Below are 107,751 nucleotides of genomic sequence, written 5' to 3' on the forward strand. Positions count from 1 at the left end.
TCTATTAGACAATGGCAAAGTGTCTAATACTACAGGCTTTTTTTCGGCATTGCTGGCGGCTGTGCCACATCGATTTCACGCAACCGCAAGTACCGCTTCGTCATCCTGGCGTCGGCGTGGCCGCCAAGCTTCTGTGCATCGTTCCCCTGCTTGTCGGTATCTGTCAGCGACTTCGCCCTGAGGTCGTGAATTGTCGCGCCTGTGACTGCGACCTCCTCGCAAGCCTTCCTGAAAGCGTCCTTCACAGTCGAATAAGAAACCGGTCGACCGCCGCCCCGCGTGCAGAAGAGCGTGAGCCCGCGGACCTTCCTCGGCAGCGCTTTCGCCCTGGCGATCAGCTGCTCCAGATCCGGCGTCATCGCCACTACGAGCTTTGCGCCGGTCTTCTGTTGGTCGAAAGCAATGCCCTTGTCGCTGATGTCGGCCAGCTTGATTGATAGCACGTCACCGATGCGCTGGCCTGTGAGGTAGCACATCTCGAGAATCGAACGGATGTAGGGAGAGCATGCCCCGCAGATTGCGGCAAACTCTTCGTCCGTGATGTAGCGGTCACGCTTCTTCTCGGTGTGTCGCTTGATGCCAGTGCACGGATTTGAATCGACCAGCTGCTGTTCCAGTGCATAGGCAAAGACCATGCGGAGGAACGAGATCACCCTGTTGGCCATGTTCGGCGTGTCTGCCATGTGCATCTTTAACGCTGCTACGTGCCTCGGCAGCACCTGACGCGGTTCAAACTCGGCCAGGTGGTGTTTCAGCTTGGCGGACGCAGCCTCGTACTGCTTGATCGTGTTCTCCGCCAACCGCTTGCGCATCGAGTCGAGAGCGTCGTCGATCAGCTTGGGCATCGCGCCCTGGCCCTTGCCGCCCATGATCTTCGCGTAGGCGAGGAGGGCGCCCTGGTAGTCCTTGTCTAGGCGCTCCCACTTCCCCTTCCTTACCAGGTAGTAGGCGCCGTGCTTGATGTACATGCACGGCGGCAGATGCCTGTCCTTCTTTCGCGGCCTCATCGGTCGTCCCTTCTATCAAAACCGGAGTTCCGGTCCTTTCTTCTCGGCCTGCCCGCCCAAGCGGGCGAGCACTACCTGCCTGAGCACCTTCGGCTTGCCGTCGGCGCCTATCACATACCCGAAATTCCATTCCTTCAACCAGCGTACTTGGTCTCTGGGCCGGAGGTAGCCCGTCATGTCGGCTACCTCATCCGGTGTCATGAACATGGTTACTCTCCACGCCGCCGGTGGCGGCAGGTTGATGGTCAGGCGGGCGTCTTTGCGAGTACAGCGTCAGCGACCTTGAGCGCCGCCTGGGCATCACTGACATAGGCGGGATTGAAGCCGCCGGCGTAGTGAATTACGCGCTGGCAGGAGTCGAGCTCTTTGCGGACTAGGCGCAGCGCCTGCACCAGATCTTCCTGCAGTTCACCCTCGGCCCGGCCAATGTCCCAAAAGCGATGCCCCCAGTGACCTTCAGGCGGTGGATTGCTGTCCTGCTTGCCGCCGACCATCGCACCGACAATCACATCGCAGATGCCTTGTTTGTATGCGTTGTCGCCGTCCAAGCTCAAACCGCCGCGCCGCCGCAGGGTGTTCAAGACTTCATCGATATCTAGGCTGCTGTCCTTTAGAACGATGTCCAGCTCCGGATTGCCGGATGTGTAGATCACCAGTGCCAGCTTGGCGCCTGGGTTCAGGTTTTCGCTGATCATGACCAGTGCATCGTTGGCGACTTGGTGGAATCGGTTTGTTGCAGACATGGGGAATCCTCGCCCGCGCATGTCGGCGGGCTTGAGTAGTAGGGGGAGGGATTAGCGTTGGCGATCGAAGAAGTTGCCGGCCCGACGCTGGAATGTCAGGTGTGCCCACTGGCGAGCGGCGTTGCCGGCTTGTACGAGGGACGTTGCATCGGTCGAATAGCCGGCATGCAGTACCTCGTCGCCGGCTGAACTGCTGAGCACGATCATGGCTGCCAGCGGCTCGCGCTCTACCTCGTTGCCCTCAATGTGCCGGGCGACTTCGCGGAACCAGTCGGCCAGCTTCTTGCGCTCTGCTTGGTTGGCCGTCACCTGGTTGTTGTGCGCCCGGCGCATTGCCGGGAACTGGTAGATCTCGGCTGTCATCGCGACTCCTTGGCCAATACCTTATCCATCACCGCAATCGACTTGCGCCGGCGCTCTTGTACCGCAGGGCTGTCGGGGTTGTAGTTGGGTCCGAGGTAGGTCTTCGGTTCAGCGGCCATCGCCCGCTTGATCCGCTGGAACTGTTCATCTCGCTGGAACAGGCCGCTGTAGACCATGAATGGCTTCTTGCCTTCGCTTTCGGCCTCGGCCCACTTCCAAATGGCCTGGCGATCGAACGTCATCAGGATGTCCATGGCGCAGACCGCGAGCCGCAACTCGTCGTAGTCTGGACGCTCGCCTGACTTAGCAGCTTCAATGATTTCGCCGAGCGTCTTCATGGCTTCAGTTCCTCTGGTGGATGAACCGGGCACGGCCAGCGCAGTGAGCCGCCGCCGGATGGGCAGGTGCAGGGTTTCGCTTCGATCAAGTCGGCCATGCTCGCCTCCGCTCGGGGTTGCCGTAGATGTCATACTCAGGCCGCGCCGGCGGGTACGCCTCTGCCGTCAGCGCTTGGTCTATGGCCGCGCGCAAGTTCTCGTCGTAGTTCTCACCGAGCACGCGCCGGGTTGGCTTGCCCATGTAGTGGCCGATGATCTCGATACCGATGCTGTAATCGCCGTCCATGCCATTGGAATGGCTTTCGAAGCTGACATCCCAGCAGCACGACTCCAGTGCGCTGAGTCGGTCCCGGTCGCGCCGCAGCTCGGCCAGCTCGTCGCTGGAGACGATGGTGAAACTGGTCTTCTTCTTGCTCACAGCTCATACCTCTCATCAATCCAGCGCCCAGGCGCCACATGCCGAGGCAAGGCGAATGCCTCACCAAGCGATGCAACGACGATCGCGCGGCAGGCGGCTATGTCGATTGTTTCTCCTCCGCAGACCACGTCACCGACTCTTGCCGAGAACGCATATCCGGGAAGCAGCTCATCGAAGCGCACCCTATGGGTGAGTATTTGCTCGCTGGCCAATCGGCTGTCCGATGTAGGGCTGAAGCGCTTGAAAACGCTGCCGCCAATTGCCAGTCGAACACCGGATTCAGTCATCCGAGCCTGCTTACCGTTCGCCACTAGGGTGCAATAATCGAGCGCGTGCCCGGTCAATTCCCTGGCTCTAACTCCAATCATTTCATTCACATCGAATACCTCACGTGATTCCAGCGCCCAGGCGCCAGTGCGGGTGTAGGTCCTGAATCTTTTTCGTGCGGGGAGAGCTGGCGCTCGTTGCCGGCGTTCAGGTTGCAGACCTTGGTCTCGCGACCGACGAACATGCCGACGCAGAAGGCCTGCACCAAGGCGAAGATGCCGATCAGGACGCCCATGACGACCAGGTGGCGCTTCATGGCTTCACCTCGCGTCGCGCCCACCAGCACACTGGGCCGTCGTCGGTGTCGTGGATGGCTAGGCAGAACCAGTCGCCGCCGGTAGGCCGTTCTGGCTCCCAATAACTGCAATCTGGATCGTGGCTTTCGAAGTACCGGTTAGCGATCGCCTCGTCGGCGTATTCCAGGCTGACCATGCATACCGCCAGGCCCTGTTCGGCAATCCATGCCTTGCACTTGTCGCCATCACCCTCATCGAAGTCGGGGAGGTCCGGATGCTGGAACATGCCGTTTTCGTCGCGCAATACAGGCGCCGGCTGGATCAGCTTGATTTCTTCAGGCATGACGATTCCTTGGCCGCCATATCGCGGCAGAAAGTTGTACAAATTATTGATTCGGGTACAAGTTTTTAACCCGGTTGTCTGATTCAGATCAGACTTCGGCCATTACCAGTTGATAACGTCAGGGGTAGCGCTATGGTCGAGTAACACTCACAAGACCAAAGTCGTAGGAGAACGACATGAGAATTAGAGGCGACGTTTTCTGGGAGTGGGCGGACCCTACGCTTCATCATCGGACCCATGACGAGACCCTTGATGACGGCACATTCATAGACGTGCAGGTCAGGTTGTCGCGCACTGGCAGTACCCAGATGTTTATTGGCGTCTACTCCCCGGGCGGGCAGGCGCTGCATGAAGAGGCGTTCAATTCACGGCCGGGCGAGTCGATGACCAGAGCATTGGCCTGGGGCGTGGGGCTTGCTCGCCGTATAGCAACTGAAGGTGCTCCTGCAACTGACCGCCTCGCCGCTTCGAAATAGAGGGGAGAGGGGTTACGCCGGGGTGGAGTACAGATGTGCTCTTTGCGGCGCGTCGCTTATTCGCCCTCGTTGGCCAGGGCGTTCAGGCGCTGAAATGACGTGCCAGGAATGCCGTGGACACGCTCATCGGGCGGAACATCTTCGTTGCGAAGGTCGTAGCGCTTGAGCAGCTGGGTAAGCTGGCTCTGGTCATTGACGGCTTGGATGCAAGGGTGCCCCGGAAGGTCAGTAGGCTCCTCGAAGCAGATCCGGTCATAACCGTTGCCGCCTACATGCCAAGCGATCACGGGTCTCGGCTCTGCGCTGGCGGATAGTAGTTCGTCGATTTGCCAACACCCATAACCTGCGTTCTCCAAGCAGGGTTGGCATTCGCGCAGCAGCGCATGCGCCTCGGCCAGCTTGGTGCGCAGATCGTCGCGCTCTCGTTCAAGGCGCGCGACACTGGCGTAGGCCATACGCTCACGCTCGTTCAGTTTTCGGTGCAGGCTCATGCTCGATTCTCCGATTGATACCTTGCCTGTCGCTTCTTCGAGCAGGCCTTGTGGTTGCCGTGGGCGCGACTACCGCCGCACTCGTCGCATACATTGGATAGCGTGAACTGGGGCATGCCGACTTGGGGCCGGGAGTAGGAGCCGGGGGATGGGCTTCATGCGGCCTCCTATTCATGCAGCCAGGCGCTGGTAGAGCGCGATGAGGTCAGATGCATTGGCGGCGACGAGGGCTTCAGCTTCCTGAGGGCACACGCTGTTACCCAGCAGCTTCACCTGGTCGGCTCCGGAAATTGCCTTCCAGTACGGCTGGTCGGTCTCCTCGTCGATGAACAGGCCGCGGTCGATGATGTAGTCCGCCCGGAAGCCTTGGGCACGCTTCAGTTCGTGCGGCTTGAGCATTCGCAGCGTAATGTCGACCATCACGTAGTCGCCCACCATCACAATGTCGGCGTGCTCGGTGAAGTATTGGGGCAGGTACTTTCGCATGAAAGCGGCGCACTTACGGGCGCCGGCCAATTGCTCGTCAGTAAGGGTGTGAGCCAGCAGCTGCGCGACCTGCACGACGGCCATCCGATCCTTCGACGGGATGGTGTGCATCGGCTCTCGCATGGAGATGCCGTCTTTCTCGGCGCCGTAGTACTTGACCAGATAGGCCGTGACCAACCGCTGATTGGAGCCCTTGCCCAAGATCGTCGAGAATGGGTCGACTGCGCTTCGTCCATCACCCTTGTAGAACCCTCCGTTTGCCTGCTCGAGGTGGGCTGAAGCAATGGCGTGGTGCCCGCCGCTCTGGGTAATGCATCCGACCGGCCTTGCCATTGGAGCACCCACGCAACCACTGCGCAGCGTGACCAAGTTGGCGGTGATCAGCGCGAAGTGCCCGCCCTTGACCTGGGCGACTTGCGTCCGAAGCGGCTCCTCGGCGGCGAAGGTACGCTGTGTAGAGCCATTGGCGTGCTCTGTCAGGCAGCCAGCGACGGCCATTGTTGGCTGTACCAGCGCATGATGGGTGCCGCCACCACTGATCGTCGAAACCGGATCGCCAACGCCGTGGGTGCTGGTGTGCGACTTCGATGTGCCGCGCATTGGAACAATGAATGGATCGTTGCTGGCCAAAGTGTGACGCCACAGCCCTTTGGCGATCCGATTCATAGTGTTTTCCACCAGAGCATCATCGCGGAAGATCGTGCGCCCCTGCAGTTCCCAGTCGATGCACTCGGCGGCAGACCGCCAGGCTTTCTGGCCCTTGCCCGGGATCTTGTGATGCGTCGGCGCCGGCCAGACGATTGGTTTGCCGTCGCGCCGGGCTATGCCGTAAAGGCGCTTGCGGATGGTTGGCGCGCCCTGATCTGCAGCGACGCGCACCTGGTGATCGAAGTTGTAGCGCAGCCCACGGACCAGGGCTTCCTTCGGAACGTGCTCGCCGATCTCCGCAAGTATCTCTGGCAGGTCTGGGTGATCCTCCGGGATGCCGTTACCCAGAACATTGACGAAAGCCTTGAAGGTCCGGCCCTTTTCAGCTTTGACCGGCTTCCCCTCGTCGTCGAGCGGCCCCCAGTCTGCGAATTCCTCGACGTTCTCAAGGAATATCAGGCGCGGGCTGGTCTGATATGCCCAGCGGATGATCACCCAGGCCAAGCCGCGAATCTTGCGGTCGCGCGGCTTTCCGCCTTTTGCCTTGCTGTGGTGGCGGCAGTCGGGCGATGCCCACAGGATGCCGACGGGCTGGCCTTGGGTGGCGTGAATCGGATCAACCTCAAACACGTCCGCCACGTAGTGCTCAGTATTCGGGTGGTTCGCGCGGTGCACGGCTAGGGCGATGGGGTTGTGGTTCACAGCCACATCCGGCTCGCGGTAAGCCTCGGCAATACCACTGCTGGCGCCGCCGCCACCGGCGAAGAGATCGACGACCAGCTCCTTTTCGAAGGGCAGGGCGAGGGAGGTCATACAGGTCATGTCGTTGTCCTTGCGTGCAGGCGCCGCCCTCGCCGGGGTGGCGTGATTCATTGAAGTGGGGTATTGGTGAGTGGCTTGATATACAACCAGAGATGAAATCGAGTGACGATTGAAAATGTGATGCTGACCCTGAATAGGGTTCCTGAGATCGCCCTGAACACGGGAACTGATTACAAGGTGCTTGGAGGATTTTTCCTGACGGCGCTAGCTGTTGCCATCGGTTCGTGGGCAACGATTTACACGTTCAGGCGCACCGTCCGCAGCCAAGAAAAGATAGCCACTGCTGCATCCATTCGAGCTAGTAGGCAGGCTTGGATCAATGAACTTAGAGACTGCTGCGCCAATTACGTGGCAGCTGTCTTGAGAATTTCTGACTTGCGTGGAAAGAGGGCCAGGTGGTTGGGTGCAAAAAATATCCACATGGAAGAATGGCGTGCATACCAATATTTTGAAAATGAGAATCCGGCGTGGGTTGAACTTGCGCTAGCTGCCGTCAACGAAGCGAGAATGTACCGTGCAAAAGTTGAAATGCTGCTAAATCCAGAGGAGCCGCCAACGGTCGATCTTCTCAGCGCCATGGATGTCGCCTACGAGAATGAGGAAAAGAACGTTGACGATTTGCCCGGCCTTTGCGACACGATTGTTAGCCGGGCGCAAGTGATCATTAAGTCAGAATGGGTCAGGACGAAGCAGGGCAGATAGACTTCCAAATTGTGGCTGAATGACCCAGTTGCTTTCTTGGGCGCCGCCCTAGCCGGGGAGGCGTTATCGTTGAATAGGGGAAGGCGCTGGCGGGCAGCGCGGGTCAGGCTCGATTCAGGAATTCCTGGCACCTGCAGTTGAGGTCTTGGCAGTGGCTTTGGCCAACCCAGTCAGGCATCTGGTCGCCGTCATAGCGAACCTGCATGGAGTGGATGAATCCGCTTCGACGCACATCCCTGATGAATCTCTGGCGATCAGCCTCATTGTCCGAGCGCTCAGGCTGATCCCAGCGACTCATAACGATGCGTCCGCACGCTGTCTTTCCGTGGTCCATGCGGCCCATCGGCGTCTGGTTGTCGCTCATGGCTTTCTCCATGCATGCGCCGCCCTCCGCTGACGGATGCGGCATGGTGGCAATTTGGTTTGGGATGAGGTATTACGGGTGACCGGCATGGGGCCGGATCAAAGGAGCAAGGAATGAGTAATCAAGCGCAAGTCGAGGCTCTTGAGCACCTGCTGGTAGCTGTCCTGAATAGCTCGATTGCCACTGGCGTCCCAAAGGATTATTTGCTTGAGAAGGCCAAAGCGTCGCTGCTGGGTAGTGATGGCCCTGGAGGGCCACAGCAAAAAGGAGAGGCGGTGGATTATCTCCATCACATCGCATCTAAGCTTCGATAGCGTTAACCATACGGGATCCTGGAATCTATTCGTGCTCTAGAAACTTCAAGTTCCGCGCCACTAGCGAAGAAGCCATCATTTAGTGGCGCGGATACTTCGTTACTTAGCTTCGAAAGTTCCCAGCGACAACTTCGCAGCTTCCCCTACCTTGTCGTCGAGAACAGCTTTGAATTCCTGAGCGATCGCTTCGCGCTGCGCTTCCTCGCCAATCCAGCGCAGTTTCAGCACCGGTTGCGCGCCGCTGGTGATGACGGAAACGCGCAGTCGAATTGTCTGCTCGCCCAGGCCTTCGAAGGGAATGACTTTGAAGTCGAGCCAAGCCGGCAGGGTTTCCTTGCTGCTGGCCTCGATCGAGTCCATGGCGCTGCGGCTGGCGCGAGTTTCGCTGACGGCGTGATCGCTTTCGGACGAGGCCTTGACGGTGATGGTGCGCACCGCAGCGATGGCTTTGGCGATCGACATGGTGGCGCCGCTCTCATCTGTTGCAGCGAGATGCTGGTTCCAGTCTTCGATCCAGTCGCTCATAGCTTTCTGGGCCAGGCTCTGGCCGCACACGGCTTGGACAGCCGCGAAAGCTGCCGATGCTTTAAGTCGCAGTACGGCGCGGTCGTCGGCGTGACCAGGCTGGTCAGGAGTGCCGATGTTGAACAGGACGACGCAGCTCATGGCATCTTGATCAATGAAGCCGCGTGCGTCCGGAGCGGAGCGCTCAACCACATACGCCCCGAAGTCGGCCAAGGAATGGGTAGAGTAGGTGCCACGGAAGCGATTCCGGCCTTCCTGATAGCGCTCGAGGTCGACCACGTTGAAGTTCTGCGGGACCACTACGACTGGTCCAAGTGCAGGAAGGTCACGGCCGGCTGCGGCTAGGGTGGTTTCTTGAATCAGTTCGAGAGCTTCTTTGGTTAGGGACATGCGTAGGTTCCTTGCTGGGGTAGGGATCAGGTGCGCGGGTGGACCGGTGCTTCATCGCGGGTGAACAGCTGGTCGTGCTTTTCTGGGAACAGGGAGATGTTGCCGCCGGTGCCGACGTACATCGGCGTGTCCAGGCTTGTGTTCTCGCTTCGCGTGCCGCGCTTGGTCGGCACCTTGTAATCGAGCTTGTGCTTGATCTTCACCTGGTGGGAATCGCCGATCTGGCTGAAGTCCAAGGTGATGGTGATCTTCCCGGCCTTGCCATGGTCGACGACCCCGGCCGCTACTTCCGAAAGGGCGTGACCGATCTGGCTGGCGAATGCACCACCGTTGAGTTCCTGCAGGAACTCGGTGGTATCAGTTGGTTTGGACATTGAGGCGTCTCCTGATGGGCGATGCCGCTGGGCGGCAGATTGATGTGCTGCTGGCGCCGGCCGTGCCGAACGCGCGCGGTGATTCGTTTCATAGCTTTCGCTTCGCCTTCTTCTCGGCGGTCGTTGGGAAAGTGAGGTTGAATTCCCGCAGGATTCGGGACAGCTGCTTGTAGGAGATTCCCAGCAGCTCGACTGCGTCTTTCCTTTTCAGGCCCGCGTCGCGGTAGGCAACGAGCTTCTCGGCCTTTCTCCTGTCCTCAGCGGGGTCGCTGAGCTTTCTGCCGAGGTTGCCCTTTCCCCGCCGGGGGTCAGGCTGGAATTTGAAGCCTCCGTCAGCGGCGTAACGCACCAGAACGCCCTGGCAGATGCCGGTGTGAGCCATGGCCTGGGCATAGGTCATTGTCTTGGCCAGCTCGCGAATCTCGGCAATTCGTTTGAGGCGGGCTGCCGTCTTCTTGTTGACCGGCTTCCGGAAGGCCTCACGAAACTCATCTGGCTCACGGCGGGCGGGCATCGGGACATTCCCGGGCCCTGGCAGCACCTCCACAGTTCCGCCATGGACGATGAAGCTATCAACGCTCGAACTCAGCCAGTCGCGAGCGATCTGGCGCTGATCCGGAATGTTTTGGCCAATCACTGCAGGCCTCTCTTGCTGGCGGCGCCGGCCTCCATCGCTGAGGCGAAACGCAGAGCGGCCTGATAGCTGAATGCGAAGCCCAGCACCGAGTCGGTGGCCATGTCGACCACATCCCAAGCCGGTCCTTTGCTGACCACCTGGTAGCGCGGCGCGCCGATCTTCGCACGGGTCTCAGCCCGCAGCGTGCGGCTGTACTCGAGCAGAGCCGCGAGCACAGCCAGCTTTTCCTGAAACGCAGGATGCATGATGGTTTGCATGGGTGATCCTCGGTGGGTCAGGCGTGAAGTTCGAAGGCCTCAGCCCTGCGAACGATTCGAACTTGGGCGGTGCGCCGCTCGGGCGCTCGGCGATCGCGTCGGATGGGGTCGCCGTCGTTAACTGCTGAGTGCATGGCCATGATCCCGACCAGCAGGATGCAGAGCGGGCTGATGATCTGTTGGCGCATTGCCTTGGTGACGGCTTCGATGCGCCTGCCAGCTTCCAGCTTGAACAGCGCGGCCTCGATGCGGTTGGCCACAGTGCCCGGGCTGACCGCCATCTGGCGGGCGATCTCTTTGGTGGTGAGGCCTTGGGCCACCCACAGGATTGCTTCGAGCTCGCGGGGAGCCAGCGCCTTGCCGAGCTGGCCAATCCATGAGCCGCAGGTGATCGTTTCCATGAAGTGTCTCTCGGTGGGCTGCATTGGTCGTGACGCTCGCTGCCGTTACCTCCTGGGCCAAGGGGAGGGCGAACGCCACGACCGATGCAGCCTGGTGATGGGGAACCAGGTAGATCGGGCCGGTTACGTATCCGGCGTCGTTGCCATCGACCGACTCTGTCAGCACTTCCGTCTGGCTATCGGGGCTGGTGGCAACCAGCGCGCTCCGGGCAGGCTTTTCTCTCGGCCTGCCAGCGAACGGCTCTATAGCGTCCGTTGTGCTGCCAATCCCCATGGCAGGGTTAGGCGCTTCCGTCCTTACTTCATGATGGCGTTCCTCCGTAGGTTGTTTGTTCCGCACCATGCTCGATGCCGGGTTTCCCCACCTCTGCCTGCTGCAGCTACTGGCTACACATCAGGTGGCGCATGGTTTGGCGTACTCCCATGGGGAAGCACGGCAGCTATCCAGAGGCTGCATGGTCGACGACTTAGCTTGTCCCGACCCAGGTGATGGCCTGGGTGCGTCGAGGTGGTCACGTCTGTTTGTGTAAAGAGCGTCGGCTGCCGTAGCTGCCCGCCGGTATGAGCTGGCGATGATTTAATTTAAGCAATCTGAAATTAATGGTCAAGCATGCTGAATAATTATTTTCAGCTAGCTGAAATGTGCAGGCGTGAAAAAGCCCGCGCGAGCGGGCTTGATTGTTAGATTTCGGTGTACTCGTGCCAGTCGATCCGAATTGCTCCTGAGACCAACCGCTCCACCCGAATTCCCGTCGTCTCCTCCAGGTCACTCAAAATCTGGGACCAGTCCTTTGTTGACTCGTCGGGATTAGGGGCCAGCTCAACGAACTGCTTCTTTTGCACATGAGGTGAAGCGATAGCTTGTTGGATGCGGTGGCCGAGGCGCTCGTACGAACGAGAGGGTGAATGCGAAAACGCGAGACTAAGCATCGATGAACTCCTTCTGCTGTATGTATATACAGTTAACCTGAGTTGTACGATTTTTCAACCTATGAGGACGTGAAGCTGGATCTCACACCTAGATGGGCCTTTGCCCAGACACAAAAAAGCCCGGCATCGAGCCGGGCTTTTGGTAGGTGTGAAGGCTACAGTTTGATCATGGCGCGTACAACGACGCCAACTATGCGACAGCCCTCGGCGCACATTTCCACGGGGTAGGCCGGGTTCAACGGCTTCAGAAAGCGTCTTCCACCATCTTCGACAAGCTTTTTGAATGTTGCCTCATTGCTCTCTGCCAGCTTCGCAACCACAAGCTTGCCAGAAATAGCCTCCGCCTCGGTGTCGACCAAAATCATCATCCCTTCGGTGATGCTTGTGCCGACAGGTGAGGTCATAGAGTCCCCTTTCACCTCTAACCAAAAAGCTACCCCTTTAGAATCGTAGTCGGACACCTCGTACCGATCAGAAAATCCAGGTGGGAATGGCTCAACAGCCTCCGCCCAGGCGCCGGCAGCTACCCAGCTGATTACGGGATATCGATAAGACATCTTCGGCTGCGAGACTAGCGAAGTGTTGCTTTCTTCGACTTCAGGGCCTTCGCCGATCGCAAGCCACTCAGCTCGGTAGCCCGTCGCTTTCGCAAGAGCGTAAAGATTTTCAGGGCGGAGGCTTTTGCTTTCCCCAGAAATCCACTGAGTGACTGCAGAGTTTGCTACGCCGCACGCAGCAGCGATCTCGCCCTTTTTCATGCCGCTGGCCGCAATGGCTTTGGCTATTCGTTCGTGTCTTTCCATTAGTGGATTTTAAGTTAACTGAATTTAAGTATGCAGCTGCCTGAAAGGCGCCGTTGACTAGTAGGCTTCAGCATGCTGAAATCTACGGACGCACTATCGAGGAAGCGCAATGAAAACGCGTGAAGCCGCCGACCATTTCGGCAGCAAGAAAAAGCTCGCCGAGGCGCTTGGCATTCAGCCGAGCGCGGTGACCATGTGGGGGGAAACCGTTCCCATCTCCCGTCAGTACCAGCTGCAGATTCTTTCGAGTGGAAAGCTCATGGCTGAAGCTCAGCCAGTTGGCCTGGAGTGGGAGAAGTCTCCCAGTTTGAGCAAAGGCCCAGTAGATGTTCAAAACACCTGCGAATCCATCCAGTAACTAATTCGTAGGCGAAAAAAAACCGCCTGGCAGGGCGGCTTTCTCTACAACTTGACACGAGTTGAAGCATGACAAACATCGTCCCAATTGACAAGTCCAGGGGGTTCACCCGGATGGACAACCAGCTCATGGATGGCTTGCTTGCCATCGATCTCCCTGCTCGGGAGATGAAGATTGTGCTGTACGTGGCCAAGGCCACCATCAACTTCGGCGCGGGCGCCCAGCGCATCCCGGCCACCGACATCGCGAAAGCCATCCACGCCCATCCTGACACCGTCTCCAAAGCGGTCTCCAGCCTGCTGCGCCGCCGCGTGTTGTTCAGAGACGGCGGTGCTCGAGGTGACATCGGCGTGAATGACCCGAAAGACTGGGTGTACGTTGATCCGAAACAGACCAAAACAGCCGAGTCGGCTCAGGTGGTCCGAATCGGCGAAGAGTCGAAACAGACCAAAACCGCCGAGTCCCTTCTTTATTCTAAGAATCTAACCCCCTATGTAAATCTTCCTACGGAAGATATTACATGCCCCCCCAGCGATGAACCGCCGGCACCGGCTAAGGCTGACCGCAAGGCGCCTTTCGGGAAGGCCGCCATGCTGGCCGACAACCCGCATGGCCTGGACGAATCACTGATCGCTGATTACCTCGTAGTCCGCAAAGCCGCCAAGGCCCCGGTGACCGCCAGGATCTGGGCCACCCTGAACTCCAAGCTGGAGCAGTGCAAGGCGTTCGGCATCCAGCCAAGCCAGGCCATGGACATCGCCGTGGAGAACGGATGGCGGGGATTCGAGGTTGAGTGGATCACCAATCGAGTCGGCTCCCAGCTGCCAGCCAAGGCAAACCCGAACAGCCGCCACCACGGTTTCAGTGACCGCAATTACACCGACGGCCTGAACGAGCGCGAGGACGGTACCTATGCGATCTGAAACGGTGATCACCATGTCCGACGTGCGAAACGCCGCAGGCTTCCGCGTTCAGCCTGCGCAATGCGAGCATCACGGCGACTTCGAGCAGCGGGTGACCATGCTCATGGGTCGCGAGATTGTTGGTCGCTGCCCTGAGTGCGAGAAGGCCGCCATTGCAGAGCGAGAGGCGAAGCAGCAGGCCGAGGAAACCCGCCTGAAGCGCGAGGCCATGACCCGCAAGCTGGGTTCGGCGCTGATCCCGAAGCGCTTCGCCGACCGCACTCTGGCCAACTACCGCGTTGAGCACGAAGGGCAACGCAAAGCCCTGGCCTACTGCACGCGCTACGTGGCCGCTTTCGAGGAGATCGAGCGTACCGGGCGCTGCCTGATGCTGTTGGGCAAGGTCGGTACTGGCAAGACCCATTTGGGTGCTGGAATGGCCAACGACCTGATGCGCAACACGTCAGCGACAGCCGTCTACCGGACCGTGGGTGCAATCCTGCAAGCCATCCGCGCGACCTACGACCGCAACAGCGAGCAGTCCGAAGCCGACATTCTGGCGAGCCTGATCGAACCTTCGCTCCTGGTGCTGGATGAGGTCGGCGTGAGCAAGGAGCAGCCGAGCGAATTTGAGCTGACCACCCTGTTTTCAATCATCAACGGCCGTTACGAGCAGATGCGCCCCACTGTGGTGATCTCCAATTTGGAGCCCGGCCAGCTGCGGCACGCCATGGGCGAACGCTGCTACGACCGTCTCCGCGAGGGTGGCGGGGTGGTGGTGCCTTTCGAGTGGGAATCCCACCGCGGCAAGGAGTCGGTATGAGCATGCTCCTCGCTCCTGATCCGTCCACCTACCGCTACGCCCTCTACTGCCAGAGCCACCTGCTCGGGCTATCCGACGCTCCCGCGCCGCCCATTGCGCTTTATGGCAGCAGGGAGATTGCTGCTGCCCACGGCAAGCTGCTGTGGCCGAGCACTTACCTCGTCATTGATCTTCATGGAGAAGACAGCCCATGCGGCAATCGAAACTGACCAAGGCCGCGCGCGGCCGGGATTGCCAGGTGCGCATCCCGGGCGTTTGCAACGGCAACCCTGAAACGACAGTTCTGGCGCACTACCGCATGGCGGGCACCTGCGGCGTCGGTTCCAAGCCGCACGACTTGCAGGGTGCCTGGGCCTGCAGCGCCTGCCATGACGCATGCGATGGTCGCAGCAAGGCCGTCGACCGCGATACCGCCCGCCAGTACCACGCTGAGGGCGTAATGCGCACTCAGTCGCTGCTGATCAACGAGGGGGTTTTCGTCGCATGAAACCGCCCGCCATCCGCCCGTTCAAGTCCAAAACTCCCCGCGCCAAGCCAATCGACCGAGAGGGGCAGGAGCAGGCCGCCCTGATGCGGGAGATTGAGCTGCGCAACCCAGAGGTTTTCGAGCTGATCTACCACGTCCCGAACGGTGGACATCGGGTGAAGGCTGTTGCCGCCAAGCTCAAGGCTCAGGGCGTGAAGGCCGGTATTCCTGACTTGGTGCTGCCGATGGCACGCGGCGGCTACTTCGGCCTGTACATCGAATTCAAGGCGACCGTCGAGCCTGCGCCGGTCTCGACCAGCCAGAAGGACTGCCTTCGCCGGCTGAATGCCCAGGGCTACCTGGCTATCGTGTGTCGTGGGCACTTCGATGCCATGGAGCAACTGCGGGCGTATCTGATGTTGCCGGCCACGGTGGCCGCATGAGCGCGACCCGAGCAGTAAAACTCAGCGAGGCCGAGATCCGCCGGCAGGCTGCCGATGTGTCGGTGCGCGATCTGCGCGACCCGCGTCACCCCGGCCTGTATCTGCGCTTCTGGACTAACCGCGAGCGAGGGACGTGGCACCTGGTCACCGGTAAGCGCTGGGAGCCGATCGCCCATTGGCCGGAGTTGAGTGTTGCCGATGTGCTGGCCGAGCTGCCTTCGCTGCGGCGGCGGGTAATGCGCGACCGTGCGGCACCGGTAGCGGTTTCCGGCATGACGACCGTGGGTGAGCTGCTGGACTGGTATGTCGATCGGATGCTGGACGACCGCTCGCTGTCCACCAAGCGCAAGGCCGGCGCCCGCTCTGCCGTGGTCCAACACCTGCGTCCGCGACTGTCCGGCCTGGCTATCGCCGAGGTGAGCGCCGAATCGCTGGACAAGCGGCTGATGTGGCCGTGCCAAGCCGATGTGTCGCTGTCCTACCTGCAGCAGATCTTCGCGCTGCTGCTGATCGCTTTCCGCCAGGCGCACACGCTCGGCATGATCGAGCGCAACCCCATGGCCGGCATGCGCTTCAAGGATTTCACCAAGGCCCGGGTGCGTCCTAAGGCAGCACGGCTGCGCGATGTGCAGTTGCCCGAACTGATGCAGCAACTGGCCAAGGCCTTCGAAGACTTCCCCGGTGACGCCATGCTGGCCCTCATGATGCTGGCCCACGGCACACGGATCGGCGAGACCCGTATGGCGCGCTGGGCGGACATCTCGCTGGCTGCGTCCGAGTGGTTCATCCCAGCAGCCAACACCAAGACCCGCACCGAGCACCGCCTGCCACTGACCAGCCAGCTCAAGGCGCTGCTGACCCGCTACCGGGCCATGCAACAGAGCCAAGGCTACAGCGGCGCCTACCTGTTCCCGAATCGTCGAGGCTTGCCGCTGAGCGAGACTCAGGCCAGCAACGTATTCACCCGGCTGGGGCAGGGCGCGTGGACCAGTCACGACCTGCGCAAGGTCTCCCGCAGCACCTGGACCGACCTCGGCATCGACGGGCACATCGGCGAGATGCTGCTCAACCACTCGCTGGGCAAGATCGCGAGCACCTACATCCACACGCAAGCCATGCAGCAGCGCCGGGCAGCCTTGGAGAAGTGGCACGGCTGGTTAGACAGCATCGGCTTTTCCACCATTCACGGCCTTACAGAGGCCTTATTTGAATTTTCACAGAATCGCGTGCAGCCCACGGCTGGCAAGGCTCCAAGCGGTCTTACTGAATTTGTTACTAGCGAGGATTCGAAATGAAGAACAGCGACCAGATGCGCGCCCAGTTCGAGGCGGCATATGAGGCCAAAAGCTTTGAGCGGAACGGCCGTTTTGACAGGGCTGTGCTCACTCGAGGCGGTGACGACGAGTACGTCATCCCGCAGGTTCAATCGGCCTGGTGGGGCTGGCAGACCTCCCTCGAAGCTCTGCGCGTTACCAACCCATTCCCAGTCCAGATGGGTGACCCGGATGCCGATTGGGCCCGGGGTGTTGCCGAGCAGTCGCTGCGGGCCCAGGGATTGAAGGTGGTCGGCTGATGAAGAAGCACGGCCCAGCCTTCAAGAAGGCCGTGATCGAGCTGGACAAGTGCCCTTTGTGCCGTGGGAGAGCGGTCACTAAGGGTGTGTTTCACGAACTGCCATGCGACCACTGCAACGCCTCGGGCTGGGTAGCGGCTGCAACTGGTGAGGCCCTGGCCCTTGATGAACTGGTGACCCAGCTCAGCATGAGGCTTCGGGCAGCGCACCGGCAGATCGACGAATTCAAGAAACCTCGGGCCACTGGGCCAGAGGCGCACTATCAGGAAGGCAACCGGCTGGGCGCCGGCGGCATCAACTACACCGGGGATTGAGGGGAAGGACATGAGCCATTTGGAACGAACTGCTGAAGATCTGCTGGAGCACTGGGGCCGCTGGGTAGTGCTTGGGTCTGGGGTGTCTTGCTGTGCATCGCGTGAGAACACAATCCTTGATCCCATGATCACCGACGACGCCGCGCTGATGATTGATCGCCTGGTTGGCCGACTGCTGAAGCGTTATCCAGAGTGCGGTCAGGTGATCATGAAGTACTACACCTCCCGCGATGCCTCGCTGAAGGATGTGGGCAAGAAGCTGAAGTTCGGCGAAGAGAAGGCCCGCCAACTATGGAAGTCTGGTGTGGCCTGGGTGGATGGGGCACTTGATGTTCGTCGCGAGGCTGCTTGACAGCCCCGGTCCCGTTCCGTATCTTTCGTGTTACTTTGCGGTAGGTGCGCGAGAGCAAACTCGCCATCACCAGCAGCCACCTTAGAGCCTCGGCATTCGCCGGGGCTTTTTAGTTTTCTAATGTTGCATTGCCATCATTAGGTTGTTATAAATCGCTTGTCGGTTCGCCGACGAGATGGCCCCGTAGCTCAGTCGGATAGAGCAACTCCCTGCTAAGGAGTAGGTCGTGGGTTCAAGTCCCTCCGGGGAAAGTCGCTACTGACGTGGACACTTTCCCGGATGCATTTCCCCGCATCGAGAACCCAGCTTAGGCTGGGTTTTCCATTTTCAGAGCCCCGCGATTGCGGGGCTTTTTCATTTCTACTCCCCGCAATGGGAGGAACCGAGATGCCGAACATGCCTGAGAAGGATCCTGGCCTGTGGGCCGCCGTACTCGCCTGGGTGCTGGCTCACCAGCCTCAGCTGTATGCAGCTGGCCTGTCGGTCGCGATCGCTGCGCTGCGGGTTGTTTACGGTGGCGGCACTCGCCGTCAGATGATCTTGGAGGGCGCGCTCTGCGGCCTCATTACCTTGGCCCTGGTGCCGCTGCTCGAATGGATGGGCTTACCTCAGGGCATGGCCACCTTCGCCGGTGGCGCCGTCGGCTTCATGGGTGTTGAGAAGCTGCGCGGTTACTCCGACCTGTTCCTGTCCCGCAAGGCCCAAGGCTGATGCCCAGGCTCAAGACACTGGGGTCTCGAATCAAGGAGAGCGCCGGCTCGCGGGTCAAGGTAGTGACACCTGGCAGCTGGCGTAGTGGGCTGACCAGCAGCCAGCGTGGTTACGACTACAAGTGGCAGAAAGCTCGAGAGCAGTTCCTGCGCGATAACCCGCTCTGCGTGTACTGCGCCAAGGTGGGTCGCACCGCTGCCGCCAATATCGTCGACCACATCGTCGCGCATCGAGGCGACAAGGATCTCTTCTGGGATCAGGACAACTGGCAGTCCCTCTGCAAGTCCTGCCATGACTCGGTTAAACAGGCCGAAGAAGCCGCAGGCCTGGCTGGTTGAGGCCGCAGAACGGCGTCGGCAGGGCTAGCAACACGCCAGTGACGTGCTTCTAGGTGGGGGGAGGGTAAAATATAGCGATTCCCATCCAGCTAGACCGCCTCCGATCGCACGCACACATTTTTTCCCGTTTCAGGAAAAGTTAACCATGGCTTTAACCGACAAGAAGCGGCGGTTTGTTGACGCTTTGCTGTCGGGGGCCACAAATCGCGGGGCAGCGATCGCTGCCGGATATTCCGAGAAGACCGCATCGCAAGCGGGCTCCAAGCTGGCCAAGGATCCCGATGTCCTCGCGGAGGTGGGGCGCCGGCTTAAGCAAAAGCAGGAGTCCAGCGCTGAGGTTAAACCTGGCCGAAAAGTTAAAGCTGCAGACCCCGTTGAGGATGAGCACGGCGACGTTTCGCTCACTGTCACCGCCGACCCTCGCGTCTTCCTTACCGAGCTGATGAATGCCGATGGTGCTGATCTTCGCATGCGCCTGGAAGCAGCCAAGACGCTGATGCCTTATGTGCACGGCAAGGTTGCCGACCAAGGCAAGAAGGACCAGAAAGCCGAGGCCGCCAAGGAGGCGGGCAAGGGCAAGTACTCCCAAGGCAAACCGCCGCTCTCAGTCGTCAAGGGGTAACTCATGCAATGGACCACGGCCTGCCCAGACTGGTGGCGGCGACTGGCTGCGTGTGAGTCGATCATTCCAGAGCCGCTGTTTCCCGAAGAGGCAGAAGCGAGCCTTGAAGTATTCAGGGGCTTGAAGATCGTTGACGCCCCTGGCAGCCCGACAATCGAAGCGTCATGCGCCCCATGGGTGCTGGCCTTCGCCGGTGCAGTGTTCGGCAGCTATAACAGCGAGACCGGCGAGCGACTGATCCGCGAGGTGATGCTGTGCATCCCGAAGAAGAACAGTAAATCGACGATTGCCGCCGGCATCATGCTCACCGCATTGATCCGCAACTGGAGACTGTCGGCAGAGTTCATCATTCTGGCCCCGACCAAGGAGATCGCCGACAACTCGTTCATCCCGGCCAAGGACATGGTCAATAACGATGATGAGCTCAAGGCGCTGCTGCATGTTCAGCCCCACCTGAGGTTGATCACTCACCGCGAGACCGGCGCCACCTTGAAAGTGGTGGCGGCCGACAGTGACGTGGTTGGCGGTAAGAAAGCAGTAGGCGTGCTAATCGATGAGGCCTGGCTGTTCGGCAAGAACCCCAAAGCTGCGGATATGATCCGTGAAGCAACAGGTGGTCTGCTGTCCCGCCCTGAAGGCTTCATCATCTGGCTGACGACTCAGTCAAACGAACCACCTGCAGGTGTGTTCAAGTCCAAGCTGACTTATGCCCGGGGCGTGCGGGATGGTCGAATCGAAGACAACCGTTTCCTGCCGATCATCTACGAATTCCCGCAAGAGATGATCAAAAGCCACGAGGCCCGGAAGCCTGAAAACTTCCACCTGGTCAACCCGAACATCAATTATTCCGTCGATCGAGCCACGCTTGAGCGTCTGCACATGCAGGCCGAGATCGACGGTGAGGCGGAGATGCGCGGCTTCTTGGCCAAGCACCTCAACATCGAGATCGGCCTGGCGCTGATGTCCGACAGCTGGGTTGGCGCCGCTTTCTGGGAGCCCCAGGCGAAGGAAGGCATGAAGCTGGACCACCTGCTCGAGCAGTGCGAGGTGATCGTTGTCGGTGTCGATGGCGGTGGCCTTGATGACTTGCTCGGGCTCGCCGTGATTGGCAGGGTTCGTGAATCCCGCACCTGGTTGCATTGGGCACATGCCTGGGCTCACCCGTCAGTACTTGAACGCCGCAAGTCTGAAGCCCCGCGCTTGCAGGATCTGAAGGCAGTGGGCGATGTGACCATTGTCGACAAGATCGGCGACGACGTGGATCAACTGGCCGCCATCGTGGCCAGGATTAATCAGGCTGGCTTACTCGACAAGGTCGGGCTCGACCCGGCCGGCATCGGGGCCGTGCTGGATGCACTGGCTGATGTGGAAATTGATGAGGAGCAGGTCGTCGGCATCTCCCAGGGCTGGAAGCTCACCGGTGCGATCAAAACGACCGAGCGCCGCCTCGCTGAGGGAACGCTTATCCACTGCGGCCAGCCCCTTATGGCCTGGTCCTGCGGGAATGCCAAGGGCGTGCCCTCGGCAAACGCCTTCCTGATCACCAAGCAGGCTTCCGGTACCGCAAAAATTGACCCGCTCATGGCGACCTTCAACGCCGTGTCGCTGATGGCGCTCAACCCAGAGGCGCGTGGCGGCCTGGACGATTACCTCAACCACGGCTTCTTCGGATTAGTAGGCTGACCATGGCATTCAAATGGTACAACCCCTCGACGTGGGGATTTTTTGGCTACACCGACCCGGCAACGGGCGACTATGTCGAGGTAGACCTTGAGGTTGGTGGCAAGCGCACCAAGGCGGGTGTGCGTGTCACCGCCAAGACCGCACTGTCAGTCAGCATGATCTGGTCCTGCGTCAAGATCCTCTCCGAGTCGCTGAGTGGCCTACCGCTCAAGCTGTACGAGGACAAGGACGGCAAGAGGGCGCTGGTTCCAAGCAATGACCGCTATGCCAAGTTGCTTCGCAAGCCAAACCCCTACATGACCATGCTGAACTTTCTCAAGTTCGTGGTCGTGAACATGGCCCTGCGTGGCAACGCTTTCGCCCTGGTCGAGCGGAACGTGAACAACGACGTGATTGGCATCGTTCCCCTGGACGGCAAGACGGTCACCATCGATACCGACGAGGACCTGCTCTACTGGGTGACTCCCAGCAAGGGCGATCGCTTCCCGGTATCGCCGGAGAGCATGCTGCACTTCAAGCTGTTCAGTCTGGACGGCATCGTGGGGCTCTCGCCCATCGAGCACCAAGCGGAAACTATGGGGCTGGCCAAGGCCGGCCAGCAGTGGTCGGCTCGCTTCATGCGCAAGGGCGGCTTCACCGGCGGTTATGTCATCTACGAGCAATTCCTCACCAAGGCCCAGCAGGCCCAGGTGATGGAGAAATTCCCCGACGTTCGCAAGGCTGACACCGACGACATCGGCAAGATGGCGATCCTTCAAGGCAATCCGAAGATCGTCCCGGCTGGCATCAGCCAGAAAGATGCGCAGTTCATCGAGTCACAGCAGTTCCAAGAAGAAGCCCTGGCGGGCATCTATGGCGTACCGCTGTGGCTGGCGAACCGCGCCGGCAAGACCTCGATCATGGGTTCAAACCTCGAGCAGCAGCTCACCGGGTACATCACCTTCGGCCTCAAGCCCTTCATTGATGCGGTTGAGGACGAGTTCAACGACAAGATTTTCGCCGCCAAGTTGCGGTTTGCCGAGTTCGCGGTCGAGGGTCTGCTGCGCGCCGATAGCGCCGGGCGGGCCACGTACTACGGCAGCGCACTGGGCGGCTCGGGCGGCTCTGGCTGGATGACCATCAACGAAGTCCGCACCAAGGAAAACCTGCCTCCCCTGGAAGGCGAAGAATACAACCGGGTCACCCGGTGGGAGATGCAAACCAATGGCGAACCTTGAAGTCCCGTTCGAACTCAAGGCCGTAGACGAAGCTGGCAATTTCGAAGGCTACGCCGCGGTGTTCAACAATGTTGACCTGGGCGACGACGTAATCCTTCCCGGCGCCTTCACCCGGGTGAAGGCCACCCGCAACGGCAAGTTGAAGCTGGCCCTGTACCACGACCTGACCCGCTTGGTTGGCGCCGCAGACTACACCCAGGACGACCACGGCCTCCTGCTCAAGGGCCAGGTGAACCTCAACGTCAGCTACGCCCGTGACGCCTACGAGCTGATGAAGGCCGAAGTGCTCGACAGCATGTCGATCGGCTTCAACACCATCAAGGCAGATTTCGAGGACCGCGCCGGACGGCGCGTGCGCCTTATCAAGGAGGCCGAACTCTGGGAGGCGTCCTTCGTGCCGTTCGGCATGAACCCCGAGGCGCATGTCCTCAGCGTCAAGTCGGACATCAGGCTTTTCGAGAAGGCCCTGCGCGAGCGCATGGGTCTCTCTCAAAAGGAAGCGGCAGCAGTCGCTTCGCTCGGCTATACCGCGCTACGCCGTGATGGTGGAAGCGAGGCCACGGCGATCGTGGATGAGCTGAAAGGTATTTCCACGTTATTCACCAAACATTTTGGAGCATCGCAATGAGCGAAGTGAAAGAGCTGAAAGACACCCTCGAGCTGCAACTGAAGAGCGGCTTCGAGGGCCTGCAGAAGAAGTATGACGCAGCTATGGACGAGGTCGAGAAGGGCAACAAGGTTGCTGGCGACCTGAAGAAGCAAATCGAAGACCAGAAAGGCGAGCTGCAAAAGGTCATCGACCAAGTAGTGGATCTGGAGCAGAAGGGCGTCAAGCTGCGCGGCCTGCCGGGCGAAGGTAAAAGCTTCATCGACATGATCAAGGGCGATGACAGCTACAAGGCCCTGTCTTCGAATTCGGCTAACCGTGCCGAGATCGAGGTGACCAAGTCTGATCTGGCCGCCATGAAGGAAGTGAAGGTCACCAGCGCCGGCGTTGTCGCGCCGGTGTATGACACCACCATCCAGCCAGGCATTCGCCAAGAGCTGCGAATCCGCGACCTGCTCACCGCTATCCCGGTCACTGGCCAGAACTACACCTACTTCCGTGAGAAGCTGCATACTCGCGGCGCCGGTATGGTGGCAGAGGGTGGCACCAAGCCGACCAGCGACGTGACTTTCGAAGCGGCAACCGACCGCGTCAAAAAGATCGCGGTCTGGATGCCTGTCACCGAAGAAGCGTTGGCCGACGTTCCCCAAATGCAGGGGTACATCCAGGAACTGCTGCGCTACGACCTGAAGCTCGAAGAAGAAAACCAGATCCTCAAGGGCGATGGTACTGGCGAAAACCTGAACGGCCTTATGACCCAGGCCACCATCTACGACGCCAACTTGACCAAGGCAGGCGACACCTCGATCGACATCGTCCGCCGCGGCATCTATCAGGTTCGCAAGCAATCGAAGCTGTCCGCCGATGGCGTCGTGATGAGCGAGCTCGACTGGATGAACATCGAGCTGCAAAAGGATGGAGAGAACCGCTACCTGTTCGCCAACCTGCAGGGCCTGGTCACTCCGATCCTCTGGGGTCGTCCGGTCATTACCTCGGACAGCATGGACGAGGGTGATACAGACGCTGGCGGCGAGTTCCTGATCGCCAACTTCGCCCGCGCTGCAATTCTCTTCGACCGCATGAGCTATTTGTTCAAGATGGGCCTGATCAACGACATGTTCATCAAGAACATGATCGCGCTGCTGGCAGAAGAGCGTCTTGGCCTGGGCGTGCGCCGCAAGGAAGCCCTGGTCAAGGGCAACTTCCCTAAGTAAGCCTGAACCGCGCGTAACCATCGCTAAGCCGGCATAGCGTCGGCTTTTTTGTTTCTGGAGGCAGCATGAAAATCAAAATCCTGTGGGGTTTCGTCGGCAATGGGGCGCTGCTGGGCGCTACCTCGAACAAGGTCAAGGCCGGTGAAGCGTTTGACGATGCTGATGACGAATATGCCTACACCTTGATCGGTAAGGGCCTGGCCGTCGAGGTCGATACCAGCGGCAAGCCCCGGGTGGCTAAGCCGAGAGAGACCAAACCTGCGGCGCCCAAGGACGACAAAGCTGCTGCCGAGAAAGCGGCTGCTGAGAAAGCCGCAGCTGAAAAGGAAGCCTCCGAGAAGGAAGCGGCCGAGAAAGCGGCTGCTGAGAAGGCTGCCGCAGAAAAAGCTGCGGCCGAGGCCAAGTAAATGCTCGACCTGGCCACCGTGAAAATGCACCTGCGGGTCGACGGCGACGAGGAAGATGCCTTGATTGGCGGCTACGTCGCGGCGGCTAAGGCCCATGTCGAGCAGCACTGCGACCGTAAGCTGGTAGACGCCGACCCGGTTGAGCCCGCAGAGATGGGCTTGACCAGCGATGTCGAGCAGGCTGTCCTGCTGCTGGTCGGCCACTGGTACGCCAACCGCGAGGCCGTGGCTGTGGGCACAATCGCGACGGCCATGCCCCTCGCAGTCGAACGGCTGCTCTGGTACAGGAAGCGATTCTGATGAGAGCCGGCCCTTTGAAACACCGGTGCAATTTATCCAAGCCTCACCGCGAACCGAATGGCTCAGGAGGTGCGACCAAGACCTGGGTAGACGCCGGGAAGATTTGGGCGGAGATCACCATGCCGACTGGCCGCGTCGCTCCAGTGGCGGAGCAGCTCAGGGCAGTCATATCCGCTGAGATCCGCATTCGGCCACGATCCGATATCGCCGCCGAGTGGCGGATCACTGAGCATGGTGTCACTTATCAAGTGGAAGCCGTGCTGATCGACAACGACCGAACCATGATGAGGCTTCTGTGCTCATCCGTCCCAAATCCCTGAGGTGAACCATGAAAGTTCGTGCACTTGGCATCCTCTCCGGCGCATCTGGCGATCGCGAGAAGGGTGAAGAATTTGTCGTCGACAAAGCGTATGGCGCTGGTCTGATTGCCCGCGGCTATGCCGAAGAAGTCGTCGAGAGCCCCGCAGTCGGGGATAAGGCAGCCAAACCCGGCAAGGTCGATTCGGCCAAGGAGTAGGCCATGGCCCGTCGCTCTAGGTTGCGCGGCGACTTCAAGCTGCGCCGCACGCTCCGCAATATCCACACCACCATGGACAACGAGCTGCGACCGACCATGCAGAAGTGCGCCGACCGCATCCTCGGTACCATGCAGCAGTTGATTCCCAAGGACACTGGCGCGGCTGCAGGTGCATTGACCGCATTCGTTTCGAAAAGTGGCCTGGACGCCGAGATCGGGCTGCGCGGCAAAGGTGTCAACAAGCAGTTCTTCTACATGCGCTTCATCGAGTACGGCACGAAGGGATACTCCGGAACCGTGTATCGCCGCGCTGACATCAACGCCATAGGCGGTGAGCACACAAAGAGCCGTGACACCAGCCAGCTGAGTGGACGGCGCAATGGCATCCGGCAGCGCGGCGTCAAGAACAAGTCTGACGGCGCTCACTTCTTCGGCAAGTACCCAGACATTCCTGCGAGGCCAGCGCATCCATGGCTGCGCCCAGCCCTGCAGGTCAACCGCGAGTTCGTCATGGCAGAGATCGAGGCCGCAGTCAGCCGAACGCTGATCAAGGCCAGTAAAGGTGCAGGCAATGGCTGATCCGTCACTCGCGTTACAGGAGGCGATATTCGCCAGGCTACAGGCCGAGGTCAGCTGCCCGATCTACGACGGTGCGCCGCTCAATGCGACCATGCCCTATGTGTCGATTGACCGTGAGATATCGGTGAACAGCAGCCCCCTTTCAGGTCGCAGGCGCGAGATCAGGATGATTTACCTGTCGGTCTGGTCCGACGCAATCGGCCAGGCCGAGGTGAAGCGCATCAACGGCGAAGTCATTGCGGCGCTGGACGAGCGCCGTTTGCCGCTGGCTGTGGGTCGCGCCGTCTCTGTTCGAGTCGAGCAGTCCGACTCCCAGCGCGATGCAGATGGCGTCACCTATCAAGGATCGATCACGGTCAGCGTCATCACTACGCACTAAATCCAATTTCCGGCCGCTCTGCGGCTTTATCCAATGAGCCTTTGGAGGATCCCCCATGGCCGAAGACAACCTCAATACAGCCGCCGGCTGCCGGCTCGCTATCGGCAGCAAAGTTCCCGCCGCAACCGAAGCGGAATACAAGGCCGACACCTACGTCGATGTTGGCGAGATCGAAGACCTTGGCGAGTTCGGCGATACCTTCAGCGCGGTTAACTTCACTGCACTGAGCGACGGCCGGGTGCGCAAGTACAAGGGCACCGCCGATGCGGGCAACATGACCGTGACGGTCGGCCTCGACAACGGTGACGCCGGGCAGAAAGCGGTTGCAGTTGCGCACAAGGATCGCACCAAGGGCAACTACAACATCAAGGTCACCCTGAACGACGGCGATCCCGGCGCTACGCCTCCGATTTTGCCGACCACGTTCTACTACGGCGTGAAGGTGATGAACAACACTGTCGCACCAGGTGCAGCTGACAACGTGGTGCGACGCAACGTGACGCTCGCGATTAACACCGACATCCTCGAAATCGTCGCCGGCCCTGCCGTTCCTTGATCGATGGGGCTGCGGCCCCGTCTCCTGCTGAGACCCACACATGAGCGAAGCACTACACGGTACTGTGACCCTGGTTATCGGTGCGCGAACCTACATTCTGCGGCCGACCCTTGAGGCCGCCCTGCTGATCGAAACCCGCTTCGGTGGCCTGCGCGGGGCACTGGAAGCCATGCGCTTGATGAGCATCGGTGCCAGCGCCGACATCATCGTCGCCGGCGCCGGTCTGCAGCAGAGCCAGCACACCGAGGTGGCCACTGGCGTGTTCCAAACCGGTGTCGCAAAGGTGTCAGCCGAGCTGACCACGTTCATTTCCGTGCTGCTCAACCCGGTACCGCCGAGCGTCGCCGCGCGGGGAAAGGCCGAGGCGGGCAGCACAGCGCAGTGAAGAACGGCAGCTACGTCGACTATCTGTTTGGCGTGGCCACCGGCTGGCTTGGCTGGCCGCCAGACACTGCCTGGAGAACCCCGGTACCGCAGATCATGCTGGCGCTTGATGCACGCCTTGACTGGACGGGGCGCGGGCAGGGCCAGGCGCAGGGGCCAACCGCAGCACCCCGGAAGCAGGGAAGCGTTGCGGATAAATTGAAGTCCTTCTTCCGCGGTCGCCGGGAAGAGTAAGCAGCCGCCTTCGAGCGGTTTTTTTGTGCTTGGAGAAATGCATGGCCGACCAACAAGTCCAGGGGATGCTGGTTCAGATCGAGGCGACTACAGCCCAGCTGCGCCGGGAACTAGCGACCGCTGACCAGGTGGTGGCGCGCAGCACCCAGGCGATCGACCGCAACCTGGCGACAGTAGACACGGCATTCGACAGGGCTGGCGCTGCGGCCCAGGGCGCTGGCGTGCTCATGCGCGGCGCATTCGCTGCCGTGGCGGGGGCTGGCCTCATTGGCGGCATCATCAAGCAAGTCGACGCCTATGGGCAGATGTCCGACCGGATGAAGGCTGCTGCTGGCAGTGCCGCCGAGTATCAACTGGTGCAGGAGCACCTGCTGCAGACCGCGCAGGAGACGTACCGCCCCATGGCGGAGGCGCAAGAGCTCTACATCCGCACCGCCGATGTGATGCGCAGCCTGGGCTTCAATACGCAGCAGACGCTCGACATCACCGATAGCTTCAGCTTCCTGCTGGTCACCAACGCTGCGGCGGCTGACAAGGCAGGTTCTGCGCTCGATGCTTACTCGAAGGCGTTGCAAACCGGCAAGGTCGAGGCCGATGGCTGGGTGGCGATTCAGGGCGCCATGCCGACGATCGTCGATGCCATCGCCAATGCCACCGGCAAAAGCGCTGACGAAGTGCGCAAGCTGGGCGTTGAGGGCAAGCTGTCTCTGGAGGCGATCAACACCGGCCTTCTGCGCACGGTGGATGTAAACCGCAAGGCTGCGGCGGATATGTCCACCAGCGTGCAGGATGCACTGGTAAACATCAGCAACGCCATCCAGACGTTCTTGGGCGGGATGGAGGAGCAGACCGGCGCTGTTGCAGGTCTGTCGAGCATACTGATTGCGCTGGCTGATAACGTCGACCTGGTGGCCGTCGCTATGGGCGGTGCGGGCGCCGCCGCGCTGACGCTGTATGTGGCCAAGGCAGGCATGGCCATCAAAGCCGCGCTGGCCCAGCGCGCAGCCGAGATCCAGAACGCCCAGGCAGCACTACGTGCCGCCGACGCGCAGCGGATCTACGCACAAGCGCAGGTCCAGCAGGCCCAGGCATCCGTGGCAGCCGCGACCGGCCTGCAGCGGCTGTCACTGGTCCAGACACAACTGATTCCCCGGCAGGCTGCGCTCAAGGCGTCCACCGACGCACTGGCGATCGCCCAGACCAACCTGATGCGCGCATCAACCGGCGGGCTGCTCGCGGCGCTCGGCGGGCCAATGGGCCTGGCGCTGATGGCCGGCACCGCCGCGGCAAGCTTCCTGCTGCTGAGAGACAACGCAGACAAAGCCGGGGTCAGCCTCGATGAGCTGCATAAGCCAGTCGCCCAGCTGCGCGAGGAGTTCGCCAAGCTCAACAAGGACCAGCGCGAAGCCTCGCTGGTGAAGTGGCAGCAGGAACAGGTCAACGCTGCTGACAAGGTCAAGGATGCTTACGGCGACCTGGCCCACTCCATCCGCTCCGCCGTGGTGACCGCGCCTGTGCGCGACTCCGGCGGCCAGTACAATCGGCAGCTGGCTGAATACCAAGGCTTGATTGATCGCCTCAACGAAGCGCGTGCTTCTGGCCAAGGCCTGTCGCCAGTCCTTCAGGAAGTGGCAGCACGCTTACAGCTGCCGGCTTCCACGGTGCAGCAGTGGATCACCCAGGCGGGCGCCGTCAGTGACGCCGATCAGCGCACCAATCTGATCGCCGAGACGCTGCGGGTTCTGACTGGCGTCACCGAGCAAAACACCTCGGCTACCCAGGCGAACAACGCGGCCAAGGCCGGCATGAGCACCGCCGGGCAGACATACCTGGAGACGCTGCAGAAGCAGCTGGCCGGGCTGCAGGACAACGGCGACGCGATGAAGATCGCCAACCGCCATATTGCTGAAAACGCTGACCTCACCGAGACGGATCGGCAGGCGATCCTCTCGGCAGCCAGCGCGATCGAGTCGCAGAAGAAGGCCAACAAGGATGCCACCGAAGGCACGAAGGATCGCACCAAGGCGCTCAAGGACGAGATCAAAGCCCTCGATGCGATCATCGACCGCGCGCTGCCGGAGAAGAAGCGGCTGACCGATCTGTCGGAAGGCGTGCAGGGGCTGCGCAAGGCCCAGGCTGCCGGCAAGATCACGGCCGCCGAGATGGAGCTCGGCATCAAGAATCTCAACACGGCTTACGCCGACCCCATCATCCAGAAGCGCACCGAGGAAGAAAAGAAGCTCGCCGAGCTGCGCCGCAACAGCGCCGATGCATACCGCAAGGCCATGGAGGTCGTGCTGCAGACGCGGCAGGACGCGATCAATGCGGACGTCGCTGGCGTGGGAATGGGCGACGACGAGCGCGAGCAGGCCGACCGGCTGAACGCGGTTCGCCAGAAGTACGCCGAGTCTCGCCGGCAGTTGGAAGAGCAGCAGGAAGATGTGTCGCGCCGGTTGAGCCAGGAGGCCTACCAGCAGCGCCTGGCGGATCTGTCTGACTACCAGGCCCGCGAGCTGCAGATGGAGGTTGATGGCTTTGACGCCCGGCTTGAGGCGCAGCGCGACTATCGCAACGGCGCCAAGCGTGCCTGGGCGAACATCCAGGCTGATGCCGCCAACGTGGCCGGCGCAACCGATGACATGCTCACTGCCGGATTCAACTCGGCACGCGACGCTGTTGCTGAGTTCGCCATGACGGGCAAGGCCAACTTCAAGAGCTTTACCGTCAGTGTCATTTCGGACATGGCCAGGATCGCCAGTCAGCAGGCCGCGAGCTCGCTGCTCAGCGGGTTAGTGGGGCTGGGGGTCTCAGCGGTTGGCAGCTACTTCGGCAGCGGCGGCGGGAATGGCATGGCGGCTGGCTCAGCTGGGGCTACATCCTCCAATCTCGGCGCGTCGCAGGCCGGCTACGGCAGCGCTTATTTCCCGCAGGCGCTGGGCGGGGCCTGGAGCGGCGGCGTGCAGATGTTCGCCAAAGGGGCCGCGTTTCGCACCAACAACATCTTGAACACTCCCACGCCATTCAGCATGGCCGACGGCGGGCTGGGCATTGCGGGCGAGGCCGGGCCGGAGGCAATCATGCCACTCGCGCGCAGCGCGGATGGATCGCTCGGGGTTCAGATGGTGGGAGGAGCGGCCGGAGGCTCAACTGTTCTTCAACTCAACATGCCCGTGGCGGTGACGCTTGAGGATCGGAGCAAGGACGGTATGGAGCTGGACAGCTCCGCACTGCAGCAAAACCTCGAGCAGCAGATGCAGGGCGTTGCCGAGCGTGCCATCGCGGTGTCATGGCGCGCCGGCGGGCTCAGTTATCGAAACAGCACAGGAAGACGGTAATGGCCATCGAGACATTCACTTGGGAGCCTGACGATGAGGCGGGCGGCGAGAGCACCTTGCGCACGAGGAAGTCGCAGTTCGGCGATGGCTACGCCCAGGTATCGAGCGACGGGCTCAATGGCGAGACGGACAGTTGGTCCTTGTCATTCGGTGGCCTGGCGGAAGAAATCGGGCCTCCGCTTGCATTCATACGGCGCCATCGCGGCGCGAGGTCGTTTCTGTGGACCAACCCCGAGGGCGTGCTTGGGATGTACCGGTGTGAAACCTTCCGGCAGCAGCGCAAGCCAGGCGGTGTCGTGCTGCTGTCGGCCACCTTTGAACGAGCGTTCCAGCCATGAGCCTGATCACCCAGTTGCAGAAGCTCGAACCCGGGGCGGAAATCCTGCTGTTCGAGTTGGACGGCTCCGATTTTGGCGCGGATGTGCTCCGGTTCCACGGCCACGCAATTCCCCACACTCCCGAAGAGTTGGCAGCGGCCGGCGCCGATGCGGACCAGTTGCCTGCAAAACCTATCTGGTGGCAGGGCAACGAGTATGCCGCGTGGCCCATGCAGATCGACGGGATTGAAGCTAACTCGGATGGCACTGCGGTGCGGCCGACGCTGACCGTGGGCAACGTCAATGGTCGCATCACAGCGTTGTGCCTGGCCTTCGGTGACCTGCTCGAGTTCCAGCTGACGATGCGTCTCACGCTGGCGCAGTACTTGGATGCTGCCAACTTCCCTGAAGGCAATCCTGAGGCTGATCCGTCACAGGAAGCGCTCGAGGTGTGGTTCGTTGACCAGAAGATCTCGGAGAACGGCAAAACGGTGGGCTGGGAGCTCGCCAGCCCCGGTGATGTGGGCGGTGAGACAATCGGGCGGCAGATGACCACGCTGTGCCACTGGGCCATGACCAATGGGTACCGGGGGCCGAACTGTGGCTACACCGGGCCGTACTACGACATCGACGGTAATCCTACAGGTGATCCCGCCAAGGACGAGTGCAACGGCTGCCTGGACACGGGCTGCGTTGTGCGTCATGGCGAAGGTAATCAAATTCCATTCGGCGGCTTCCCGGCCGTGTCCCTGATCGCCAGGAGCTGACCATGCGCAAACACATCCTCGCCGCCGTGCAGCAGCACGCTGCGGCGGAGTACCCGCGCGAGTGCTGCGGGCTGCTGCTGGCCGTGGGCCGAAAGCAGGTCTACTACCCATGCGTGAACGTGGCCACCGAGCCGACAGAAGAGTTTCGCATCGCGCCGGAGCAGTACGCCGAAGCCGAAGACCAGGGCGAGGTCATTGGCATCGTGCACTCGCACCCAGATGCGACCAGCCGGCCGTCACCGCGTGACCTGGCCATGTGCGAAGCGACCGGGGTGCCATGGCACATCCTGTCATGGCCGGAGGGCGACCTGCGCACGATCACGCCCACCGGCGAAACCCCGCTGCTGCGCCGACCTTTTGTACACGGCGCTTGGGATTGCTGGCAGGTCTGCGCGGATTGGTACCAGCGCGAGTGGGGTTTGGAGTTTCCGACCTACGCCCGCGAGGATGGCTGGTGGGAAAAGGCAGATGGACCGAGCCACTATGAAGATGGCTACGAGGCGGCAGGGTTTTATCAGGTAGATCGTCCTCAGCGAGGCGATCTGGTCATCATGGCCATAGGGCGCACCGCGCATCCTAACCATGCAGGCATCTTCCTCGGCAATGACCCGGCGCTGCCGGGGGAGCAGGCCGAGGTGTTCGGCCCTGGACCTTTCCTGTTGCACCACCTGTACGGCAGGCCATCGGAGATCATCGTGTTCGGCGGGCCATGGCTGGATCGAACCCGGCTGGTGCTGCGGCACCGAGATGCGAAGTGATACATTCAGCCATTTACCGGGAGGCGGCTTATGCGAATTGTGATGGTGGGATTGTGCCTCGTGGCGCTGGCGGGGTGCGCGAGTGTAGGCGAGACCAGGAGTAATCCGCCCCTGCTGGAGCTTGGCTCCCGAAAGCAGCCACAGCAGGTGGCGGAATGTATTCGTGATGCTTGGCAGAGCACCACCGTCCTTGGCGCAAGCGTGGGCGGCGTCCTTCAGTCTACGGGCGATCGCTTCTCGATTCTTGCACCTGACGTGCAGGCTCCTCTCCACTTGGTCGACGTCACTCCAGCTAAGGACGGATCGCGAATCAGCTACCACTTCTACCGAACCTGGCAGTCACCTCTCGAACGTGTACTTGATGCAGTTAGGTCTTGCGCCGGATAGACCAGCTGAAACAACCATCAACCACCTCCGGGTGGTTTTTTTCGCCTGGAGTAATTATGTCCTCCCTTGCAATTGAATATCAGCCGATGACGAATGTTGTTCTGTATGGTCAGCTCCGAAAATTTGGACGATCTTTTAGGCTATCTGTGCGGTCCCCAGCTGAGGCAATCAAGGCGCTTTGTGTCCAGATTCCCGGGTTCGAGAAGTTCCTCGCAAATGCCAAAGCCGAGGGGGTCGAGTTTGCAATCTTCCGTGGCAGTAAGAATCTGGAGGAAAAGGAGCTTGGGTATGGTGGCTCGGGCGATATCCGGATTGCCCCCGTAGTCACCGGCAGTAAGCGCGCCGGCGTACTGCAGACCATCATCGGTGTCGTAATCATTGCCTTGGCTTGGTGGAACCCGTTGGGCTGGTCTGCAGCGACCGCACTGGCTATCGGGATGGGAGGCGGATCGATGGCTGTTGGAGGTGTTATCCAGATGCTTAGCCCGCAGGCGAAGGGTCTCTCTATGAGCGGCGGACCAGAAAACATGCCGTCCTACGCTTTCGGCTCTGCCAAGAACACCACTGCCAGCGGCAACCCGGTCCCTATCTGCATCGGTGAGCGCCGGTGGGGCGGCGCCATCATCTCAGCCTCAATCCTCGCCGAGGACAAGGCATAGCAGCCAGCAACATTCAACATCAGCCGCCTCGAGCGGTTTTTTTTCGCCTGGAGGAAACCATGGCCGCAGCAGCTCACCTGGATATCGCCGGGGCAAAGGGCGGAGAGAGCAAACCAAAGACCCCCGTTGAATCGCCGGACAGCCTTCGTTCTACCAACATCGCCAAGATCCTGCTGGCGGTGGGCGAGGGTGAGTTCGAAGGCACTCCGACTGATCGTGACATCTACCTCGATAACACGCCGATCGTAGATGGCAGCGGCAATCTCAATTTCCCCGGTGTGAAGTGGGAGTGGCGGCCAGGTTCTGTCGAGCAGGAATACATCCAGGGTATCCCGTCGATCGAGAACGAGACCACGGTCAATGTCGAGCTGCGCAGCGATAACCCGTTCACGCGCACCCTGAGCAATACCCAGCTGTCGGCGTTTCGTGTTCGCTTCGCCTGGCCAAGGTTGTTGCGGCAGGATAGCAATGGCAACACAAACGGTTACCGGATTGAGTACGCCATTGAGGTGTCGACTGATGGCGGAGCCTTCACTGAGGCGCTGCGTGGCGCGGTTGATGGGAAAACTACCAACGGCTATCAGCGATCCGAGCGTGTCAATCTGCCCGCGGCAACCTCCGGCTGGGCCTTCCGCGTCCGGCGACTCACCCAGAACGCCAACACCGGTTTGATCGCCGACACCATGACGATCGCCGGCTATACCGAGATCATCGACCAAAAGCTGCGCTACCCAAACACCGCGCTGCTCTACATCGAGTTCGACGCCGAGCAGTTCCAGAACATCCCGGCTGTCACGGTGAAGTGCAAGGCTCAGCGCTGGCCGGTGCCGAGCAATTACGATCCAGTGAACCGCACCTACGCGGGCGTGTGGGATGGCACGTTCAAGCAGGCTTGGACCAACAACCCCGTGTGGGCCACCTACGGCATCTGCGTCAACGACCGTTTCGGCCTAGGAAAGCGCATCCAGTCGTGGATGGTCGACAAGTGGGAAATGTACCGGATCGGCCAGTACTGTGATCAGCTGGTATCGGATGGCGTGGGCGGGATGGAACCTCGCTACCTGTGCGACCTGAACCTGCAGGGCAAGGCCGAGGCCTGGACGTTGTTGCGCGACCTCTCCGCAATCTACCGCGGGATGGTGTATTGGGCGCAGGGCTCGCTGTACATGCAGGCAGACATGCCGCGCGCGCAGGACATCGACTACACCTTCACCAGGTCGAACGTGATCGACGGCGACTTTGTGTATGGCGGCGCAGGCCGGGACACGCATTACAGTCGAGCGCTGATCAGCTACGACAACCCGGCCAACAACTACGACACCGACGTCATCCCGGTGACCGACAACGCACTGCAGCGCCGGTACCGGGATCGCCCCATCGAGATATCAGCGATCGGTTGCACCCGGGCCAGCGAGGCTCAGCGCCGCGGTAAGTGGGCGCTGCTCAGCAATAACCAGGACCGCACCGTTACCTTCAAGACGGGCATGGAAGGGGCGAACGTGTTGCCCGGCTTCGTGATCCCTGTTGCCGACGAGCTGGTCGCAGGCCGGCCAAACGGTGGACGTATCTCTGCCGTCTCGGGTCGCACCGTGACCCTGGACCGAGACGCGCCGGTGAAAGCTGGCGACAGGCTGATCGTCAACCTGCCCAACGGCACCGCACAGGCCAAGACTGTGCAATCTGTTACTGGGCGCAGAGTAACCGTCACCACGGCTTACACCCTGCAGCCTGAGCCGCAGTTGCAGTGGGCGGTTGATTACAGCGACCTGGTTGTTCAGCTTTTCCGCGTCTTGAAGCGCAAGCGCACGGCAGAAGGCGAGTACGAGTTCACCGCTCTGGAGTTCAACCCAAGCAAGTTCGCAGCGATCGATAGCGGTGCAAAGCTCGACGAGCGTCCTATAAGCGTCATTCCGGTCACTACCGTGCCGGCCCCGGACAGCGTCACGCTGACCTCAAGCTACGCGGTCGACCAAGGCATTGCCGTCAGCACCATGACCATCGAGTGGCCAGCTGTGCAAGGCGCGGTTGCTTATGACGTGGAATGGAAGAAAGACAGCGGCAACTGGATCCGCCTGCAGCGCGTCGGTACCACGTCCGTGGATGTCACGGGCATCTACGCCGGCGCCTACCTGGCCCGCGTCCGGGCAGTCAGCGCTTTCGAGATCACCTCGATCTGGCGCAGCTCAATGCTAACGGAGCTCAAGGGCAAGGAGGGCGTGCCGCCGGCCGTCACCCACCTGACCACCGAGAGCCTGCTCTTCGGGATCAAGGTCACCTGGGGTTTCCCTGCTGGTGCCGAGGACACCCAGCGAACCGAGCTGTGGTACAGCGAGGGCATCGACCTGGAGCAAGCGACCAAGCTGGCTGACTTGGCCTACCCTCAGGCCGAGCACGTCCTGCAGGGCTTGCGTGGCGGGCAGCAGTTCTTCTTCTGGGCGCGCCTGGTGGACCGCACCGGCAACGTCGGCCCGTTCTTCCCGGTGGCCCCGACAGTTGTCTCGGGACGTTCGAGCATTGATGCAGGCCCGATCCTCGAGCAGATCACAGGCGAGATCCTCGAGAGCCACCTTGGCCAAGAGCTGACTGACCGGATCGACCTGATCGACAAGGACGGCCCAGGATCGGTCAATGATCGCCTCGGCGCAGTCCGCAGCGACCTGAACGAGCAGATTGTCGACGTGAACAACCGCGTCGGTGAGGTGCAGTCGGAGCTGCAGCAGCAGATCGACGGCATCGCTGACCTGGCCGACTCCATGCCGTACAAGCCCGATCAGGCCTACACCATCGGCCAAAGCGTATTGGGCGAAGATGGTCGTTTGTATCAGGCCAAGGTGGCGGTGCCAGCCGGCAACCCGCCGCCGAACACCACCTACTGGACCGACATCGGCCAAGCTGTACAGGCAGCGAACGGCCTTGCCGCGCGCGTCGGTACCGTGGAAACCACTGTCACCGAGCTCAACGGCGATATCGACGCGCAGGCCCAGCAGATCGACGGCCTGCGTACCAGCATCAACGGCAAAGCTGATGCCTCCACGGTCAGCAGCCTGTCGAGCCGCGTTTCGCAGAACGAGCAGGGCTTGCAGAGCCAAGGCCAGGCCATCGTAGGTGTGCAGAACGGCCTGACCGCGACCAATCAGAACGTCACGGCGGCGCAGCAAGCGGCTCAGTCTGCATCCGACGCTGCTGGCGCCAAGGGCAAGGTGCTGTATCAGTCGAGCGCGCCGGCAGTGGCCGATCGCCTGGCGCAGAACCTTTGGATCGACACCACGGGCAATGCCAATACGCCCAAACGGTGGAGCGGTAGCGCGTGGGTCGCGGTGACCGACAAGGTGGCCACCGATGCCGCCGCGGCTGCGGCCAGCGCGTTGACGCAGGTTGCGACGAAGGCAGATGCGTCGACCGTGCAATCCTTGGGCAATACCGTCAGCCAGCAGGGTCAGGAGATCACGGCGGCTGGTCAGGCCATCACCAACATCAACGCATCGCTGACTCAGGTCGGGGCAGAAAACCTGCTCTATAACCCGTCTCTGGATGTGGTCAGTGCAGGAAGTTCTACACTGCCTGACGGCTGGATACTCGGTAATACCGGCGTCACGCTTGCTGCAAGCATTGTTGCCTCTACCCTGGATCCATCGGGGAAAGCGCTGCGCCTGGGCGTGACTGTGCCGAATGCCAGCAGCTACGTTGACCTGGTGCAGGACACGCCAAAGTGGCCTGGTGTGTCGGAGGGGCAGGTGCTCACCGTCTCCGGTAGCTTCCGGGCTACGGACGGGCTCATCGCGCAGCTGTTCTTCCAGTGGCGGGACGCCAGCGGGGCGAACATCAGCACCGATGGGGCCAGCTCCCAGAATGCTTCCATCGCTCCGGAAGCCTGGCAGCGCTTCAGCCGAACCTCGGCGCCGGCGCCTGCCGGCACAGTCTCGGTGCGGATTATCTTCCGCATCCGTGGGCCGCTGAGTGGTGCAAGCAGCACCGGTTGGTGCGAGTGGGACAGGCTCCAGTTGGAACTGGGCGCTCTGATGACGGGGTGGCGGGATAACGGGCGCGTCAACGCTGCTGGGATCACCACCAACGCCATTGCTACAACTGCCCTCACCGGGCGGGTCGGCGCCACCGAGGCCGGACTGACCAGCGCCTCCGGGCAATTGACTGAACTGAGCAACACCATCGGCGACGCGGGTGGTGAGAATCTGTTCTTCAATTCCACGTTCAGCAAGTCCGCCAGCGCAAGCGGCGCAGCTGACGGCTGGGAGGTTGAAGGCCCTGCTCCATCTACGGACACACTGATCGCTTCCTGGCTGAACAGCGCTGAAAAGGCTCAGCGCATCTCGGCTACCGGTCTCACGTCCACCAGCACTTACAGGTCGCTCAGGACCACTGGCGCCAAACGGGTCAGCGTCGCGGCGAACCAGACTGTGACTGCCTCAGCGTTCGTGCGCCGGGGCAGTGATCCGGTGAACATGCGGATCTTCATTGTTTGGCTGAATGCCCAGGACGCGACATTGAGCAGCCCGGCTTCTGCGGCTCTGCCCCTGACCGTAGAGGGCAGCCGCATTCAGTTCTCGGCGGTAGCCCCGGTCAATGCTGCCAAAGCCCAGATTTACTTCAGGGCTTATGGTCCTGGCACCTCTGGTACACCTGGCGTAGTAGAGATCGCTCGGCCTCAAGCGGAATACGCGCCAAGGGCGACGGGATGGCGTGATAACGGCCAAGTGAACGCTGACGCCGCTGCAGCAGCATCTGCTGCGGTGGATGGCCTGAGCTCCACCGTCAGCCAGCAGGGGACCAATCTGTCCAGCGTGGCCAACCGTACTACCACGCTCGAGAACTCGGTGAACAGTTCCACCAATGGTCTGGCAACCAAGGCTTCGGCCTCGGCTGTCGATGCGCTGACCAATCGTGTCACTGCAGCTGAGGGTGTGAACACGAGCCAGTCGGGCAGCATTACCGAGCTGAACAACTCGCTTGGCTCGCTGCAGGGCTCGATCGGCGCTTCGGGTCTTGACCCTGCGCAGGATGCGCTCTGGCAGTTCGACACCGGCACCGATGGCTGGACGGTCGCGGGAGCGACGATCAGTGCAGCCAACGGTGCGATGACGATCACCGCAAACAGCGCCGATCCGAGAATCGTCAGCCCGGGAACGCTTGCGGTGGTGGGTGCGCAGTACCCGCTAATCAGGGCGAGGATCACTCGGCGGGCGGGCCCGGTCGGCGACTGGGATGGTCGCATCTACTACTCGACGTCAGGCCACGGACAGACCGCGTCGTATTACAAGGCGATCGCCAACCCGAACCTGGCCGTGGGTCAGTCCACAGTTGTTGAGTGGGACATGGCAGCGCTGACGGCCGGCGGTGCCGACTGGGTGAACAGCACCATCACCAACATCCGCATGGACTTTGGCAACGTGTCCGGCGGTGTGTTCGAGGTGGACTGGATTGCGATTGGGCGGCTGGGACCAAGCGCTTCGAGTCGAGCAGTGTCCTCGCTGGATTCGAAGGTCACGCAGCAGGGAAGCGACTTGAGCGCCCAGGCGCAGCAGATCACTGGCCTGCAAACCGCCGTTGGCAACAACACGGCGTCGGTGCAGCAGGTGGCAACGGCGCAGTCTTCGCTCAGCGACAAGGTCGGTGCGTCGTACTCGGTCAAGCTCCAGGTTGCATCGGGCGGGCGTTACGTGGCCGCAGGCTTCGGTGTAGGCGTCGAGAATAACGCCGGCGTGCTGCAATCGACCTTCGCAGTGATGGCAGACAGGTTCGCAGTGCTGAACCCGTCCGGGAGCGGCTTCGTCAGCCCATTCGCAATCCAGAACGGTCAGGTGTTTATGAATGACGCTCTGATTTCGAAGCTCGCAGTAAGTAACGCTCTGGTCGGCAGTACCATTTCGTCGGTAGCGATGACCAACTGGGGAGGTCCAGTTATGTCAATGGACTTCAACTCTGGAACGATCATAATGAGGCACCCAACGAGTACATACAGCCAAGTTCATGTGAATAAGGACGGTATTCAGGTTTATGTGGGCGGGGTTCTTCGGGTCCGCATGGGGGTGTGGTAGAAGTTATGGCAAATGGTCTGGAAATATACGGCGCCGATGGTAAGTTACACGTAAACATGGCTACGTCGATCAGTCAGCATCAAGGGGAAGTAGTTACCAATGCTGTGAATGGCGCTGTTGCTATGCCTGATCTCCCCGCAGGAAAACAGCGCTTCTATATTATAGTCACACTAGTTGATACGCAGCAATGGAAAGGAAAGAAGCCAGGTGTAACGGTTACCGGTAATACGTTGTCTTGGCAGTATCAGCATTCAACGTGGTTCGGTCAGTTCTCTGCTAACTGTCGTATTTATTTTGGGTACTATTAGGATGATTTATGTCTGTTGGATTCCAAGCCTACAAGGAGGACGGCTCCCTCCTATTTGACATCGATCGGATCAGTTACGGCCTGCTTAAGAGTGGATACCTGAACCTTGTAGATCGGTGGGGGAGGTTCTACCTCAAGTCTGCTCAGTTACCCCCAAACGAGGAGGGTAGCTACGATTACCGGGAGTTGCGTGACCCAATATGCGGCATCAGCATAAGCGACGCGGTATCACCGATCGTCTTCTTGGTTGGGGATGGGAAACCGTGTGGAGAGTCAGTGAATGGGAACGTAAGAACGTTGTTCTTCCAAGGGTGCACGCCGAACACCAAAGCGTTTGTGTTCGACCTGATGCGAGATGTCGGGGAGCGGACAGGCATGGAGTGCTACGACGCTAACGGACGGCTCAGCTTTACAACTGGCATGCCACCTTTGAACATTATCGCTGCAGTGAACCCACCCGCGATCAGCGCGCCTGTTGTTGCCAACAGTGACCAAAGGTGGACTCCCTATGTTGGCGGCGCTAACGAAGCTTCGGGCAGAGAATGGTCGTCTGGCGATTTTCCGCAAGTTAAGGGCGCTGCCTTTGTCCCGGTAGTCGCAGGAGAACTTGCTGCCTACCTTACCTTTTCTCGAAGTGCAGGAGTTACCCATGGGCGGGATTTCAACGGCATTAACAAGTTGAGTGCCAATGAAGGGTGTGGTGGCTCCTCTGGAGGTGTCAGGTTTTTCTTCAGTCCCTCAGCTTCATCCCTATCAACCATATTTACCAACAACGACACCATCTGGTTCGATATCCCAACTGACCGACAACCGCAAGCGCTCGTTATTCGAGCGTCGGACTACCCATTTCCGTTTAGATAATCACTGAAAGAGGAAACACACATGCCTTATGTAGCCATCAATCTGGCCAACGATTACGACGCTGCCAACAAAATCCGTTACGCCTCTCAAGAAGAGGCCGACGCCCGCGCCCGGGAAATCCTGAACCAGTTTCCGAATGCTCAGGTGTGCGTGGCCCAAGTGCTCAAGGACTACAGCGCGAAGGTCACCGTCACCGCCAAGGAACCGGCCGAGCCAGCAGCAGAGCCTGAGGCGTCCGCCGCCTGACGCCCGCCATCAATCAACTAGACCCGCCAAGTGCGGGTTTGTTTACGCCTGGAGAAAATGAATGCCGATCACTGAGCAGCAGCTGCTGCAGGTTCTACCCAAAGCCCGCCCTGTTGCGGGCGTTTTTTTGCCTGCACTGAACCGGGCCGCAGCGCGCTGGAAGATTGATAGCCGGCTGCGCATGGCCGCCTTCCTGGCGCAGGTCGGCCACGAGTCAGGTCAGCTGCGCGTGCTGGTGGAGAACCTGAACTATAGCGCCGACGCGCTGCTGCGGACCTGGCCAAGCAGGTTTACCGCCCAGACTGCGCCGGCATACGCCCGGCAGCCGGAGAAGATCGCCAACCGCGTCTACGGCGGGCGCATGGGTAATGGCCCCGAGTCGTCGGGGAATGGGTGGCGATACCGCGGGCGCGGCCTGATTCAGCTCACCGGCCGCGACAACTACCGTTCCGCCGGCGCCGCGCTGGGCCTGCCGCTGGAGGATCAGCCCGAACTGCTCGAGCAGGCCGAGCACGCTGCGCAGTCTGCCGCGTGGTGGTGGGCGAAGCACGGGCTCAACGAGCTGGCCGACGCCGGCCGCATCCAGGACATCGGCAGCGTCATCAACACGGGCAAGCTTGGGCGCGTGCCGCATGGCGCTGCTGAGCGCAAGGCGCTGTACGACATTGCTGTGCGGGTGCTGGCGTGAGTGGCTGGGGCGTGCGCGTGATCGTGCTTTTGCTTGTGGTCAGCTCACACTGGTTGACCTATCAGCACGGCCGATCTGTTGAGCGTGCGGAGGCAGGCTTGGTGTCTGCACAACGTGACAGCGGCGATCGCCTGGCCGAGGTGTTGGGCGAGCGTGACGCTCGATCAGAAGAACAACGACGCGCCAAGGCGCAGGAGGAGGCTAGAGCCCATGGCCATGAAGAACGAACGATTGCTGATGCTGGTGCTGCTGGCGCCGATCCTGCTGGTCAGCGGATGCGCGACGACGCAGAAAAACTCGCCGCCTCCGTCGGTTGCCCCGGCACGGATACCGCCGCTCTCGCCAGAGGCCAGGCAGCCACCCGCGCCGCCATGGTGCTCTCCGACCTGCTCGCACGGGCTGATGCTCGAGCGGGAGAGCTGGCGAAAGCTTATGACCGCGCCCTGATAGCTGGGCGTCAATGCGAGCGCGAATACTCCGCCATGAGCGTAATCCGCTGACTGGCGATTGCCGGAGAAGCAGCTCGGCATTACGATACTGTTTTTATATACAGTATCGGGTGCCGCCATGTCACAACACTTACCTGCGCTTTGGGTCGCTGAGCTCGATGATGTCGCTGCCTTGGCCGACGACCCCGAGGGAAGAGCGGCCGTGCTGGAGGTCATGGCCCTGGCCGCTCACCGCAGAAAGGAGGTGGACGCCGACCAGCTCGCCGACATGCTCGAGCTGGCAGAGGCGGCTCGTCTCTATGGCTTGGAGGCTGGCCATCTATGCAGTCCGTGAGTGCTTTCGCGGGAGCCGAAGACCTGCAGGCCATATCCCTCGACGAACTGCTGCAGGTGCATGCGCCCAGTGTGTACCTGGTCAAGATCGACGGCGACAGCATGCAGGGTGCCGGGATCTTCGACGAGGACGTTGTGATCGTCGACAAGGCGATCGATGCGCGGGCCGGCCACATCGTCATTGCGGCGGTGAATGGCGAGCCAGTCTGCAAACGGCTCGACTATGTTGGCCGGCAGATCGTGTTGCGCTCCGAGAATCCTCGGTACGCGCCGCGGTTCATCATGGAGGGTGACGAGTTCTCGGTCTGGGGTGTGGTTACCTACAGCCTGCGCAGCCACGGGCCGATGTCATGTATTTCCTGATCGTCCGGCGGCGCAAGCTGGGCGTGGCCATCCCGGCCGACCAGCTATCGAAGATCCAGGCGCTCAAGGCCGACATTCATATTGGCGATCACCACAGCGCACCGCTGGGCAGGGTGTCGACTCAGGCCTGGGTCTTCACCCATTCGCCCGGCGCCGACGTAATCCCGCGCCTGCACGATGCGAAGGTGAATGGCATGGCCCAGCTCGGCATCAATATCAATGGTGTGGAGGAGGTCGACGGCGTGCTATATGCGCAGTCGTGGTGGTGTCGGACGGTGTAGTTTTGGTTGGTGATTCGGTCGGCAGGACGCCGGAGGGGGGGATTTAGCTGTCTAATACTGCTCGATAGCATCTCGACTTTACTGGTCGAAACTCGCGGAAAGCTCGCAATCTGTATTAGACAGCATGGCCGCGCAGCCCAGTAACGGCGCGCCCTATGCACTGACCCAGCATCTACTGTTGCATCATTGGAGTGTGCGCGGAGAGGTCAGACATTCGGGGCCTTACAGCGTGATTCGGTGGGCGATTTTGAAACCGGCAATGTTACAGACTTTTGCCCGGCGATGCAGGGACGATACGCCATTGGATTGCCGCGCTCTGCCAAGCGCAGGCTGGCCGGTGCGCTGCCGCATCAATTGCATTTGCGCACAACTCGTTGCATTATGCGGCTTATGCAAAAACGCAACGTAGCCTCCGTACTCAAGACCTTGCTCGACCGCCACGGCCTGTCTCCGACGGAGCTGCACCGGCGCACGGGCGTTCCCCAATCCACGCTTTCGCGGATTCTCAGCGAAAAGATCGTTGATCCGTCAGACAAGCACGTCTCCAAAATCGCCGAGTATTTCGCCGTCAGCACCGACCAGTTACGTGGCCGCGCCGAACTCGGCGAGTCGCGTGAAGCGGCGCAGCCGGCTCATGGTCATGCCGACATGAGCGATATCAGCCTGTGGGACGATGAAACACCCGTCGAGGACGACGAGGTTAGCGTGCCCTTTCTTCGCGAGGTCGAGTTGGCAGCAGGATCAGGAAGATTCGTCATCGAAGAGAGCGAGCGTGCGCGCCTGCGTTTCGGCAAGCGCAGCCTGCGCCACAATGGCGTCCAGTTCGACAACGCCAAGTGCGTGACCGTGCGCGGCAACAGCATGTTGCCGGTGCTGCGTGATGGCGCCACGGTAGGTGTCAATACCGGTAAATGTGCGATCGGCGATATCGTCGATGGCGACCTCTATGCCATCAATCACAACGGCCAGTTGCGTGTAAAGCAGGTGTATCGCTTGCCAACCGGCATCCGCCTGCGCAGCTTCAACCGCGATGAGCACCCCGACGAGGACTACACTTTCCAGCAGATGCAGGATGAGCAGATCAGCCTGCTGGGCCACGTCTTCTGGTGGGGGATGTACGCCCGCTGAGTGAACATCGTCAGAACAAACCCGCTTCGGCGGGTTTTTTTTCGCCTGCAGAAAAGTCCTACAGCCAGCGTGATGCATGGCCTTCATGCATATCAGCAAATCCTCATGTGAAATTCTATGAATAAATGCATTGACTGCATATGCATATGCGCATAACGTGTTTCTCAAGCCGGGCAGAAACCGGTTGTTGCAAAGGCAGCGATGAACAGGCCTCAACTGTTCAGAGGGTTGGCAACTGGCCCGGGTGTGCAGCGTAAAGCACCACGAACAGTTTTCCGGCGGGCAGGCGGCCGCGGTCGGAGTTAACAGTTTTGGACATGACCGCAGGTGTCACCAGTAGTGGCCTGCGGTTGACCACGCATTACTGAAAAGCCGGCGATGGCGGGCTTTTTGGAATGCCGAGTTTAAGCGTAAACCGACCTGTCGACAGTCGTCGGCGGGCATCACACAGGAGACAGGGCAGTGACGAACGAGCAACAAGCGTTACTGGAAATGCCGCTCTGGCTGGTAATCGTCCTGGCGTTGCTGGGCGGTGTTTCCGGCGAAATGTGGCGGGCCGACAAGGCTGGAGCAAAAGGCTGGTCGCTGGTGCGCCGGCTGGCGCTGCGTTCCGGGGCATGCATGATCTGTGGCGTGTCGACGGTGATGCTGCTGTACGCCAGCGGCATGTCGATCTGGAGCGCCAGCGCCTTTGGCTGCCTGACGGCGATGGCGGGAGCCGATGTTGCCATCGGCCTTTATGAGCGCTGGGCAGCCAAGCGGCTTGGGCTGCGCGACGGCGCGCGGGCAGATGTGCGAGAGGAGCCCTGAACATGAGCGAACTGACAACCTTACACGCGGCAGTGACCGCAACCATTCGTGAGGCGATCCCGGAACTTGCGTCAGTCAATGCATATTCATCTGTAGGAAATAGCACGGCATTACCTGCACTGCGCCATGGCGTGGTGCGCATGACGGCCGACCCTGCCCCCCGCGATGGGCGCTCGGTGCTGCTCGCCAGTTTCGAGGCGGACATTACCGCCGCGGATAGCGCCCAGGCCGAGGCGCGCCTGCAAGGCAGCCTCCTGGCGGCGCAATTGATCGACGTGCTGCGCCAGCAGTTCTGGGAGCTGGATTTCGTCGAAGCGAGCCGCAATGTCGAGGCTCAGTTCGACGGTAGTGGCTGGACGGTGCGCTGGGACCAGCCGGTGCTGCTCGGCGAGCCACGCTGGGATTGGCCCGACCAGCCGCCTGGGCAGTTGATGCTGGGGATCAGCCCGGAAACCGGCCCTGGCAACGAGGGCAATTACTTCCCTGCACAGGATCTGTCATGAGTTACTCAAGTTCAATGCACGACCGCATGTTGGCCTGCCTGGTCATCCCTTGCCGCGTAGTGGCGGTGGATCCTGCCGCTGCGCGGGTACGGGTCTCGGATGGCAGCGGCTGGAGCAGCGCCTGGTTGCGCTGGCATGCACTGGCGGCAGGCCAGGCCCGCCACTGGCGCGCGCCAAGTATTGGCGAGCAGGGCGTGCTGTTGAGTCCCAGCGGCGAGCCAGCCCAGGGTACGTTCTTCCCGGGACTGTATGGCAATGCGGGGAGCCCACCAGATAACCGTGACCATCTTGAAGTGTGGCATTTCGCCGATGGCGGCTCACTGGCCTACGACTGGCAAGCACGGCGCTACGACATCCACTTGCCGACCGGCAACGCCAGCATCCGGGTCGGGGGCAGCACGCTGCAGGTCAGCGACGGCGCCATCAGCCTTGACGCAGCGGCGATCACCCTCACCGGTAGCGTCTCGATCAAGGGCCCGCTGGTGGTCAGCGGCGACATCAATGGTGGCGGCCAGATCATCGACACGGCCGGCAACACGGCCAATCACAAACATTAACAGACCCGCCGATGCGGGTTTTTTTCTGTCAGGAGACTGCTATGCAAACCTGCCCATGGGGCTCGACCATTGCTGTCCGGCCCTCGCCTGGAGGTGCGCCATGATCGGTATGGACCGGCGCACCGGCCAGCCGTTGGCCGGCATCGCCCACCTGCGTCAATCGATTGAAGACATCCTTTCTACCCCCCTCGGCAGCCGCCGCATGCGCCCGGAATACGGCAGCCAACTGCGCCGCTACGTCGACCTGCCGGTCAACGAAGGTTGGAAAAGCGCCGTCCAAGCTGAAGTCGCCCGTGCTCTGGGACGTTGGGAACCGCGTTTGAAATTGGAGCGCGTCAAGGTGATTGCGGTAATCGGCGGTCAGGTCAGCATGAGCCTGCGTGGCCGCTACCTGGGCACTGAAGCCATGCTCGAGGTGCAGGTATGAGCCAAGTCGATCTGGCCCAGTTGCCAGCACCTCAGTTGCTCGAAGACCTCGATTACGAGGCCTTGTATCAGGCTGATCTGCAGACCTTTCGCGCGCATCTGGGGGACGCTTGGACCGCACAGTTTGAAAGTGACCCGGTCTGCAAGCTGCTGGAAGTCGGGGCCTACCGCAAGTTGCTCAACCGGGCACGCATCAACGACGCGGCCAAGGCACTGCTGTTGGCTTACTCTCAAGGCAGCGACCTCGACCAATTAGCGGCCAATGTCAGCCTGCAGCGTTTGCTCATCCAGGCTGAAGACCGGACTCAGGTACCGCCGCTCGAGGCACTATTTGAGTCTGACGCGGCACTGCGCGAGCGGGTGCAGTTGGTCTACGAGGGGCTCACCACTGCCGGGCCGCGCAACAGTTACATCCTGCACGCTCGCAACGCCTCGGGGCTGGTCGCTGACGCAACCGCCGAGAGCCCGTCGCCTGCGGTCGTCGATGTCACTGTGTTGAGCCTGGAGGGCAACGGTGTAGCAGATGCGCAGTTGCTTGCCCAGGTGGCCGCGTACCTCAATGACGATGACATTCGCCCGGTAGCCGACCGCGTCAGCGTGCGTAGCGCCGAGGTCTTGCCGTACCGCATTGATGCCACCCTTTACATCGCTGACAGCGGCCCTGAGTCGGAGGCGGTGCTCGCTGAGTGCCGTCGTCGGCTGCAAGCCTGGATCAACCCGCGTCGACGCCTGGGCGTCGAAGTTGCACGCTCCGGGATCGATGCACAGCTGCACATTGGCGGGGTCAGTCGGGTTGAGCTCAGCGGCTGGGCCGACATCCGCCCGAGCCAGTCCCAGGCTGCGTGGTGCACGGGCTTCGATCTGAAGCGGGGCGGCTGATATGGACAGCCTGCTGCCGCTCAACCGCACCGCGCTGGAATGCGCCATCGAAGCCGCAGGCGATGAAGACCTCAAGGTCGACTTGCGCCTGCTCTACAGCCCCGATAACTGCCCGCCGCACCTTCTCTATCAACTCGCCTGGGCCTGGTCGGTCGACCGCTGGGACGACAGTTGGAGCGACGCGATCAAGCGCTCGGTGATTCGCTCGTCGTTCTTCGTACATGCCCACAAAGGCACCCTTGGCGCACTTCGGCGAGTGGTCGAGCCGTTTGGCTACCTGATTGAAGTGGAGGAGTGGTGGCAGGCCAAGCCGGCTGCTGTGCCGGGAACCTTCGCTTTGAAGATTGGCGTTTCAGATGCGGGCATCAGTGAGCAGACGTATGCCGAGTTGTCGGCGCTGATTGATGATGCCAAGCCTATCAGCCGGCACCTGTCAGGTCTGGTGATAAGTCTTGAAAGCCGCGGCGCGCTGCACTTGAGCTGCGCCATTCAGGACGGCGACGAGCTGGATGTCTATCCGCCCGCCTCATCGGTCATTGCGGTCACCGGCACCATCGGTCGCGGTGGTCGCGAACATTCAATTGATATCTTGGACATTGCTCATGGTTGATCAGAATTCTCAGTTCTACGCCATTCTCACTAATGTGGGCGCGGCGAAACAGGCTAATGCCGATGCGTTGGGCATCGCTTGGAAGATTACTCAAATGGGGGTGGGAGATGCCAACGGCAACGATCCAACTCCAAACGCTACCCAGGTCAGCCTGATCAACGAGTGGCGACGTGCGCCGTTGAATCAACTCAAGGTAGATGACAAGAACAGTGCGGTTATCGTCGCCGAGCAGGTGATTCCCGCCGAGGTGGGGGGGCGCTGGATTCGCGAAATTGCCCTATACGATGCGGATGGCGATATGGTCGCTGTGGCCAATTGTGCACCGACCTACAAGCCGCTCCTAAGCCAAGGCTCGGGTCGTACCCAAGTGGTGCGGATGAACTTAGTGGTGAGTAGTGCCAGCAACGTCCAGTTGAAGATCGATCCGAGCGTGGTTCTGGCCACGCGGGAGTGGGTTACCGAGGAGTTGGCGAGGCAGGATTTCAAGCATTCGGTGGCGGTGGCCACCACGGCTAACATCTCCCTTAGCGGCCTGCAGACGGTCGACGGGGTGGCGTTGCTGCCCGGCAACCGTGTGTTGGTCAAGAATCAGACCGCGGCGAATGACAACGGGCTGTATAGCGTGGCTGCTGGGGTCTGGGTCCGAACTGCAGACGCGGACACCAGCGCCAAAGTGACGCCGGGGCTCTTGGTCCACGTTGAGAAAGGGACACTCAACAGCGACAGCATTTGGCAGTTGGTCACTGATGCGCTGATTTCCCTCGGCGTTTCCGGCTTGAACTTCGAGATGGTGTTTGGCCGTACCGGCGTCGCTGCCGGTACTTACCGCAGTGTTACTGTCGATAAGAACGGTCACGTCACGGCGGCCACTAGCCCGACAACGGTCGCCGGCTATGGCCTGACTGACGTGTACACCAAAGCCGAGGTTACTGCCGCGCTTGCGCTCAAGGCTGCATTGGACAGCCCGTTCCTTACCGGAAATCCACGGGTTCCCACAGTTGTACCTGAGTCCAACGACTACAGCGCGGTTAACACCTACTGGGCGCGTCGTCTGATGGCTCAATTCAGTAGCCAGTATGGTCTGGGACATAGCTACGGCGGTGTGATACCGGCCACTACCGATGAACTTGCAACCCTGTATTCGGGTAACTATTACTACCCAAGCAATATCAGTCCCTACCCAATCATGGCATTCGTGCAGCGTATGACCTATGCCAATAACCGGGGCTTCGAAATTGCCAACTATCCTTACCAAAAGCGGATCTTGGGACGGGTGAGCAATAACGATGGCACCTGGCAGGAGCCGTTCGAGCTGGCGAATCTGGAAAGCCCCGCGTTTACGGGGATCCCGACTTGTCAGACTGCAGTGAAGGGTTCCAATACGTTGCAGTTGGCAAATACCGCATTCGTTCAGGCTGCTATCGCCGCCTTGGTAGATTCCGCGCCGGGAACGCTGGATACACTCAAGGAACTTGCGACCGCCCTAGGCAACGATCCGAGCTTCTCGACAACCGTGCTCAATGCGCTCGCGCAAAAGTTAGAGGTGGCCGATATCGGCTACGGCGGCTATGCCTTGGACTACCCAGGCAACGATCTGAACACCAAGGTCAACAAGTCCGCAATTTACCGGCTGCGAATGGGAGCCTTGAATACTCCGCCGGGTTTGAATCCGCAGGGTTCGATTGTTCAGAATGAAGCGTGGGGGCAGGGCGTCTATCAGCAGACCGTGCGAGAGCATGCCACGGGACGGGAGTGGCATCGGTCGATTGATCAGGCCGCTGTCACTGAGTGGCTTGAAAACACCAGCAACATGGCCGGCGCTGTGGTTGCCTTCGCCATGAATGCGGCGCCCACCGGCTTCCTGATCGCGAATGGTGCAGCGGTATCGCGGGCAGCTTACCCGTTGCTGTTCTCCCGAATAGGCACACAGTACGGGGCAGGCAACGGCTCAACCACATTCAACCTTCCCGATCTGCGAGCTGAGGTGATTCGAGGTCTTGATGCCGGGCGTGGTATCGACGTTGGCCGGGTTTTCGCCACCGTGCAGCTGGACGCCTTGCAAGGCCACGGCCACCAAAATACAGCTATGCGCATTGGTATGTCGGGCGGTTCCGGTGAATTGCTTGCCCATAACAACGGCGCCAGCAATGAGGTCTTGAAAGGGCGGATTACCGCGCCGGTCGACCTCACTGGATACGGCACTGTTCGTATCGCGAGTGAAACCCGGATGCGAAACATCGCGCTGCTCTACTGCATCAAGTATTGAGGCTCAACATGGACTTTACGATCTATCACGCACACCCGCTTACTCGCGAGTACCTCGGGGCTGGTCAAGCCGACATTGACCCGCTCGATCACGACAACATGCTTGTTCCTGCCCATGCCTACAGCGATGCGCCACCCCAGGCCGAGCCAGGCTTTACGGTTATCCGCAACGGGGACAAGTGGGAGCTGGTCAAGGATCTGCGCGGCGTGGTTTACAGCACGACAAGCGGCGCCGAGTTTAACTTTGCCGAATTGGGCGAACTGCCTGCGGGCTATACCCACTTACCTTGCCCCGGTCCCGACTATACGTGGTTGGGCACTGACTGGGCGCTGGACGAAGGCCGGCAGCACGAGCGACTGAGCCTGGCCGAACGCGATTGGCGTAACACTCAGATTGATGGCTTCAAGTGGCTGCGCGACCGTCATAGCGACGAGCAGGACCTTGAGCGCGAAACCACCCTGTCAGCCGACCAGTTCGCCGAGCTGCTGGGCTACCTGCAGGATCTGCGCGACTGGCCTCAGTCAGACCAATTCCCCGTTGTCGAGCACAGGCCGGTTGCCCCGTCCTGGATCGCCGACCAATCCCAATAACGCCCCGCACCGACGGGGCGTTTTCTTTTCTGCTGTACCCCTAATGGCCTCGCTGACGCGGGGCCTTCTCATATCTGGAGAGTCTATGTCTGGCTTCTTTCACGGCGTTACCGTAACAAACGTCGACACCGGCGCGCGCACCATTGCCTTGCCGTCGTCCTCGATCATTGGTTTGGTCGATACCTTCACCCCGGCGCCAGCGCTTACCGCGCAGCCCAATGACCTGATGCTGATCACCAGCGAGCGCGAGGCGCTTGCCGCGTTTGGCCCTGACGCGGCGATCACCAAGGCTTGCCAAGCCGTCTTTACCCGCGCCAAGGCGGTGATTGTCGCCTGCGGCGTGGCCAAGCTCGAGGACCCGGCCGAGCAGACCTCGGCGATCATCGGCGGCACCTTGGCGGACGGCAAGCGGACCGGCCTGCAGGCGCTTCTCGACGGCAAAAGCCGCTTCAACGCCCAGCCGCGCCTGCTGGTCACCCCCAAGCACAGCGCGACCCAGGCGGTCGCTACTGCCCTGGTCGCGCTAGCTGACAAACTGCGCGCAATTGCCATCATCGACGGCCCCAACACCACCGATGAAGCGGTCATCGCCTACGCCGGCGAGTTCGGCGCCAAGCGCGCCTATATGGTCGATCCGGGTGTGCAGTACTGGGACACCAGCAAAAACGCCACGGTCGACGCGCCTGGCTCGGCCTATGTGGCCGGGCTGTTCGCCTGGACCGACGCGGAGTACGGCTTCTGGGCCTCGCCATCGAACAAGGAGTTCGTCGGTATCACCGGCACCGGTCGCCCAATCGAGTTCCTCGACGGTGACGAGACCTGCCGGGCAAACCTGCTCAACAACGCCAACATCGCCACCATCATTCGCGATGACGGCTTCCGCCTGTGGGGCAACCGCACCTTGTCGGCCGACGCGAAGTGGGCCTTCGTCACCCGTGTGCGGACCATGGATATCGTCATGGACGCGATCCTCTATGGCCACAAATGGGCGGTCGATCGCGCCATTACCGCGACCTACGTCAAGGATGTAACCGAGGGCCTGCAGGCGTTCATGCGCGACCTGAAGAACCAGGGCGCGATCATCAACTTCGAGGTGTTTGCCGACCCTGAGCTGAACACGGCCAGCCAGCTGGAGCAGGGCAAGGTGTACTGGAACATCCGCTTCACCGACGTCCCACCTGCTGAAAACCCCAACTTCCGCGTTGAAGTCACCAACCAGTGGCTGACCGAAGTCCTCGATTCCGTCGCTTAAGGAGCGCATTTACATGGCAATGATTCCCGAAACCCTGGCCAACCTGAACCTGTTCGTCGATGGCGTCAGCTTCCAGGGCGATGTACCCAGCCTGACCCTGCCCAAGCTCACCCTGAAAATGGAAGAGCACCGCCCAGGCGGCATGGACATGCCGGTCGAAATGGACCAAGGCATGGAGAAACAGGAGGCGGCGTTCACCACCACCGGCGTGCGCCGCGACGCCCTGAAGTTCTTCGGCCTGGCCGATGGCAGTGGCTTCAACGGCACCTTCCGCGGCGCCTTCAAAGGCCTCAAGGGCAAGATCAATCCGGTGGTAGTGACCCTGCGCGGCGCCCTCAAGGAAGTCGATATGGGCGACTGGAAGTCCGGTGACAAAGCTGAAATCAAGCACAGCGTGGCCGTGACCTACTACAAGCTCGAAGTCGATGGCCGACTGGTCTACGAGATCGATGCGCTGGGTATGAAGCGTGTGATCAATGGTGTCGATCAACTGACTGCGCAACGCATTGCGCTCGGCCTTTAAGGAGAAGCCCATGGCTCAAGCGAAAAAACTGCCGCAATGGCTGACCCTGAGCGCTGAACGCGTCAGCGTGCAGCTGTCCCGGCCCAGCCAGGCCAACGGCGTCCAGGTCGATAGCCTGACGTTGCGCGCACCCACCGTGCGCGATATCCGCAACGCCCAGGCGGGTGGCGCCAATGATGACGAACAGCGTGAGCTGAACCTGTTCGCCTCGCTGGCCGAGGTCGGTATCAAGGACCTCGAAGGCCTGGCCCTGAAGGACTACAGCCGTCTGCAGGCGGGCTATTTTCGCCTGGTGCAGGACGACGAACTTTGACCCGGCCCGGCACAAGGCCGCTGCCAAGCGGCTGGCCAAGGAGCTGAATTTTTCCGCGAGCGAAATCATGACCATGTCGTACAGCGACATGGTCTGGTGGCTTTCGGAATGAGCAGGAGTAAGCCATGGCAGAGACAATAGGGCCATTCAACCTGGGGCTCAGCGTCAACTTCAGCCCGCCGTTGGGGGCTGCGCTTGACGCGCTGCGCATCAGCATCGATCTGTTACGCAAGCAAATGAATACCACCCGGCTCGGTCTGATTCTCGGTGCATGGACTGGTGTCCGGCCTGTGCTTGAACCGGTGCATCTAATCGGCAATTCGACCGAGCCGGATCATTTGCAGGGGCCAGGCGCACAGCGTCTGATGCTAGCGCCTGTGAACGATCAGCTGGGTCGCCTGCATCAAAACTTGACCCGGCTGGACCAGGTGATATCCGGCCTGATCTGGGTCAAGCGGCAGGATCAGCCAGCGCAGTGGCGCGCGCCTTTGAAATATTCCCCTGAGAAGAGTGCCTCACCCGTGCCAGAGCAGCGCTCCGCTGCGGGGGCGGAGCTTCTGGTGACGCTCAAGGGAGAGGATGCTGAAAAAGCCGGGAGCCAGGCGGCGCCTGCGGCAGGCGCAAATAACAAGGCTGGGATGCTCGCAGCGCTTGCGGCAGGTGCCATCATCTCTGCCCGCACGGGCTATGAAGTGAGCCAACAAGCTTCTGCATTTGGACGATTGCGGGCGTTCAAGGCTGTAAGTGACGTTTTCGGCGCAGGCGTGGTTGGCGCTGCGCTCACTGGTGGCAAGGCATTGGTCACAGGTGAGGATGGCAAGGAGAAGGTCGAGGGGGTTGCTGCGGCAGCGGGGGGATTAGGCGGGATGCTAACCGCAACAGCACTCGCAAACGCATTTTCCAAGAACAAGCGCCTTCAACGCTATGCGCCGGTGATCGGCGGCTTCGTCGGCGACATCTTGGGTGGGCTGGCAGGCGGCAAGTTGCATGATTTTTTCCAGGACGAGCCAAAGCCGACCGCATCGAATGCGTCCTCAGTTGCGCAAGCAGGTGAAGCGGGATCCGCGCCAAGCTCTGCAGGTTCGGGGCAACCGGAGCAACAAACACGCGATAAGAGAATTGAATCGGATGCGCCGTCATCGACAGTTGAATTTATCGGTATAGGCCGGTCATTCAATCCAGCGGCAGCGACAGTTTTCCCTCTGACGCCAGTCAATGGATGGTCCGCCGCTTCATTGGCCCCTTCATACATACAGGCTGGAGCGGCAAGCTTTTCCAGTGCTGAGCCAGATCTGTTGCGGACTGGCTCTGCCAAGGTCGGCTCCAGCTCACCCCTCCTCCAGCCACGCAAAGCCTGGAAAGGAATTCCAGGCCTGACACTGCTGGACACCACCCTTCAACTCGCCGAAACCTATAGCAGCGATGCCACGACTAATCAGAAGATCGAAGGCTATGGCACCGCTCTGGGCGGCTTGAGCGGAGGCTTGGCTGGTGCCGCCGCGGGCGCTGCAATCGGCTCGGTGGTGCCGGTGATCGGCACTGCTATCGGCGGGCTGGTCGGCGGCGTTTTGGGGAGCATGGGTGGCGAGCAGATTGGCGGTTGGCTGGCGAGGCTGGTGACCTCAGAAGCGCCTCCAACTGAGCAGTCTGCAGCCCAGCGCGAATCCGCCCCAGAAGCATCACCTGAAGACACGTGCCAAGCGTTGGCTGAATGTGCCAAGCAGCCCTCGTTGCCGGCCAACCCTTCGCAGACCGTGCCCGCAGCTCCCATCCCCACTATCAACCAGCAATTCACCTTCACCGCGAATATGCCGGTCACCTTCAACAACAGCCTCTATGACCCCAGCACGCTGCACCAGTTGGAGGCGATAGCCCGTGGTCAGCTGGAAGAGCTGATGCGTCAGGCCCGCGCAGTGCAGATGTTTGAAACACCCCACGTTTCAATTTGAGGACCACTCATGAACTATCAGGAACAGCTGCAGGCTGGCCTGCACGCGCTGGTCAAGGCGGGCGAAGCGGGGCGTCGGCGGGCCGACGCCATGCTCGAGCCGATGGATCAGGCCATCGACCATGTACAAGGCGCCGTCGCCAGCCTGGAGGGTCTGCCGGTAGTGGGGCCGGCGATCGGTGCGCGCCTGCAACGCAGCTTGCGCGCAATCACCTCGGCCCAGGCCAAGGTGGCCAAGGTCATCGACAAATACGATCAGACCCTCAGCGTGGTGCGCCAGGTGCGTGATCGCCTCGGCACCTTCGCCGAGCAAGTGGACAAAGCCGGGGCCGCGGTGCGTCGGGTGGTGGGGGGCGTGCGCGCGGCAGTTACCGGCGCACTCTCGACCCTGGGCTTCGCCCCCGACAGCACCCCGGCAGCGGAGGCGGTCAAGCCGTTTGCCCACCTGCTCGTGTTGCAACCGCTCAAGCCCGGCGCCGCGGCGTACTACTTCAACCTGGATACCGCCGCGTTCGACCAACTGCGGCGGCAGACTCGCTTTCGCTGGGCGGGCCAGGAGCGCCTAAGCCGCGCCAGCGCGCAACAGGCGGTGGGCCTCGGCGAGGAGACCATCAGTATCCGTGGGGCGATCTTCCCCACCTTCAAAGGCGGGCTCGGCCAGTTGCAGGCACTGCGCAGCATTGGTCGGCAATTGCTGCCGCTGTCGTTGATCAGCGGGTACGGCGAGGTGCTTGGCAACTGGTGCCTGACCAGCGTTGAAGAAGAGCAGAGCAGCCTGCTGGCCGGCGGAATCCCGCGTAAACAAACCTTCTCACTGGAGTTCATCAGCTATGGGCAAGACCTGCATGACGTCTGAGGGGGACCTGCTCGACAGCCTCTGCCAGCACTATTACGGCCACCTCAACGGCAGCGTCGAGGCAGTCCTGGCGGCCAACTACGGCTTGGCAGATGAGACTCAGCCGTATGCCGGCGGGGTGCTGATCAGTTTGCCAGACCTCCCGCACGCCGCTGCCGGCACAACGGTCCAGTTGTGGGACTGACCCTGCTTCGGAGCCACCCCCATGCAACCAAAGTTTCGTATCGTTGCCGACGGCAACGACATCACCACGCTGATCAACCAGCGCCTGCTACTGCTGCGCACCAGCGACAAGCCGGGCATGCAGTCAGATGATTTCGAACTGCGTATCGACGCCCGCGACGGCGCACTTGCATTACCTTCCCGAGGCGCCTCGATCGAGGTTCATCTCGGCTATGCCGGGCAACCGCTGACCCGGCTTGGACGCTTTACGGTCGATGAAGTCGAGCTTTCCGGCCCGCCTGACACCCTCGTCATCCGCGGCAAGGCCAGCGACCTTTGCGGCAGCGGCAAGACCACCCGCAGCGGCAGTTGGGAAGCACTGCCGCTGCAACGGATCGTCAGTGAAATTGCTGCGCGTAACGGCTGGCAGGCGGTGTGCCCGCTGACCGTGCTGGTCGCGCGGGTCGACCAGTACGCGGAGTCTGATCTGGCCTTCATCACGCGTCTGGCGCGGCTCTACGATTGCACCGCCAAACTTGCCAACGGCCAGTTGTTGGTGCTGCCTCGCCAAGCTGGCAAGAGCGCCAGCGGCAAGCCGCTTGGCGTGGTCACGCTTGACCGCAGCATGGTCAGTAAATGGCAGTTTCGGCTGGATGACCAGCAGACCCACAAGGCCGTACGTACCCGTCACCAGGACCCTGCCAGCGGCGCGCTGCAGGTGGTCGAGCTGGCTAACAGCGCGGTGTCGCCGGACGACCAGCCGGTGCATACCGACCGCCACGTCTACCCCAATCGCGCCGCTGCCGAACAGGCCGCCAGGGCGCGGCTGGCCAGCTTCAACCGTGGCACCGCCAGCCTGCGCCTGGAGATGGCCGGACGAACCGATCTGTTTACCGAGCGCAGCATCGAAACCAGCGGCTTCTGCGCCGGGCTGGACGGGCTGTACCTGATCGATTCGGTTGAACAGCTGTTCACCAACAGCGGTTGGCAGACCACGGTGCACTGCAATGGAGGCCGCGAGGGCAAATCCAACAATAAGGGCGTCGCGCCGCGGCGAGGCACGGCTATCAAGGTCTGAGCAACGTGTGCGCGGCTCATCGTTGCGGCTCAAGCCCAGGACCTCGTCCTGGGCTTTTTTGTTTAACAAGGAGGTGTAGCATGCTTACCGAAGGCCAACTCAGCCAGATATTTCCCCTCGCCGGCCAGCGGGTCGGCACCTTTCTCGCAGCGCTCAACGAAGCTTTGCCGCGTTGGCAAATCGATCATCCGAGGCGCATCGCGGCGTTTCTCGCACAGATCGGCCATGAATCCGGCCAACTGCGCTATGTGAAGGAGCTGGGTGGCGATCGCTACCTATCCCGTTACGACACCGGCAGCCTTGCGCGGCGTCTGGGTAATACGCCGCAGGCTGACGGTGATGGCCAGCTGTACTGCGGTCGCGGCCTGATTCAGATCACCGGCCGCAACAGTTATCAGGCCTGTAGCCGGGCCTTGTTTGGCGACGAGCGCTTGCTGGCGCAGCCGCAGTTGCTCGAACAACCGCGCTGGGCCTGCGAGTCGGCGGCTTGGTTCTGGCACTCACGCGGGCTCAACGCGCTGGCGGATCGCGGCGAGTTCAACCGCATCACCCGTCTTATCAATGGCGGCCTGAATGGCCTGGACGATCGCCTGGCGCTGTGGGCGCGAGCACGCGAGGTGCTCTGTTGAGCCGCAGCTGGCTGGGGCTCTGCCTGCTGCTCATGCTTGCATCCGCTTTGCTGGCCTGGCAGGTCCAGGGGTGGCGTTACGGTCGGCAGTTGGCCGACCAGGCTACCCGCCACGCCCAACAGATGCGTCAGCAGGCTGATGCACTGGCCGATCAGCTGCTCGCCGAGCGCGCCCGACAGCACGACCTGCAGCAGCGTCTACAGGCCAGCGAATCGCGATATTTTCAGGAGCTTTCCGATGCCCAACAAATTCAGGCTCGCCTGCGTGATCGGCTTGCCACTGCTGATCTGCGGTTGTCGGTCCTGGTCGAGCGCGACAGCGCTTGCGCCACTGTGCCCGCCGCCGGCGCCCCCGGCAGCGTGGATCATGGCGCCGTACGCGCCCGACTTGAGCCAGCGCATGCTCGACGAATTATCGCCATCACCGATTTCGGCGACCGCGGATTGATCACATTGCGTGCCTGCCAGGACTACGTCCGCGAACTCACACGCTGACCCCTTGTCTGACCCTCTCAGGGTGATAGGGTAGGGCGCATTCCCGTCAGGAGCCGACCATGGACCCGATCACCGTTCTTTCAAGCAGTCTGGGCGAGCACCTGCAGCAGCTCAATGCGCAGGTCACCACCGCCGAATCTTGTACCGGTGGCGGCATCGCCGAGGCCATCACGCGGGTTGCCGGCAGTTCGGCGTGGTTCGAGGCCGGCTACGTGACCTATTCCAACAGCCAGAAGACTCGCCAGTTGGGCGTGCCAGCGCAGTTCTTCGAGCAGGTGGGCGCGGTTAGCCGCGAGGTTGTCGAAGCCATGGTGCGGGGCGCGCAAGCCGCCAGTGGCGCGCGCTTTGCCGTGGCCGTCAGCGGTGTGGCCGGGCCAGGCGGCGGTTCAGCAGAGAAACCGGTCGGCACCGTCTGGCTGGCCTGGGCTGATGGCGACCGCGTCAGCAGTGTGCGCAAGCACTTTGCCGGCGACCGTGAAGCGGTGCGCCGACAAACGGTGATCGCCGCGCTAGACGGCTTGTTACAGCTTGGCACCGAGTAAATTGCCAACAGGGGTTTGCTCAGGCGCCTTGCTGTGGAATAATACTGGCTACTTATACAGTTATTCGGGCCGTCAGGGCCAGTCGATCACGTGAGGATTTCAATGGACGACAACAAGAAGCGCGCCTTGGCTGCGGCCCTGGGTCAAATCGAACGTCAATTCGGTAAAGGCGCGGTCATGCGCATGGGCGATCAGGATCGCCAGGGCATGCCTGCTATTTCCACCGGCTCGCTGGGCCTGGACATCGCGCTGGGCATTGGCGGTCTGCCGAAAGGCCGTATCGTCGAAATCTACGGCCCAGAGTCTTCGGGTAAAACCACGCTGACCCTGTCGGTCATCGCTGAAGCGCAAAAAGCCGGTGCCACCTGCGCCTTCGTCGATGCCGAGCACGCGCTGGATCCAGAGTACGCCGGCAAGCTGGGTGTCAACGTCGAAGACCTGCTGGTCTCGCAGCCGGACACCGGCGAGCAAGCGCTGGAAATCACCGACATGCTGGTGCGTTCCAACGCAGTAGACGTGATCATCATCGACTCCGTGGCAGCGCTGGTACCCAAGGCTGAAATCGAAGGCGAAATGGGCGACATGCACGTGGGTCTGCAGGCACGTCTGATGTCTCAGGCGCTGCGCAAGATCACCGGCAACATCAAGAACGCCAACTGCCTGGTCATCTTCATCAACCAGATCCGGATGAAGATCGGCGTGATGTTCGGCAGCCCGGAAACCACCACCGGTGGTAACGCGCTGAAGTTCTACGCTTCGGTACGTCTGGACATTCGCCGTACCGGCGCGGTCAAGGAAGGCGACGAAGTGGTCGGCAGCGAAACCCGCGTCAAGATCGTCAAGAACAAGGTTTCGCCGCCGTTCCGTCAGGCCGAATTCCAGATTCTGTACGGCAAGGGTATCTACCGTAACGGCGAGATCATCGACCTGGGCGTTGCCCACGGCATGATCGAGAAATCCGGTGCCTGGTACGCTTACCAGGGTAACAAGATCGGTCAGGGCAAGGCCAACGCCGCCAAGTACCTGCAAGACAACCCGGCCGTTGGTGCAGACCTCGAGAAGCAGATCCGCGACAAGCTGCTCAACCTGGGTGCTGTTGCTGCAGCGGGTAAAGCAGCCGCTGCTGCCGAGCCAGCGGGTGCCGACGCCGACGCAGAAGCTTGACCCATGCCCGCCGTACTCGACACCCCGGTTGCGGTTCGGCGGACAGCCATGGACCTGCTCGCGCGCCGCGAGCATGGTCGCGTGGAGCTGACGCGCAAGTTGCGTCAGCGCGGTGCTACAGATGACCTGATCGAGCCTGCGCTCGATCGGCTCACCGAAGACGGCTTACTCAGTGAAGCCCGTTATCTCGAGAGTTTCATTGCCTATCGTTCCAGCGCCGGTTATGGCCCTGCACGTATTCGTGAAGAGCTGACCCAGCGTGGCCTCAACCGTACTGATGTCGAGCAGGCCCTGCGTGACAGCGGGGTGAACTGGGCTTCACGGTTGCAGGATGTCTGGCAGCGCAAGTTTGCCGGGCAGCTCCCTCATGATCCGCGCACTCGCGCACAGCAAACCCGCTTTCTGGTCTACCGTGGCTTTGCCATGGACATGGTCGGCCGCCTGTTGAACGGCCGAGACCTGGACGACTACTAAGTCGCCCTATTCAGCTTGCCTTCAGCGCTTGGCGGGCTCGTTGAGTGGTTTGTATCGGCTCTGGCCTGGCCCAGTTTTCGCTAAGGTTGATAAAGTCGATCAGCTCCCGCAAGCGTCCCTGGTCACGCCCGGTGAAGGCGAAGGTGAGCCGGGTCAGATGATCAAAGCTATCCACTTCGTGTTCTGCGCTGGCATCGGCTTGCTGCTGGAATGTGCCGCTCAGGCGTAGATCGGCAAATGCCTCCTGGGCGTCGAACAGCGCGGCCTCGCTGAGCGGGTGATGCATGCGAATGACGAATTGATTCTTCAGCCAGCGGCTGGAGTGGTAGTTGTTGTAGAACTGGGTGATCTCTTCCACCGCCTCGTCAGCGCTGTGCACCAGCCGCACCAACTTCAGGTCACGGGGCAGAATGTAGTGGTTCTCTTCAAGTTGCCGGCTGATAAACGCCAGGCAATCTCGCCAGAACGTCCCTCCGGGAGAGTCCAGCAGCACTACCGGCACCAATGGGCTTTTGCCGGTCTGGATCAGGGTCAGGACTTCCAGTGCCTCATCGAGCGTGCCGAAGCCGCCGGGGCAGAGCACCAAGCCGTCCGCTTCCTTGACGAAGAACAGCTTGCGGATGAAGAAGAAGTGGAACGGCAGCAGTTTGTCGGTGCCATCGACGGTGGCATTGGCGTGTTGCTCGAAGGGCAGGGTGATATTGAATCCCAGGCTGTTCTCGGTGCCGGCACCCTCGTGTGCCGCGGCCATGATGCCGCCGCCGGCACCAGTGATCACCATCAGCTCATTGCGCGTCAGGCAGGCACCCAGTTCGCGGGCGAGGGCGTACATCGGGTGCTCCAGCGGCGTGCGCGCGGAGCCGAATACGGTGACTTTGCGCCGACCACGGTAGCGCTCGAGGGTGCGAAAGGCGTGGTCGAGTTCGCGCAGGGCCTGAAGGGTGATCTTGGCGTTCCAGCGGTTGCTGTCGTCCTGTGCCATGCGCAGCACGGTCAGCATCATGTCGCGGTAGAGCGGCAGGTTGGTGCTGTTGGGAGCCACCTGTTGTAGCTGTAGGTCGATGTTGCTCAGATCGATGCCGCTGTTCTTGAAGTGGGTCAACAGAAGCTCGTTGGCTTGGTAGGGCATACAACTCCTCCTTGTGCAGCAGGACCTTCAGTGCCGGTTTCTACCAGGCGGCGCATGGGCCGGGCTTGGCAAAAAGGCACAAGGGCTGAATAACAATTTAGACGTTGTGGCGTGATCGTGCTGGAGCAGTCCGCTGGTCGGGACGCGAGCCACTGCCAGTGCGATGCTGTTCACTTGAAGTGCGGGGCAGTCACTTGCAACCAGCAGCACAGCGCCAGGCGCGGGAGGTGGCCAGATGCATCGTTTGGTTATCGAAGTCGACCAACAGCTATACCGGCTGCTGGAAAACGCTGCGCGCGCGCATCACTGGAGTCTGGAAGTCGAGTGTCGGCGCCGGTTGGGCGGCGCAGAAGGGCACTCGAGGTATCTGCAGGCGTTGCTGGCAGAGTTGCGCGCCGAAGACGAGCAGCGGCGCGCCAAGTGAGGCCGTCAGCGGCAGACGATCACTTCTTCTTGTTGCCGGCCGTGCAGCTGGCAGCATCAAAGGCCTGGTCCATGACCGGACTGTTGCTCTTGTACACCGTGAAGCGGTAAACCAGCACCGCGCCTTTGGACAGCAACTGACGGTAGCCATTGTTGCGGCAAACGCTGTCGCCCAGCTGGCTGCGCACCTGCTGCGGGTTGCTCTGCATGCGCTCGGCATGCTCCTGGCGTACGCTCAGGTGGTTGATCAGCGCTTTACCTTCAACGGTGTAACCCTGATCGAGGATGTCTTCGTTGATAGCGCGAGGGGTGCCGACGCTGCTTTCCTTGGCGACCTTCTGCAACAACTGAGTCAACTCATACTCTTGCTTGGACGCGGCCTGGGCTGCGATGGGCAACATGAGCAGCAGGCTCAAGGTCGGGACGATAACACGCAGCATGGATCTCTCCTGATTCAATGACTGGCGCTTTGACCGGCACCTGCGGCTGGCGTTCCGTTGGCGCCGAGTGCTTGATTATAAGGCGCGCAGGCGCTGCACGGCAAAACAGCGCTGCTCTGATAGACTGGCGCCTTCGATTTGTGCCGAGTTGTTGAAGTGATCATCGTTAATCTGTCCTGCGGTGTGGCCTCGTGAGCCATGCGGTGGCGCGGCTGCGCGCCGAGCGCCTGGCCCGTAGCGTCAAACCCTTTGTAGCCCGTGGTTCGCGCGCGGTGCGCTGCGCCCACTGTCGGGTCATTGCCAGTCACTGCCTGTGTGCGCTGAAGCCTGCCGTCACGGCTGAAGCGGGCGTGTGCCTGCTGATGCATGACACCGAGCCATTGAAACCGACCAATACCGGTTGGTTGATCGCTGATTTGATCGAAGACACCGCGGCCTTCGGCTGGCAGCGCACGGCGGTCGATCCCGCCTTGTTGGCGCTGCTGGAACAGCCGCAGTGGCAACCCTACATCGTCTTCCCCGGCGAGTTCGTCGCCGAGCAGCGGGTGGTCAATGAGGTCAGCCTGCCGCCCGGCAAGCGTCCGCTGTTCATCCTGCTCGACGCGACCTGGACCGAAGCGCGCAAGATGTTCCGTAAAAGCCCGTATCTGGACAGCTTCCCGGTGCTCAGCCTGGAAGCCGAACAGATGTCGCGCTACCGGCTGCGCCGCTCCAAGCGCGATGATCACTTCTGCACTGCCGAAGTGGCGGCGATGTGCCTGGAACTGGCTGGTGACGTGCGTGCGGCGCAAGCACTGGATGCCTATCTGGACGTGTTCAGCTTGCATTACCTGAGCGCCAAGCGGCATCTGCCGCTGGACCTGCAGGATGAACCGCATCAGCGCTTGCATACCTTTCTATAGTCCAAGGGGCAGCCGGCCGGGTTTGCTTCATAATGACGAGCACCGTGCCTCGGCACAGAACAGGATCGATTGATCGATGGCCACTTACGAAATCCTCATCGCTGATGACCACCCGCTGTTTCGCAGCGCCTTGCGCCAGGCGGTCACGCTGGGCCTGGGCCCGGACGTGCGGCTGGTCGAGGTGGCGAGCATCGCCGAGCTGGAAACCCACCTCGGCGACAAGTCCGACTGGGATCTGGTCCTGCTCGACCTGAACATGCCAGGCGCTTATGGCTTCTCCGGCCTGGTTCTGCTGCGCGGGCAGTATCCGCAGATTCCGGTAGTGATGGTCTCGGCCCAGGAAGAAGCGGCGGTGGTGGTCAAGTCGCGCGAGTTTGGCGCCAGTGGCTTCATTCCCAAGTCGAGCACCCTCGAGCAGATCCAGGACGCCGTGCAAAAAGTTCTTGATGGTGAGGTGTGGTGGCCGCCACAGGCATTCGAGAAAGTCGATGTTTCAGCCGAAGCCAAAGCCGCCAGTGAAGGCCTGGCAAGCCTCACGCCGCAGCAGTTCAGGGTGCTTACCATGGTTTGCGAAGGTTTGCTGAACAAGCAGATTGCCTACGAGCTGAGCGTCTCCGAGGCGACCATCAAGGCCCACGTCACGGCGATCTTCCGCAAGCTCGGCGTGCGTACCCGTACCCAGGCCGCGCTGCTGCTGCAACAGCTTGAATCAGTTGCCAGCAATTAAAACCTGCGGCTTCACGCTTTTTTGACCCGGCTCCGGCTAGCCTTCTGGCCTTTTTCTCGTGAAGTGACACCCATGTCGCCATTCAAAGGCCAGACCGGCCTTAAACGTATCTTCAACGCCGCCGGCTATTCGCTGGATGGGCTGCGCGCAGCATTCAAAGGCGAAGCGGCCTTTCGCCAACTGGTGCTGCTCAATGTGGTGCTGGTGCCAACTGCCTTCTGGCTGCCGGTCAGCCGCGCCGAGCGGGCCATCATGATTGCCGTGTGCATGCTCGGGCTGATCGTCGAGCTGTTCAATTCGGCGATCGAAGCGGCCATCGACCGCATCTCGCTGGACCGCCACCCGCTGTCGAAAAACGCCAAGGACATGGGTAGCGCTGCCCAGTTCGTGTCGCTGTTGATGGTGGCGCTGGTCTGGGGCGTGATCCTGCTCTAGGCAATCGGCGGTAGGACGATCTCGTCGCTGCGACGCACACCGGCGGTGAAGTTGCGGCACAGTTCAAGAAACTCGCGCATGGCTGAGGTCTGGTACTTCTGCTTGTGCCAGATGAAGTAGAACTGCCGCGACAGATCCAGCTCCGGTGTTTCCACGGCGACCAGGCTGCCACGGCGAAATGCATCGCGCAGGGCCAGCCGCGAGATACAGCCAATGCCCAGCCCCGACTCGACTGCGCGCTTGATCGCTTCGGTGTGTTCAAGCTCAAGGCGGATGTTCAGGTTGGCGCGGTGGTGGCGCATTTCCTGATCGAACGTCAGCCGCGTGCCCGAGCCCTGCTCGCGCAGGATCCACGCCTCCTGGGACAGTGTGGCAATGTCTGCCCGGCCAGCCTTGGCCAGTGGATGCTGCGGTGCGCAGAACACCACCAGCTCGTCCTCGACCCACGGCTGCACCTCAAGGTCGGGGTGGTTGCAGTCACCTTCGATCAGACCCAGATCAATTTCGTAGTGGGCAACCTGTTGCACAATGTGCGCAGTGTTCTGTACATGCAGTTTGACCTGGCTCTCCGGATGCATCTGCATGAAGCTGCCGATCAGCAAGGTTGCCAAGTAATTGCCGATGGTCAGGGTTGCCCCCACCGACAGCGAGCCGAAACCGGACTTGCCGTTGAGCAGGTCTTCGATTTCCTTGGCCTGGTCGAGCAGGGCCACTGCCTGGGGCAGCAATTGGTGACCCAGTGCATTGAGGCTCAGGCGTTTGCCGGCGCGGTCGAACAACTGGCAGCTGGACTGGCGCTCCAGTTCGGTCACCGAAGTACTGGCCGCCGATTGCGATAAGGCCAGTACGCCGGCGGCTTTGGACACGCTCTGGTGCTGGGCTACCGCGACAAAAACCTGCAGTTGACGAAGTGTAAAACGCATATCTATATAACCGATAAGACATATCTTGATAATCAACTTAACAGATATCGTCGCTGCCCCTAAACTATTGCGTAACTGTGCGCTTGGTCCGCGCTGCGTCTTTCTTCAGGAGCCACCTTAGATGAGCAACATGAACCACGAACGTGTCCTCAGTGTTCACCACTGGAATGACACCCTGTTCAGCTTCAAGTGCACCCGCGATCCGGGCCTGCGCTTCGAGAACGGTCAGTTCGTGATGATCGGTCTGCAGCAAGAAACCGGCCGTCCGCTCATGCGCGCCTATTCGATTGCCTCGCCGAACTGGGAAGAGCATCTGGAGTTCTTCAGCATCAAGGTGCCGGATGGCCCGCTGACCTCGCAGCTGCAGCACCTCAAGGAAGGCGATGAGATCATCATCAGCAAAAAGCCTACCGGCACCCTGGTACTGGATGACCTGAACCCGGGCAAGCACCTGTACCTGCTCAGCACCGGCACTGGCCTGGCGCCGTTCATGAGCGTCATTCAGGACCCGGAAACCTACGAGCGCTTTGAAAAAGTGATCCTGGTTCACGGTGTGCGCTACGTGAATGAAGTCGCCTACCGCGAGTTCATCACCGAGCACCTGCCGCAGAACGAGTTCTTCGGTGAGGCGGTACGTGACAAGCTGATCTACTATCCAACCGTTACCCGCGAGCCGTTTGAAAACGAAGGCCGCCTGACCGACCTGATGCGTAGCGGCAAGCTGTTCAGCGACATTGGCCTGCCACCGATCAACCCGCAGGACGACCGTGCGATGATCTGCGGTAGCCCAAGCATGCTCGACGAAACCAGCGAAGTGCTCGATAGCTTCGGTCTGAAGGTTTCGGCGCGGATGCGCGAGCCGGGTGACTACCTGATCGAGCGCGCTTTCGTCGAAAAGTAAGGCGAGCGCGACAAAAAACGCAGACCGAGGTCTGCGTTTTTTTATGCCTGAGATTTGCCCGGTGGCCGCCTGCGGTCAGCTGTCGAGGGTGACTTCCAGCACCTGGATCCGGTCCAGTTGCGGGTAGTGCCAGCGTACCTGTACATCCCAGAACTTGACCCCGTAGACGCGCTCCGGTGGCGGTACCTGGTAGGCCGGACGCGGGTCCTGGGCCAGACACTGCTCAATCAGCTCAACCAGCGGCTCACCCAGGCGCAGCGCGTGCTCACGGGCTTGCAGCAAGGCCGCGTCAGCCCAGGCCACGCTGATCGGTGCAGGCGCCGCGCTGGCCATCAGGTTGATCGCATCGCTGACGCAATCTGCGTAGGGCACGTACGGCTTGATATCCAGCACTGGCGTGCCGTCGAGCAGGTCGATCCCGGACAGCAACAAGCGCCCAGGCTCTACCCCTTCCAGGCGCACCACTGACTGGCCGATACCGTTGGGCCGATGCGTGGCGCGGGTGGCGAACACGCCCATGCTCTTGTTGCCGCCCAAGCGGGGAGGGCGGACCTTGAGCCGTGGCTTGTCTTCCAGCGCCTGGTGAAACAGAAACAGCAGCCAGACATGGCTGACCTGCTCCAGGCCTGCCACCGCATCACCCTGATCGAACGGCGGCAACAGCTCGAGCACGCCCCGCGCCGCCAATGCCAGCTGAGGCTGGCGGGGGATGGCGAACTTCTCCTTGAAGCAGGAGCGGACAATGCCAACCGGCGCAACGCTATGCTGCATGCTCACTCAGCCGTGCACGCGCTGGGTCAGGCCCTTGAGGAAATTGCGCAGCAGTTGGTCGCCGCACGGGCGGTAATTGTCATGGCCAGCCTTGCGGAACAGGGCGCTCAGCTCTGGCTTGGTCACCGGGAAGTCGACCGACTTCAGAATCGCGTGCATGTCGTCTTCTTTAAGCTCGAAGGCGACCCGTAGTTTTTTCAGGACGGCGTTGTTGGTCACCGGTACTTCGATCGGCTGCGGTGGGCGCGACTCGTCGCGGCCGCGGCGATGGATCACCAGGCCATCGAGGAAGTGCGCCATGACTGCGTCCGGGCAACGCACATAGCCTTCCTCTTCTTCTTTCTTCATGTAGCTTGCGACTTCGTCGGCGGACACGGTAAGGCCGGACAGGCCGACGATCTCGATGATCTTGGCGTCATTGACCTTGAGCATGTAGCGCATGCTGCGCAGGACGTCATTGTGGTTCATTGTTGCAAATCCTGTTCAAAGCCGCGCCGAGCTGGCGCGGCGGTATTCCTTAGAAACGTTCGGTTGCTGCTACGTAGCGCCATTGGCCCAGCGGCAGCTTGCCCATCGACACACCGCCGACGCGGATGCGGCGCATGCTGACGATCTCCAGCTTCAGGCTGGCGCACAGGTCGCTGATATCGCCGCGCTGCGGGTTCTTCACAACCATGCGCAGGTGGGTTTCGTTCTGCCAGCTGGCCTTGGCCTTGGGCAGTTCGCGATCATTGCGCGACACGCCACGGGCAAGCCGCTCAAAGGCTTGCGGGGTGGCTTCACCGCGCACCTCGATGATGAATTCCTGCTCGAGCTTGCGCAGGTCGCGCTCGATCTTGCCGCTGACCTTCCAGTCCTGGGTGAACAACTGCAAGCCGCTGACGCCGCGCTCCAGCGGCGCCATGCAGGTCAGGCGGGTGAAGTGGCTGTGCAACGGGCGCACATCCTGGCTGTGGGCTTCGCTGAGGGTAGCCATGACCATGCTCGCGCGGGCGCTTTCCGGGTCCATCCCGGCGGGTTGATTGAGCAGCAAGGTCACCAGTGCCGGCGCCTCGGCGCGGGCCCCTGGCAGCAGGGCGACCTGCTGGCCCTCGACCTTGAACTGGGGCTGCTCGACGACCACGCCATCCACCGTCACCCAGCCGCCTTCGATGTACTGCTCGGCCTCGCGGCGGGAGCAGCCGAGTTGCTCGATGAGGCGTTTGGACAGGCGTACGGGTTCAGACATGGAGACGATTCGCTAAAGGCAGATTAAGACCTGCCATTGTACCTGCCCGCGCGTTGTTGAGGGCCGGGAATCTGCTGCTTTAACGGTGTTTGTCAGCACCGTGGTCGCCACTGCGGTCGCGCAGACGAAGGTGCAGCAAGGGATACGGCTGACCGAGGCCGTCCTGCTCCGAGCGTCCGATAATTGCAAAGCCCTCGTGCAGGTAAAAGCCCAGCGCCTGCGGGTTTTGCTCGTTGACGTCCAGATGGTCGGCGTTCAGTTCGCTGATGGCGTGGCGCAGCAGGCGCTTGCCGACACCTTTACCGCGGTGCTCGGGGCCGACGAAGAGCATGGCGACCTGACCATTGGCGACCCCGGCGAAGCCGAGAATGCGCTGACGCACGTCCATGCAGCAGATCAGCATGACCGCATCGAGGTACTTGGCCAGGATGTGATCGCGCAGCAGCAGGATGTAGGCATCCGGGAGAAAGTCGTGGGTGGCGCGGACCGAAGCTTCCCAGACGCGGATCAGTTCCGGGTAGTCGCTGGCGCGAGGGGTTTGCAGGGTGAACAGGGCTGGCATCGCGGCAGTCTCTGGTGCTGATTGCAGAACTATAGATGCTTAGTGCAGGCTTTGCTGGTTGGGGCCGCAATACGGCCCCAAGCAATCGTCAGACCGGCTCGGCCCACATGTCGTATTCGTCGGCATCCACGATCCGGCAACGGACCTTGTCGCCCGGCTTGAAGCCATGGTCGCCATCGATGAACACGCTACCGTCGATCTCTGGGGCATCGAAGAAGCTGCGGCCAACCGAGCCTTGTTCTTCGACTTCGTCGATCAGCACTTCGATCTCACGACCGATGCGCAGTTGCAGACGGGCGGCGCTGATGGCTTGCTGATGGGCCATGAAACGGTCCCAGCGGTCCTGTTTGATGTCGTCCGGCACTTCATCCAGGCCCAGATCGTTGGCCGGCGCGCCTTCGACCGGCGAGTACTGGAAGCAGCCGACGCGGTCGAGCTGGGCTTCGGTCAGCCAGTCGAGCAGGTACTGGAAGTCTTCTTCGGTCTCGCCCGGGAAGCCGACAATGAACGTTGAGCGGATCACCAGCTCAGGGCACTGCTCGCGCCAGTTCTTGATCCGCGCCAGGGTGCGGTCTTCGAACGCCGGGCGCTTCATCGACTTGAGCACTTTAGGGCTGGCGTGCTGGAACGGGATGTCCAGGTACGGCAGGAGCTTGCCAGCGGCCATCAGCGGAATCACGTCGTCGACGTTCGGGTATGGATACACGTAGTGCAGACGCACCCAGACGCCCAGACTGCTCAGCGCTTCGCACAGCTCGAGCATGCGGGTCTTGACCGGGCGGCCGTTCCAGAAATCGGTCTTGTACTTGACGTCGACGCCGTAGGCGCTGGTGTCCTGGGAGATCACCAGCAGCTCCTTGACCCCGGCCTTGACCAGGCGCTCGGCCTCGCTCAGCACGTCACCTACCGGGCGGCTGACCAGCTTGCCGCGCATCGACGGGATGATGCAGAAGCTGCAGCTGTGGTTACAGCCTTCGGAGATCTTCAGGTAAGCGTAATGACGCGGGGTCAGCTTGACGCCTTGCGGTGGCACCAGGTCTATCAGCGGATTGTGGTCCTGGCGCGGTGGCACCACTTCATGCACGGCGTTGACCACCTGCTCGTACTGCTGCGGACCGGTGACCGACAGCACGCTTGGGTGCACGTCACGAATGTTGCCCTCGGCGACGCCCATGCAGCCGGTGACGATGACCTTGCCATTGGCTTTGATCGCTTCGCCGATCACTTCCAGCGACTCGGCCTTGGCGCTGTCGATGAAGCCGCAGGTGTTGACCACCACGACGTCGGCGTCCTCGTAGGTCGGCACGACTTCATAGCCTTCCATGCGCAGCTGGGTGAGGATGCGTTCAGAGTCGACCAGAGCCTTGGGGCAGCCGAGCGAAACGAATCCTACCTTGGGCACGGTAGAAGCAGGGGTGGTGGACATAGCTAACCTCGGTATTGAATGCGGCTGCAGCGCCGGTGGCGCAGCAATCGTGACGGGCGCTAGCGGCGCCTCTGATCAAAAAGTGCGCAATTCTAGCGAGCACAAGGTCGCTTGACCAGCAGAAATACGACGAACGCTGCGCTATGCTTCGCGCCATTGCAGCGAGGTCCATGTTGGACCTGGCTGCGGGTTCGAATTCTATTGGTCCGATGTGGCCGTCTGCGGGAGTGGTCGATGGTTCAGGCAAGCAGTCACGCCCAAGCGGGGCAAGGGGTCGCGCGCCCGATTGGCCTGCTGGTGGCAGCTGTTGGGGTGGTCTATGGCGATATCGGCACCAGCCCGCTTTATACCCTCAAGGAAGTGTTTTCCGGCGGCTACGGGGTGCCGGTCAACCATGATGGTGTGCTCGGCATCCTGTCGTTGATCTTCTGGTCGCTGATCTGGGTGGTGTCATTCAAGTATGTGACGTTCATTCTGCGTGCCGACAACCAGGGCGAGGGCGGCATCATGGCCCTCACCGCGTTGGCCACGCGGGCTTCAGCGCCTTATCCGAAACTGCGCATCGTCATGATCGGCTGCGGCCTGGTCGGTGCCTCGTTGTTCTATGGCGACAGCCTGATTACCCCGGCGGTATCGGTGTTGTCGGCGGTCGAGGGCATGGGCCTGGCGTTCGACGGGATTGACCACTGGGTGGTACCGATTGCCGTGGTGGTGCTGGTGGCGCTGTTTCTGGTGCAAAAGCACGGTACGGCCAAGATCGGCATCCTGTTCGGGCCGGTGATGGTGCTCTGGTTCGCGGTGCTGGCGCTGCTCGGCCTGCATGGCATCGTGCAGAGCCCGGAGGTGATCAAGGCGCTGAACCCGGCCTGGGCGGTCAACTTCTTCGTGGTGCATCCGGGCATGGGTGTGGCCATTCTAGGCGCGGTGGTGCTGGCGCTGACTGGCGCCGAGGCGCTGTATGCCGACATGGGCCACTTTGGCCGCAAACCGATTGCCCGCGCCTGGTTCATCCTGGTGCTGCCGGCCCTGGTGCTGAACTACTTCGGGCAGGGCGCATTGCTGCTGCAGGACCCGGAAGCGGCGCGCAATCCGTTCTACCTGCTGGCTCCGAGCTGGGCGCTGTTGCCGTTGGTCGGCTTGTCCACCCTGGCCACGGTGATCGCTTCCCAAGCCGTGATTTCTGGAGCCTTCTCGTTGACGCGCCAGGCGATTCAGCTCGGTTACATCCCGCGCATGCAGATCCAGCACACCTCCAGCGACGAGCAGGGCCAGATCTACATTGGTGCGGTGAACTGGGCGCTGATGATCGGCGTTGTGCTGCTGGTGATCGGCTTTGAATCATCCGGCGCGTTGGCTGCGGCCTACGGCGTAGCGGTGACTGGTACCATGCTGATGACCACACTGCTGGTGGCGACGGTGATGCTGCTGTTGTGGAAATGGCCGCCACTGCTGGCAGTGCCGATCCTGATCGGCTTCCTGTTGGTCGATGGGCTGTTCTTTGCCGCCAACCTGCCCAAGGTAGTGCAGGGCGGCGCCTTCCCGGTATTGGCAGCGATTGCCTTGCTGTTGTTGATGACGACCTGGAAGCGCGGCAAGCAGATCCTCGTGGAGCGCATTGACGAAGCCGCGCTGCCGCTGCCGATCTTCATCAGCAGCATCCGCGTGCAGCCGCCGCATCGGGTCGAGGGCACTGCGGTGTTTTTGACCGCGCGGCCAGACGCCGTGCCTCATGCGCTGTTGCACAACATGCTGCATAACCAGGTTCTGCATCGTCAGGTGGTGTTGTTGACGGTAGTCAGCGAAGACCGGCCGCGGGTGCCGGAGCAAGAGCGCTTCGAGGTCGAAGCCTATGGTGATGGGTTCTTCCGGGTGCTCCTGCACTTTGGCTTCATGGACGAGCCGGACGTGCCGCAGGCACTACGCTTGTGCCATCTGGACGAGCTCGACTTTAGCCCGATGCGCACGACTTACTTCCTGAGTCGCGAGACGGTTATCGCCTCACGTCTGGAAGGCATGGCGCGCTGGCGCGGGGCGTTGTTCGCATTCTTGCTGAAGAACGCCAACGGCAACCTGCGCTTCTTCAACCTGCCGTTGAACCGGGTGATCGAACTGGGCACTCAGGTCGAGATTTGAAGTAACCGGGGCCGCAATGCGGCCCCGATTACTACTCAGTTCTGTTCAGCTACGTTGGTTTTGCCCTGGCGCGTCTCGATCTCGCCGATCAGGCGCTTGGCCAGTGCCGGGTAGTTCTCATCGAAGTGGTGGCCACCCGGCAGTTTCAGGCGCTCGCCAACTGCAGTGTGCTCGGTGCAGCCGCTCTCGTCGGCCTCTTCGACACCATAGATGCATACAACCTTGGCCGCAGGCATACGGGCCATTTCCGGGCCGGTCGGTGCTTCCTGGCCTTCCTTGCCAAGCCAGCCTTCGACTTCGATCTCGAAACTGCCGCTGCGGGCAAACGCCAGCAGGATCACCGCATCCACGCGCTGCTGATCTTCTTCTGGCAGGCGGTTGTAGATCGCCGGCAGTACGTCGGCGCCGAACGAATAGCCGGTCAGGACAAAGCGCTTGGTGCCCCACTTTTGCCGGTAGTGCTGCATCAGTTCGGACAAGTCGATGGCGCTCTGTTCCGGGGTCTTGTGCTGCCAGTAATAGCGCAGCGTGTCGATGCCGACCACCGGATAGCCGAGTTTGGCCATTTCGCCTGCTACATCGCGGTCAAGGTCGCGCCAGCCACCATCTCCGGAAAGGAACAGGGTCACGGTATCAGTGGTTTGCCCGGCAGGCACTTCCACCACCGGGATGCTCAGCGCGTTGCCGTCGTGGCCGACCAGAACCTGGGTCAGCTGACCCTTGAGCACCTGCGGCAGATGGATGTCGTAGTCGCTGATGCTGGTTTCGGCGTTGCTTTGATCACGGACGAAGGCGGCGCTGGCGTCATCCGGGTTGTCGTTCCAGGCGACATTCCAGTGGCCATGGGCAGCGCTTTTCGGTAGTGCCGGGCAGCCGGGTTGCTCAAGCTTGAAGTCGACCGAGATGGCGCGGGCCTTGTCATCGGTCTGGCTGGACAGCCAGCGCCAGGCTTGCGCTGCGCCAGGGCCGATGCCGGCAACCACGGTCGGTGCGCCGCCCAGATGGCTGATGGCCTGATCCAGCGCCTGTTGCTGCTTGGCGCAATCGGCAGGTGGCAGGATCACCTGCACCAGCTGCGCTTCGCCGGCCTGGCTTAGGTCGAGCAGTTGCTTGTCGCTGAGCGCCTGATCTTCAGGCACGCCAATCGCCACGCGGGTTTTGACGGTGACTGCAGGTGTGGCGAGAACCAGGCTGCTGCCATCGGTCAGGGTCAGGTGCTCGACCTGAGCCTCCGGCGCCGGCCGGGTCCACAACCAGAACCACACGGCGGCACCCGCCAGGGCAAGCAACAAAGCGATCAACAGGTAGTGCCAATAGCGTCGAATCATCAGCGTTTCACCAATCCAGTCAGGCCGCCAGCGATCAGGGCGGCAGTGTCAGCCAATGCCACCAGCGGGTCCAGCCCGGCTGGCACGGCCATGTAACGAGGTTCCCAGTCTGGCTGGAACTTGTCCTTGAAACGGCGCAGACCCTGGAAGTTGTACAGCTGCTCGCCGCGCTGGAACACCAGCGAACCCAGGCGCTGGGTCAGCGGTGCGCCACGTCGCGGCTGCAGGCCGGAGAGCGGGACCATGCCCAGGCTGAAACGCCCGTGGCCATGGTTTTTGTAGTGCAGGATCAAGCCGATCATCATGAACTCCATGGTCAGCTTCGGCGCTTCAGGGTGCGCGCGCATCAAGTCGAGGCTGGCCAGCTCCAGGCTGTGTGTCTCGAGCAGGTTGGCGAACGCCACCGGACGACCTTGGAAGCGGATCAGGGCGATGCGGAAGTGCTGCAGGTATTCCGGGCTGAAACGGCCCAGCGAAAAACCTTTCTCGCGCACGTTCTTGCCGCTGAGCCAGGCGTCCGAGATTTCCTTGAGCTCGTCCAATGGTGCTTGGCCAGGTTCGTGTACTTCCAGGCTCAGGCCGTCGCGGCCACCGCGGTTCCAGGTGTAGCGCAGGTCTTTCATCTCCTTGCCTTTGGCGTCCAGATCGAAGCGGCGCAGATCAACCCGCGCTTCTTCGCCAAGCTTGAGCGCGGTCAGGCCGATGTCCATGTAGAAAGGCAGGTTCTCGGCGCGTACCTGGTAGAACACCGGGCGGGCATGGTGCACGTCGCACAGGTCACGGAACTGCCAGATCATCTCGGCGCGCTCCTGGGCAGGGCCAATCGGGTCGTACAGTGCGACCAGGCTACGGCCACGGCGGGCATACATGATGAAGGCGTTGTCGTTGGGGTGGAACAGCAGCGCCTTGTCGCCGGTCAGGGCCAGGCCGCCGTCTGGTTGATCGGACGCCAGCAGGATCTGCCGGGCCCGTTCCAGCTCATCGGCGGTCGGCAGATGGATCACCGGCCGCGCCGTGCGCAACAACCAGGTCAGGGCGACGAACACCAGCAGCACCGCGCTGCCCATGGCTGCGCGCAGGCCGCGTGGGGCGTCGGCATCGAGGGTGAACTGCCACCACAGCTGATGGCTATAGGGCACGTCCTGATAGGCGAACAGCAGCAGCCAGACCGATGCGCCGATAACGCAAGCACTGGCGACCAGATACACCGGCGAAAACGGCAGCTCGAGCAGGCGGCTCGGCCGGTAGAACGAGCGTCGGAACACCGCCAGCAGGACTGCGGTGAACGTCAGCACGCAGGCTTCTTCCCAGTCGAAGCCTTTCAGCAGCGACAGCAGCGCGCCCACCAACAGCAACACCGTGGTCAGCAACCAGGCAGCGGACAGACGTCGGCGCAGGCCCTGGGCCAGCAGCAGGCAAAGCACGCCGATCAGGCTGGCGCCGAAGTGCGAGGCGTCGATCAGCCGGTGCGGTACCAGAAAGCCCATGTGTTCTAGGCGCGTGTCGATCTCCGGTGTGGCGCCGGAAAACAGCAGCACCACGCCGGACAGAAACACCAGAATCGCCAGCACTGGTGCAGCCAGCCCGGAAGCGGCCTTCAGTGCCTGCTGGGCGAACAGCAAGCGGCGGGCTTCGTTGGCCAGCAGCAGAACGCAGGCCAGCAGCAGCGGCAACACCACGTAGATCAAACGGTACAGCAACAACGCTGCTGCCAGTGGCGCCGCGCCAAGCTGGTCGGCAAAAGCGGCCAGCAGGATCGCTTCAAACACACCAACGCCACCCGGCACATGGCTGAGCACGCCCGCTGCCAGTGCCAGCAGGTACACCAGCACAAACGCGCCAAACGGCGGCGCCTCAGGCAGCAGCAGATACAAAACTGTGGCGGCAGCGGCAACATCAAGTGCGGTGATCAGCAGTTGCAGGCCGGTCAGGCGCGCGCCGGGCAGGCGCAGCGTGCGCCGACCGAGCTTGACCAGCAGGCTGTCAGCCAGCGGCTGCTCGTCCAACCGGCGCCGATAGAGGCCGGCGACCAGCAGTGCACTCAGCATCAGTACCGCAATGGCGATGGCCGCCAATACACCGGCCGGCATGCGTAAGGCGATTGCTGCCGCAGGCAAGTTGCTCAGCGTTGCCAGTGCTGCCAAAGGGGGCAGGGCGCAGCCCAGCGACAGGCTGGCGAATACCGTCATCCGCGCCACTTCACCGGCACCCAGACCATGGCGGGCATACAGCCGATAACGCACCGAGCCACCCGACAGTATCGACAGGCCAATTGCATTGCCAATGGCGAACGCACTGAAACCGCCCAGCACCAGGGTTGCGGCTGGCAGCTTAACGGCGGCGTAGCGGCTGGCAGACCATTCATAACCAAGCAGGATCACGAAGCCGACCACGGTCGCTAGCAGTGCACCGAGCATGGCCTGCTTCGGCACGCTGAGAATGGCGTCGTGCAGCGCATAGATATCCAGCTCACTGAGCAGGTGACGGCAGGCAATCAAGGCCATGCCGAACAACAGCAGGGTCAGTACCAGAACGATCGGTTGCCGATACCGGCTCAGCCGCTCGAGCCAGGGCAGGCGTTGGGCAGCCACCGGCAGCGCCGCGGTGAATGGCGTCTGGGGATCAGGGGTATGGGCGGTCATGAGTTACCTCGGGCCGACAGCGCGAGGTGAGAGAAAGGTGCGGCCAAGTGGAAGTCCCTTAGGAAAACGTATCCGGATATTACTCCTGCCGGAGGCGCTTGCAGCGGTCCGACGGGGTTAAAGATAGTTCATCCATTAGGGCTGGCCAGGGTGTGGCAAAAGGCGAGGGCAGGCTGATCGGGGATTTTCAGAACCCCAGAAACAACAAACCCCGCACTGTTTAAAACAGTGCGGGGTTTGTTCTGACGATTTGGTTGCGGGAGCCGGATTTGAACCGACGACCTTCGGGTTATGAGCCCGACGAGCTACCAGACTGCTCCATCCCGCGTCAGTGGGGCGCATTCTACGCATTACTGGCACTAGGTCAAGTCTTCCACGCTGATGCAGCGTAAATAACTTCAAAGCGCAACGTGCAGACGAAAAAAATGGCCGCTGTTTTCACAGTGGCCATTTTCTCTGTTTGGTTGCGGGAGCCGGATTTGAACCGACGACCTTCGGGTTATGAGCCCGACGAGCTACCAGACTGCTCCATCCCGCGTCTGTGGGGTGGACTATACCCTGATTCGCGCTGATGTCAAGCTTACCCTTTGATTTAGAACAAATTATTCTAGGACAGCTTTATTTGAAGCAAAGAAAAAGGCCACTGTTTGCACAGTGGCCTCTTCTATATTTGGTTGCGGGAGCCGGATTTGAACCGACGACCTTCGGGTTATGAGCCCGACGAGCTACCAGACTGCTCCATCCCGCGTCTGTGGAGTGGATTCTACGCCCTGGCGCTGCGCAGTCAAGCTATTTCTCAGGGAAATCCTTTTCTGTTCAATCTGTTAGCGTGTCAATTAAGCGCCGGGCTCAGCAACGGCGGGCATTCCAGGCCAATTATCGAATAGCACGGTGTGCACGGTGTCAGCGCGTGGCGGTTACGGTAGTATCTGTATGAATTTACAGTGCTGACGGTCATCCATGTCTTTGCGCAAGATCATCCATGTCGACTGCGACTGCTTCTACGCTGCGATCGAAATGCGTGACGACCCGAGCCTGGCTGGCCGGCCGATGGCGGTGGGTGGCTCGGCGGAGCGGCGCGGGGTGATTGCCACCTGCAACTATGAAGCGCGCGCCTATGGGGTACGCTCGGCAATGTCCTCGCGCCACGCGCTTAAACTCTGCCCTGACCTGTTGATCGTCAAGCCGCGTTTCGAGGCCTACCGCGAAGCCTCACGCGAGATCCAGGCGATCTTTCGTGACTACACCGAGCTGATCGAGCCGCTGTCGCTGGATGAAGCCTATCTGGATGTCAGCGACAGCTCCTGGTACGGCGGCAGCGCCACGCGGATTGCTGAGGATATCCGCCAGCGCGTCGCCAAGTCCTTGCACATCACGGTTTCAGCAGGGGTTGCGCCAAACAAGTTCCTGGCCAAGATTGCCAGCGACTGGCGCAAGCCTAACGGACTGTTCGTGATTACCCCCGGCGAGGTGGAGGCGTTTGTTGCCGCGCTGCCAGTGGCTCGCCTGCATGGTGTGGGCAAGGTCACCGCCGACAAACTGACCCGGCTGGGTATCGAGACCTGCATGGACATGCGCGAATGGTCAAAGCTGGCGCTGGTGCGCGAGTTCGGCAGTTTTGGTGAGCGTTTGTGGGGCTTGGCCCGTGGTGTGGATGAGCGCGCTGTGCAGAATGACAGCCGGCGTCAGTCGGTCAGTGTCGAAAACACCTACGATACCGATCTGCCTGATCTGAACAGCTGCCTGGCCAAATTGCCTGAGTTGCTCGATAGCCTCAATGAGCGGGTCGCGCGGATGGACAGCAGCTATAAAGCCGACAAGCCATTCGTCAAGGTCAAGTTCCATGACTTCACGCAGACGACCATCGAGCAGGCGGGTGCCGGGCGCGATCTGGAGAGTTACCGACAGTTGCTGAGCCAGGCGTTTGCCCGAGGTGGCAAGCCGGTGCGGTTGCTTGGAGTAGGGGTGCGCTTGCGCGATCTGCGCGGGGCGCATGAGCAGCTGGAGTTGTTTGCGCAATCTTGAGGGTACGTCAGCAAGGCCGCCAGGCGGCCCTGTGACGAAGGCGATTATTGTCCGCCTGGATCTGCTACCAGTCGCCCGGTCTGTTTGGTCAGTGCCTGCAAGAATTCCTGCTGCAATTCAGGATCATTGCGGGTCAGTTCAATCAGGCTCTGCTCAAGCTCACTGGCTTCTTCTTCCAGGCCAAGCTCGGACAGCCGCTTGACCCGGTGAACCCACTGGCTGACATCGTCGTCTTCAAGGTCATCGAAGATCAGGTGCCGTGCTTCGACCAGTTTGTTGCGCAGCGTGCCGCTGACCAGCAGGCTGGCGTCGCCGCGAATGCCGTTGTCCTCGTCGACCACCTGCAGGTGCAGGGTGCCTACGCGGCCGAGATTCTGCTCGGAAAACGGCGCATCCAGCAGGTTCAGCCGCAGCACACCGTTACGGTCGGTGGTCAGCTCATGGTTGAGCTTGCCAGCCTTGACCTCGACCAGGCGCTCGCTCCAGGGCAGGTTGGTGGATTCTTCGCGCTTGGCTTTCTCCACCTCGCTGATGCCCGCCAGGTTCTGCTGGGCACGGCCGTTGGATTGCACGTTCATGAATGGATTGAGCCCGGCAACGCCATAGCTCAGCCAGTCATGAGTGACGCTCTGCGGCAGGTTGCCCAAGGCGAACACATTGACCACATTGGCACCGACTCCGGCCACCACCGCGACCGCGCCCAGCGGGATCTCGTAGATCTCCCGCCAGGGCTGGTAAGGGGTGTAGCGGTCGTAGCGGCGGGTCACTTCGAACTCGGTGACTTCGAAGCGCTGCTGCTCGTGAACGCGCACGCGCCGTTGCGGAAGCTCCATTACCTTGGGCTCGCCAACGTCGATCTGCAGACTGTGCTCGAGCAACTTGCGCTCGACGCGTTCTTCATGCTCGCTGCGCTGGGACATCTGATTGGCGCAGCCGCTGACGAACAGGGCGCCGCAGAGTGCGGCGCCCCCCAGGGTAAAGGTACTTCGCTTGTACATGTTCACTCGCGCATTGGGCTATCAGCGACGGATGCGGGCTTGCAGGAAGGTCAGCACTTCGTTGACCGGCAGCGCCTGGGCGTCCTGCTCGGTGCGGTGCTTGTATTCCAGATTGCCATCGGCCAGACCGCGGTCACTGACCACGATCCGGTGCGGGATGCCGATCAGTTCCATATCGGCAAACTTGTTGCCTGGGCTGGTCTTCTTGTCACGGTCATCGAGCAGCACTTCGAAGCCTGCAGCGGTCAGTTCGGCGTACAGCTTGTCGGTCGCCTCACGCACCACCTCGGTTTCGTAGCGCAGCGGTACCAGAGCGATCTGGAACGGCGCCAGGGCATCGTTCCAGATGATCCCTTTGTCGTCGTAGCTCTGCTCGATGGCAGCAGCAACCACGCGCGAAACGCCGATGCCGTAGCAACCCATCGACAGTACTACTGGCTTGCCGTTCTCGCCGAGTACCTGGCACTTGAGCGCCTCGCTGTACTTGGTGCCGAGCTGGAAGATATGCCCGACTTCGATGCCGCGCTTGATCACCAGGGTGCCCTGGCCGTCTGGGCTTGGGTCACCGGCAACCACGTTGCGCAGGTCGGCTACTTCAGGCACTGGCAGGTCACGCTCCCAGTTGACGCCGAAGTAGTGCTTGTCGTCGATGTTGGCGCCGATGCCGAAGTCGCTCATCAGGGCCACCGAGCGGTCGATGATGATTTCCAGCGGCAGGTTCAGCGGGCCCAGCGAGCCTGCACCGGCGCCAATGGCGTCACGCAGCTCGGCGTCGCTGGCCATGACCAGCGGTTCGGCAACCTGCGGGAGCTTGGCGGCCTTGATTTCGTTGAGTTCGTGATCGCCGCGCACGATCAGGGCAATCAGCTTGCCTTCTTCAGCGCCACGCACGATCAGGGTCTTGACCGTCTTCTCGATTGGCAGGCCATGGTTTTCGACCAGTTGGGCGATGGTCTTGGCGTGCGGAGTATCGACCAGGCGCAGCTCTTCGGTTGGCGCCGGGCGCACGCTTTCGCGTGGGATGGCTTCGGCTTTTTCGATGTTGGCGGCGTAGTCGGAGCTGTCGCTGAAGATCACGTCGTCTTCACCGGTAGCGGCCAGGACGTGGAATTCGTGCGAGTAGTTGCCACCGATCGAGCCGGTATCAGCCTGCACTGGGCGGAAGTTCAAGCCCAGGCGGGTAAAGATGTTGCTGTACGCCTGATGCATGCGGTCGTAGGTTTCCTGCAGGGAAGCCTGGTCGGCATGGAACGAGTAGGCGTCCTTCATGATGAACTCGCGGCCGCGCATCAAACCGAAGCGTGGGCGGATCTCATCGCGGAATTTGGTCTGGATCTGGTACAGGTTGAGCGGCAGCTGTTTATAGCTGGACAGCTCGTTGCGGACCATGTCGGTGATCACTTCTTCGTGAGTCGGGCCAACACAGAAGTCGCGGTTGTGCCGGTCTTTCAGGCGCAGCAGCTCTGGGCCGTACTGTTCCCAGCGGCCAGATTCCTGCCACAGCTCGGCTGGCTGGATGCTCGGCATCAGCACTTCAAGCGCGCCGGCGGCGTTCATTTCTTCGCGGACCACGGCTTCGACCTTGCGCATTACCCGCAGGCCCATCGGCAGCCAGGTGTACAGGCCGGAGGCCAGCTTGCGGATCATGCCGGCGCGCAGCATGAGCTGATGGCTGATGACCACTGCATCGGCAGGGGTTTCTTTTTGGGTGGCGAGCAAATATTGACTGGTGCGCATGGGGGGCCGTGTCGATTGCCTAAGACGTTGAAATGACCCCGCATTCTACGGGGGCGAAACGAAAGCGTACAGGATGCCGCAGCGCAGGCCAGTTGTCAGCCAAGAAAAAGCCCGGCGTGGTCGCCGGGCTTTTCAAGTGCGGGGCACTGCAAGCCAGGCTTACAGGATGCTCAGCGGGTACTCGACGATCAGACGCAGTTCGTCCAGAGAGTTGGAGTAAACGGCGTCGGACGAGCGATAAGTTGCCTGACGAACACGGAAGCTCAGGTCCTTGGCGGGGCCCTCCTGAAGCACGTATTTGACGTCGATGTCACGTTCCCACTCGGTTCCGTTGTTGGTGCCTTCCACTTTCGCATCCGTACCGCGTACGTAGCGAGTCATGAAGGTCAGGCCAGGAATACCGAACTCGGCAAAGTTCAGGTCATAACGTGCTTGCCAAGACTTCTCGCCTTCAGCATTGAAGTCGGAGCGGGCAATGGAGTTTGCCAGGAAAATGGTGCCATTACCGTCGACGCCATACTGATAGCCGCCGTCGCCGGTCATCTTCTGATACGCGACGGTGAAAGTGTGCGCGCCAATGCTATAGGCGCCGGACAAGCTGAATGCGCGGCTGTCGATCTTGTCGCCATCATAGGCTCGGGCTTCGCCGCTGCCACTGCTCTTGGTGTCATACACGTTGAAGTCGAACACCAGGCCTTGAGTGTCAGAGATCGGCAGAGCCCAGTTGACGTTGGCGTAGTATTTGCGCCAGTAGTCTTCAACCTTGGAGTAGTAAAGGCTGGTGCTGAGGCTGTCGGTGAAGGCATACGTGCCGCCGGCAACGTCGGCTTTTTTCAGGCGGAAGTTGTCACGGTTGGTCTGTTCCTGACCGGTCAGGCTGGTGAAGCGACCCGCATTCAGGGTGAGGCCTTTGATTTCGCTACTGGTGATCAATGTGCCTTGGGCCATCTCAGGCAGCAAGCGGCTGTCGTCGGTGGCGAATACAGGCAGCGATACGAATTGGTCGCCAGCCTTGAGTACGGTGTCGGAAATGCGGAACTTGACCGCCGCGCCACCCTTGGAGTAGTCGTCCTGGGAACGGCCATCTGAACCGGTAGGGAACAGGCCCGTGCCGGAGAAGCCACGACCGCTGTCCAGCTTGAGGCCGAGCATGCCGATGGCGTCGACACCTACACCGACGGTGCCTTGGGTGAAGCCCGATTCAAAGGTACCGATGAAGCCTTGGCCCCATTCACGCTGATCATGACGCAGGCCGGCTGCGCGGTTAGCGGCCGACTCCTGGTTACGATAGTCACGGCTGAAGTACAGGTTGCGCAACTTGACTGACAGCTGGCTGTCTTCAATAAAGCCTTTGGAATCATCCTGCGAAGAGGCGATGGCCATTTGCGAGGTGCCTGCCGCAACGGCCAGGGCGATCATGCTCCACTTCATCACGCGCATCGTGATTTGCTCCTTTGGTTTTTAGGAAGAGTACCGCTGCGCCCGGGGTTTTAATTATATGGGGCAGCTCTTTCTTGTTGTGTCGGCGCGAAGGTATATCACGCTGACTCTTTATTTGGCGATATGCATAAAGCAACTTTTCACAAACTTTATGGCGTGTCGCTTATAACTAATTCAATGTCGCAAATTACCCGCCGAACAGCGGACATATATCCCAGCGTTCTGCTCCCTCATCCGTTAACACAGGGCGGTACCCCTTGATAGTGCTTCGGCGCCGTGGTCTGTCGGCAGCTCCTGCTCACTGCAGGTGTCGTGCCGACTTGGCGTTGAGGGAATGCAACAAGCGTGCTCATTTTCACATTGAGTTGATGAATTTTTCACATCTACCAGATCACTTGCTGGCAAACCTCCGAAAATAAAGGGTTCGGTCTGTCTGATGGTGTGCCAATATTCAACGGTCGATGCAACTGTAAGGTTGCTAACTAAACCAATGTGTTACCGCCGATTGTTCATCTTGAGTAGTTTTACTGGGAACCGCCGTCAGCACCGCGACGGACGGCTCTATTTTGGTGCGAAAAGTAGCGCTTTGTTACCGCGGCGGTGCAGGGCAGCTGTGCAAGCCAGCTAAAGTGTAGCTGGAGCGCCCGATTTCATGCCTGTTGCGGCCAGGCAGGGTATCCTCCGCGCACCATGCCTGCGTTGCGCAGGCGATCTGATTGAAGGAGATTTGCCGTGTTCGTCCTGGATCCGCGTTTGCAGCAGGATTGCCTGGTGCTGGGAGATTTCCCGCTGTGTCGGCTGCTGTTGAGCAAAGACGCCAATTATCCGTGGTTCATTCTGGTGCCGCGGCAAGCAGGCGTCAGTGAGCTCTTTGACCTCACGGCAGCCGACCAGCAGCAGCTGTGGCAAGAAACCACCTGCCTGGCCAATTCGCTCAAACAGGAATTTGCTGCCGACAAGATGAACGTGGCGACCTTGGGCAACGTGGTCAGCCAACTGCACATGCACGTGATCGTGCGCCACCGCAACGATGCTGCCTGGCCTGCGCCAGTGTGGGGCAAGGTGGCGGCTGCCGAGTACAGCGAGGAGCAACTCGCACAGCTTCGCCAGCGCCTGCGCTCGGCGTTGAACAACAATGACTTCAAGGAGGCGTGAGCTGATGTCTCTGGAATCGCAAATCATCGACCTGGAAACCCGTCAGGCGTTTCAGGATGACGCGCTGCAGGAGCTCAATGATGTGGTGGTCGAGCAGGGGCGGGTGATCAATCGTCTGCAACTGCAGATGGCCGAGCTGATCAAGCGTTACGAGGAGATGGTCGGGCAGTACGGCAGCGAAGGTGAAGAAGCGCCGCCGCCTCATTACTGAGGATGGGTACCTTGCGGGTGCATAGCGCCCGCAAGGCCTTTGCTGTCAGCGGCGCGAGACCGCGATCACGTCTTCGGCCTGCAGGCCCTTGTCGCGGTGCATGACCGAGAACTCCACGCGTTGGCCTTCGACCAGTACGCGGTGGCCGTCGCCACGGATGGCGCGAAAGTGCACGAAGATATCGTCGCCGGAGTCGCGCGAGATAAAGCCGAAGCCTTTCGAGGTGTTGAACCACTTGACGGTGCCGGTATCGCGCTTGCTGCCTTCCTGGGCAGCGCCGCCAGCATTGCGCGAGCGGCCGCTGCTGCGGCTGAAGCCGGCAACCAGGTGTGCCAGAACTGCCAGAGCAGCGCACAGCAGTGCAGGCAGGTTGCCCAGCTCAGGCCGGACCAGCACGGTTACTGTTTGCAGGGCAACCGCCAGCACCAGCAAAGCGCTGGCCAGGTATTGCAGTTGCAGGCGCGCGCCGCGGTAATAAAGCGGCACGACCGGCGCCAGCAGTAGGTTGAGCAGGCCGAGCAAGGCCAGGTACACGGCCTCCGGTTGCTGCAGGAAGGGAATTGCCTCGGTGCGAAGGCTTGGTATGAGCGACAGCAGCAAGGCTGCTACGCCCGTCACCAGATGGACGATCTTGAACATTTGGGTTGGCTCACGTTTATAAGGTCAATCACAGGAAGAGCGGGCAGCACGGTGCGCATGAGAGAGAAAGCGCGGTCACGCAGCTGGCCTGCCTATGCATCCGGCATTAACAATCCGCACGAATGGCACCCTGCCTATTTAACAGCAAAGGCCCGGTGAGCTCAAACCGGGCGGATGATGGGGGTGATCGATTGCCCTGCGTCACATGCAGGCGCAGGCAAGTCTTGTTACAGTGCCCCTTCATCCGCTTGACTACCAAGCCACATGAAAAAGGGGAGCTTCATGGCAATCGATATCGGTATCAGTGAAGAAGATCGCAAGTCCATCGTCGATGGGCTGTCCCGTTTGTTGTCGGATACCTATGTGTTGTATCTGAAAACCCATAACTTTCATTGGAACGTTACCGGTCCGGCGTTCCGTACCCTGCACCTGATGTTCGAAGAGCAGTACAACGAGCTGGCCCTGGCGGTTGACTCGATCGCCGAACGGATCCGCGCGCTGGGCTTCCCGGCGCCTGGTTCCTACGCGTTCTATGCCCGCCACTCATCGATCCAGGAAGAGGAGGGTGTGCCGCCTGCTGATGAGATGATCCGCCAGTTGGTCGAGGGGCAGGAGGCGGTCACGCGTACCGCACGCAGTATTTTTCCGGTGGTCGACAAGGTCAGTGACGAGCCAACGGCGGATCTGCTGACCCAGCGTATGCAGGTGCACGAGAAGACCGCGTGGATGCTGCGCTCGTTGCTCGAAGGTAAATAAACTGTCCAAGCCGCCCTGCGCCGTGAAGCGCAGGGCGGTGGTGAACTGCACGCGCAGGCGGAAAATTTTGCCGCTGCTCATGCCCCGCCTCGCGGCGCTTCATTACACGCCATGATTCATGTCTCCAGCACATGAATGGATCCCCTTGGCGATGGAGTGGCAGCAGTGGACATCAGGGTGCGGAGCAGCAAACGCAATGTGTGTCAGGGACATTGGCCAGGCAAGGCCTGTGTCGATCCCTTCGCAGCGGACTTCGACATGCTGCAGGTGCAGCCAGTGTCGCGGTCGGTCAGGCTTAACGGCTTTGCCACCTGCCTGCGCCTGGAGGATGTGTATTGGCAGATATTGCAGCGTATTGCCGAGGTCAATCAGTGCTCGGTCAGTGCGGTGTTGTCCTACATTGACCGCGAAGTTCACCTGCGCCACGGCGGGGTGCGCAACTTCAGCGGCCTGGTCCGGGTGATCTGCGTTGCCTGGCTACGCGATCCGCCAAGCGCGCGTTGAGTGCCGGGCGGGCTGCACTGACCTCTCTAACCATATATAATGCCGGTTTTTGCTGCCCCGGCAGCCAGCGTTATGGTTTGCGAGAGATCCCCGTGCCCCTTTACGACTATCAATGTGCAGCCTGCAACCATCAGCTTGAGGCGTTGCAGAAGATCAGCGCCGCGCCGTTGACTGATTGTCCGGCCTGCCAGGCGCCGGAATTGAAGAAGCAATTGTCCGTTCCAGGTTTTCGCCTCAGTGGCACTGGCTGGTACGAAACCGACTTCAAGACCGGGGCAAAAAAGAATCTGGCAGGCGGCGACAAGGCCGACTGAGTTGAATTGCAATGTCCGGGTCTTGCAGTATTAGCCCTCTGGGCGGCCAAGGCCTCCATCGAATACACGAATCACGAGAAGCGAACCACCATCATGATGCGCAGCCAATATTGCGGCCAACTGAACGAGAGCCTGGACGGCCAGGAAGTCACCCTTTGCGGCTGGGTCCATCGTCGCCGCGACCACGGCGGGGTGATTTTCCTCGATATCCGTGACCGCGAAGGCATGGCCCAGGTCGTGTTCGACCCGGATCGCGCCGAAACCTTCGCCGCCGCCGACCGCGTGCGCAGCGAATACGTCGTGCAGGTCACCGGTAAAGTGCGCAAGCGTCCCGAAGGTGCAGTCAACGCCAACATGGCGTCGGGCGGCATCGAAGTACTGGGTTACGAGCTGACCGTACTCAACGAAGCCGAAACCCCGCCGTTCCCGTTGAACGAATACTCCGACGTCGGCGAAGAAACCCGCCTGCGTTATCGCTTCATCGACTTGCGTCGTCCGGAAATGGCCGAGAAGCTGCGTCTGCGTTCGCGCATCACCACCAGCATCCGCCGCTTCCTCGACGAAAACGGCTTCCTCGACGTCGAAACACCGATCCTGACCCGTGCCACCCCAGAAGGTGCACGTGACTATCTGGTGCCAAGCCGTACCCACGCCGGCAGCTTCTTCGCCCTGCCGCAATCGCCGCAGCTGTTCAAGCAGTTGCTGATGGTGGCCGGCTTCGACCGTTACTACCAGATCGCCAAGTGCTTCCGCGACGAAGACCTGCGTGCCGACCGCCAGCCGGAATTCACCCAGATCGACATCGAGACCAGCTTCCTCGACGAGTCCGAGATCATGGGCCTCACCGAGAGCATGATCCGCAAGCTGTTCAAGGAAGTGCTGGATCTGGAGTTCGGTGAATTCCCGCACATGACCTTCGAAGAGGCCATGCGCCGCTACGGTTCCGACAAGCCAGACCTGCGTAACCCGCTGGAACTGGTTGACGTTGCCGACCAGCTGAAAGATGTCGACTTCAAGGTCTTCGCCGGCCCGGCCAACGATCCGAAGTGCCGCGTCACCGCCCTGCGCCTGCCAGGCGGCGCAAGCATGCCGCGTAGCAAGATCGACGAGTACACCAAGTTCGTTGGCATCTATGGTGCCAAGGGCCTGGCCTACATCAAGGTCAACGAGCGCGCCAAGGGCGTCGAAGGCCTGCAGTCGCCGATCGTCAAGAACATCCCTGAGGCCAACCTCAACGTGATCCTCGATCGCGTCGGTGCGGTTGATGGCGACATCGTGTTCTTCGGTGCCGACAAGTTCAAAGTGGTCAGCGAAGCCCTGGGTGCGCTGCGGATCAAGGTCGGCAACGACTTCAACCTGCTCACCTGCGAATGGGCACCGATGTGGGTTGTCGACTTCCCGATGTTCGATGAGAACGAAGACGGCAGTTTCAGCGCCTTGCACCACCCGTTCACTGCACCCAAGTGCACCCCGGAAGAGCTCGAGGCCAATCCGGCCACGGCGCTGTCGCGTGCCTATGACATGGTGCTCAACGGCACCGAGCTGGGTGGCGGTTCGATCCGTATTCACCGCAAAGAAATGCAACAGGCGGTGTTCCGCCTGCTCGGTATCGAAGCGGCGGAACAGGAAGAGAAGTTTGGCTTCCTGCTCGACGCGCTGAAGTTCGGTGCACCGCCGCACGGCGGCCTGGCCTTTGGTCTGGACCGTTTGGTAATGCTGATGACCGGCGCCCAGTCGATTCGTGAAGTGATCGCCTTCCCGAAAACCCAGAGCGCTGCCTGCGTCATGACCCAGGCACCGGGCCTGGTCGATGCCAAGGCACTGCGTGAGCTGCACATCCGTCTGCGTGAGCAGACCAAGGTCGAGTAACGCCGACCCGGGCGCGCCCGTGAGGTCGCGCCCTCGAATTTATCGCGTTCCGCCCTTCGGGGCGGAACCTGTTTGTGGATCAAGGATTCGGAGTCGATATGGCTGGTCATTCCAAGTGGGCGAACATCAAGCACCGCAAAGAGCGCCAGGATGCCAAGAGAGGCAAGGTCTTCACCAAGTGGATCCGCGAGCTGACGGTCGCGGCCAAGCAGGGCGGCGCCGATCCAGCGTCGAACCCGCGCTTGCGACTGGCGCTGGACAAGGCACTTGGTGCCAACATGAGCCGCGACATCATTGATCGGGCAGTTGCCCGCGGCGCCGGTACCAACGAAAGCGACAACGTCGAAGAGCTCAGCTATGAGGGTTACGGCCCCGGCGGCGTGGCGATCATGGTCGAAACCATGACCGACAACCGCAACCGTACCGCAGCGGCTGTGCGCCATGCCTTCACCAAATGCGGCGGCAACCTTGGCACCGACGGTTCAGTTGCTTATCTGTTCGAGCGCAAGGGCCAGATCAGCTTTGCCCCTGGCGTTGACGAAGACGCCTTGATGGAGGCGGCCATGGAGGCCGACGCCGATGACGTGGTCAGCAATGACGACGGCTCGTTCGAAGTGTTCACCTCATTCAACAGCTTTTATGCCGTGCGCAACGCGCTGGAAGAAGCTGGGTTCAAGGCCGCCGACGCCGAAATCGTGATGCAGCCGACTACCAGTGCCGAGCTTGATCGCGATGGCGCTGAAAAAGTCCTCAAGCTGATCGACATGCTCGAAGACCTGGACGACGTGCAGAACGTCTATTCCAATGCGCAGATCTCCGATGAGGTCCTTGAGCAGCTAGGCTGATGCCGGCGCTTCAAGCCATCAGGGCCTGACTGCTCCAAGCGTGTTTTCATTTTCAACTTGCAGGCCCTATGACTCTGATTCTTGGTATCGACCCCGGTTCGCGCATCACCGGTTTTGGCGTGGTCCGCCAGACCGCCCGGGGCTGCGAATATGTGGCGTCGGGGTGTATTCGTACGGGCGCCGGCGAGTTGTCCGAGCGCCTGCAGATCATCTTTCGTGGCGTCAGCGAGATCATTCGCCAGCACGGCCCGGTTACCATGGGCATCGAACGGGTGTTCATGGCGCGCAATCCGGATTCGGCGCTCAAGCTCGGCCAGGCCCGTGGTGCAGCCATCGTGGCCGGTGCCGAAGCTGGCCTGGAGATCGCCGAATATAGCGCCACCCAGGTCAAACAGGCGGTGGCTGGCACCGGCGCGGCCAACAAAGACCAGGTGATGTTGATGGTCATGCACCTGCTCAAGCTGACGCAAAAGCCGCAGATCGACGCCTCTGACGCCTTGGCTATCGCCCTCTGTCATGCGCATACCCGCTCCAGCCTGATCCCCCACGGCTTGACCACTGCGCGCAAGCGCGGCGGACGCTTGCGTCTGTAACCGCTTCATGCGCTGATACACATTTTGGCCGGGTGAAACGTTCACTCGACGCATTTGCTGATAGGGTTGACCGGTCTGTGGCCGGCGCTCGAAAGGAAGGATCGAAACGTGATTGGACGTTTGCGCGGCACCCTGGCGGAAAAACAACCGCCGCACCTGATTATCGACGTCAACGGCCTGGGCTATGAGCTCGAAGTGCCGATGACCACCCTGTATCGCCTGCCCAAGGTTGGCGAGCCGGTTACCCTGCATACCCATCTGGTGGTGCGTGAAGACGCCCACCTGCTCTACGGCTTTGGCGAAAAGCGCGAGCGCGAGCTGTTCCGTGAGCTGATCCGTCTCAACGGCGTCGGCCCCAAGCTGGCGCTGGCGCTGATGTCCGGGCTTGAAATCGACGAGTTGGTGCGCTGCGTGCAGGCGCAGGATGCCTCGGTGCTGGTGCGCGTACCCGGGGTTGGCAAGAAGACTGCCGAGCGCCTGCTGGTCGAGCTCAAGGACCGCTTCAAAGCTTGGGAGACGTCCTCGTCGATGTTCACCTTGGTATCCGACGGCCCGGCGCCGGTCGGTGGTGCGTCCACCGCCGAAGCCGACGCGGTCAGTGCGCTGGTGTCGCTGGGCTACAAGCCTCAGGAAGCCAGCAAGGCTATCTCGCTGATCAAGGACAAGGCTGGCCTGAGCAGCGAAGACCTGATCCGCCGCAGCCTGCAAGGGATGATTAGCAAGTGATCGAAGCCGACCGCCTGATCGCCGCTTCCGGACGCGACCGCGAAGAAGTCCAGGACCGCGCGATTCGCCCGCTGAGCCTTGATGAGTACATCGGCCAGCCGGTGGTGCGCGACCAGATGGGCCTGTTCATCCAGGCTGCCCGTGGCCGCAACGAGTCGCTCGACCATACCCTGATCTTCGGCCCGCCGGGCCTGGGCAAGACCACCCTGGCCAACATCATCGCCCATGAGATGGGCGTTTCGGTGAAGAGCACGTCAGGGCCAATTCTGGAGCGGCCCGGTGATCTGGCGGCAATGCTGACCAATCTCGAGCCGCACGATGTGCTGTTCATCGACGAAATTCACCGGCTCTCGCCGATTGTCGAAGAAGTGCTGTACCCGGCAATGGAAGACTTCCAGCTCGACATCATGATCGGTGAGGGCCCAGCCGCGCGTTCGATCAAGCTCGATCTGCCGCCGTTCACCCTGGTCGGCGCGACCACCCGAGCGGGCATGCTGACCAACCCCTTGCGTGACCGCTTCGGCATCGTCCAGCGCCTGGAGTTCTACAGCGACAAGGACCTGGCCACCATCGTTACCCGTTCGGCGGGCATTCTGGGCCTGGTCATCGATGATTTGGGCGCCTTCGAGATTGCTCGGCGTGCACGCGGTACGCCGCGGATCGCCAACCGCCTGCTGCGCCGGGTGCGCGACTACGCCCAGGTACGCGGCAAGGGCGAGATCACCAAGGCGGTGGCGGACCTGGCGCTGAATCTGCTGGATGTCGACGAGCGCGGCTTCGATCACTCCGACCGGCGTTTGCTGCTGACCATGATCGAGAAGTTCGATGGCGGTCCGGTCGGGGTGGACAACCTTGCCGCTGCCATCAGCGAGGAGCGCCATACCATCGAGGACGTGCTCGAGCCGTACCTGATCCAGCAGGGCTACATCATGCGTACGCCGCGTGGCCGCGTGGTGACGCGGCACGCCTACCTGCACTTTGGCTTGAACCTGCCCGGGCGTTTGGCCGACCCGGCGGATTTTTCCGATGTTGTCGATGAATGACAGATCAAAAGGCGGTTTCCGTGGTCCTACCGCTGGCATGCCCATGGCGCGCTGGCACTAAGGCATTACCGAATGCAAAAACACTTGCCGGGCGGATTGGCAAGCCGAGGAGTAAGCACTAGAGTATGCGCGCGCAAAATGGGCTTGAATCGTTCGCACACCGCTGTCGCGTCTATTACGAAGATACCGACGCAGGCGGCGTGGTGTATTACGTCAACTACCTGAAATTCATGGAGCGTGCGCGCACCGAGCGGTTGCGTCACCTGGGTTTCTCCCAGCATCAACTGGCCGGGGAGAATCTGCTGTTCGTGGTTCACTCCACCGAGGCGCGCTACCACGCGCCGGCGCGCCTGGATGACGAGTTGCGGGTAACCGCAGAAGTCGTCGAGGTGAACCGCGCCAGCCTGCGCTTCGTGCAGCAGGTGTGGCGAGAACAAGATGCAAAGCTGCTCTGTGAGGGGCAGTTTCTGGTGGCCGCTGTGCGCGCCGACACTTTCAAACCCCGAGCCATCCCCCCAGCGCTGCGCGACGCCTTCCTGGCGGGCGGCCCGGGTACTCAATCGAATGCAGGAGAATAAGCGTGGAAGCTAACGTCGTCGACCATACCTCCATGTGGAGTCTGGTCAGCAATGCCAGCATCGTGGTGCAGCTGGTAATGCTGATTCTGGTGGCCGCCTCGGTCACTTCATGGATCATGATCTTTCAGCGCAGCAGCATGCTGCGCGCCGGTCGTCGTGCGCTGGATGCCTTCGAGGAGCGCTTCTGGTCGGGCATTGATTTGTCCAAGCTGTACCGTCAGGCAGGCAGCAACCCGGACCCGGATTCGGGTGTCGAGCAGGTGTTCCGTGCCGGCTTCAAGGAATTCTCGCGTCTGCGTCAGCAGGCGGGTGTAGACCCTGACGCGGTCATGGAAGGCGTTGGTCGGGCCATGCGCGTAGCCATCTCGCGTGAAGAAGAAAAGCTCGAGCAGAGCCTGCCGTTCCTCGCCACCGTCGGTTCGACCAGCCCATACATCGGCCTGTTCGGTACCGTATGGGGCATCATGAACTCGTTCCGTGGTTTGGCTTCTGCCCAGCAGGCAACCCTGGCTACCGTTGCGCCGGGCATCGCCGAGGCATTGATTGCCACTGCGATCGGCCTGTTTGCTGCGATCCCTGCGGTTATCGCCTACAACCGTTTTGCCGCACGCAGCGAAACGTTGATCAGCCGTTACTACACCTTCGCCGACGAGTTCCAGGCGATCCTGCACCGTAAAGTGCACACCAGCGAAGAGTAATCAGGTAGAAACCCATGGCCCGAGTTCGCCACAAACGCAAGCCCGTCGCCGAGATGAACGTGGTGCCCTACATCGACGTGATGCTGGTGCTGCTGGTCATCTTCATGGTGACGGCCCCGATGCTCAACCAGGGGGTCAAGGTCGACCTGCCCAAGGTTTCCAGCGAAGCCTTGCCGCAGGACAACAACGTCCAGATCCTTACCATCTCGATCAAGGCCGACAAGACCTACTACTGGAACCTTGGCAGCGAGGTCGATACCGACAAACAGATGGACAAGGCCATGACCTTGCCGGACATGACCAATGCCGTGACCAAGATCATTGCCGCCGGTCGCGACCAGGGCAAACAGACCCAGGTCTTTATCCGTGGCGACAAGTCCGTCGATTACGGCTCGGTCATGGGCGCCATGGGCGGGTTGCAGAAGGCCGGTGTCGGTAACGTTGGCCTGATTACCGAGGCGCCCTGATGCAACAGCGAGAGCCATCTGCCTCGGAAAGCTACTTCTGGCCCAGTGTCTGGGCCATTGGCTTGCATGTCGTGGTGTTTGCGATGCTGTTCGTCAGCTTCGCCATGACCCCTGAGCTGCCGCCGTCCAAGCCGATCGTTCAGGCTACGCTGTACCAGCTCAAGTCCAAGAGTCAGGCCACTACCCAGACCAATCAGAAGATTGCCGGGGAGGCGAAGAAAACCGCTTCGCGCCAGACTGAAGTCGAACAGCTGGAACAGAAGAAGGTCGAACAGGAGGCCGTGAAGGCCGCGGAACAAAAGAAAGCCGACGCGGATCAAAAGGCCGAAGCTGCTCGCGAAGCGGCAGAAGCCAAAAAAGCCGAAGAAGCTGCCAAGACTGCTGAAGCCAAGAAGGCCGCCGAGGCCAAGAAAGCCGAAGAGGCGAAGAAAGCCAGCGAAAAACAGCAGGCTGATATCGCCAAGAAGAAGGCGGAAGAAGAGGCCAAGAAAAAGGCCGACGAAGAAGCCAAGAAAGACGCAGCTGAAGAGGCGAAGAAGAAAGCCGCCGAAGAAGCCAAGAAAAAAGCCGCCGAGGATGCCAAGAAGAAAGCGGCAGCCGAGGAAGCGAAGAAGAAAGCAGCTGAAGAGGCCAAGAAGAAGGCCGCTGCAGATGCCCAGAAGAAAAAAGCCCAGGATGCAGCCCGTAAGGCGGCAGAAGACAAGAAAGCCCAGGCCCTGGCCGAGCTGTTGTCTGATACCACCGAGCGCCAGCAGGCTCTGGCTGACGAGCAGGGCGACCAGGTAGCCGGTGATTTCGACGACCTGATCCGCATGCGCGCTGCAGAAGGTTGGGCCCGTCCGCCTTCGGCACGCAAAGGCATGACGGTAGTGCTGCAGATCAACATGCTGCCCGATGGCACCATCACCAGCGTCAGTGTGGCCCGCGCCAGTGGCGACGGTCCGTTTGATGCTTCGGCGGTGGCAGCGGTGAAGAACATTGGTCGACTGACCGAAATGCAGGGCTTGAAGCCGAGTGATTTCAATGCGTATCGCTCGTTCAAGATGACATTTACACCTGAGGATCTAGCGCTGTGATTAAACTCTTTCGAGGGCTGCTGGTCATGCTCTGCTGCGTGGCAGGTATGGCCGTAGCAGAGGAAAAGAACATCCTGGTCACCAGCGGTAGCGATCGGGCCACGCCCATCGCGGTAGTACCGTTCGGCCTGCAGGGTGGCAGCGTGCTGCCAGAAGACATGGCCGACATCATCGGCAATGACCTGCGCAACTCTGGCTACTACTCGCCGATTCCAAAGCAGAACATGATCAGCCAGCCAAGCCAGGCCAGCGAAGTCATCTTCCGCGACTGGAAAGCCCTGGGCGCCCAGTACGTCATGGTTGGTAGCATCGTGCCGTCCGGTGGCCGTCTGCAGGTGCAGTACGCGCTGTTCAACGTGGCCACCGAGCAGCAAGTGCTGACTGGCAGCGTTGCCGGTACTGTCGACCAGTTGCGCGACATGTCGCACTACATTGCCGACCAGTCGTTCGAGAAGCTCACCGGCATCAAGGGTGCGTTTTCCACCCGCATGCTGTATGTGACTGCCGAGCGCTTCTCTGCCAACAACACCCGCTACACCCTGCAGCGTTCGGATTACGACGGTGCCCGGGCAGTGACCCTGCTGCAGTCGCGTGAGCCGATTCTGTCGCCACGCTTCGCACCGGATGGCAAGCGCATCGCCTATGTATCGTTCGAGCAGCGTCGCCCACGTATCTTTGTCCAGCACATCGACACCGGTCGCCGTGAGCAGATCACCAACTTCGAAGGCCTCAACGGCGCGCCAGCCTGGTCGCCGGATGGTTCGCGCCTGGCGTTCGTACTGTCCAAGGACGGCAACCCGGACATCTATGTGATGAACATGGGTTCGCGCGCGATCAGTCGCGTAACTGCCGGCCCTGGTATCAACACCGAACCGTTCTGGGGTAAAGACGGCAACACGCTTTACTTCACCTCCGACCGTGGCGGCAAGCCGCAGATCTACAAAACTTCGGTCAGTGGCGGTTCCGCCGAGCGTGTAACGTTCGTGGGTAACTACAATGCCAACCCGAAACTTTCGGCGGACGAGAAGACCCTGGTGATGATTCATCGCCAACAGGGCTTCACCAACTTCAAAGTGGCGGCCCAGGACTTGCAACGTGGAAGTGTAAAGATTCTCTCAGAGACCAGTCTTGACGAGTCCCCCACTGTTGCGCCCAACGGCACCATGCTAATCTACGCCACCCGCCAGCAGGGCCGGGGAGTCTTGATGCTCGTCTCTCTCAACGGACGCGTGAGGCTCCCGCTTCCTACCGCGCAAGGCGAAGTCAGAGAACCGTCCTGGTCCCCTTACCTGAACTGATGCGGCGTTACACCGTTTTGCTTAACACACTGGGGTTTCATTAGGAGTTTCACGATGGAAATGCTGAAGTTTGGTAAATTCGCTGCGCTGGCTCTGGCCATGGCTGTAGCTGTAGGTTGCTCTTCCAAAGGTGGCGACAACGCCGGCGAAGGCGCTGCTGTAGATCCTAACGCTGGTTACGGTGCCAACACTGGCGCTGTTGACGGCAGCCTGAGCGAAGAAGCCGCCCTGCGCGCAATCACCACCTTCTACTTCGAATACGACAGCTCGGACCTGAAGCCAGAAGCCATGCGCGCTCTGGATGTTCACGCCAAGGACCTGAAGTCCAACGGCAGCCGTGTTGTTCTGGAAGGCAACACCGACGAGCGTGGTACTCGCGAGTACAACATGGCTCTGGGTGAGCGTCGCGCCAAAGCCGTACAGCGTTACCTGGTTCTGCAGGGCGTTTCCCCTGCACAGCTGGAACTGGTTTCCTACGGTGAAGAGCGTCCAGTTGCCACCGGCAACGACGAGCAATCCTGGGCTCAGAACCGTCGCGTAGAACTGCGTAAGTAAGTCCTATGCGTACGTGCCGCCGTGCTTTGACCGTCCTCGCACTCAGCCTGCCCTTCACGGCGTGGGCTGCAGTCCCTGTAGTAGATGACAACGCGAGCAGTTATCCGCCCGCGGGTTATGGCACGAGCGGCGCCTATGCCGGAGCAGGGGCTTCAACCCCTGCTTCTGCACAGGGTCAGTTGTTCATGCAGCTGCAACAGATGCAGGATCAGATTTCCCGCCAGCAAGGCATCATCGAAGAGTTGCAGAACGATGTGTCGCGCATGAAGCAGGAAAACCTGGAACGATACCAGGATCTGGACCGTCGCATTTCAAGTGGTGCCGCGCCTGCCGCGACTCCCGATAATTCTTCAACCGGTGGCGCATCCGATGCCGCTGCCGGTGCAGCAGCCGGCGCCGCTGGCGCTGCTGCGCAACAACCGGCCGCGGGTAGCGAGCCGGCTGATCCGGCGAAAGAAAAGCTCTACTATGATGCTGCTTTCGACCTGATCAAGCAGAAGGACTTCGACAAGGCCAGCCAGGCGTTTACCGCCTTCCTGCGCAAATACCCTAACAGCCAGTATGCCGGCAACGCGCAATACTGGCTGGGTGAGGTGAACCTGGCCAAGGGCGACCTGCAAGGTGCAGCTCAGGCGTTTGCCAAGGTCAGCCAGTCGTATCCCAAGCACAGCAAAGTGCCTGATTCCTTGTACAAGCTGGCCGACGTCGAACGTCGCCTGGGCCGTACCGACAAGGTAAAAGGCATTCTGCAGCAAGTAGTTACCCAGTACCCCGGCACTTCCGCCGCGCAACTGGCGCAACGCGACCTGCAAAAGCTCTAAGCAGCCCGTTTGTGAGAAAACCCGCGCCTGGCGCGGGTTTTTTCGTTAGACTCTTGGCCCTTTTACGTAAACACGCTGCTGCGGATAACGCTTTGTCGAGTCCGCGACAGTGCCTGACGGAGGCGGACAGCCTGTTTAGCTGTCACGCCCGTGGCGATCATGCAAGATACCTTACGCATCACCGAAGTCTTTTACTCGTTGCAGGGTGAAACGCGCACGGCTGGCCTGCCCACCGTGTTCGTCCGCCTGACTGGCTGCCCGTTGCGCTGCCAGTACTGCGACAGCGCCTATGCCTTCACCGGCGGTACGATTCGCAGCCTGGATTCGATCATGGAGCAGGTGGCGGGCTTTCGTCCGCGGTATATCTGCGTTACCGGTGGCGAGCCATTGGCTCAGCCCAACGCGTTGCCGTTGCTTGAGCGTTTGTGCGATGCAGGCTACGAGGTGTCGCTGGAAACCAGCGGCGCGCTGGATATTTCCAAAGTCGACAGCCGCGTCAGCCGTGTGGTCGATCTGAAGACCCCGGCCTCGGAAGAATCGCACCGCAACCGCTACGAGAACATCGAGCTGCTGACCCGTAATGACCAGGTAAAGTTCGTCATCTGTTCGCGCGAAGACTACGACTGGGCTGTCTCCAAGCTGATCCAGTACAACCTCGATCAGCGCGCAGGCGAAGTGCTGTTCTCGCCTAGCCATCATCAGGTCAGTGCCAGTGATCTGGCTGACTGGATCATTGCCGACAACCTGCCCGTGCGCTTCCAGTTGCAGCTGCACAAGCTGCTGTGGAACGACGAACCCGGCCGCTGAAACCCAAGGACCAAGACATGACTGACAAACGCGCGGTAATCCTGCTTTCCGGTGGCCTCGACTCGGCCACCGTGGTCGCCATGGCCCAGGCCGATGGCTACAGCTGCTACACCATGAGTTTTGACTACGGCCAGCGTCATCGCGCCGAGCTCGACGCAGCCGCCCGGGTGGCCCGCGACATGGGAGTAGTCGAGCACAAGGTGATCGGTCTCAACCTTGATGGCATCGGCGGCTCGGCGTTGACCGACAGCAGCATCGACGTGCCTGAGGCACCTGGCGAAGGCATCCCGGTCACCTACGTGCCGGCGCGCAACACCGTGTTCCTGTCGCTGGCCCTGGGTTGGGCCGAAGTCCTGCAGGCACGCGATATCTTCATCGGCGTCAACGCGGTGGATTACTCCGGCTACCCGGATTGCCGTCCTGAGTTCGTCGAAGCATTCGAGCGCATGGCCAACCTCGCGACCAAGGCCGGTGTTGAAGGGCAGGGCTTCCGCATTCAGGCGCCGCTGCAGAACATGAGCAAGGCACAGATCGTCCAGGCCGGTGTTGCCCGCGGCGTCGATTACAGCCTGACAGTGTCCTGCTACCAGGCCGATGATCAGGGCCGCGCCTGCCGCAAGTGCGACAGCTGCCGCTTGCGCGCGGACGGCTTCAAGGCCGCAGGTGTGGAAGATCCGACCCGCTACTTTTAAGCCTTTTTACTGATGGGGTGTTGATTTTTCGTTAGAAATCAGTATTATACGCGCCATCAAAAGGGTCGTTAGCTCAGTTGGTAGAGCAGTTGGCTTTTAACCAATTGGTCGTAGGTTCGAATCCTACACGACCCACCATTTTTACAGCTGTGCGGAGCAAGCCTCTGGCTTGGTTCGGTATCAAATCAAGATGAAAAAGCCCGCCTTTCATGGCGGGCTTTTTCGTTTCTAGAGTTCCATGCGCGCAGCGTGGCATGGCCTTGAGGGCGTTGTCTTCACCAGAGCTGAGGCAGTGGTGCCGGGCCTTGCAGCGAAGGGAACAGCGGCAGTACATCGCTGGCCAGTTCACCAATGATGCCGAAGTGCAGGCATTCGTCGGATGGATCAACGATGAAACTGCAGCCGATAGCGGCCTGGCCTGCTGACAGGCACTTACTCAGCCCACTCCGGATCCCCGGTAAACACCACCGTGATCCACCGATCCGGCCCTTCGCCGCCCACCGCATCGCCGATTTCGTTGCGCAGGGCGTCCCACTCGGCGATGGTCCGTGCCGCCATGTCGGCAGGCACGATGAAGTACAGCTCGATCTCGCGCGAGCGCCCGACCTTGGCCACATACGCCCGAAACGACTGCAGGCCATGCTTGTGCACGAAGGCCTGGGCGACGTTGTCGACGTGTTGCTTGAGGTCGCTCGGCGTCACCAGGAAGATATCGGCCAGGGCCTGGCGTACCACCGACAACGGCAGCGGAATGATCACCAGGCACACCAGTCCGAGCACCGCCGGGTCGATGTACGGTGAGATCCACTGCCACTGCGTGCCCTGAATCGCCAGGCCAACGCAGAAGGCAATCAACAGCGCGGCGGTAATGCTCGCCGACATGACCCAGCCCTTGACGTCCATGCGCACGAAGTCGGAGTTGAGCGTGCGGTTCGCGCGGGCCTCGACCACGGCGATGGTGACGCAGGCAATCACGGTCAGTACGGCGTAGATCAGGGCGAGGCCGAACTCGAGGTCGCGGCCGCCTTCGAGCAGGCTGCTGACCGCGTTGATCAGGGCGTAGATGGCCACGCCGCTGAGCAGAATGCCGTTGAGTGCCAGCACCATCGGTTCAAGGTGCCAGAAGCCCATGCTGAAGCGCTCGCGCAACTTGCGCGACATCTGCGCGCTGCTGATGTGGGCGGTGATCAGCTTGACCACCACCAGCGACAAGCCGCTCATGCTGGCGTCGACCAGCGAATAGACGCCGTCGAACACAATCGAGAACGAGCCCGAAGCCAGGCCGAAGGCGATACCGATGGTGGCGATGAAGAGAGTGACTGCGATCGAGGTGCGCAGTAGGCCCTGCTCGCAGGTCAGGTCGAAAAAAGCCGGTTTGGGTGAGATCTGCATAACTGAAACTCTTGTACGGCGGTAATGCCGGGGATAGCGGCATCGGCATTGCCGAGGCCAGTACAGACTAGACGCGAAACTGCGCCATCAATGCTTGTTGCTGATTGGCCAGGTGGTTCAGCGCCTGGCTGATGCGCGCCGATTCGTCTGCCTGGCCGGCGAGCGAGTCGGTTACATCGCGAATGCCGGCCACGTTGCGGTTAACTTCTTCGGCGACGGCGCTTTGCTCTTCGGCAGCCGAGGCGATCTGCAGGTTCATGTCGGTGATCACTGCGACAGCCTCGCCAATGCGCTGCAGCGCGGGCATCGCCTGCTCCATCTGCTGCGCGCTGTCCTGCGCCTGGCGCTGGCCGGCCTGCATGGTGCCGACCACGGCTTCGCTGCCTTGCTGCAGGCCTTCGATCACCTGGCGGATCTCCTCGACTGATACCTGGGTACGCTGAGCCAGGCTGCGCACCTCATCAGCCACCACCGCGAAACCGCGCCCAGCCTCGCCGGCGCGGGCTGCTTCGATAGCGGCGTTGAGTGCAAGCAGGTTGGTCTGCTCGGCAATGGCGCGGATCACCTCCAGCACCGAGCCGATCTGCTCGCTGCGGCTCTCGAGCGCTTTCGCCTGGCCCATCGCCGCATCCATGTCGCTGGCCAGTTGGGAAATTGCCCGACGGGTGTCGGCTACCCGCTGCAGGCCTTCGCGGCTGGCCTGATCGGCGCCGCGTGCCGCCTGCGCTGCCTGCGCGGCGTTATGGGCAACGTCCTGCGCGGTGGCGCTCATTTCATTGGCGGCGGTCGCCACCTGCTCGATCTCGCGTTGCTGTTGCTGCATGCCATTGCTGGTCTGGCTGGCGATGGCGGCGGACTGGTCCGCCGTGGTGCGCGCGTCCTGTAGCGAGGCTTTGACCTGGGCAATCACCGGTTGCAGCTTGTCGAGAAAACGGTTGAACCAGCCGGTCAACTGGCCCAGTTCATCATCGCGGGCGTAGTCCAGCCGGCGGGTCAGGTCGCCTTCGCCGCTGGCGATATCCTGCAGACGCCGGGCTACCATCAGGATTGGCCGGGTAACGCCACGCGCGGTCAGCCAGACCAGCAGCAAACCCAGCACCGCTGCAAACAGGCCGATGGCCAGGCTGATCAGGTTGGCGTCCTGGTTATGCCCGGCCAGGCGTTGGTTCAGCGCTACTGCCGGCGCCTGCAACACGGCCTCGGGCAGCTCCAGCAGAACTTGCCACGGGGCGGCGTCAGGGATAGGCGCAAATGGCTGCGAGACGCGCATCTGGCCGTGATCCAGGCGCCGCACTGGCTGCCCGGCAAGCAAGCTTGGTAGCAGCTCGCGGGCCGGGCCGCTGAGGACGTGCTCGAGCGGCTTGCTCAGTTGCGTGGCATCAGCGCTGTGGCCGGCGAGCAAGCCCGCCGGGCTGACGATGCTGACCTGGCCTTGGCCGTCGAACAGTTCCTGGCGGCCACTGAGGCTCAGTTGCTGGAGGTTGTCCAGGCTGATGTCCAGGCCAACTACGGCGATGACCTTGCCGTTATCCATGATCGGCAGGGCGATGCTGGTCATCAGGATCTGCTGGCCATTGATCTCGTCGAAGTAAGGTTCGACCACGCAAGCCTTGGCGGTTTGCTCCGGGCAGGTCAGCCAGCGGTTGTAGGGCGAGCCGTTGGCGCCAATGCTGCTGTCGGCAAGCATCGCCTCGGGCATGGCTTCGGCGGTCAGCGTGCCGGACTGTGCTTGCGACCAGTACAGCGAGAAGCGTCCGCTGTCATTGCTACCGTGCTCGGGCTGGTTGATGAAGCGCGCATCCTGTCGGTCGAGGGCGTTCGGTTGGAACACCAGATACAAGCCGATCAGGCCAGGATTGCCTACCAGCGCCGCGCGTGCCTGTGCGCTCAATGATGCGCGTAGATCGCTATCGCCGCGCTGCCTGAGTACCTGCACCAGGCGGCTGAAACCGCTGCCGTATTGGTAGGCATCCATGAAGTAGCGCTGAATACGCAGTGCCTGGGTTTCGGCCTGAGCCTGCAGGCGCAGGCGGGCGCTGTGGTCGAGCAGTTCGCTGTTGGCGCTGAACACCTGTGCTGCGCTGCGGCGCGCCTGAGTCAGCGAGGTGGCCACCAGCAGGGCGACGATGACCAGCAGGCACAGGCCGGCGAGCAGGGTGATCTTCCACTGGATGGAAAGGCGGCGCGGGAGCATGGGTTTTCCTTCTCGAGCAGAGCGACGCCCGCATCAAGCGGGCGTCGGTGGGGGAGGCTCAGTCAGCGATACAGCTGGGCGGCGCGATGCGAAACGCCTTGGTCAGCCAGCCGAGGTAGATCAGCCCGGCCAGTGCCCAGGCGCCGCCAAACAGCAGCGAGTGCTGGTTGAGGTCCAGCCACAGCGAGACGATGATGCAAAAGCCAATGGTCGGCAGCACCAGGTACTTGAAGGTCTGGGCCAGGCTCTTGCGACCCTTCTCGCGCAGGTAGCAGTGGTTGATCACCGCCAGATTGACGAAGCTGAAGGCAACCAATGCGCCAAAGTTGATTACCGAGGTAGCTGTGACCAGATCAAAGAAGATCGCCGACAACGCCACCAGTCCCACCACGGCAATGTTCAGCACCGGCGTCTTGTACCGAGGATGCAGGCGGGCGAACACCCGAGTCGGGATCACCCCGTCGCGGCCCATCACATACAGCAGCCGTGACACACTGGTCTGCGAGGCCAGGCCCGAGGCGATGGTGTTGATCACCGTGCAGGCGATGAACACCGACTGGAACAACTTGCCACCGACATACAGGGCGATTTCCGGCAGCGCCGCTTCCTGGTCATGGAAGCGCTGCATGGTCGGGAAATAGGCCTGGATGAAGTAGGACACAAGAATGAACACCACGCCGCCGATCAAGGCGGTGAGGAAGATCGCCCGCGGAATGGTCTTGCCCGGATCGCGAGTTTCCTCCGACAGGCAGGTCACCGCATCGAAACCCAAGAACGAGAAGCACAGAATGGTCGCACCGGCGGCCAGCGCGCTGAACTGCACCTGTGGGTCGACAAACGGGATCAGGCTCCAGGCCGTGCCCAGGCCCTCGCCATGCTCAAGGCCACGTGCGCAGAGATAGATGAACACACTGATGATCGCCACCTGCACGGCCACGAACAGGGCATTGAAGTGGGCCACCAGGTTGACGCTGCGCATGTTGACCAGGCTGATCAGGGTGACGAAGCCGGCCACCCAGATCCACTGTGGCACCTCCGGGAACATCGCCGACAGGTACAGCTTGGCCAGCAGGGCGTTGACCATCGGCAGCAGCAGGTAATCCAGCAGCGAAGACCAGCCGACCAGAAAGCCCACGTGCGGATTGATCGCCCGCTGGGTGTAGGTGTAGGCCGAGCCCGACTGCGGAAAACGCCGTACCAGCGTGCCGTAGCTCACCGCGGTGAACAGCACGCCCAGCAGCGCCAGGATGTAGGCACTGGGCACATGCCCGGCAGTAATCCCGGAAACGATGCCAAAGGTGTCGAAGACGGTCATCGGCGTCAGGTAAGCCAGACCGATGATCACCACATGCCACAGGCGCAGGGATTTGCGGAACTGGCCGCCGGTGCTTGGTTCAGGCTGCATGCGCGCGATGCTCCTGAGCCTGAACGGTGGGCGAGTAGGCGGGCGGGCACAGCCAGGTCGTGCGGATGAGCTCCATGTTGTTCACCTTTTATGTCGGAGCGAGGGCGGGCGCATGCGAGGCGCCGGTGGCATGGCTGACAGTGCCGCAGCGAAGTTCGAGGCGCGCAGAGTCCCTAGTGGGGCGAGTAAGCGCGCTGCGGTTGTTCTTCGTTGTTAGGCGCTGAAGCAAGGTGGTTAAAATAAAAAACGATGCGGGGTGGGGTGTCAAGTTAAACATGACAGGATGTAACGGAGATCGAGCTTTTATCGGGTTTTTGCCGCTTATGCCCCGAGGTAAGTGCGAATTTTCATTCAAAGACAGATTTTAATGTCCGTAAAAATTTACGATCGCTGATTGCCAAACACATCCTCAGCAAATTTTTGCCCACTGAGCCCGGCGCATCCGACAGGCGTCAGTGGTACCCTTCGTGCCCAGCGCGACGGTGTCGCACCCAGTCCCCCCTTATGGAAAGCAATCGGTTCAATTCATGAAGAAATCAGTAGGCATCCTCTCCGGCCTGGCCGTCGCCATCGCCATCGCAGCCACCGCTGGCGCCTGGTACACCGGCAAGCAACTGCCCGCCGAGTTGCAGGCTTCGGTCACCCGTGCCAACGAAGAACTGCTCAAGGCCACTGCTGGTACCGGCGGCAGCATGAGCCTGGAACTGACCTCGCTGGAGCAGCACCTGTTCAGCAGCACCGCGCACTACCGGCTCAAGGCCAAGGATGTGTGGTTGGGCGAAGGCCAGGCGCTGAACTTCGATGTCGGCATCACTGATCAGCTTGAGCACGGGCCATTCCCGTGGTCGCGGGTCAAGGCGCTGAAACTGATGCCGGTGATGGTTTCGAGCAACAGCGTGCTCGACAAGGACGAAGCCACAGCCAAGTGGTACAGCGCTGCAGGCGAGCAATCGCCGATCACCGCCAATGTCGATGTCGGTTATGGCGGTCACATCGACAGCGATGTTCGCCTGGCGCCGATCAAGCTCAATGAGGTAGACGGCAACAGCGTTGACTTCTCCGGCATGCAGGTGCTGCTCAGCGGCGACCGTGAAGGCAAGGCTGTGAAGATTCACGCCAACGCTGATCGTCTGCAGATGAAACTGGTGGGTGCAGACCATCCGCCAGCGACCTTCACCCTGGACAAGTTCAAGGTAGGCGGCAACCTGGCCAGCACCGACCACGACATGGTCTATGTCGGCAACGTCGATGTTCTGCTTGGCCAACTGGAGGCTGTGCTTGGGCCAAAGCAGGAAGTGATGTTGCTCAAGGACCTGGAGCAAACCAACCTGTACACCGCCGAAGGAACTGACAAGATTGGTGCGCGAATCGCGTACAAGGTTGGCGACATCAACTACGCCAACCGCGCCGTTGGCAGCGGCAAGATGGTCGTGACCATGAACTCGGTCGACGTGTCGGCCCTGCAGTCACTGGCCGAGTGGTACCAGACCAAGCTGCCTGAAGTGCAGGCCATGCAAGCGGCCACTGCTGCTGGCGAGCCAATGCCGTCGTTCAACATGAGCGAGGAAGAGAAGGTCAAGGTTCAGGCAGACCTGCAGAAGATGCTTGCCGCCAAACCAAAGCTGGCCCTGGAGGAGTTGTCGTTCAAGACTGCCAACGGCCAGAGTCACTTCAAGCTGGCGCTGGACTTCGCCGCGCCGAGCTCGTTCGACCTGCCGCCTGATCAACTGGCCAAGCAACTGATCAGCCAGCTCAACGGCGAACTGCTGGTGTCCAAGCCGATGGTCGGCGACCTGACCGCATTGCAGGCGCTGCTCGAAGGCCAGACCGACCCTCAGGCGATCGCTCAGCAGTCCAGTCAGGCCGGTGAAATGCTCGGCATGATGGCGCTGCAGAGCGGCATGGCCACGGTCAAGGGCGACGACGTCGTGTCCAACCTGCACTACGCCGATGGCATGGTCGACTTCAACGGCAAGAAAATGACCGTTGAAGAGTTCGTCATGAGCCTGGCTGCACTCATGGCGGCGCCGTGGCCGCAGGGCTGACCGTGTGAAGGCGTGGCCAGGCAACGGCGGGGCAAGCCCACCGTTACCTGGCCACGCAACTGCAAGCACTTGCGCGCAATCAGGTCAGCTACGCCGGCCTGATTGGCACGCGCAGAAATCGCTTTTGCAATGACCTGATTGTCTGTAGCCTTCGGCGCGATAATAATCCGCGCCCGCAGAAGGCCGTGATGGCCTGTCTGGCCGTCCGGCGTCATTAGCCTGACTGCCAGGGCTCGGTGATACTCTTGACTGACGCGCACGCGCGCCCGCAGGTCCAGCGATCATGACCCAGATTTCCGAACGGCTGTTGGTTCAAGCTCACCTTGACGCCAAGCAACCCCATCCCCTGACGCCCGCGCAGGAGGCCGAATACCGTGCGGCCATCGCTGCCGAGCTCAAGGCCCAGAATGCTGTGCTGGTTGCGCACTTCTACTGTGACCCGGTGATCCAGGCCTTGGCCGAAGAAACCGGCGGCTGTGTTTCCGACTCGCTGGAAATGGCCCGCTTCGGCAAGAACCACCCGGCCGACACCGTGATTGTCGCCGGCGTGCGCTTCATGGGCGAAACGGCAAAAATCCTCACCCCGGAAAAACGCATCCTGATGCCAACCCTGGAAGCGACCTGCTCGCTCGACCTGGGTTGTCCGGTAGAAGAGTTTTCGGCGTTTTGTGACAAGCACCCCGAACGAACCGTGGTGGTGTATGCCAACACGTCGGCTGCGGTCAAGGCGCGTGCCGACTGGGTGGTGACCTCCAGTTGCGCGCTGGAAATCGTCGAAACCCTGATGGATAACGGCGAAAAAATCATCTGGGGGCCGGACCAGCACCTGGGCCGCTATATCCAGAAGAAGACCGGCGCCGACATGCTGCTGTGGGACGGTGCCTGCATCGTCCATGAGGAGTTCAAGTCGCGCCAGCTCGCCGACATGAAAGCGCTGTATCCGGATGCGGCGATTCTGGTCCACCCGGAGTCGCCTGAGTCGGTGATCGACCTGGCCGATGCGGTAGGCTCGACCAGCCAGCTGATCAAGGCGGCGCAGACACTGCCGAACAAGACCTTCATTGTCGCCACCGACAGCGGCATCTTCTACAAGATGCAGCAGCTGTGCCCGGACAAGGTCTTCGTGGCCGCGCCTACCGCGGGCAATGGCGCTGCCTGCCGCAGCTGTGCGCATTGCCCGTGGATGGCGATGAATACCCTCGAGCGCACCCTCGACTGCCTGCGCACCGGCAGCAACGAGATCCTGGTCGACCCCGCCTTGATCCCGCGCGCGATCAAACCGCTCAACCGCATGCTCGACTTCACTCAGGCGGCCCGCCTGAAGTTGTCCGGCAACGCCTGATCCGCAGCTTGGGCGACGCCGGGCAAACCGGCGCCGCCTGCACGCTGCTTAGCGCATCATGTCCTTGACCATCCGCTGCTGCTCGAGAATCTGCCGCTGACGGGCGTCGATCTGCGACGCCAGCGGGAAGTTGCTGCCCGCGCGGCGTTTGGCGAAGTCGAGCTGCTGCACTGCCTGGTCAAAATCACCGACCAGCGTGAAGTACTCGGCGCGTGCCCGATGCAGGCCAATGGTATTGCCCGACAGCCCGCGCACTTCAGCCACTTCGTACCAGACGTCCGGGTCGTCCGGGCGCTTCTTGACCAGGTCATCCAGCACTTTCTCTGCCTCAGCCGGCTTGCCCTGCTTGATCAACAAGTCGGCGCGCGCCTGCTGCAGCGGATAATTGTTCGGATACAGGCTGCGTAGCCGCTCGACCCGCTGCTGCGCGTCGGCCAGGCGATTGTTGGTGATCTCCAGGTCGATCTGCGCCAGGTTGTAGGTGATGTCGTTGGGCGCCTTGGCCAGCAGTTGCTTGAGGTTGTCCCGCGCTTCGTTGAGGCTGCCGCCCTTGATCTGCGCCAAGGCAAGGCCGTAGCGGGCAGCATCCAGCTTGGGATCATCTGCGAGTTGATCGCGGAAGCGCTTGGCCGCAAGCCCCGGCGTGCCTTCGTAGGTCAAGGCGACGCGGGCGCGAATCAGCTGATAGCGCAGGCTGTCCTCGACGCCGCCCTTGGGCATCTGTTCGGCGCGGTTGCGGGTGTCGGCGATACGCGACTCGGTCACCGGGTGAGTCAGGAGAAACTCCGGCGGCTTGGCGCCGTAGCGGTACTGCCGGGCCAGGCGCTCGAACATGCTCGGCATGGTGCGTGGGTCGAAGCCGGCTTTTTCCAGGTTCTGGATGCCGATGCGGTCGGCTTCCTGCTCGTTCTGCCGCGAAAAGCGCCGCTGCTCCTGAATCGCCGCTGCCTGGGTGCCGGCAATCAGGCCAATACCGGCATCGCCGCCACCACCGGCTGCCAGTACGATGCCGGCCAGCAGTGCGGCCATCATCGGCACCTGCATGCGCTGCTGAGCTTCTATCCCTCGGGCAAAGTGGCGTTGCGACAAGTGGGCCAGTTCGTGGGCCAGTACCGAGGCGTATTCACCTTCAGTCTGGGCATTGAGGAACAGCCCGCCGTTGACCCCGACAATC

General features: G+C 61.1%; 128 protein-coding genes, 4 tRNA genes and 1 pseudogene (1 of these 133 cut by a window edge). 91 read left to right on the forward strand and 42 right to left on the reverse strand.

Annotated features, from left to right (window positions below):
* Positions 1-29: 29 nt before the first annotated feature.
* The 9 genes from AC58X1_RS15580 to AC58X1_RS15620 form a co-directional block, all read right to left on the reverse strand.
* Positions 30-1,007: a tyrosine-type recombinase/integrase gene (locus AC58X1_RS15580; protein WP_497429080.1), complete on the reverse strand. Its 978-nt coding sequence runs from the start codon at positions 1,005-1,007 to the stop codon at positions 30-32.
* A gap of 15 nt (positions 1,008-1,022) precedes the next feature.
* The gene (locus tag AC58X1_RS15585) at positions 1,023-1,214 is read right to left on the reverse strand and encodes a DUF4224 domain-containing protein (RefSeq protein WP_259075532.1); all 192 of its coding nucleotides are present in this window, start codon (positions 1,212-1,214) and stop codon (positions 1,023-1,025) included.
* Between the two features lie 38 nt (positions 1,215-1,252).
* A complete protein-coding gene (locus AC58X1_RS15590; protein ID WP_497429081.1) occupies positions 1,253-1,750 on the reverse strand; it encodes a hypothetical protein in 498 nt (165 codons plus the stop codon).
* A 51-nt stretch (positions 1,751-1,801) separates the two neighbouring features.
* Positions 1,802-2,113, reverse strand: a complete 312-nt coding sequence (locus tag AC58X1_RS15595; protein ID WP_497429082.1) for a hypothetical protein — start codon at positions 2,111-2,113, stop codon at positions 1,802-1,804.
* Positions 2,110-2,451 carry a hypothetical protein gene (locus AC58X1_RS15600; RefSeq protein WP_497429083.1) on the reverse strand — a complete coding sequence of 114 codons (342 nt, stop codon included), beginning with the start codon at positions 2,449-2,451 and terminating at the stop codon, positions 2,110-2,112. Before AC58X1_RS15600 ends, AC58X1_RS15595 begins: the two co-directional genes overlap by 4 nt.
* A gap of 85 nt (positions 2,452-2,536) precedes the next feature.
* Positions 2,537-2,869, reverse strand: coding sequence for a peptidoglycan recognition protein family protein (locus AC58X1_RS15605; protein WP_497429084.1), 333 nt, complete (start codon positions 2,867-2,869; stop codon positions 2,537-2,539).
* Positions 2,866-3,246 (reverse strand): hypothetical protein, encoded by a 381-nt coding sequence (locus AC58X1_RS15610; protein ID WP_497429085.1) that lies wholly within the window; start codon positions 3,244-3,246, stop codon positions 2,866-2,868. The genes AC58X1_RS15605 and AC58X1_RS15610 overlap by 4 nt, the downstream gene beginning before the upstream one ends.
* Positions 3,243-3,452 (reverse strand): hypothetical protein, encoded by a 210-nt coding sequence (locus AC58X1_RS15615; protein WP_497429086.1) that lies wholly within the window; start codon positions 3,450-3,452, stop codon positions 3,243-3,245. The genes AC58X1_RS15610 and AC58X1_RS15615 overlap by 4 nt, the downstream gene beginning before the upstream one ends.
* On the reverse strand, positions 3,449-3,775 hold the full coding sequence (locus AC58X1_RS15620; protein WP_497429087.1) for a hypothetical protein: 327 nt from the start codon (positions 3,773-3,775) through the stop codon (positions 3,449-3,451). Before AC58X1_RS15620 ends, AC58X1_RS15615 begins: the two co-directional genes overlap by 4 nt.
* Positions 3,776-3,951: 176 nt before the next feature.
* Between AC58X1_RS15620 and AC58X1_RS15625 the strand changes: the two genes are divergently transcribed.
* Entirely contained in the window at positions 3,952-4,251 is a 300-nt protein-coding gene (locus AC58X1_RS15625; protein ID WP_446430863.1) for a hypothetical protein, read from the forward strand.
* A gap of 56 nt (positions 4,252-4,307) precedes the next feature.
* On the opposite strand, the gene AC58X1_RS15630 is transcribed toward AC58X1_RS15625, so the two are convergent.
* Together AC58X1_RS15630 and AC58X1_RS15635 are read right to left on the reverse strand one after the other, a co-directional pair.
* Positions 4,308-4,742, reverse strand: a complete 435-nt coding sequence (locus AC58X1_RS15630) for a hypothetical protein (RefSeq protein WP_497429088.1) — start codon at positions 4,740-4,742, stop codon at positions 4,308-4,310.
* 171 nt (positions 4,743-4,913) lie between these two features.
* The gene (locus AC58X1_RS15635; protein WP_497429089.1) at positions 4,914-6,698 is read right to left on the reverse strand and encodes a DNA cytosine methyltransferase; all 1,785 of its coding nucleotides are present in this window, start codon (positions 6,696-6,698) and stop codon (positions 4,914-4,916) included.
* Between the two features lie 120 nt (positions 6,699-6,818).
* Here AC58X1_RS15635 and AC58X1_RS15640 point away from each other — a divergent pair, with 120 nt between their 5' ends.
* Positions 6,819-7,400 (forward strand): hypothetical protein, encoded by a 582-nt coding sequence (locus tag AC58X1_RS15640; RefSeq protein ID WP_497429090.1) that lies wholly within the window; start codon positions 6,819-6,821, stop codon positions 7,398-7,400.
* 103 nt (positions 7,401-7,503) lie between these two features.
* On the opposite strand, the gene AC58X1_RS15645 is transcribed toward AC58X1_RS15640, so the two are convergent.
* A complete protein-coding gene (locus AC58X1_RS15645; protein WP_497429091.1) occupies positions 7,504-7,764 on the reverse strand; it encodes a hypothetical protein in 261 nt (86 codons plus the stop codon).
* A gap of 113 nt (positions 7,765-7,877) precedes the next feature.
* Here AC58X1_RS15645 and AC58X1_RS15650 point away from each other — a divergent pair, with 113 nt between their 5' ends.
* A complete protein-coding gene (locus tag AC58X1_RS15650) occupies positions 7,878-8,078 on the forward strand; it encodes a hypothetical protein (RefSeq protein ID WP_497429092.1) in 201 nt (66 codons plus the stop codon).
* A 99-nt stretch (positions 8,079-8,177) separates the two neighbouring features.
* Here AC58X1_RS15650 and AC58X1_RS15655 read toward each other — a convergent pair whose 3' ends face one another.
* The 7 genes from AC58X1_RS15655 to AC58X1_RS15685 form a co-directional block, all read right to left on the reverse strand.
* A complete protein-coding gene (locus AC58X1_RS15655) occupies positions 8,178-8,993 on the reverse strand; it encodes a DUF2303 family protein (protein WP_497429093.1) in 816 nt (271 codons plus the stop codon).
* 26 nt (positions 8,994-9,019) lie between these two features.
* Positions 9,020-9,367, reverse strand: coding sequence for a YfdP family phage-associated protein (locus AC58X1_RS15660; protein ID WP_181106607.1), 348 nt, complete (start codon positions 9,365-9,367; stop codon positions 9,020-9,022).
* An 88-nt stretch (positions 9,368-9,455) separates the two neighbouring features.
* Positions 9,456-10,004: a helix-turn-helix domain-containing protein gene (locus AC58X1_RS15665; RefSeq protein WP_497429094.1), complete on the reverse strand. Its 549-nt coding sequence runs from the start codon at positions 10,002-10,004 to the stop codon at positions 9,456-9,458.
* On the reverse strand, positions 10,001-10,261 hold the full coding sequence (locus AC58X1_RS15670; RefSeq protein ID WP_497429095.1) for a hypothetical protein: 261 nt from the start codon (positions 10,259-10,261) through the stop codon (positions 10,001-10,003). The genes AC58X1_RS15665 and AC58X1_RS15670 overlap by 4 nt, the downstream gene beginning before the upstream one ends.
* Positions 10,262-10,278: 17 nt before the next feature.
* On the reverse strand, positions 10,279-10,662 hold the full coding sequence (locus AC58X1_RS15675) for a response regulator transcription factor (protein ID WP_103437451.1): 384 nt from the start codon (positions 10,660-10,662) through the stop codon (positions 10,279-10,281).
* 681 nt (positions 10,663-11,343) lie between these two features.
* Positions 11,344-11,592 (reverse strand): DUF1654 domain-containing protein, encoded by a 249-nt coding sequence (locus tag AC58X1_RS15680; RefSeq protein ID WP_497429096.1) that lies wholly within the window; start codon positions 11,590-11,592, stop codon positions 11,344-11,346.
* Between the two features lie 155 nt (positions 11,593-11,747).
* A complete protein-coding gene (locus AC58X1_RS15685) occupies positions 11,748-12,395 on the reverse strand; it encodes a LexA family protein (protein ID WP_497429097.1) in 648 nt (215 codons plus the stop codon).
* Positions 12,396-12,504: 109 nt separating this feature from the next.
* Here AC58X1_RS15685 and AC58X1_RS15690 point away from each other — a divergent pair, with 109 nt between their 5' ends.
* From AC58X1_RS15690 to AC58X1_RS15865, 36 genes are all read left to right on the forward strand, one after another.
* A complete protein-coding gene (locus AC58X1_RS15690; protein ID WP_103437449.1) occupies positions 12,505-12,753 on the forward strand; it encodes a Cro/CI family transcriptional regulator in 249 nt (82 codons plus the stop codon).
* Positions 12,754-12,821: 68 nt separating this feature from the next.
* Positions 12,822-13,676 carry a replication protein gene (locus AC58X1_RS15695; RefSeq protein WP_497429098.1) on the forward strand — a complete coding sequence of 285 codons (855 nt, stop codon included), beginning with the start codon at positions 12,822-12,824 and terminating at the stop codon, positions 13,674-13,676.
* Complete coding sequence (locus tag AC58X1_RS15700; protein WP_497429099.1) at positions 13,666-14,478, forward strand: ATP-binding protein; 813 nt, start codon at positions 13,666-13,668, stop codon at positions 14,476-14,478. Before AC58X1_RS15695 ends, AC58X1_RS15700 begins: the two co-directional genes overlap by 11 nt.
* On the forward strand, positions 14,475-14,687 hold the full coding sequence (locus AC58X1_RS15705) for a hypothetical protein (protein ID WP_497429100.1): 213 nt from the start codon (positions 14,475-14,477) through the stop codon (positions 14,685-14,687). The genes AC58X1_RS15700 and AC58X1_RS15705 overlap by 4 nt, the downstream gene beginning before the upstream one ends.
* Entirely contained in the window at positions 14,669-14,965 is a 297-nt protein-coding gene (locus AC58X1_RS15710; RefSeq protein ID WP_497429101.1) for a DUF1364 domain-containing protein, read from the forward strand. Before AC58X1_RS15705 ends, AC58X1_RS15710 begins: the two co-directional genes overlap by 19 nt.
* Positions 14,962-15,387 (forward strand): VRR-NUC domain-containing protein, encoded by a 426-nt coding sequence (locus tag AC58X1_RS15715; RefSeq protein WP_497429102.1) that lies wholly within the window; start codon positions 14,962-14,964, stop codon positions 15,385-15,387. Before AC58X1_RS15710 ends, AC58X1_RS15715 begins: the two co-directional genes overlap by 4 nt.
* Complete coding sequence (locus AC58X1_RS15720) at positions 15,384-16,682, forward strand: tyrosine-type recombinase/integrase (protein ID WP_497429103.1); 1,299 nt, start codon at positions 15,384-15,386, stop codon at positions 16,680-16,682. The genes AC58X1_RS15715 and AC58X1_RS15720 overlap by 4 nt, the downstream gene beginning before the upstream one ends.
* Positions 16,679-16,960 (forward strand): phiTE_015 family protein, encoded by a 282-nt coding sequence (locus AC58X1_RS15725; protein ID WP_497429104.1) that lies wholly within the window; start codon positions 16,679-16,681, stop codon positions 16,958-16,960. The genes AC58X1_RS15720 and AC58X1_RS15725 overlap by 4 nt, the downstream gene beginning before the upstream one ends.
* Complete coding sequence (locus AC58X1_RS15730; protein ID WP_497429182.1) at positions 16,957-17,274, forward strand: hypothetical protein; 318 nt, start codon at positions 16,957-16,959, stop codon at positions 17,272-17,274. Before AC58X1_RS15725 ends, AC58X1_RS15730 begins: the two co-directional genes overlap by 4 nt.
* A gap of 10 nt (positions 17,275-17,284) precedes the next feature.
* Positions 17,285-17,626: an antiterminator Q family protein gene (locus AC58X1_RS15735; RefSeq protein ID WP_497429105.1), complete on the forward strand. Its 342-nt coding sequence runs from the start codon at positions 17,285-17,287 to the stop codon at positions 17,624-17,626.
* Between the two features lie 387 nt (positions 17,627-18,013).
* The gene (locus tag AC58X1_RS15740) at positions 18,014-18,337 is read left to right on the forward strand and encodes a phage holin, lambda family (protein ID WP_054892292.1); all 324 of its coding nucleotides are present in this window, start codon (positions 18,014-18,016) and stop codon (positions 18,335-18,337) included.
* Positions 18,337-18,675 carry an HNH endonuclease gene (locus AC58X1_RS15745; protein WP_497429106.1) on the forward strand — a complete coding sequence of 113 codons (339 nt, stop codon included), beginning with the start codon at positions 18,337-18,339 and terminating at the stop codon, positions 18,673-18,675. Before AC58X1_RS15740 ends, AC58X1_RS15745 begins: the two co-directional genes overlap by 1 nt.
* Before the next feature lie 145 nt (positions 18,676-18,820).
* A complete protein-coding gene (locus tag AC58X1_RS15750; protein WP_497429107.1) occupies positions 18,821-19,297 on the forward strand; it encodes a terminase small subunit in 477 nt (158 codons plus the stop codon).
* A 3-nt stretch (positions 19,298-19,300) separates the two neighbouring features.
* Positions 19,301-20,980: a terminase large subunit gene (locus AC58X1_RS15755; protein ID WP_497429108.1), complete on the forward strand. Its 1,680-nt coding sequence runs from the start codon at positions 19,301-19,303 to the stop codon at positions 20,978-20,980.
* A 2-nt stretch (positions 20,981-20,982) separates the two neighbouring features.
* A complete protein-coding gene (locus AC58X1_RS15760) occupies positions 20,983-22,197 on the forward strand; it encodes a phage portal protein (RefSeq protein ID WP_497429109.1) in 1,215 nt (404 codons plus the stop codon).
* The gene (locus AC58X1_RS15765) at positions 22,184-22,825 is read left to right on the forward strand and encodes an HK97 family phage prohead protease (RefSeq protein WP_497429110.1); all 642 of its coding nucleotides are present in this window, start codon (positions 22,184-22,186) and stop codon (positions 22,823-22,825) included. Before AC58X1_RS15760 ends, AC58X1_RS15765 begins: the two co-directional genes overlap by 14 nt.
* Complete coding sequence (locus AC58X1_RS15770) at positions 22,822-24,018, forward strand: phage major capsid protein (protein WP_497429111.1); 1,197 nt, start codon at positions 22,822-22,824, stop codon at positions 24,016-24,018. Before AC58X1_RS15765 ends, AC58X1_RS15770 begins: the two co-directional genes overlap by 4 nt.
* A 65-nt stretch (positions 24,019-24,083) precedes the next feature.
* A complete protein-coding gene (locus AC58X1_RS15775) occupies positions 24,084-24,425 on the forward strand; it encodes a hypothetical protein (RefSeq protein ID WP_497429112.1) in 342 nt (113 codons plus the stop codon).
* Entirely contained in the window at positions 24,426-24,725 is a 300-nt protein-coding gene (locus AC58X1_RS15780; RefSeq protein ID WP_497429113.1) for a head-tail connector protein, read from the forward strand.
* The gene (locus tag AC58X1_RS15785; protein WP_497429114.1) at positions 24,725-25,045 is read left to right on the forward strand and encodes a phage head closure protein; all 321 of its coding nucleotides are present in this window, start codon (positions 24,725-24,727) and stop codon (positions 25,043-25,045) included. The genes AC58X1_RS15780 and AC58X1_RS15785 overlap by 1 nt, the downstream gene beginning before the upstream one ends.
* Before the next feature lie 8 nt (positions 25,046-25,053).
* Entirely contained in the window at positions 25,054-25,242 is a 189-nt protein-coding gene (locus AC58X1_RS15790; protein ID WP_497429115.1) for a hypothetical protein, read from the forward strand.
* A 3-nt stretch (positions 25,243-25,245) separates the two neighbouring features.
* On the forward strand, positions 25,246-25,821 hold the full coding sequence (locus AC58X1_RS15795) for an HK97-gp10 family putative phage morphogenesis protein (protein WP_497429116.1): 576 nt from the start codon (positions 25,246-25,248) through the stop codon (positions 25,819-25,821).
* Positions 25,814-26,200, forward strand: coding sequence for a DUF3168 domain-containing protein (locus AC58X1_RS15800; protein ID WP_497429117.1), 387 nt, complete (start codon positions 25,814-25,816; stop codon positions 26,198-26,200). The genes AC58X1_RS15795 and AC58X1_RS15800 overlap by 8 nt, the downstream gene beginning before the upstream one ends.
* Before the next feature lie 55 nt (positions 26,201-26,255).
* Positions 26,256-26,756 carry a hypothetical protein gene (locus AC58X1_RS15805; RefSeq protein WP_103436425.1) on the forward strand — a complete coding sequence of 167 codons (501 nt, stop codon included), beginning with the start codon at positions 26,256-26,258 and terminating at the stop codon, positions 26,754-26,756.
* A gap of 40 nt (positions 26,757-26,796) precedes the next feature.
* Positions 26,797-27,141 carry a hypothetical protein gene (locus tag AC58X1_RS15810; RefSeq protein ID WP_497429118.1) on the forward strand — a complete coding sequence of 115 codons (345 nt, stop codon included), beginning with the start codon at positions 26,797-26,799 and terminating at the stop codon, positions 27,139-27,141.
* Positions 27,138-27,374, forward strand: coding sequence for a hypothetical protein (locus tag AC58X1_RS15815; protein ID WP_497429119.1), 237 nt, complete (start codon positions 27,138-27,140; stop codon positions 27,372-27,374). Before AC58X1_RS15810 ends, AC58X1_RS15815 begins: the two co-directional genes overlap by 4 nt.
* Positions 27,375-27,415: 41 nt before the next feature.
* Positions 27,416-30,709 (forward strand): phage tail tape measure protein, encoded by a 3,294-nt coding sequence (locus AC58X1_RS15820; RefSeq protein ID WP_497429120.1) that lies wholly within the window; start codon positions 27,416-27,418, stop codon positions 30,707-30,709.
* Positions 30,709-31,047, forward strand: coding sequence for a phage tail protein (locus AC58X1_RS15825; RefSeq protein ID WP_497429121.1), 339 nt, complete (start codon positions 30,709-30,711; stop codon positions 31,045-31,047). Before AC58X1_RS15820 ends, AC58X1_RS15825 begins: the two co-directional genes overlap by 1 nt.
* Positions 31,044-31,793, forward strand: coding sequence for a phage minor tail protein L (locus AC58X1_RS15830; protein ID WP_497429122.1), 750 nt, complete (start codon positions 31,044-31,046; stop codon positions 31,791-31,793). The genes AC58X1_RS15825 and AC58X1_RS15830 overlap by 4 nt, the downstream gene beginning before the upstream one ends.
* Before the next feature lie 2 nt (positions 31,794-31,795).
* Complete coding sequence (locus tag AC58X1_RS15835) at positions 31,796-32,551, forward strand: C40 family peptidase (RefSeq protein WP_497429123.1); 756 nt, start codon at positions 31,796-31,798, stop codon at positions 32,549-32,551.
* A 443-nt stretch (positions 32,552-32,994) separates the two neighbouring features.
* Positions 32,995-33,597, forward strand: a complete 603-nt coding sequence (locus tag AC58X1_RS15840; RefSeq protein WP_497429124.1) for a tail assembly protein — start codon at positions 32,995-32,997, stop codon at positions 33,595-33,597.
* Positions 33,598-33,656: 59 nt separating this feature from the next.
* Entirely contained in the window at positions 33,657-39,650 is a 5,994-nt protein-coding gene (gene gpJ, locus AC58X1_RS15845) for a TipJ family phage tail tip protein (RefSeq protein ID WP_497429125.1), read from the forward strand.
* Positions 39,651-39,966: 316 nt separating this feature from the next.
* Positions 39,967-40,818 carry a hypothetical protein gene (locus AC58X1_RS15850; protein ID WP_497429126.1) on the forward strand — a complete coding sequence of 284 codons (852 nt, stop codon included), beginning with the start codon at positions 39,967-39,969 and terminating at the stop codon, positions 40,816-40,818.
* 21 nt (positions 40,819-40,839) lie between these two features.
* Positions 40,840-41,064: a hypothetical protein gene (locus tag AC58X1_RS15855; protein WP_497429127.1), complete on the forward strand. Its 225-nt coding sequence runs from the start codon at positions 40,840-40,842 to the stop codon at positions 41,062-41,064.
* A gap of 61 nt (positions 41,065-41,125) precedes the next feature.
* Positions 41,126-41,752, forward strand: coding sequence for a glycoside hydrolase family 19 protein (locus tag AC58X1_RS15860; RefSeq protein ID WP_497429128.1), 627 nt, complete (start codon positions 41,126-41,128; stop codon positions 41,750-41,752).
* On the forward strand, positions 41,749-42,252 hold the full coding sequence (locus AC58X1_RS15865) for a DUF2514 domain-containing protein (protein ID WP_497429129.1): 504 nt from the start codon (positions 41,749-41,751) through the stop codon (positions 42,250-42,252). Before AC58X1_RS15860 ends, AC58X1_RS15865 begins: the two co-directional genes overlap by 4 nt.
* A gap of 79 nt (positions 42,253-42,331) precedes the next feature.
* On the opposite strand, the gene AC58X1_RS15870 is transcribed toward AC58X1_RS15865, so the two are convergent.
* On the reverse strand, positions 42,332-42,520 hold the full coding sequence (locus tag AC58X1_RS15870) for a hypothetical protein (protein ID WP_497429130.1): 189 nt from the start codon (positions 42,518-42,520) through the stop codon (positions 42,332-42,334).
* 2 nt (positions 42,521-42,522) lie between these two features.
* Here AC58X1_RS15870 and AC58X1_RS15875 point away from each other — a divergent pair, with 2 nt between their 5' ends.
* The 23 genes from AC58X1_RS15875 (at position 42,523) to recX (ending at position 60,382) form a co-directional block, all read left to right on the forward strand.
* On the forward strand, positions 42,523-42,897 hold the full coding sequence (locus tag AC58X1_RS15875) for a LexA family protein (protein WP_497429131.1): 375 nt from the start codon (positions 42,523-42,525) through the stop codon (positions 42,895-42,897).
* Positions 42,885-43,178, forward strand: coding sequence for a hypothetical protein (locus tag AC58X1_RS15880; RefSeq protein WP_497429132.1), 294 nt, complete (start codon positions 42,885-42,887; stop codon positions 43,176-43,178). The genes AC58X1_RS15875 and AC58X1_RS15880 overlap by 13 nt, the downstream gene beginning before the upstream one ends.
* 390 nt (positions 43,179-43,568) lie before the next feature.
* Complete coding sequence (locus tag AC58X1_RS15885) at positions 43,569-44,306, forward strand: LexA family transcriptional regulator (protein WP_150572037.1); 738 nt, start codon at positions 43,569-43,571, stop codon at positions 44,304-44,306.
* Between the two features lie 462 nt (positions 44,307-44,768).
* Positions 44,769-45,116, forward strand: a complete 348-nt coding sequence (locus tag AC58X1_RS15890) for a phage holin family protein (RefSeq protein ID WP_101317309.1) — start codon at positions 44,769-44,771, stop codon at positions 45,114-45,116.
* A 2-nt stretch (positions 45,117-45,118) separates the two neighbouring features.
* Positions 45,119-45,619, forward strand: a complete 501-nt coding sequence (locus tag AC58X1_RS15895) for a hypothetical protein (RefSeq protein ID WP_497429133.1) — start codon at positions 45,119-45,121, stop codon at positions 45,617-45,619.
* Positions 45,616-46,176, forward strand: a complete 561-nt coding sequence (locus AC58X1_RS15900; protein ID WP_259075403.1) for a phage baseplate assembly protein V — start codon at positions 45,616-45,618, stop codon at positions 46,174-46,176. The genes AC58X1_RS15895 and AC58X1_RS15900 overlap by 4 nt, the downstream gene beginning before the upstream one ends.
* 100 nt (positions 46,177-46,276) lie before the next feature.
* Positions 46,277-46,603, forward strand: a complete 327-nt coding sequence (locus tag AC58X1_RS15905) for a GPW/gp25 family protein (protein WP_497429134.1) — start codon at positions 46,277-46,279, stop codon at positions 46,601-46,603.
* Entirely contained in the window at positions 46,600-47,481 is an 882-nt protein-coding gene (locus AC58X1_RS15910; protein ID WP_497429135.1) for a baseplate assembly protein, read from the forward strand. Before AC58X1_RS15905 ends, AC58X1_RS15910 begins: the two co-directional genes overlap by 4 nt.
* Before the next feature lies 1 nt (position 47,482).
* On the forward strand, positions 47,483-48,091 hold the full coding sequence (locus AC58X1_RS15915; protein WP_497429136.1) for a phage tail protein I: 609 nt from the start codon (positions 47,483-47,485) through the stop codon (positions 48,089-48,091).
* A complete protein-coding gene (locus tag AC58X1_RS15920; RefSeq protein WP_497429137.1) occupies positions 48,084-50,357 on the forward strand; it encodes a phage tail-collar fiber domain-containing protein in 2,274 nt (757 codons plus the stop codon). The genes AC58X1_RS15915 and AC58X1_RS15920 overlap by 8 nt, the downstream gene beginning before the upstream one ends.
* Before the next feature lie 8 nt (positions 50,358-50,365).
* Entirely contained in the window at positions 50,366-50,947 is a 582-nt protein-coding gene (locus tag AC58X1_RS15925) for a hypothetical protein (protein ID WP_497429138.1), read from the forward strand.
* Between the two features lie 85 nt (positions 50,948-51,032).
* The gene (locus tag AC58X1_RS15930) at positions 51,033-52,199 is read left to right on the forward strand and encodes a phage tail sheath subtilisin-like domain-containing protein (protein ID WP_497429139.1); all 1,167 of its coding nucleotides are present in this window, start codon (positions 51,033-51,035) and stop codon (positions 52,197-52,199) included.
* 13 nt (positions 52,200-52,212) lie between these two features.
* Positions 52,213-52,722, forward strand: a complete 510-nt coding sequence (locus AC58X1_RS15935; RefSeq protein WP_101317328.1) for a phage major tail tube protein — start codon at positions 52,213-52,215, stop codon at positions 52,720-52,722.
* Between the two features lie 10 nt (positions 52,723-52,732).
* On the forward strand, positions 52,733-53,035 hold the full coding sequence (locus AC58X1_RS15940) for a phage tail assembly protein (protein WP_497429140.1): 303 nt from the start codon (positions 52,733-52,735) through the stop codon (positions 53,033-53,035).
* Between the two features lie 125 nt (positions 53,036-53,160).
* Entirely contained in the window at positions 53,161-54,984 is a 1,824-nt protein-coding gene (locus AC58X1_RS15945) for a hypothetical protein (protein ID WP_497429141.1), read from the forward strand.
* Between the two features lie 9 nt (positions 54,985-54,993).
* A complete protein-coding gene (locus AC58X1_RS15950) occupies positions 54,994-55,839 on the forward strand; it encodes a phage tail protein (RefSeq protein ID WP_101317334.1) in 846 nt (281 codons plus the stop codon).
* Positions 55,814-56,023, forward strand: a complete 210-nt coding sequence (locus tag AC58X1_RS15955) for a tail protein X (protein WP_497429142.1) — start codon at positions 55,814-55,816, stop codon at positions 56,021-56,023. The genes AC58X1_RS15950 and AC58X1_RS15955 overlap by 26 nt, the downstream gene beginning before the upstream one ends.
* A 21-nt stretch (positions 56,024-56,044) precedes the next feature.
* On the forward strand, positions 56,045-57,079 hold the full coding sequence (locus AC58X1_RS15960) for a phage late control D family protein (protein WP_497429143.1): 1,035 nt from the start codon (positions 56,045-56,047) through the stop codon (positions 57,077-57,079).
* Between the two features lie 80 nt (positions 57,080-57,159).
* Positions 57,160-57,708, forward strand: coding sequence for a glycoside hydrolase family 19 protein (locus AC58X1_RS15965; protein ID WP_101317340.1), 549 nt, complete (start codon positions 57,160-57,162; stop codon positions 57,706-57,708).
* The gene (locus tag AC58X1_RS15970) at positions 57,705-58,202 is read left to right on the forward strand and encodes a lysis system i-spanin subunit Rz (protein WP_497429144.1); all 498 of its coding nucleotides are present in this window, start codon (positions 57,705-57,707) and stop codon (positions 58,200-58,202) included. The genes AC58X1_RS15965 and AC58X1_RS15970 overlap by 4 nt, the downstream gene beginning before the upstream one ends.
* Before the next feature lie 59 nt (positions 58,203-58,261).
* Positions 58,262-58,744, forward strand: a complete 483-nt coding sequence (locus tag AC58X1_RS15975; RefSeq protein ID WP_497429145.1) for a CinA family protein — start codon at positions 58,262-58,264, stop codon at positions 58,742-58,744.
* Positions 58,745-58,846: 102 nt separating this feature from the next.
* The gene (gene recA, locus AC58X1_RS15980) at positions 58,847-59,908 is read left to right on the forward strand and encodes a recombinase RecA (protein ID WP_101317346.1); all 1,062 of its coding nucleotides are present in this window, start codon (positions 58,847-58,849) and stop codon (positions 59,906-59,908) included.
* A 3-nt stretch (positions 59,909-59,911) separates the two neighbouring features.
* On the forward strand, positions 59,912-60,382 hold the full coding sequence (gene recX / locus AC58X1_RS15985; RefSeq protein ID WP_312388499.1) for a recombination regulator RecX: 471 nt from the start codon (positions 59,912-59,914) through the stop codon (positions 60,380-60,382).
* 10 nt (positions 60,383-60,392) lie between these two features.
* On the opposite strand, the gene AC58X1_RS15990 is transcribed toward recX, so the two are convergent.
* A complete protein-coding gene (locus tag AC58X1_RS15990) occupies positions 60,393-61,511 on the reverse strand; it encodes an LOG family protein (RefSeq protein ID WP_150572006.1) in 1,119 nt (372 codons plus the stop codon).
* A 235-nt stretch (positions 61,512-61,746) separates the two neighbouring features.
* Here AC58X1_RS15990 and AC58X1_RS15995 point away from each other — a divergent pair, with 235 nt between their 5' ends.
* On the forward strand, positions 61,747-61,935 hold the full coding sequence (locus AC58X1_RS15995) for a hypothetical protein (RefSeq protein WP_101317353.1): 189 nt from the start codon (positions 61,747-61,749) through the stop codon (positions 61,933-61,935).
* 19 nt (positions 61,936-61,954) lie between these two features.
* Here AC58X1_RS15995 and AC58X1_RS16000 read toward each other — a convergent pair whose 3' ends face one another.
* Positions 61,955-62,374 (reverse strand): quorum-sensing-regulated virulence factor family protein, encoded by a 420-nt coding sequence (locus AC58X1_RS16000; RefSeq protein WP_101317355.1) that lies wholly within the window; start codon positions 62,372-62,374, stop codon positions 61,955-61,957.
* Between the two features lie 191 nt (positions 62,375-62,565).
* On the opposite strand from AC58X1_RS16000, the gene AC58X1_RS16005 reads away from it, so the two are divergent.
* The 3 genes from AC58X1_RS16005 to AC58X1_RS16015 all read left to right on the forward strand — a co-directional run bounded on the left by AC58X1_RS16005 (position 62,566) and on the right by AC58X1_RS16015 (position 64,438).
* On the forward strand, positions 62,566-63,276 hold the full coding sequence (locus AC58X1_RS16005) for a tRNA-uridine aminocarboxypropyltransferase (RefSeq protein WP_497429146.1): 711 nt from the start codon (positions 62,566-62,568) through the stop codon (positions 63,274-63,276).
* A gap of 76 nt (positions 63,277-63,352) precedes the next feature.
* The gene (gene erdR / locus AC58X1_RS16010) at positions 63,353-64,003 is read left to right on the forward strand and encodes a response regulator transcription factor ErdR (protein WP_101317359.1); all 651 of its coding nucleotides are present in this window, start codon (positions 63,353-63,355) and stop codon (positions 64,001-64,003) included.
* 72 nt (positions 64,004-64,075) lie between these two features.
* Complete coding sequence (locus AC58X1_RS16015) at positions 64,076-64,438, forward strand: diacylglycerol kinase (protein WP_101317361.1); 363 nt, start codon at positions 64,076-64,078, stop codon at positions 64,436-64,438.
* On the opposite strand, the gene finR is transcribed toward AC58X1_RS16015, so the two are convergent.
* Positions 64,435-65,361, reverse strand: a complete 927-nt coding sequence (gene finR / locus AC58X1_RS16020; RefSeq protein ID WP_101317363.1) for a LysR family transcriptional regulator FinR — start codon at positions 65,359-65,361, stop codon at positions 64,435-64,437. The two genes, AC58X1_RS16015 and finR, sit on opposite strands and share 4 nt — an antisense overlap.
* A 121-nt stretch (positions 65,362-65,482) precedes the next feature.
* Between finR and fpr the strand changes: the two genes are divergently transcribed.
* Complete coding sequence (gene fpr / locus AC58X1_RS16025) at positions 65,483-66,262, forward strand: ferredoxin-NADP reductase (RefSeq protein WP_101317365.1); 780 nt, start codon at positions 65,483-65,485, stop codon at positions 66,260-66,262.
* A gap of 75 nt (positions 66,263-66,337) precedes the next feature.
* On the opposite strand, the gene tsaA is transcribed toward fpr, so the two are convergent.
* From tsaA to rimO, 5 genes are all read right to left on the reverse strand, one after another.
* On the reverse strand, positions 66,338-67,033 hold the full coding sequence (tsaA, locus tag AC58X1_RS16030; RefSeq protein WP_188035544.1) for a tRNA (N6-threonylcarbamoyladenosine(37)-N6)-methyltransferase TrmO: 696 nt from the start codon (positions 67,031-67,033) through the stop codon (positions 66,338-66,340).
* Between the two features lie 6 nt (positions 67,034-67,039).
* Complete coding sequence (locus AC58X1_RS16035) at positions 67,040-67,501, reverse strand: YehS family protein (protein WP_101317369.1); 462 nt, start codon at positions 67,499-67,501, stop codon at positions 67,040-67,042.
* 49 nt (positions 67,502-67,550) lie between these two features.
* Positions 67,551-68,261, reverse strand: coding sequence for an rRNA pseudouridine synthase (locus AC58X1_RS16040; RefSeq protein ID WP_101317371.1), 711 nt, complete (start codon positions 68,259-68,261; stop codon positions 67,551-67,553).
* 79 nt (positions 68,262-68,340) lie between these two features.
* Entirely contained in the window at positions 68,341-68,823 is a 483-nt protein-coding gene (locus AC58X1_RS16045; RefSeq protein ID WP_188035545.1) for a GNAT family N-acetyltransferase, read from the reverse strand.
* An 88-nt stretch (positions 68,824-68,911) separates the two neighbouring features.
* The gene (gene rimO / locus AC58X1_RS16050; protein WP_101317375.1) at positions 68,912-70,249 is read right to left on the reverse strand and encodes a 30S ribosomal protein S12 methylthiotransferase RimO; all 1,338 of its coding nucleotides are present in this window, start codon (positions 70,247-70,249) and stop codon (positions 68,912-68,914) included.
* A gap of 234 nt (positions 70,250-70,483) precedes the next feature.
* On the opposite strand from rimO, the gene AC58X1_RS16055 reads away from it, so the two are divergent.
* Complete coding sequence (locus AC58X1_RS16055) at positions 70,484-72,382, forward strand: potassium transporter Kup (RefSeq protein ID WP_150570872.1); 1,899 nt, start codon at positions 70,484-70,486, stop codon at positions 72,380-72,382.
* Between the two features lie 35 nt (positions 72,383-72,417).
* Here AC58X1_RS16055 and AC58X1_RS16060 read toward each other — a convergent pair whose 3' ends face one another.
* The 5 genes from AC58X1_RS16060 to AC58X1_RS16080 form a co-directional block, all read right to left on the reverse strand.
* Positions 72,418-73,710: a virulence factor family protein gene (locus AC58X1_RS16060; RefSeq protein ID WP_497429147.1), complete on the reverse strand. Its 1,293-nt coding sequence runs from the start codon at positions 73,708-73,710 to the stop codon at positions 72,418-72,420.
* A complete protein-coding gene (mprF, locus tag AC58X1_RS16065) occupies positions 73,710-76,352 on the reverse strand; it encodes a bifunctional lysylphosphatidylglycerol flippase/synthetase MprF (protein ID WP_497429148.1) in 2,643 nt (880 codons plus the stop codon). The genes AC58X1_RS16060 and mprF overlap by 1 nt, the downstream gene beginning before the upstream one ends.
* 251 nt (positions 76,353-76,603) lie before the next feature.
* Positions 76,604-76,680: transfer RNA gene (locus AC58X1_RS16070), tRNA-Met, on the reverse strand.
* A gap of 133 nt (positions 76,681-76,813) precedes the next feature.
* Positions 76,814-76,890, reverse strand: a tRNA-Met gene (locus AC58X1_RS16075).
* 133 nt (positions 76,891-77,023) lie between these two features.
* Positions 77,024-77,100 (reverse strand) — tRNA-Met (locus AC58X1_RS16080).
* Between the two features lie 218 nt (positions 77,101-77,318).
* Here AC58X1_RS16080 and dinB point away from each other — a divergent pair.
* Entirely contained in the window at positions 77,319-78,377 is a 1,059-nt protein-coding gene (gene dinB, locus AC58X1_RS16085) for a DNA polymerase IV (protein WP_191622782.1), read from the forward strand.
* Between the two features lie 44 nt (positions 78,378-78,421).
* Here the strand turns inward: dinB and AC58X1_RS16090 are convergent, their stop codons facing one another.
* The 3 genes from AC58X1_RS16090 to AC58X1_RS16100 form a co-directional block, all read right to left on the reverse strand.
* The gene (locus AC58X1_RS16090; protein WP_101317385.1) at positions 78,422-79,375 is read right to left on the reverse strand and encodes a hypothetical protein; all 954 of its coding nucleotides are present in this window, start codon (positions 79,373-79,375) and stop codon (positions 78,422-78,424) included.
* Between the two features lie 21 nt (positions 79,376-79,396).
* The gene (locus tag AC58X1_RS16095) at positions 79,397-81,112 is read right to left on the reverse strand and encodes a proline--tRNA ligase (RefSeq protein ID WP_101317387.1); all 1,716 of its coding nucleotides are present in this window, start codon (positions 81,110-81,112) and stop codon (positions 79,397-79,399) included.
* A 159-nt stretch (positions 81,113-81,271) separates the two neighbouring features.
* Positions 81,272-82,552, reverse strand: a complete 1,281-nt coding sequence (locus tag AC58X1_RS16100) for an OprD family porin (protein ID WP_101317389.1) — start codon at positions 82,550-82,552, stop codon at positions 81,272-81,274.
* Between the two features lie 732 nt (positions 82,553-83,284).
* Between AC58X1_RS16100 and AC58X1_RS16105 the strand changes: the two genes are divergently transcribed.
* Together AC58X1_RS16105 and AC58X1_RS16110 are read left to right on the forward strand one after the other, a co-directional pair.
* Positions 83,285-83,707 (forward strand): HIT family protein, encoded by a 423-nt coding sequence (locus AC58X1_RS16105; protein WP_497429149.1) that lies wholly within the window; start codon positions 83,285-83,287, stop codon positions 83,705-83,707.
* Between the two features lie 4 nt (positions 83,708-83,711).
* Positions 83,712-83,918, forward strand: coding sequence for a SlyX family protein (locus tag AC58X1_RS16110; protein ID WP_101317393.1), 207 nt, complete (start codon positions 83,712-83,714; stop codon positions 83,916-83,918).
* A 45-nt stretch (positions 83,919-83,963) separates the two neighbouring features.
* Here AC58X1_RS16110 and AC58X1_RS16115 read toward each other — a convergent pair whose 3' ends face one another.
* The gene (locus AC58X1_RS16115) at positions 83,964-84,557 is read right to left on the reverse strand and encodes a cold shock domain-containing protein (RefSeq protein WP_150570879.1); all 594 of its coding nucleotides are present in this window, start codon (positions 84,555-84,557) and stop codon (positions 83,964-83,966) included.
* 282 nt (positions 84,558-84,839) lie between these two features.
* On the opposite strand from AC58X1_RS16115, the gene AC58X1_RS16120 reads away from it, so the two are divergent.
* The 18 genes from AC58X1_RS16120 (at position 84,840) to AC58X1_RS16205 (ending at position 98,337) form a co-directional block, all read left to right on the forward strand.
* Positions 84,840-85,313 (forward strand): Dps family protein, encoded by a 474-nt coding sequence (locus AC58X1_RS16120; RefSeq protein WP_150572002.1) that lies wholly within the window; start codon positions 84,840-84,842, stop codon positions 85,311-85,313.
* A 258-nt stretch (positions 85,314-85,571) separates the two neighbouring features.
* The gene (locus tag AC58X1_RS16125; RefSeq protein WP_258197118.1) at positions 85,572-85,817 is read left to right on the forward strand and encodes a ribbon-helix-helix domain-containing protein; all 246 of its coding nucleotides are present in this window, start codon (positions 85,572-85,574) and stop codon (positions 85,815-85,817) included.
* Positions 85,818-85,909: 92 nt separating this feature from the next.
* Positions 85,910-86,131, forward strand: a complete 222-nt coding sequence (locus AC58X1_RS16130; RefSeq protein ID WP_101317401.1) for an FmdB family zinc ribbon protein — start codon at positions 85,910-85,912, stop codon at positions 86,129-86,131.
* A gap of 93 nt (positions 86,132-86,224) precedes the next feature.
* Positions 86,225-88,000 carry an aspartate--tRNA ligase gene (gene aspS / locus AC58X1_RS16135; RefSeq protein ID WP_101317403.1) on the forward strand — a complete coding sequence of 592 codons (1,776 nt, stop codon included), beginning with the start codon at positions 86,225-86,227 and terminating at the stop codon, positions 87,998-88,000.
* 98 nt (positions 88,001-88,098) lie between these two features.
* Complete coding sequence (locus AC58X1_RS16140; protein ID WP_101317405.1) at positions 88,099-88,845, forward strand: YebC/PmpR family DNA-binding transcriptional regulator; 747 nt, start codon at positions 88,099-88,101, stop codon at positions 88,843-88,845.
* A 68-nt stretch (positions 88,846-88,913) separates the two neighbouring features.
* Positions 88,914-89,438 carry a crossover junction endodeoxyribonuclease RuvC gene (gene ruvC / locus AC58X1_RS16145; protein ID WP_101317407.1) on the forward strand — a complete coding sequence of 175 codons (525 nt, stop codon included), beginning with the start codon at positions 88,914-88,916 and terminating at the stop codon, positions 89,436-89,438.
* A gap of 108 nt (positions 89,439-89,546) precedes the next feature.
* Complete coding sequence (gene ruvA, locus AC58X1_RS16150; protein WP_101317410.1) at positions 89,547-90,164, forward strand: Holliday junction branch migration protein RuvA; 618 nt, start codon at positions 89,547-89,549, stop codon at positions 90,162-90,164.
* Positions 90,161-91,207, forward strand: a complete 1,047-nt coding sequence (ruvB, locus tag AC58X1_RS16155; RefSeq protein ID WP_101317412.1) for a Holliday junction branch migration DNA helicase RuvB — start codon at positions 90,161-90,163, stop codon at positions 91,205-91,207. Before ruvA ends, ruvB begins: the two co-directional genes overlap by 4 nt.
* A gap of 125 nt (positions 91,208-91,332) precedes the next feature.
* Entirely contained in the window at positions 91,333-91,785 is a 453-nt protein-coding gene (ybgC, locus tag AC58X1_RS16160) for a tol-pal system-associated acyl-CoA thioesterase (protein WP_101317414.1), read from the forward strand.
* A 2-nt stretch (positions 91,786-91,787) separates the two neighbouring features.
* Positions 91,788-92,483: a protein TolQ gene (tolQ, locus tag AC58X1_RS16165; RefSeq protein ID WP_101317416.1), complete on the forward strand. Its 696-nt coding sequence runs from the start codon at positions 91,788-91,790 to the stop codon at positions 92,481-92,483.
* A 14-nt stretch (positions 92,484-92,497) separates the two neighbouring features.
* Positions 92,498-92,950 carry a protein TolR gene (tolR, locus tag AC58X1_RS16170; RefSeq protein WP_101317418.1) on the forward strand — a complete coding sequence of 151 codons (453 nt, stop codon included), beginning with the start codon at positions 92,498-92,500 and terminating at the stop codon, positions 92,948-92,950.
* Positions 92,950-94,026 (forward strand): cell envelope integrity protein TolA, encoded by a 1,077-nt coding sequence (gene tolA, locus AC58X1_RS16175; protein WP_101317421.1) that lies wholly within the window; start codon positions 92,950-92,952, stop codon positions 94,024-94,026. The genes tolR and tolA overlap by 1 nt, the downstream gene beginning before the upstream one ends.
* A 26-nt stretch (positions 94,027-94,052) precedes the next feature.
* Entirely contained in the window at positions 94,053-95,324 is a 1,272-nt protein-coding gene (tolB, locus tag AC58X1_RS16180; RefSeq protein WP_189691595.1) for a Tol-Pal system beta propeller repeat protein TolB, read from the forward strand.
* A gap of 54 nt (positions 95,325-95,378) precedes the next feature.
* Entirely contained in the window at positions 95,379-95,879 is a 501-nt protein-coding gene (gene pal / locus AC58X1_RS16185; RefSeq protein ID WP_043201913.1) for a peptidoglycan-associated lipoprotein Pal, read from the forward strand.
* 5 nt (positions 95,880-95,884) lie between these two features.
* Positions 95,885-96,700 carry a tol-pal system protein YbgF gene (gene ybgF, locus AC58X1_RS16190; RefSeq protein ID WP_101317426.1) on the forward strand — a complete coding sequence of 272 codons (816 nt, stop codon included), beginning with the start codon at positions 95,885-95,887 and terminating at the stop codon, positions 96,698-96,700.
* A 159-nt stretch (positions 96,701-96,859) separates the two neighbouring features.
* Complete coding sequence (queE, locus tag AC58X1_RS16195; RefSeq protein ID WP_259075354.1) at positions 96,860-97,507, forward strand: 7-carboxy-7-deazaguanine synthase QueE; 648 nt, start codon at positions 96,860-96,862, stop codon at positions 97,505-97,507.
* Positions 97,508-97,524: 17 nt separating this feature from the next.
* Complete coding sequence (queC, locus tag AC58X1_RS16200; protein ID WP_101317428.1) at positions 97,525-98,199, forward strand: 7-cyano-7-deazaguanine synthase QueC; 675 nt, start codon at positions 97,525-97,527, stop codon at positions 98,197-98,199.
* 62 nt (positions 98,200-98,261) lie between these two features.
* Positions 98,262-98,337, forward strand: a tRNA-Lys gene (locus AC58X1_RS16205).
* 294 nt (positions 98,338-98,631) lie between these two features.
* Here the strand turns inward: AC58X1_RS16205 and AC58X1_RS16210 are convergent.
* The 4 genes and pseudogenes from AC58X1_RS16210 to AC58X1_RS16225 all read right to left on the reverse strand — a co-directional run bounded on the left by AC58X1_RS16210 (position 98,632) and on the right by AC58X1_RS16225 (position 103,190).
* A complete protein-coding gene (locus tag AC58X1_RS16210) occupies positions 98,632-99,591 on the reverse strand; it encodes a cation diffusion facilitator family transporter (RefSeq protein ID WP_259075350.1) in 960 nt (319 codons plus the stop codon).
* Between the two features lie 67 nt (positions 99,592-99,658).
* Positions 99,659-100,414 carry a methyl-accepting chemotaxis protein gene (locus AC58X1_RS16215; RefSeq protein ID WP_371918919.1) on the reverse strand — a complete coding sequence of 252 codons (756 nt, stop codon included), beginning with the start codon at positions 100,412-100,414 and terminating at the stop codon, positions 99,659-99,661.
* 102 nt (positions 100,415-100,516) lie between these two features.
* A pseudogene (locus AC58X1_RS16220) lies at positions 100,517-101,785 on the reverse strand (methyl-accepting chemotaxis protein); the annotation flags it as partial.
* A gap of 58 nt (positions 101,786-101,843) precedes the next feature.
* Positions 101,844-103,190 carry an APC family permease gene (locus AC58X1_RS16225; protein WP_150570897.1) on the reverse strand — a complete coding sequence of 449 codons (1,347 nt, stop codon included), beginning with the start codon at positions 103,188-103,190 and terminating at the stop codon, positions 101,844-101,846.
* 527 nt (positions 103,191-103,717) lie between these two features.
* On the opposite strand from AC58X1_RS16225, the gene AC58X1_RS16230 reads away from it, so the two are divergent.
* On the forward strand, positions 103,718-105,235 hold the full coding sequence (locus AC58X1_RS16230) for a YdgA family protein (RefSeq protein WP_497429150.1): 1,518 nt from the start codon (positions 103,718-103,720) through the stop codon (positions 105,233-105,235).
* Between the two features lie 283 nt (positions 105,236-105,518).
* Positions 105,519-106,577: a quinolinate synthase NadA gene (gene nadA / locus AC58X1_RS16235; protein ID WP_259075343.1), complete on the forward strand. Its 1,059-nt coding sequence runs from the start codon at positions 105,519-105,521 to the stop codon at positions 106,575-106,577.
* 48 nt (positions 106,578-106,625) lie between these two features.
* Here nadA and AC58X1_RS16240 read toward each other — a convergent pair whose 3' ends face one another.
* Positions 106,626-107,751, reverse strand: partial view of a M48 family metalloprotease gene (locus AC58X1_RS16240; RefSeq protein WP_101317440.1) — the 3' portion only. 308 nt of this gene lie beyond the right edge of the window; the window shows 1,126 of its 1,434 coding nt (coding positions 309-1,434); the start codon falls outside the window, past its right edge; it ends in the stop codon at positions 106,626-106,628.

Source organism: Pseudomonas sp. PGPR N4 (genome assembly GCF_059693665.1).

What these genes read in the sequence shown, in the direction of transcription:
- AC58X1_RS15675 (WP_103437451.1), bottom strand. Translation starts at nt 10,662, where the DNA reads ATGGAAACGATCACCTGCGGCTCATGGATTGGCCAGCTCGGCAAGGCG.
- AC58X1_RS16100 (WP_101317389.1), bottom strand. Translation starts at nt 82,552, where the DNA reads ATGCGCGTGATGAAGTGGAGCATGATCGCCCTGGCCGTTGCGGCAGGC.
- AC58X1_RS15700 (WP_497429099.1), top strand. Translation starts at nt 13,666, where the DNA reads ATGCGATCTGAAACGGTGATCACCATGTCCGACGTGCGAAACGCCGCA.
- AC58X1_RS15800 (WP_497429117.1), top strand. Translation starts at nt 25,814, where the DNA reads ATGGCTGATCCGTCACTCGCGTTACAGGAGGCGATATTCGCCAGGCTA.
- AC58X1_RS15620 (WP_497429087.1), bottom strand. Translation starts at nt 3,775, where the DNA reads ATGCCTGAAGAAATCAAGCTGATCCAGCCGGCGCCTGTATTGCGCGAC.
- AC58X1_RS15660 (WP_181106607.1), bottom strand. Translation starts at nt 9,367, where the DNA reads ATGTCCAAACCAACTGATACCACCGAGTTCCTGCAGGAACTCAACGGT.
- AC58X1_RS15680 (WP_497429096.1), bottom strand. Translation starts at nt 11,592, where the DNA reads ATGCTTAGTCTCGCGTTTTCGCATTCACCCTCTCGTTCGTACGAGCGC.
- mprF (WP_497429148.1), bottom strand. Translation starts at nt 76,352, where the DNA reads ATGACCGCCCATACCCCTGATCCCCAGACGCCATTCACCGCGGCGCTG.
- AC58X1_RS15900 (WP_259075403.1), top strand. Translation starts at nt 45,616, where the DNA reads ATGAGTTACTCAAGTTCAATGCACGACCGCATGTTGGCCTGCCTGGTC.
- AC58X1_RS15960 (WP_497429143.1), top strand. Translation starts at nt 56,045, where the DNA reads ATGCAACCAAAGTTTCGTATCGTTGCCGACGGCAACGACATCACCACG.
- AC58X1_RS15740 (WP_054892292.1), top strand. Translation starts at nt 18,014, where the DNA reads ATGCCGAACATGCCTGAGAAGGATCCTGGCCTGTGGGCCGCCGTACTC.
- AC58X1_RS15625 (WP_446430863.1), top strand. Translation starts at nt 3,952, where the DNA reads ATGAGAATTAGAGGCGACGTTTTCTGGGAGTGGGCGGACCCTACGCTT.
- AC58X1_RS15635 (WP_497429089.1), bottom strand. Translation starts at nt 6,698, where the DNA reads ATGACCTGTATGACCTCCCTCGCCCTGCCCTTCGAAAAGGAGCTGGTC.
- AC58X1_RS15770 (WP_497429111.1), top strand. Translation starts at nt 22,822, where the DNA reads ATGAGCGAAGTGAAAGAGCTGAAAGACACCCTCGAGCTGCAACTGAAG.
- AC58X1_RS15715 (WP_497429102.1), top strand. Translation starts at nt 14,962, where the DNA reads ATGAAACCGCCCGCCATCCGCCCGTTCAAGTCCAAAACTCCCCGCGCC.
- tolB (WP_189691595.1), top strand. Translation starts at nt 94,053, where the DNA reads ATGCTCTGCTGCGTGGCAGGTATGGCCGTAGCAGAGGAAAAGAACATC.
- AC58X1_RS15950 (WP_101317334.1), top strand. Translation starts at nt 54,994, where the DNA reads ATGAACTATCAGGAACAGCTGCAGGCTGGCCTGCACGCGCTGGTCAAG.
- AC58X1_RS15655 (WP_497429093.1), bottom strand. Translation starts at nt 8,993, where the DNA reads ATGTCCCTAACCAAAGAAGCTCTCGAACTGATTCAAGAAACCACCCTA.
- AC58X1_RS15725 (WP_497429104.1), top strand. Translation starts at nt 16,679, where the DNA reads ATGAAGAACAGCGACCAGATGCGCGCCCAGTTCGAGGCGGCATATGAG.
- AC58X1_RS15785 (WP_497429114.1), top strand. Translation starts at nt 24,725, where the DNA reads ATGAGAGCCGGCCCTTTGAAACACCGGTGCAATTTATCCAAGCCTCAC.
- erdR (WP_101317359.1), top strand. Translation starts at nt 63,353, where the DNA reads ATGGCCACTTACGAAATCCTCATCGCTGATGACCACCCGCTGTTTCGC.
- AC58X1_RS15850 (WP_497429126.1), top strand. Translation starts at nt 39,967, where the DNA reads ATGTCTGTTGGATTCCAAGCCTACAAGGAGGACGGCTCCCTCCTATTT.
- ybgC (WP_101317414.1), top strand. Translation starts at nt 91,333, where the DNA reads ATGCGCGCGCAAAATGGGCTTGAATCGTTCGCACACCGCTGTCGCGTC.
- AC58X1_RS15870 (WP_497429130.1), bottom strand. Translation starts at nt 42,520, where the DNA reads ATGGCCAGCCTCCAAGCCATAGAGACGAGCCGCCTCTGCCAGCTCGAG.
- AC58X1_RS15690 (WP_103437449.1), top strand. Translation starts at nt 12,505, where the DNA reads ATGAAAACGCGTGAAGCCGCCGACCATTTCGGCAGCAAGAAAAAGCTC.
- AC58X1_RS16000 (WP_101317355.1), bottom strand. Translation starts at nt 62,374, where the DNA reads ATGCTGCGTGTTATCGTCCCGACCTTGAGCCTGCTGCTCATGTTGCCC.
- AC58X1_RS15735 (WP_497429105.1), top strand. Translation starts at nt 17,285, where the DNA reads ATGAGCCATTTGGAACGAACTGCTGAAGATCTGCTGGAGCACTGGGGC.
- AC58X1_RS15975 (WP_497429145.1), top strand. Translation starts at nt 58,262, where the DNA reads ATGGACCCGATCACCGTTCTTTCAAGCAGTCTGGGCGAGCACCTGCAG.
- AC58X1_RS15820 (WP_497429120.1), top strand. Translation starts at nt 27,416, where the DNA reads ATGGCCGACCAACAAGTCCAGGGGATGCTGGTTCAGATCGAGGCGACT.
- AC58X1_RS15855 (WP_497429127.1), top strand. Translation starts at nt 40,840, where the DNA reads ATGCCTTATGTAGCCATCAATCTGGCCAACGATTACGACGCTGCCAAC.
- AC58X1_RS15755 (WP_497429108.1), top strand. Translation starts at nt 19,301, where the DNA reads ATGCAATGGACCACGGCCTGCCCAGACTGGTGGCGGCGACTGGCTGCG.
- AC58X1_RS15840 (WP_497429124.1), top strand. Translation starts at nt 32,995, where the DNA reads ATGTCCTCCCTTGCAATTGAATATCAGCCGATGACGAATGTTGTTCTG.
- AC58X1_RS15705 (WP_497429100.1), top strand. Translation starts at nt 14,475, where the DNA reads ATGAGCATGCTCCTCGCTCCTGATCCGTCCACCTACCGCTACGCCCTC.
- tsaA (WP_188035544.1), bottom strand. Translation starts at nt 67,033, where the DNA reads ATGCAGCATAGCGTTGCGCCGGTTGGCATTGTCCGCTCCTGCTTCAAG.
- ruvC (WP_101317407.1), top strand. Translation starts at nt 88,914, where the DNA reads ATGACTCTGATTCTTGGTATCGACCCCGGTTCGCGCATCACCGGTTTT.
- tolR (WP_101317418.1), top strand. Translation starts at nt 92,498, where the DNA reads ATGGCCCGAGTTCGCCACAAACGCAAGCCCGTCGCCGAGATGAACGTG.
- ybgF (WP_101317426.1), top strand. Translation starts at nt 95,885, where the DNA reads ATGCGTACGTGCCGCCGTGCTTTGACCGTCCTCGCACTCAGCCTGCCC.
- AC58X1_RS15930 (WP_497429139.1), top strand. Translation starts at nt 51,033, where the DNA reads ATGTCTGGCTTCTTTCACGGCGTTACCGTAACAAACGTCGACACCGGC.
- AC58X1_RS15895 (WP_497429133.1), top strand. Translation starts at nt 45,119, where the DNA reads ATGAGCGAACTGACAACCTTACACGCGGCAGTGACCGCAACCATTCGT.
- AC58X1_RS15765 (WP_497429110.1), top strand. Translation starts at nt 22,184, where the DNA reads ATGGCGAACCTTGAAGTCCCGTTCGAACTCAAGGCCGTAGACGAAGCT.
- AC58X1_RS15955 (WP_497429142.1), top strand. Translation starts at nt 55,814, where the DNA reads ATGGGCAAGACCTGCATGACGTCTGAGGGGGACCTGCTCGACAGCCTC.
- AC58X1_RS16095 (WP_101317387.1), bottom strand. Translation starts at nt 81,112, where the DNA reads ATGCGCACCAGTCAATATTTGCTCGCCACCCAAAAAGAAACCCCTGCC.
- AC58X1_RS15860 (WP_497429128.1), top strand. Translation starts at nt 41,126, where the DNA reads ATGCCGATCACTGAGCAGCAGCTGCTGCAGGTTCTACCCAAAGCCCGC.
- AC58X1_RS15590 (WP_497429081.1), bottom strand. Translation starts at nt 1,750, where the DNA reads ATGTCTGCAACAAACCGATTCCACCAAGTCGCCAACGATGCACTGGTC.
- AC58X1_RS15915 (WP_497429136.1), top strand. Translation starts at nt 47,483, where the DNA reads ATGGACAGCCTGCTGCCGCTCAACCGCACCGCGCTGGAATGCGCCATC.
- AC58X1_RS15940 (WP_497429140.1), top strand. Translation starts at nt 52,733, where the DNA reads ATGGCTCAAGCGAAAAAACTGCCGCAATGGCTGACCCTGAGCGCTGAA.
- AC58X1_RS15710 (WP_497429101.1), top strand. Translation starts at nt 14,669, where the DNA reads ATGCGGCAATCGAAACTGACCAAGGCCGCGCGCGGCCGGGATTGCCAG.
- AC58X1_RS16055 (WP_150570872.1), top strand. Translation starts at nt 70,484, where the DNA reads ATGGTTCAGGCAAGCAGTCACGCCCAAGCGGGGCAAGGGGTCGCGCGC.
- AC58X1_RS15600 (WP_497429083.1), bottom strand. Translation starts at nt 2,451, where the DNA reads ATGAAGACGCTCGGCGAAATCATTGAAGCTGCTAAGTCAGGCGAGCGT.
- AC58X1_RS15965 (WP_101317340.1), top strand. Translation starts at nt 57,160, where the DNA reads ATGCTTACCGAAGGCCAACTCAGCCAGATATTTCCCCTCGCCGGCCAG.
- AC58X1_RS16045 (WP_188035545.1), bottom strand. Translation starts at nt 68,823, where the DNA reads ATGCCAGCCCTGTTCACCCTGCAAACCCCTCGCGCCAGCGACTACCCG.
- AC58X1_RS15810 (WP_497429118.1), top strand. Translation starts at nt 26,797, where the DNA reads ATGAGCGAAGCACTACACGGTACTGTGACCCTGGTTATCGGTGCGCGA.
- AC58X1_RS16040 (WP_101317371.1), bottom strand. Translation starts at nt 68,261, where the DNA reads ATGTCTGAACCCGTACGCCTGTCCAAACGCCTCATCGAGCAACTCGGC.
- AC58X1_RS15790 (WP_497429115.1), top strand. Translation starts at nt 25,054, where the DNA reads ATGAAAGTTCGTGCACTTGGCATCCTCTCCGGCGCATCTGGCGATCGC.
- AC58X1_RS15775 (WP_497429112.1), top strand. Translation starts at nt 24,084, where the DNA reads ATGAAAATCAAAATCCTGTGGGGTTTCGTCGGCAATGGGGCGCTGCTG.
- tolA (WP_101317421.1), top strand. Translation starts at nt 92,950, where the DNA reads ATGCAACAGCGAGAGCCATCTGCCTCGGAAAGCTACTTCTGGCCCAGT.
- AC58X1_RS15650 (WP_497429092.1), top strand. Translation starts at nt 7,878, where the DNA reads ATGAGTAATCAAGCGCAAGTCGAGGCTCTTGAGCACCTGCTGGTAGCT.
- AC58X1_RS15830 (WP_497429122.1), top strand. Translation starts at nt 31,044, where the DNA reads ATGAGCCTGATCACCCAGTTGCAGAAGCTCGAACCCGGGGCGGAAATC.
- pal (WP_043201913.1), top strand. Translation starts at nt 95,379, where the DNA reads ATGGAAATGCTGAAGTTTGGTAAATTCGCTGCGCTGGCTCTGGCCATG.
- AC58X1_RS16110 (WP_101317393.1), top strand. Translation starts at nt 83,712, where the DNA reads ATGTCTCTGGAATCGCAAATCATCGACCTGGAAACCCGTCAGGCGTTT.
- AC58X1_RS15615 (WP_497429086.1), bottom strand. Translation starts at nt 3,452, where the DNA reads ATGAAGCGCCACCTGGTCGTCATGGGCGTCCTGATCGGCATCTTCGCC.
- AC58X1_RS15580 (WP_497429080.1), bottom strand. Translation starts at nt 1,007, where the DNA reads ATGAGGCCGCGAAAGAAGGACAGGCATCTGCCGCCGTGCATGTACATC.
- AC58X1_RS15905 (WP_497429134.1), top strand. Translation starts at nt 46,277, where the DNA reads ATGATCGGTATGGACCGGCGCACCGGCCAGCCGTTGGCCGGCATCGCC.
- rimO (WP_101317375.1), bottom strand. Translation starts at nt 70,249, where the DNA reads ATGTCCACCACCCCTGCTTCTACCGTGCCCAAGGTAGGATTCGTTTCG.
- AC58X1_RS16125 (WP_258197118.1), top strand. Translation starts at nt 85,572, where the DNA reads ATGCTGCAGGTGCAGCCAGTGTCGCGGTCGGTCAGGCTTAACGGCTTT.
- nadA (WP_259075343.1), top strand. Translation starts at nt 105,519, where the DNA reads ATGACCCAGATTTCCGAACGGCTGTTGGTTCAAGCTCACCTTGACGCC.
- AC58X1_RS16215 (WP_371918919.1), bottom strand. Translation starts at nt 100,414, where the DNA reads ATGCAGCAACAGCAACGCGAGATCGAGCAGGTGGCGACCGCCGCCAAT.
- AC58X1_RS16090 (WP_101317385.1), bottom strand. Translation starts at nt 79,375, where the DNA reads ATGTACAAGCGAAGTACCTTTACCCTGGGGGGCGCCGCACTCTGCGGC.
- AC58X1_RS16225 (WP_150570897.1), bottom strand. Translation starts at nt 103,190, where the DNA reads ATGCAGCCTGAACCAAGCACCGGCGGCCAGTTCCGCAAATCCCTGCGC.
- AC58X1_RS15585 (WP_259075532.1), bottom strand. Translation starts at nt 1,214, where the DNA reads ATGTTCATGACACCGGATGAGGTAGCCGACATGACGGGCTACCTCCGG.
- AC58X1_RS15780 (WP_497429113.1), top strand. Translation starts at nt 24,426, where the DNA reads ATGCTCGACCTGGCCACCGTGAAAATGCACCTGCGGGTCGACGGCGAC.
- AC58X1_RS15720 (WP_497429103.1), top strand. Translation starts at nt 15,384, where the DNA reads ATGAGCGCGACCCGAGCAGTAAAACTCAGCGAGGCCGAGATCCGCCGG.
- AC58X1_RS15880 (WP_497429132.1), top strand. Translation starts at nt 42,885, where the DNA reads ATGTATTTCCTGATCGTCCGGCGGCGCAAGCTGGGCGTGGCCATCCCG.
- AC58X1_RS15695 (WP_497429098.1), top strand. Translation starts at nt 12,822, where the DNA reads ATGACAAACATCGTCCCAATTGACAAGTCCAGGGGGTTCACCCGGATG.
- gpJ (WP_497429125.1), top strand. Translation starts at nt 33,657, where the DNA reads ATGGCCGCAGCAGCTCACCTGGATATCGCCGGGGCAAAGGGCGGAGAG.
- AC58X1_RS16015 (WP_101317361.1), top strand. Translation starts at nt 64,076, where the DNA reads ATGTCGCCATTCAAAGGCCAGACCGGCCTTAAACGTATCTTCAACGCC.
- AC58X1_RS16140 (WP_101317405.1), top strand. Translation starts at nt 88,099, where the DNA reads ATGGCTGGTCATTCCAAGTGGGCGAACATCAAGCACCGCAAAGAGCGC.
- AC58X1_RS15835 (WP_497429123.1), top strand. Translation starts at nt 31,796, where the DNA reads ATGCGCAAACACATCCTCGCCGCCGTGCAGCAGCACGCTGCGGCGGAG.
- AC58X1_RS15825 (WP_497429121.1), top strand. Translation starts at nt 30,709, where the DNA reads ATGGCCATCGAGACATTCACTTGGGAGCCTGACGATGAGGCGGGCGGC.
- AC58X1_RS15795 (WP_497429116.1), top strand. Translation starts at nt 25,246, where the DNA reads ATGGCCCGTCGCTCTAGGTTGCGCGGCGACTTCAAGCTGCGCCGCACG.
- finR (WP_101317363.1), bottom strand. Translation starts at nt 65,361, where the DNA reads ATGCGTTTTACACTTCGTCAACTGCAGGTTTTTGTCGCGGTAGCCCAG.
- AC58X1_RS15670 (WP_497429095.1), bottom strand. Translation starts at nt 10,261, where the DNA reads ATGCAAACCATCATGCATCCTGCGTTTCAGGAAAAGCTGGCTGTGCTC.
- AC58X1_RS16120 (WP_150572002.1), top strand. Translation starts at nt 84,840, where the DNA reads ATGGCAATCGATATCGGTATCAGTGAAGAAGATCGCAAGTCCATCGTC.
- AC58X1_RS15805 (WP_103436425.1), top strand. Translation starts at nt 26,256, where the DNA reads ATGGCCGAAGACAACCTCAATACAGCCGCCGGCTGCCGGCTCGCTATC.
- AC58X1_RS16230 (WP_497429150.1), top strand. Translation starts at nt 103,718, where the DNA reads ATGAAGAAATCAGTAGGCATCCTCTCCGGCCTGGCCGTCGCCATCGCC.
- AC58X1_RS15910 (WP_497429135.1), top strand. Translation starts at nt 46,600, where the DNA reads ATGAGCCAAGTCGATCTGGCCCAGTTGCCAGCACCTCAGTTGCTCGAA.
- fpr (WP_101317365.1), top strand. Translation starts at nt 65,483, where the DNA reads ATGAGCAACATGAACCACGAACGTGTCCTCAGTGTTCACCACTGGAAT.
- AC58X1_RS15875 (WP_497429131.1), top strand. Translation starts at nt 42,523, where the DNA reads ATGCAGTCCGTGAGTGCTTTCGCGGGAGCCGAAGACCTGCAGGCCATA.
- AC58X1_RS15745 (WP_497429106.1), top strand. Translation starts at nt 18,337, where the DNA reads ATGCCCAGGCTCAAGACACTGGGGTCTCGAATCAAGGAGAGCGCCGGC.
- AC58X1_RS15885 (WP_150572037.1), top strand. Translation starts at nt 43,569, where the DNA reads ATGCAAAAACGCAACGTAGCCTCCGTACTCAAGACCTTGCTCGACCGC.
- recX (WP_312388499.1), top strand. Translation starts at nt 59,912, where the DNA reads ATGCCCGCCGTACTCGACACCCCGGTTGCGGTTCGGCGGACAGCCATG.
- AC58X1_RS16210 (WP_259075350.1), bottom strand. Translation starts at nt 99,591, where the DNA reads ATGCAGATCTCACCCAAACCGGCTTTTTTCGACCTGACCTGCGAGCAG.
- recA (WP_101317346.1), top strand. Translation starts at nt 58,847, where the DNA reads ATGGACGACAACAAGAAGCGCGCCTTGGCTGCGGCCCTGGGTCAAATC.
- AC58X1_RS16115 (WP_150570879.1), bottom strand. Translation starts at nt 84,557, where the DNA reads ATGTTCAAGATCGTCCATCTGGTGACGGGCGTAGCAGCCTTGCTGCTG.
- AC58X1_RS15760 (WP_497429109.1), top strand. Translation starts at nt 20,983, where the DNA reads ATGGCATTCAAATGGTACAACCCCTCGACGTGGGGATTTTTTGGCTAC.
- AC58X1_RS15990 (WP_150572006.1), bottom strand. Translation starts at nt 61,511, where the DNA reads ATGCCCTACCAAGCCAACGAGCTTCTGTTGACCCACTTCAAGAACAGC.
- aspS (WP_101317403.1), top strand. Translation starts at nt 86,225, where the DNA reads ATGATGCGCAGCCAATATTGCGGCCAACTGAACGAGAGCCTGGACGGC.
- AC58X1_RS15945 (WP_497429141.1), top strand. Translation starts at nt 53,161, where the DNA reads ATGGCAGAGACAATAGGGCCATTCAACCTGGGGCTCAGCGTCAACTTC.
- AC58X1_RS15685 (WP_497429097.1), bottom strand. Translation starts at nt 12,395, where the DNA reads ATGGAAAGACACGAACGAATAGCCAAAGCCATTGCGGCCAGCGGCATG.
- AC58X1_RS15640 (WP_497429090.1), top strand. Translation starts at nt 6,819, where the DNA reads ATGCTGACCCTGAATAGGGTTCCTGAGATCGCCCTGAACACGGGAACT.
- queC (WP_101317428.1), top strand. Translation starts at nt 97,525, where the DNA reads ATGACTGACAAACGCGCGGTAATCCTGCTTTCCGGTGGCCTCGACTCG.
- AC58X1_RS15595 (WP_497429082.1), bottom strand. Translation starts at nt 2,113, where the DNA reads ATGACAGCCGAGATCTACCAGTTCCCGGCAATGCGCCGGGCGCACAAC.
- AC58X1_RS16035 (WP_101317369.1), bottom strand. Translation starts at nt 67,501, where the DNA reads ATGAACCACAATGACGTCCTGCGCAGCATGCGCTACATGCTCAAGGTC.
- AC58X1_RS15750 (WP_497429107.1), top strand. Translation starts at nt 18,821, where the DNA reads ATGGCTTTAACCGACAAGAAGCGGCGGTTTGTTGACGCTTTGCTGTCG.
- queE (WP_259075354.1), top strand. Translation starts at nt 96,860, where the DNA reads ATGCAAGATACCTTACGCATCACCGAAGTCTTTTACTCGTTGCAGGGT.
- AC58X1_RS15920 (WP_497429137.1), top strand. Translation starts at nt 48,084, where the DNA reads ATGGTTGATCAGAATTCTCAGTTCTACGCCATTCTCACTAATGTGGGC.
- AC58X1_RS16060 (WP_497429147.1), bottom strand. Translation starts at nt 73,710, where the DNA reads ATGATTCGACGCTATTGGCACTACCTGTTGATCGCTTTGTTGCTTGCC.
- AC58X1_RS15925 (WP_497429138.1), top strand. Translation starts at nt 50,366, where the DNA reads ATGGACTTTACGATCTATCACGCACACCCGCTTACTCGCGAGTACCTC.
- AC58X1_RS15995 (WP_101317353.1), top strand. Translation starts at nt 61,747, where the DNA reads ATGCATCGTTTGGTTATCGAAGTCGACCAACAGCTATACCGGCTGCTG.
- AC58X1_RS15645 (WP_497429091.1), bottom strand. Translation starts at nt 7,764, where the DNA reads ATGAGCGACAACCAGACGCCGATGGGCCGCATGGACCACGGAAAGACA.
- AC58X1_RS15630 (WP_497429088.1), bottom strand. Translation starts at nt 4,742, where the DNA reads ATGAGCCTGCACCGAAAACTGAACGAGCGTGAGCGTATGGCCTACGCC.
- AC58X1_RS15935 (WP_101317328.1), top strand. Translation starts at nt 52,213, where the DNA reads ATGGCAATGATTCCCGAAACCCTGGCCAACCTGAACCTGTTCGTCGAT.